The sequence below is a fragment of the Gaoshiqia sediminis genome (assembly GCF_025907915.1).
GTDB lineage: Bacteria > Bacteroidota > Bacteroidia > Bacteroidales > Prolixibacteraceae > Gaoshiqia > Gaoshiqia sediminis.
Map to the genome: position 1 here is coordinate 1 of NZ_JAPAAF010000001.1, position 115,343 is coordinate 115,343.

Here is a 115,343-nt window from a genome sequence, read left to right on the forward strand (position 1 = left end):
CAAGGCATGAAGATATCTTTACGGCTCCACTTTTCAATTTTTCGGCTTTTAAGAAATATTTTGAATATGTTTTGTAAATTGGGGTGCGGAAAATAGAGGATAAAAAAGCTACACAGATCACCCCTGCAGCGGAAATAGAAGATTACTTTGGGGTGCAGATAACAGAGTTATAGCCAATTTTGAAAAAAAAGATATGCCAACAAAAGCAGAAAAAGAAAGAAGGAAAAAGCTTCATCGAGAATTAGCTCAAAAAGAACAAGAAGAGTTCTTTAATAATCTGCCCACAGACAAGGATGTAATTCTTGAGCTATTTGACTTTTTAGACAGTGAACTTGGTGAAAGAGATTGTAATCACGATTACCAATTGACAGAGGAATTTCTAAAATCAAAAAATATAGTAAATGAAAAAATATTCGACTGGTTTAGAGAACAAGGTGGATATTGTGACTGTGAAATTCTGTTCAATATTGAAGAGAGGTTTGAAAAATGAATGTTTTTAATAATGAAATATCATTGACAAAAGGAAAAGTCTCATTCGAAAAATCATTAAATGAGAGGCTTGTAGACTTAAATCAACAATCCATGCATATTTTTCCCTTTGCATTTTTCACAAAGGCATTCTATAGAGATTTTAAGCAGTCAAAAAAAGGAGTTTTTACTGGAAAAATCAATGGAGATAAATTTGAAATATTTCCGTCAAGTAAAATATTTTCGACCAGGACTTGGTTTCCATTGAGAATTGTAGGAATTATTGAGAACCAAAAAATTAGAGTTGGCTATATTATTCCCAACTGGATTTTGGGGGTAATTATCATTTTACCATTGATAGATTTGATTGTATTAAAAAACGAAATGAAACTTAATGGGACTCTTATTGTCTTTGCAGGAGTCATCATTCTCTCTTATGCTTATAAAATCCAAAGAAACAATCGAATAATGAAGAATATTTGTATTTAAAAAAATAAAAAACTGGCTATAATAAAGTACATATTGCAGGGCGGGGCTCGGCGGTACGCCAACTGCGGATTCTCGCATCGCAGTTCCGTGTCCTTCGGACAGGAACTCTCTCCGAAATCCGCCCCGACAACATGTACCAACCGTTAACAAACATATTAAAAGACGACCACAATCGATAATTTGATGACTGACAAGAAAATTGAGTATATTGAAAATTTGCTAATCAAGAGAGATGATGCTTTTCTTGGTGGATCATACAACTTGATAATTCATAGTATATTAAACACTATTGACCTTGCTGAGTTAATTGATTTTTACCTTCTTTTGCCTGATTCTGAGTTAAAAAAATCAATTGAATCAAATATCTACAAACGAGTTGGATTAACGGTTAAAGCTGATGGATTGTATGATAGATTATATAAGCTTTTACAAAATGCAAACTACAATCAACGACAAAGAATTCGAAAGATATTAATGTTATTGCTTCCATTACTTGACAATATTTACAGAAGAGACTTTTTTAATAATTTCTATAATTCAATGTATTCAAATGACATTTCCTCTGCCTTGACAATTTGTAGTGAGATATGGGATACTGATTTGAATACACAGATATTGAATGACTATTTGAAAACTAAGAAAGAAATGTATTTAAAAGCATTTCTTGTGCATGGAGAGATTGAGAATTTATTGCCCCATCTTAAACAGATTTGGAAATTTGAACCAACCAATTATGTGAAAATTGATATTATAAGGAAACTAAGCAAGAAACATATTGACAAACTCGAATTTATTAGAAATGTTGAACCAGAAAAATATTTGTTAGCGATGAGCTTGTCTGATAAAGAGTTTGATAACGAATCCCTTATTGATTGTTTAAATGACATTCCCGAAGATTTAAAACCATTTGGAATTTTAAGCCTTAGCCGTATGAATAAATGGGAATTGATTGAAGAAGAAATAAAGAAATACGTTTGCTAACACTTAGCATCTAATCAAGCGTTGCTTGCATGCCCCCTGCTCTACCGGATATGCCAACGACGGCTGTTGGCTGGATCGATTTGCAATCCTAATAAGCTGAATAATATTTTATCTTCCCCCGCTCGTGCCCCCTCCGGGCTGCGGGTAACCGCTAATGTTTCAACAACAGGGCGTTACCCTGCCTTAGTGCTGTTGCACCCTTGGTGCGGAGAAGCGAAAACGCAGCGGGCCGGTCAGGCCAACGGCCTGCAAGCAACAGCCCGCGGCAACGCCGTTTGGAAGTCTTATTCACCAGGTGACTTGAAGTCACCAGGTGAATTTGCTGCCGGGTCGGCGCCAGCGGAAGTTTATGGAGCGGTGACTTCAAGTCGCCACATCGCTAAACCAAACCGGCCCTTTAGAATAGGTTTATGCAAACAGTTGCAGAAGCGGAAGGATTATTGATGGTAAAAAAAATCCCAACTGTCAGGCAGCCGGGATTTTTTTTATGAGTGATCGGTTGGGTTACGCTTTGTATTCGTCCCAGCTTTTAATGACGATGTCTTCGAGTTTGTATTTACAGATGGCGTAAATAAAGGCGCTGGCCACCCGCGCGTTGGTAATCAGCGGAATGTTGTAATCGATCGCGTTCCGGCGGATTTTATACCCGTTGCTCAACTCGCGTTTGGTGTAGTTTTTCGGGATATTCACCACCAGGTCGATTTTCTTTTCGCGCAGGTAATCAATCGTGTTGGGTTTTTGGTCCTCTTCATCGGGCCAGTGCAACAAGGTCGATTCTACCTTGTTTTCGCGCAAAAAGCGGTGCGTTCCTTCGGTGGCGTAAATGTTGAAACCCCGTTCGGCCAGCATTTGGGCGCTGTTCAGCAATTCGAGTTTCGAGCGTGCCTGTCCCGATGAAATCAGGATGTTTTTCTCCGGGAACTTGTAGCCCACCGAAAGCATCGATTTCAGGATGGCTTCGTAGAAATTTTCGCCAATACAGCCCACTTCGCCGGTCGAAGCCATGTCCACGCCCAATACCGGGTCGGCATTTAGCAAACGGGCAAAGGAGAACTGCGGCGCTTTTACGCCCACGTATTCCAGCTCGAACAACGATTTGTCGGGTTTGGTATAAGGAACGCCCAGCATTACCTGGGTGGCAATTTCAATCAGGTTGATCTTCATGACTTTCGACACGAAGGGGAAACTGCGCGAGGCACGCAGGTTACATTCAATCACCTTGATGTCGTTGTCCTTGGCCAGGAACTGCATGTTGAACGGGCCGGTAATTTCGAGCGCTTTGGCAATCTCGCGCGAAATTTTCTTGATCCGGCGGATGGTTTCGACATATAGTTTCTGCGGCGGGAACACGATGGTGGCATCGCCCGAGTGCACCCCGGCAAATTCCACGTGCTCTGAGATGGCGTAGGCTACAATCTCGCCCTTGTCGGCCACGGCATCAACTTCCACTTCCTTGGCCAGCTCAATAAATTCGGTCACCACTACCGGGTGTTCTTTCGAAACGTCGGCGGCCATTTGCAGGAAATGTTCCAGCTGGTCGTGGTTCGACACCACATTCATGGCCGCGCCCGAAAGTACGTAGGACGGGCGGATGAGTACCGGGAAGCCCACCACGTCCACAAATTTGTAGATGTCGTCGATGCTGGTCAGCTCGCTCCAGCGGGGCTGGTCAACACCAATCTCGTCGAGCAGGGCGCTGAATTTCTTGCGGTCTTCTGCGTTGTCAATCTTCAAGGCCGAGGTTCCCATGATCGGTACCTGCTGGCGGTACAGTTTCATGGCCAGGTTGTTGGGTATTTGTCCCCCCACCGAAACAATCACTCCTTTAGGGCTTTCCATCTCGATGATGTCCATCACCCGTTCAAAGGTCAGCTCGTCGAAATACAGGCGGTCGCAGGTGTCGTAGTCGGTACTTACCGTTTCGGGGTTGTAGTTGATCATCACGGCACGATAACCTTCTTTGCGGATGGTGCTGATGGCGTTTACCGAACACCAGTCGAACTCTACCGAGCTGCCGATGCGGTAGGCGCCCGAACCCAGTACAATCACCGATTTGTTGTCCCTCGGGAACTCAATGTCGTGTTCGCTGCCGTTGTAGGTCAGGTACAGGTAATTGGTCTGTGCCGGGTATTCGCCGGCCAGCGTATCAATCTGCTTGACATACGGAACGATGTTTTTGGCTTGGCGGTGACGACGAACTTCAAGCAGCTTGTCGTTCATTTCTTTGTCGGTAGCATCGAGTACTAAGCGGGCCACCTGGAAGTCGGAGAACCCGGCTTTTTTGGCGTCGAGCAGCAATTCGTCATTTAGTTCCGATAACGTATTTGACTTCAGTAACTCCTCTTTCAGCGCATGAATTTTATAGAGCTTGTGTAAGAACCAGCGGTCGATTTTTGTTTTGGCGTAGATGTCATCAATCGTATAGCCTTTGTCGAAAGCGGCAGCGATGGCAAAGATGCGTCGGTCGGTTGGGTTCACCAGCTCTTCGTCAATCTGGTCGATGGTGATTTCTTGTTTGTTGGCCACAAAGCCGTGCATGCCCAATCCCACCATTCGGATTCCTTTTTGGATGGCTTCTTCGAAACTGCGGCCAATGGCCATAATTTCGCCCACCGATTTCATGGAGCTGCCCAGGTTTTTGGAAACGCCGCTGAACTTGTTGAGGTCCCAGCGTGGTATTTTACAAACCACGTAGTCGAGCGCCGGTTCAAAACAGGCGGTGGTAACTTTGGTTACCGAGTTGTGCAGCTCGTGCAAGCCGTAGCCCAGTCCCAGTTTGGCAGCCACAAAGGCCAGCGGGTATCCGGTTGCCTTGGAGGCGAGCGCCGATGAGCGCGACAGGCGGGCATTCACCTCAATCACGCGGTAGTCTTCCGAGTGCGGGTCGAGGGCGAACTGTACGTTACATTCGCCAACTACGCCAATGTGGCGGATAATTCGGATGGAGATTTCGCGCAGTTTATGATATTCGGAGTTGGAGAGGGTTTGCGAAGGGGCCACTACGATACTTTCGCCGGTATGGATACCCAGCGGGTCGAAGTTTTCCATGTTACAAACCGTGATACAGTTGTCGTACTTGTCGCGCACCACTTCGTATTCCACTTCCTTCCAGCCTTTGATGGATTCCTCGACCAGAATTTGTGGCGAGTAAGAGAATGCGCTGGACGCAAGTTTCTGCAGTTCTTTGTCGTTCGAGCAGAAACCACTGCCAAGTCCTCCTAACGTGTAGGCCGCTCGGATGATGATGGGGTAGCCGATTTTTTCGACCGCAGCATAGGCCTCCTGCATATTCTGGCAGGCATAACTGCGCGGCGTTTTCACGTCAATCTCGCCCAGTTTCCCGGCAAAAATTTCGCGGTCTTCCGTATTGATGATCGATTGTACCGGCGTACCAACTACCTGAATGTTGTATTTTTCGAGGATGCCCTGGCGGAACAAATCCACACCGCAGTTGAGGGCTGTTTGACCACCAAAAGCCAGCAAAATGCCGTCGGGTTTTTCCTTTTTAATGACCTGCTCAACAAAGTAGGCCGTTACGGGCAAAAAGTAGATTTTGTCGGCAATTTCTTCCGAAGTTTGGATGGTGGCAATGTTCGGATTGATGAGGATGGTTTCAACGCCTTCTTCTTTCAGTGCTTTCAGTGCCTGCGAACCGGAATAGTCAAATTCGCCGGCCTCGCCGATTTTCAATGCTCCCGAACCCAGGACAATCGCTTTTTTTATGCTTGTATTTAATCTTACCATGCTTTCTTGAATTATGAATGTTGATTTTTGATTCTTGATTTGCCATTGATAGTTCTTTACGGAATTTCTCAATCGTTAATCATCAGTCATCCATCTATTTCCCTTTTTTATACTTCACAATGTTTTCGATAAACTCGTCGAATAGGTATTCCGTGTCCACGGGTCCGCTGGCGGCTTCGGGGTGGAACTGGGTAGAGAAGAAGGGTTTGGTTTTGTGCCTGATCCCTTCGTTGGTGTTGTCGTTCACATTAATAAACATGGCTTCCCAGTCGGCAGGCAGCGATTCGGGGGCGACGGCATAGCCGTGGTTTTGCGAGGTAATGAAACAGCGATCGGTGCCGGCCAGCAAAACCGGTTGATTGTGGCTACGGTGGCCAAATTTCAGTTTGTACGTTTCGGCGCCTGCTGCTCGTGCCAGCAACTGGTTGCCCAGGCAAATGCCCATGATTGGCTTTTCAATCTTCAGTGCCTTTGAAATATTGGCTACGGTTTGTTCGCACATGGCCGGGTCGCCCGGTCCGTTTGAAAGGAATACGCCGTCAAATTCTTCATTCGTGAAATCGTAGTCCCATGGAACGCGGATTACCGTGGCGTTGCGGTTGATCAGGCAGCGGATGATGTTGTTTTTCACCCCGCAGTCAACCAACACTACTTTGTGTTCTCCGTTTCCGTAAACTTCTTTTTTATCGGTACTGGCAATGGCCACCAGGTTTTCCTTGTTGGGATCGTAGAAATCCACGGGTTCCTCTTCGAACTCAATTTTTCCCAGCATCGAACCTTTCATGCGCAGGATTTTGGTCAGTGCGCGGGTGTCGATACCGTACAGCCCGGGAACTTTCCATTCTTTCAGCCAGTCGCCCAGGCTTTTTATGGCATTCCAGTGGCTGTATTCCGAAGAATAATCCGAAATAATCAACCCGCTGATGTGCACTTTGTGCGACTCGTAGTGCGCATGGATATTGTCCTTCATTTGATCGGTGGGTACCCCGTAATTGCCGATTAGAGGGTAAGTTGACACCAGGATCTGTCCCGTATATGAAGGATCTGTTAAACTTTCGGGATAACCGGTCATCGCGGTGTAAAAAACCACCTCCCCGGCAATCGATTTGTCATACCCGAAAGATTTTCCCTCGAAACGGGTCCCATCTTCTAAAACCAAACTGACTTTTTTTGCCTCTGTCATTTTTCTGATCGCTTATAGATTAAAAAAAATGCGTCTGACTACTGATGTAGGGCAAACGCATTGTGCTTATTTCTTATCATTTGATGTATTCTCGTCTTCACCTTTTCCGATATTAACCGTCGTGATTCTGTTGTTGATCCGTAACCTGTTTTGTTGATTCCGGTACAAAAATAGAAATAATTCTCAATTAATACTTGCAGTTTGTAAAAAATGAATAATTTTGCAAAAGAATTGCATATATATTCAAAAATGAAGAATCGCACGAACAGGCAGTTGGCCATCAAACAAATCATTGCTTCCCAGGGCATTCACAGCCAGGAAGAATTGTTGGCACAACTTCATGCGCAAGGTTTTGACCTCACACAGGCTACTTTGTCGCGCGATTTGAAAATTTTGAAAGTGGCCAAGGTACCGAATGCGACAGGTTACGTATATGTCATTCCGGAAGGGGGCAATGCCAGCCAGGCAAACGATAATAATGAGATCCGATTTTTGGCCGACGGCTTCCGCGACTTGAATTTTTCGGGAAACTTGGCCGTGATGCGCACCAGGCCTGGTTACGCCAGCAGTATCGCATCGGTGCTGGACAACGCCAACCCGTATGAAATTCTGGGCAGCATTGCCGGCGATGATACCATTTTGTTGGTGATGCGCGAAGGGATAACTCCCAATGATTTGAAAAAAAGCCTGATACTAATCATGCCGAAATTGCAGGAAAAGATTGGTTAATAGAAAACATGAAGAAGATAGAAGATATCAAAGTAGTTGTAGCAAATGTTTCTCATTTAAGCTATACAACAGTTATAAACGACACCATCGATAGCGCATCGAAAGAGCGTGGAACCGGGATTGCCCGCCGTTCGGATGAATACATCTCCAAAAAGATTTTGGAAGGCAAGGCCATTATTGCCTTGGATGGGGACACGTTTGCCGGTTTTTGCTACATCGAGTCGTGGGGACACAACCGTTTTGTGGCCAACTCAGGTTTGATTGTCGTGAAAGATTACCGGGGAGTTGGTTTGGCCCGCGAGATTAAAAAGAAGGCTTTTGAGTTGTCGCGCACCAAATTTCCCGATGCCAAAATCTTTGGTTTGACAACCGGCCTGGCCGTGATGAAAATCAACCACGAGCTGGGTTACCGTCCGGTCACTTTCTCGGAACTGACCGATGATGAAGATTTTTGGAAAGGATGCCAGAGCTGCGTGAATTACGATATCCTGCAGCGGACCAACCGGTCGAAGTGCTTGTGCACCGGGATGTTGTTCGATCCGGCTTGGGAAAAACCGAAAGTGGCCGCTTCGGTGGAGGCCAAGCCCAAAAAAATCTCCCTGCTGGAGATGATTGGAAAATTGAAATCCAAAAACGGGTCGGGAGGAAAGGACTCCGGGTTTAGTATGTTTAGAAAAGTAAAACAAGATATTAGTGGTGGCGCTGTGCAGCAAGTAGTTCAGGATTAATTTTCTTCGATGAAAACCTTGGTTTTTGTCGTGGTGTGATTTTTCATAGGAATCCATCAGATTTAGCATTTTAATTCAGGAAAAATAAGGTTAGTAAAGTTGTAAGTTTTCAGTAAAAAGCGCTGTTTCAGTGCCATCACTTTTTTAAAGAAATCAACATGAAAGAAAAGGTAGTATTAGCTTACAGTGGCGGGTTGGATACCTCGTTTTGTGCCAAATACCTCTCCGTGGAAAAAGGGCTGGAGGTTTACACAGCCATTGCCAATACCGGCGGATTCGGTAAAGAAGAATTGGAAACCATCGAAAAAAAGGCCTATGAACTTGGGTCTGCAAAGCATGTTGCGCTGGATGTGACCAACACCTATTACGAAAAGTGTATCCGTTACATGGTTTACGGCAATGTGTTACGTAACAATACCTATCCCATCTCGGTAAGTTCCGAGCGGGTATTCCAGGCAATTGCCATTATTGAATATGCCAAAAAGATCGGCGCCAAATACGTAGCTCACGGAAGTACCGGCGCCGGAAACGACCAGGTTCGTTTCGACCTGACTTTCCAGGTGCTGGCCCCGGACATTGAGATATTGACTCCGACCCGCGACCTGCAACTTACCCGTGACGAAGAAATTGACTATTTGAAACGGCATGGCGTGGAAGCCGACTGGTCCAAGATGGCTTACTCCATCAACAAAGGGCTGTGGGGAACCAGCATCGGCGGAAAGGAAACGCTGACATCAGACAAAACGTTGCCAGAATCGGCTTACCCATCGCAACTGAAAGCCACGGATGAGCGTGAAATTGTGCTCGATTTTGTGGAAGGAGAACTAAAAGGCGTTGACGGGAAAAAATATTTCAACCCGATTGAAGCCATCCAGGCGCTGGAAGCCATTGCTGCCCCGTATGCTGTGGGCCGTGATATGCACATTGGCGACACCATTATTGGTATCAAAGGCCGCGTTGGGTTCGAGGCTGCCGCCCCGATGATCATCATCAAAGCGCACCAGATGCTCGAAAAACACACCCTCACCAAATGGCAGATGTACTGGAAAGAACAGTTGGGCAACTGGTACGGCATGTTCCTGCACGAAGCGCTTTATCTCGACCCGGTAATGCGCGACATCGAAAAATTCCTTGAAAACACGCAGGAAGCTGTTTCCGGGAAGGTGATTGTCCGCCTGAAACCTTATCAGTTTCTTCTGGTGGGAGTGGACTCTCCGTACGACCTGATGAAATCGGACTTTGGCGAGTACGGTGAAATGAACAAGGCCTGGACGGCTGATGATGTGAAAGGTTTCACCACCATTTTGGGAACATCATTAAAAATTTACAATTCAGTTAATAAAAAATATTAATCCGGAATAATGACCAAAATAAGAACAGGTATTATCGGCGGGGCAGGTTACACTGCCGGCGAGTTGATCCGGATATTAATGTACCATCCGCAAGCTGAGCTGGCCTTTGTGCAAAGCAGCAGCAACGCGGGAAACCCGATTTTCGAAGTGCACCGCGACCTGGTGGGAGACACTGACCTGGTATTTGTTGCTGACCCCGACTTTGCCAACTGCGATGTGATCTTCCTCTGCATGGGGCACGGAAAATCGAAGGAATTTGTTCAGTCGAATGACATCCCGGCATCGGTAAAAATCATCGACTTGAGTCACGACTACCGGCTGAAGTCCGAAGGGAATGATTTTGTGTACGGTTTGCCCGAGCTGAACCGCGATCTTATTCGTGGGGCCGCTCACGTTGCCAACCCGGGGTGCTTTGCCACCGGCATTCAGCTGACCGTTTTGCCGCTGGCCGCTGCGGGCTTGCTCACCGGTGAGTTGCATGTTCATGCTATCACCGGGTCAACCGGGGCAGGGCAGGCGCCCTCAAAAACATCGCACTTCAGCTGGCGCAACAGCAACGTTTCTGTTTATAAAGCTTTTGAACACCAACACTTGGGCGAAATAACCCAAAGTGTGAAACAGTTGCAGCCCTCGTTCCACAAGGCCATTAATTTCATTCCGGTGCGCGGCAACCACACCCGTGGCATCTTTGTGTCCACCTATACCGAATACACCGGGACGATTGAAGAGGCCATTCAACTGTACGAAACGTATTATGCCAGTCATCCGTTTGTTTTCGTGACCGGTGAAAATCCGGATGTAAAACAAGTAGTCAACACCAACAAGGCCATTTTACATTTGGAAAAGCACGGAAACAAACTGATGATTTTAAGCGTGACCGACAACCTGCTGAAAGGCGCATCGGGACAAGCAGTTCAGAATATGAATATCCTGTTCGGGCTGGACGAAAAAACCGGCCTGAACCTAAAACCGGTATCTTTTTAAGATGAAGCTATTTGACGTATATCCACTGTTCAACATCACTCCGGTAAAGGCCGAAGGGTGTTATGTTTGGGACGACCAGGGTAACCGTTACCTCGACTTGTACGGTGGCCATGCCGTGATTTCAGTGGGGCACAGCCACCCGCACTATGTGTCGAAAATCACCCGTCAATTGAATGATATCGGTTTCTACAGCAACTCGGTAAAGATTCCGCAGCAGCAGGAATTGGCCGACAAACTGGGACGGCTTTCCGGTTTCGACGACTACCAGCTGTTTTTGTGCAACTCGGGCGCTGAGGCCAACGAAAACGCTATGAAACTGGCGTCGTTTATCACTGGGCGGAAAAAGGTGATCAGCTTCAAAAAAGGTTTTCACGGACGTACCTCGGCTGCGGTTGCCATTACCGACAACCCGAAAATTGTTGCCCCGGTAAACGAAACCGACAATGCCTTGATTTTACCTTTCAACGATCTGGACGCTGTGGAACAGCAACTTGTAACCAACGAAGTTGCAGCTGTGATCGTGGAAGGTATCCAAGGGATTGGCGGCATTCATGTTCCGGCCCCCGGATTCCTGGAAGGACTGGAACGCCTTTGCAAACAATACGGAACTTTGCTGGTATTGGACGAGATCCAGTCGGGTTACGGGCGCAGCGGAAAGTTTTTCGCTTTTCAATACACGTCGGTTAAGCCCGACCTGATTACTTTGGCTAAAGGGATGGGGAACGGCTTTCCGATCGGCGGCCTGCTCATTCACCCCGACCTGAAACCCTGGCATGGCATGTTGGGGACTACCTTCGGAGGTAATTACCTGGCCTGCGCTGCCGGCATTGCCGTGCTCGAAATCATGGAGCAGGAAAAGCTGGTTGAAAATGCAGCTAACGTCGGCAATTATCTGATGGAAAAACTGGCTTCCTTCAAACAAATCAAAGAAGTGCGCGGCCTGGGGCTGATGATCGGGCTGGAATTTGAAGAGCCGATTTCTCCCGTTCGCCGAAAATTGCTGGAAGATGAAAAGATTTTCACTGGCGTGTCCGGAACGCATATTATTCGTTTGTTGCCACCGCTTACGCTGAGTATGGAACAGGCAGATGAATTTATTACTAAGTTTGAAAAGGTTTTGAGTGAGTTGTTTGTCAAAGCCTGATAAATACTGAAAAATGAAAGTAAAAAAGATAGCGATTATTGGGGCCGGCAATATGGGAAGCGCCATTGCCAACGGCATCATCAAATCCGGTTACCTCGAAGCATCGGCCATTCACATTGCCGATCCGCGGAAACATGTGCTGGAAGAAATGAGTGCGAAGGGCATGTGTGCCTTTCAGAATAACGGGGAAGCGGTGGAACAAGCCGACCTGGTTATTTTTGCTGTAAAACCATACCATATCGAGTCTGTGATCAATGATATGAAAACAGCGCTGACCCCGGACAAAATACTGGTTTCTATTGCAGCCGGTGTCAACCTGAAACAATTGGCAACTATGGCGGGCGATGACAAAACCATTTTCCGGGTGATGCCCAATACTGCTATTTCCATTCAGGAATCGATGACCTGTATTGCGGGGAACGGTAACTCGGGCGATTCGCTGGAAACGGTGAAGGAATTGTTCGACCAGCTGGGGGAAACGGTTGTTATCAGCGAAGAACTGATGGCTGCTGCCACGGTGCTGGCTTCGTGCGGGACGGCTTTTGCGCTGCGCTATGTGCGTGCTGCTATGCAGGGAGGTATCGAGATGGGCTTTGGCGCCGAAATGGCCCAGTTCATTACGGCCCAAACCGTGAAAGGCGCCGTCCAGTTGATTATGAACACCGGCCATCACCCCGAACGCGAAATCGACAAGGTGACTACTCCGCGCGGAATCACCATCACCGGGATCAACGAAATGGAACACCAGGGGTTCAGCTCGGCCGTGATCCAGGGACTGATTGCTTCATTCAAAAAAATTGAGCAAGTATAGCCTGAAACGATGAATTTCAACTATAGAAAAATTACCGTTAAAGTAGGTAGTAACGTTCTAACCAAGTCTGATGGGACACTTAATGTTGCCCGCATTGCCCATTTGGTTGATCAAATCGCATATCTGCACAAAAAAGGGGTAGAGGTGATCTTGGTTTCGTCGGGGGCCGTGGCTGCCGGACGCAGCGAACTGAAAATTCAAAGAAAACTGGATACGGTTTCCTCGCGTCAGTTGTGGTCGGCTGTTGGACAGGTGAAACTGATCAACCGCTATGCCGACTTTTTCAGGGAACACGGTATTGTTTGCGCGCAGGTGCTGACCACGAAAGACAATTTTGCCGACCGCGATCATTACCTGAACATGAAAAACTGTTTCACCACCTTGCTCGAAAATAAAGTGGTGCCGATCGTGAACGAAAATGATACCATCTCGGTCACCGAGCTGATGTTTACCGATAACGACGAGCTTTCGGGGTTGATTGCTTCCATGCAAAATTCCGAAGCGCTCATCATCCTGAGCAATATCGAGGGTATTTACGACGGCGACCCTTCGCTGCCCGGATCGAAAATCATTGAAGAAATCGGAACGAAGGAGAAAGACTGGATGAAAAATATATCCATGCAGAAGTCGGGTTTTGGCCGGGGCGGAATGCTTACGAAAAGCTCTATCGCCCGCAAAGTGGCCAAAGAAGGCATTGCCGTTCACATTGCCAGCGGACTACGCGATAATGTGCTGATTGATATCCTCAGGAAAGATGGCCAGCTGAAACATACGGTTTTTAAACCGGAGATTCGTAAGGCGTCCAACGTGAAAAAATGGATCGCCTATTCGCACAGCTTTGCAAAAGGTGAGCTGGTGATCAATCAGGGAGCCAAGGAGGCGCTGTTTTCACCCAAAGCCACCAGCCTGTTGCTGATTGGTGTTACCGAGGTGAAAGGGCTTTTCCAGAGCGGCGACATTGTAAAGATTATGGACGAGCGCGGCAAATTGGTGGGCTGGGGAAAGGCCCAGTTCAGCTCCGAAAAAGCCCTGCAGGAACTGGGAAGCAAAAACCAGAAGCCAATCGTGCATTACGATTATTTGTACTTAATTGAAGATTAGAAATAACGAGCTTAACTCAGAATAACTTTTTTATACCCTTTTCTATTATCCCCTTTTTGTTGACTTCAACAAAATCCAGATATTCTGAGTTTGTCCCCTTCCTCCCCCAGGGAAGGGGACTTTTAATTAAAGACAGGAGGAATTATGGAGGTCAAAAAACAATTGGAATTAACGCTGAAGGCCAGCCGGGCCCTAAACTTATTGGAAACTGACAAAATCAACCTCATCCTGAATGATGTGGCGGATGCTGCCGTGGCGCATACCGGTGACATTCTGGACGAAAACCAAAAGGACCTGGCCCGCATGGACCCGGCCGATCCGAAATACGATCGCTTGAAACTGACCGGTGACCGGATTGCAGGCATTGCTGCCGATATTCGGAATGTGGCATCGCTGCCTTCGCCGCTGGGACGTGTGTTGAGCGAAACCGTGCGTCCCAATGGGCTGAAGATTAAAAAAGTGTCCGTCCCTTTCGGGGTGATCGGCATCATTTACGAAGCCCGCCCCAATGTGACCTTCGATGTGTTCTCGCTTTGCCTGAAATCGGGCAATGCCTGCGTGCTGAAAGGCGGCAGCGATGCCATCGATTCCAATACGGCCATTGTAAAGGTGATCCATTCCGTACTCGAAAAGCATGGCCTGGATAAAAATATTCTGGCCCTGCTTCCGGCCGACCGCGAAGCTACGGCGCAAATCCTGAATGCGCATGGCTATGTCGATTTGATTATCCCGCGCGGTTCGCAGGGGTTGATTGAGTTTGTGCGCAAGAATGCCACCATTCCGGTTATCGAAACCGGAGCCGGTATTTGCCACACCTATTTCGACGAGTTTGGTGATGCCGTCAAGGGGCGGGCCATTGTTGAAAATGCTAAAACACGTCGGCCCAGTGTTTGCAACGCGCTCGACTGTCTGGTCATTCACGAAAGCCGCCTGGCCGATCTGCCGCAGCTTTGCGCCGATCTTCCCGTCAGCAACGTAGTGGTGTTTGCCGACGAAAAGTCATATGCGGCGCTTAACGGAAAGTACCCGGCCAACTTGCTCGAAAAGGCCACCGACGAATCATTCGGGACCGAATTCCTCGACTATAAAATGTCGGTGAAAACGGTGGCCAGTTTTGATGAGGCGCTGGACCACATCGCGCATTACAGCTCCAAGCACAGTGAAGCAATCATCTCCGAAAACGAACAACGGCTCAACTTGTTCCGTAAACTGGTGGACGCTTCGTCGGTTTACTGCAACGTGTCAACAGCATTTACTGATGGCGCACAGTTTGGGCTGGGGGCCGAAATTGGCATTTCCACCCAAAAGCTCCACGCCCGCGGGCCGATGGCCCTGGAGGAACTGACCAGCTACAAGTGGCTGATTGACGGCGAAGGGCAAGTGAGGCCGAAATAGTAGCGATAAATAAAACAAGAAACACAACCAACATCACCCAATATGAAACACTTTACTTCCGTACACGATCTGGACAGTCTGGACGAAGCGCTGAAACTGGCTTTCGAGCTTAAGAAAGACCCCTATAAATATCAAACACTTGGCAAAAACAAAACCCTGTTGCTGGTTTTCTTCAACTCGAGCCTGCGCACGCGGCTGAGTACCCAAAAGGCCGGACTCAACCTGGGCATGAACGTGATTGTGTTCGACATCAACGAAGGCGGCTGGAAGCTGGAGACCGAACTGGGCGTCATCATGGACGGCGACAAGCCGGAGCACATCCGCGAGGCCGTACCCGTGATCGGCAAGTATTGCGACATCATTGGGGTGCGCTCGTTTGCCAAATTCGAAAACAGGGAAGACGATTATCAGGAAAAAATCATCCAGCAATTTATCGACTATGCCGGGGTTCCGGTGGTAAGCATGGAAGCGGCCACGCGCCATCCGTTGCAGTCGTTTGCCGACCACCTCACCATCGAAGAATTTAAAACGAAGGAACGCCCGAAGGTGGTGCTTACCTGGGCGCCGCACCCGCGCGCATTGCCGCAGGCCGTGCCCAACTCGTTTGTGGAGTGGATGCGCCAAACCGATTATGAGTTGGTGGTGACCCATCCCGAAGGGTATGAGCTGGCCCCCGAATTCATGGGCGACCTGAAACCGGAATACGACCAAATGAAAGCCTTTGAAGGCGCCGACTTCATCTATGCCAAAAACTGGGCGGCCTACAACGATTACGGAAAAATTCTCTCTAAAGACATGAATTGGACAGTAACCGACCGCCAGATGGCTGTGACCAACAACGCCAAATTCATGCACTGCCTGCCGGTACGGCGCAACATGATCGTGAGCGACTCGGTGATCGACGGCCCGAACTCGATTGTGGTGCCCGAGGCTGAAAACCGCCTGTTCTCGGCGCAGGCCGTCTTGAAAATGTTGCTGGACCAGATGAAATAAGACGATTAATAGTCATTAAGTTGTCATTGATGGTCATTCAGTAGTCAAAAGTCGTTACAACTAATGACCCAATGACGATTCGTGACTACGAATGACATTCAAAAAAAAAGATATGAGCAAACAGAAGCTTACACTCGTAAAAGTTGGCGGTAAAGTGGTTGAAGAGAAAGACTCTTTGGCTGATTTGCTCGGCCGCTTTTCGAAACTCGAAGGACTGAAAGTGCTGGTGCATGGCGGAGGCCGCCTGGCAACGGCTGTGGCCGAGCGCCTGGGTATTGCCACCCAAATGGTGGAAGGCCGCCGCATTACCGACCAGGGTATGCTCGAAGTGGTGACCATGGTGTATGGCGGGTTGGTGAATAAAAGCATTGTGGCCAACTTGCAGGCCCTGGGGCAGAACGCCATCGGGCTGACGGGCGCCGACCTGAACTACATGCAGGCCGTGAAGCGACCGGTAAAAGATATCGATTATGGCTACGTGGGCGACATTGTTTGCGTGAACGTGGACGAGCTGAAAATGCTGGTTGAAAAGAACGTGGTGCCCGTGCTGGCTCCTCTTTCGCACGACAAAAACGGGCAGATGCTGAACGTGAATGCCGACACGATTGCCGCCGAAGCTGCCATCGCTTTCAGTAAATATTACGAGGTGGAACTGGTTTACTGCTTCGAAAAGCCCGGTGTGCTCGAAAATCCCGACGACGACGACTCGGTAATTGAAAAGCTTACCCATAGCGAATTTAAGGACTTGCAAGCTTATGGCGCCATCCATACCGGCATGATCCCCAAGCTCGACAACAGCTTCAGCGCCATCAGCCGGGGCGTGTCGCGGGTGCGCATCACCAATATCGAAGGCCTTCAGCAGGGAGGAACTACGCTGGCGGAAGTGTAAAATAGTAACGGATTTTACCAAAGGGCCCGGTCGTTTTGCAACGGCCGGGCCTTTTTGCGGGTGCGTTCGCTTCGGAACATCGGTTGGCCTTAGCTGCGTACCGATTTCCCCAACGACTCGAGCAGTTGGGGGTGATCTTCGAGGGCTATTTTGGCCACCGCGTAAAAATCGCTCATCCAAACATCCAGTTTGGTGAAGGCAGCATCTTTTTGCTGGGTCGTATCTTCCGATTCGCCTACCTCGCGCAGGTAGGCTGCACGGGCTGTTTCTACTTCGGTGATTAAGCTTATGGCCTGGCTGATTTCTTCGTCGGTTACTTTAAACCGGGCCAATGAAGTTTTTATCTCGGTGTTGTTCGAAACTTCGGCATAAAACTTTTTCACGGTCTCCATCCATTTCACGTGAGCGCCCGACAGGTTGCCGCTGACGGCCAGTAAATCGAGTGTCACCGGTTCGTTCCGGAATGCCACTTTGGCTTTTTTGCGGTGGGCCTTGTATAAAGCAGCCAGCTCGCTTTTCTTTTGGTTGAATACGGCATAGGCGGCCGATGTTTCGTCGTCTTCGGTCTTGTTCAGGGTGTAAACCTGCAAGGTGTTGGCAAAAAGGCTTTCGCCCACGGCGATTACTTCCGGGGTGTACCCGAATTCATCCAACAGGGATGAGATGGTGGGTTGATTTTTTACGTTTTCGAGCGAAACCCGGTATTGCTCCAATACCGCGGCTTCTGAATTGGTTTTGTTTGTGGCCATTTCAATAACATTTAAGTTTGACAATAACTATTTTGCCGTGTCCTTATTGGTCACGAGCTGTTCCTTAACATGTTTTGCGCGTTCCTTAACGCGCTTGGTCCACTCCTTAACACAATTGGTGCATTCCTTAACGTTGTTCTTCGATTCCTTACAGCAAACGGCGGGTTCCTTATGCTGCTTCTTCTATCCCTTGCAGGTTGGGATTTTGTCCTGATCGTTCAACCGAAATCAACAGTGGTTCAAATATAAAGTATTTTGGTAACTACAAAATGGGGTAAGCTGAATTATTTATGAAAAGTTTGTAGTTTTTTTTCAGGAAAACTTTCCTTCCCGGAAACCACCTTCCTTTCTCCCGGAATCCGTAATTTTAGGGAACTCAAAAAACGAATGCTATGGAAAACCGTGAAAAGTACATCGACAAGTTATCGGCAAAACTGAAAGAATGGGATGCCGACATTCAACAGCTGGAAGAAAAAATGGAACGTGCCAAAACCAAGGTAAGGGCAGATTATCAGGAAGAACTGGATGAATTGCGGGCCAGGAAGGACGAAGCCCGGGAAAAGCTGCGCGAAATTCAGGAAGCCTCGGGCGATGCCTGGGAAGAGCTCAAAGTGGGCATGGAGAAAAGTTGGGACATCTTGAGCGATGCCTTCAAAAATGCTTTTGAAAAATTTAAGTAGCCCGGCTGTTGGATGTTCGGCTGTGATTTTAGGGATACCTAATAACCACTTAAGGGGAAATGAATTAAATATTTCCAATTCTTGTAAAGAATCTTATTACAAAAAAATAGGTTATTGGTTGGTGCGGAGCACCATAATATTTGTAGAAAAAATCGGACGTGGCGTTTCCAGGTGCAGCGCACCGAAATATCAGCCAATATCTTCGGTGCACTGCACCTCGGGATCATACATCATTACAAATTCCTACAAATATCACGCGACGATGTCGCTAACCCATATCAAAAGACTTCAACCTATAAAGAAACTGGAATTATTTATATAGAATCCCCTAATGAATTTAATGACCATCTTCTTACCCTGTAAAACGCAGCGTATGCTATTTTGGAAGAAAAAGAAAAAGATTGGCCTCGCCCTGGGTGGGGGCGCCGTTTTTGGCGCTGCCCATATTGGGGTGCTGAAGGCCGTTGAGGAGCTTAAAATTCCGGTCAGCTTTATTGCCGGGACCAGTATTGGCGCTATGGTGTCGGCTTTTTACGCTTTTGGCGTTGGGCTTCCGGAGCTCGAAAAAATAGCGAAAGATTTGCGGTGGCTCGATATTTCGGGACTCACGCTGTCGGAGTTTGGCCTGCTATCGAATAAAAAGCTGGGAGAGTTGCTTGGCGAGAAGATCGGTGATGTGGAGCTCAGCCAATCAAAAATACCGCTGGCCATGGTAGCTACCGATATTACTACCGGCGAGCGGGTTGTGCTGAAGGATGGGAAACTGGCCCCGGCCGTGATGGCCAGCACCTGTATCCCGGGTATTTTCAAGCCGGTTGAAATTGGCGACCGCCTGCTGGTGGATGGTGGCATTGTTGAAAACGTGCCGCTGTCGCCCCTGCACGAGTTGGGCGCCGATTATGTCATCGCCGTTGATTTGAATGCCAACCATAAGTACAAGAAGCCTGAAAATATTATCGAAGTTTTACTGAATAGCTTTCATTTTGCCCTGCAAACCACAGCCCGCCTGCAAACCGAAGATGCCGATCTGCTTATTCAGCCCGACTTGTCGGAATTCAACCGGATTGATTTGAACCAGGTAGAAGAACTAATCGAAGCCGGTTACGCCGAAGCCATGAGGGTATTGAAAGATATCGACAAGAGATTGAGGGAAAAATGAAAAACAAACATGATTCCCGGAAATCAGGAAGAGAAATTAAAGTGGACTAAAAAAACTTGTCAAGTTGGCTTGATCACTGGAAGAACGAGGCGGCCAGTCCAAAAGCTGACATGCTCTTTCTTTGGCTCCTGACAGTTTTAAAAATGCTGCTTCAAGAAGAAAGCAAAGACAACGTTGGGAGCCATAAATATAACAGATCAGTAATTCGTTTTCAGCTTATCTCCATGTTGATCGGAGCGAGTGCGTTGGCCGTCAAAACGCCCGGCAGAGGGTTCGTTTTGACAAGATTTTTGCTTCCTTTTCATCGAATGGAAAAGGAAGGGCCAGTCCGGCTTGAGGACAGGTCAATTTTATAGTAGCGGTAGGAATCGCTTTCTCGAAATCGCAGGTTGAAGGCTCCCGGGACGCCCGAAATTCAACACAAAAAAAGTGTATTTTCCAGGTAGTGAGCTTGTTTAAGAATCAGCAGGTAAAAAGTGACGAAAACAGGAAATGAGAGCCTTTTAGAGAAAAAAAGGGCCCGCCGATTGGCGGGCCCTCGAGAAAGCTACAGACTTAAAGGCTGAAGAAATTATTAATTGTAGGCACTTTCTCCGTGTTCATATACATCCAAACCTTCTTCTTCAATACGTCTGGATACTCTGAGTACTTTAGCTGCTTTGAGGATGCTAAACAGGATCAACCCTGCACCGAAAGCCCAAACAAAGAAGGTAAGTACGCCAATGGACTGAATTCCCAATGCTTTGGCGCCATGTCCGTAGAACAGGCCTTCAGAAGTTGAGAACAAGCCAACGGCCAGTGTTCCGAATGCGCCGCATACACCGTGAACCGATACAGCGCCAACGGGGTCGTCCACTTTCAGGATTTTATCAAAGAACTCAACCGCGAACGGAAGGATGAAACCAGCCAAGGTACCGATCAGTACGGCGCCAACGGGATCAACCACATCGCAACCGGCAGTGATGGCTACCAAACCAGCCAATGCGCCGTTAAGGGTCAGCGACAAGGCAGGACGTTTGTAGCGTATCCACGCAACCAGCATGGCGGTAACAGCACCGGCAGCAGCGGCCAGGTTAGTGGTTACGGCAATGTGCCCGAGGGCAACGGCGTTTTCAGTTCCGGCGGCAGCCAACTGCGAGCCCGGGTTGAAACCGAACCAGCCAAACCACAGGATAAATACACCCAGGGCGCCAAAAGTGAGGTTGTGACCGGGGATCGCTTTTGCTTTTCCTTTAGCATCGTATTTACCGATACGCGGACCAATCACAGCAGCTCCGGCCAAACCAATCCATCCGCCAACGGAGTGTACAATCGATGAACCGGCAAAGTCGTGGAAGCCCAGTTCGCTCAGCCAGCCACCTCCCCAGGTCCAGTGACCGGAAATTGGGTAGATCAACACCGTAATTACAATGGAGAAAATCAGGTAGGCCGAGAATTCGGTACGTTCGGCCACGGCTCCCGAAACGATAGTGGCAGCCGTTGCGGCAAACACGGTTTGGAAGAACAAGTCGGCGTAATCCGAATAGTTGTCACCAAATCCATCGCTCATAAAAAACAGGTCGGGGGTCCCGATAAATCCGCCGATCGAGTCGCCGTACATCAGGGTAAAACCAATAGCCCAGTAGAGTATCGAACCGATGGAGAAGTCCATCAAGTTTTTCATCAAAATGTTTGCGGTGTTTTTCGAGCGGGTGAAACCAGCTTCCACCATTGCAAACCCAGGTTGCATAAACATTACCAGAAAAGCAGCAATGAGCAACCACATATTGTCGAGGCCTATTTGCAGGCCATGTAAAGTTTCTTCCATGATCGTTTATTTTATTCTTCTTTACCTTTAATGTATAATGACTCGTCGCCAAACTCTCCGGTGCGAATCCGGTAGGATTCATCTATTTTGGAAATGAAAATCTTTCCGTCGCCGATTTCACCGGTCCGTGCTGCTTTCATGATGGCCAGCACCGTTTTTTCCACATTCTTCTCGCGAACAATGATGGACATCATGGTCCGTTCGATCGTACTGGTATCGTAAACCACACCACGGTAGGTGCGTTCTTGTCGTGTTTGTCCTACGCCTCGTACATCCCAAAAGGAGAAGAATTCGATTCCCACTTCGTGAAGTGCATCAACCACTTCGTCGAATTTGGTTTTTCTAATAATTGCTTCAATCTTTTTCATTTCAGTCTGTTTTAATGATTATAATGAGATAGCTACAACAATGTGGAACTGTTCGCTTGAGGGGTTCAGGATTGCAGTTCCGGAAACAGGAAGTGAGAATGAGTCGGTGATTTTAATTTCTTTGGAAGTGCCTATCCCAATGTTACACAGGTCGAAATCACCGTCCATTGTGTAGGCGCCGTCTCCTGCGCCAACAAACAGGTTAACAGCTCCGGCTGTTAATCCGGCTTCGAAATAAACGTCTTCAATGCCGCTGTCATCGCTTCCTTTCATGTATGCGGCAGTCAACGAGAAGTCACCCAATCCGAGGCTGACCATCGGTTCAAAGAAGTGAGAGTCGCCGTCGAAATATTCCGACCCGGGGAAGTAGTAGTCCGTCAGGGTGAGGGTCAGTGAACTAGATTCTCCCAAGTCGAAACCATAGCTGGCGTACAGGTCGGCTTCGGCAGCTTCGTCAATGGTCAATCCGTACGATCCCCAGGCGCCAATGGCAAAACCGCCTGTGCTGAACTCAACTGAAGGCTGCATGGCCGGTCCGGTTCCGAATTTTGTACCGCGCCATACATAGCTGCTGACGAAATCAACTCCTGTGCTCCATGAGCTTTCTTGTGCTTGAACGTTTAAAGCAAAAATAGTTGCCAGTCCAAAAACTAAAAGTTTAAATGCTTTTTTCATGATTAAAAAATTTAAGGGTTAAACTGAACTTTTTGTAATTAATTCTTTTTGTGTTTTGCTTTAACGTGTGTGATCTTTTAAAAATGCTCTTTTTTTAAATGACCCCCCTTTGTTTTTGATCTCCGGTTCAAAAGTAGAGATATTTTGAAAGAATGATCTCGAAAAATAGGGGGCATGTATTCAATTAATGCAAAATTAACATTCAAAACCCCTGAAAATACAGGTGGTTTGATCTGAAAAATATCAAAATATCAGCTAGTGGTAGTTGAAATAGGGGGGTGTCTCTGAGAAAATATGTTTTTTGATGGTTGATTTATGGCCGCAATCTATCAAAGTGTCAAAAAATGCTAAAAATGAAATATAAAAAAGTAAAAAGACAGAATAGAGTTGCAAAAAGAATAAAACGATAGAATAGGGACTTTTCAGGTTTCAAAAAGACATTATTTGATTTGGTGGTATTATATCAGGCTGGCTGTTTGTTGTTTTTGATAAAGTATTTTTTTGGAAGAGGAAGTATGAAATTAGCAGCCTTCTGAAAAATAAGATGAAAATTGGGTGCTTTTGGGGGAAATTCAGTTGGTTCGTACCAGGTACATGGTATCTAATGAGCTCTCACGAAGCTGGGGGATAATAAACTTGATCCCGGTCCGGTTCATGTTTTTATTTTTCAGGGGTATGATGTTTTTGGCAGCGATCCCGGTTTGTCGGATGCTGTCGAGCCCGGCAGGGGTGGTGTAAATCCAGGATCCCGGACGTTGGAGTGTTTCCAGTAGTTGCGATTTGTCTTTTATTTGTGTGGCGTTAGCTTTCCCGTAGAAAAACAATTCATACTGGTCGTATAGATAATTGTATAGTTGTTCATCGGGACCTGCCTGTTCGTTAAAAAGCCTGGCTGTTTCTACCGACGATTGAAAACTGAAGGTGTATGGAAAAACCTGCCGGTTGAGGTAGAGATTGGTCAACGCTATTAATAAAACAGAAGGGAGCAATAGTTTCTCGGTTACGAATCCTTTTTGCAGGTATATAAACAAACATGCAGTGCCCACCGCCAGTAGCAGCACCCAGTAAAACGGGTTTCCGGAAGGAAACAGGTAAATAATCAGGGCTAACAGAAAAAACGCTATCAGTCCGAAAGAGATGCCCTGAAAAAGTTGTATGGTTTTTAGTTCTTTGCTTTCGGGTTTGTTTAAAAAATGAACCGTCCATTTGGCGGTCAATACCGATAGCATCGGTACCAAAATGAAAATATAATTGGGCGCTTTCCCCCGTGCCAGCGAGATAATAATGAAATAGACCCAGATGCCCCCGAGAAGGAAGTGTTCTTGCTGTTTGAGGGGATTGCTAACGATTGCTTTAAATTCGAAGAAGATGCTGGCAAAAAGCAGTAATGACCAGGGAGCGTATAAATAAAGGAGGTTGTGTATATAAAAAAGATGGTCTGTGTTGTTGCCGACATACTCTCCTGAGATGCGTCCCACGTTGTTGGTCCAAAAGAAAAACCGGAGGCCTTCTGGTCCAAACTGATTTTGCAAGCCGATGAAAGCGGGCGAAGCAACGAGCAGGGAAATGGTGATCCCCGCCAGCCATTTGGGGTGAAAAAGTTGCTTGAAGTCGCCTTTCAGCAACAGGTGTGCTCCCAGGGCGAAGGCAGGCACAGCGCCACCAATCGGGCCTTTGCTCATCATGGCCAGGCCAATGCCTGTAAAAGCCAGGATGAAATTCAGGGCCTTTCGTCGCTTCAGATATTCTGAAAGCTGCCAAATGGCCAATGCTACATTCGCTTGCAGCAGCAGATCAGTATGGATGTCCATACAATATAAAAAGTAGAACTGCGAAAAGAACAGCATGCTGGCTGCTAGTTGTCCGGTACGCTTGTTATACAGGCTTTGTCCGAGTTTGTAGGTGAAGAAAATGCCCAGGAAGCCATACAGCACCGGGAATATTTTGAAGCTGGGATTATTAAGTCCGCCAATCTTGAAGCCCAGCGCTGCGAGCCAAAAAAGCAAAGGAGGTTTCTGGTCGTAGGCATCGCCATGTATTTTCAGGTTGATGTAGTCGCCACTTTCTGTGATATGCCGGGCAATGGCGGCATATTTACCGGCATCGCCCGTCAGGTCGATAAACAATCCGAAGTAATAAGCTGCCAGTGCCAGCAGAAGGGCAAATATCGCGATGAAGGAAAGTTTGTTTCGTTCGAACATGAGGAATGGCTTTTTGGCTTAATCTTTTCAATCAGTTTCGGGCAAAATTGGTCAAAATTTGAGGAAGGCTGAAGGCAGGTCTTTTATTGTAACAGAAAATAAACCGATTTGCAATAATTCGGGGCGGACATTGTTTTCGCCGAGTGCTTGTTTCTTTGTAATAAACCTTGTCATCTATTCCATTTGAATCCTTGCATTCCGGGTGGCTTGAGTTAGATTTTTAGGCAGATTCTAAGTATATTTGGCCAAAATTCTTTCAAAATGAAACTTTGGGACAAGGGCTATTCCGTTAATAAACTTATTGAAGACTTTACCGTGGGCAAAGATCGCGAGCTGGATCTTTACCTGGCCAAATATGATGTGCTGGGTTCTATGGCCCACGCTACCATGTTGCAATCGATTGGTTTGCTGGAAAAGGATGAACTTGATAAATTGCTTGCTGAATTGAAGGTGATTTTTCAGTTGGCGGAGCAGGGTAGTTTTGTGATTGAGGACGGCATTGAAGATGTCCACTCCCAAGTCGAAACCATGCTTACCCGTAAGTTGGGCGATGTGGGAAAGAAAATTCACAGCGGCCGTTCGCGGAACGACCAGGTTTTGCTCGACCTGAAATTGTTTGCCCGTAACGAAATCCGCGAGATTGTGGAGTTGGGAAGCAAGCTGTTTGATGTGCTGATTGCTCAGTCCGAAAAATATAAGGATTTTTTAATGCCCGGCTACACGCATTTGCAGGTGGCCATGCCTTCGTCGTTTGGCCTTTGGTTTAGCGCTTATGCTGAAAGTCTTGCCGACGATTACCTGCTGATGCAGGCAGCTTACCGCATTGTTAACCAAAATCCGTTGGGTTCGGCGGCTGGTTACGGCTCGTCTTTTCCCCTTAACCGGCAGATGACAACCGAACTGCTCGGCTTTGAACAAATGAACTACAATGTAATTTATGCGCAGATGGGGCGCGGTAAGATGGAGAAGTCTGTGGCTTTTGCCTTGTCGTCGGTAGCGGCAACTCTCTCGAAACTGGCTTACGACGTATGCTTGTTTATGAGCCAGAATTTTGGCTTTGTGTCCCTGCCCGATGAATTGACGACCGGCTCCAGCATAATGCCGCATAAGAAAAATCCCGATGTTTTTGAGCTGATGCGCTCACACTGCAATAAATTGCAGGCTATGCCAACTCAGATTACGATGATGGTCAATAATCTGCCCAGTGGTTATTTTCGCGACCTGCAAATTGTGAAAGAAGTTTTTCTGCCTGCATTTCAGGATCTGAAGAACTGTCTGGAAATAGCCATTTTTGCTCTTTCGGAAATTACTGTCAAAGCCGGTTTGCTGGACGACGACCGTTATAAATACGTATATAGCGTGGAGGATGTGAATCGTCTGGTGATGCAGGGTGTGCCTTTCCGGGATGCTTACAAGCAGGTGGGCATGAGTATTCAGTCGGGCAATTACCAGCCCGACCGTCGGATTGAGCATACGCATGCCGGAAGTCTTGGAAATTTGTGCTTGCCTGAAATAAGCGCAAAAATGGCTTCGGTGATTGCCTGTTTTGATTTCAGACGAACAGACGAGGCATTGAGTAAATTGCTGAAATAGCGGCTTTTCTGTTAATAAAACGTTATCTTTGAAAGTTTGCTTTTTGGGGTAAAAAGTTCGCAGAAAAGTGTAAGTGCTTTGATTTCATTTGTTTGCAAAAAAGTATCCAAAAGGGAAAGTTTGAAATCATGTTGTCGAGCATCCTTTTTTGATGAAGAAATTGGGTAATATTCGATTTTTGGCTATTTTTGCTTTCACTTCGTAAGATTTTTGCGGGTTTTGCTTATAAATTTTAATCATCAATGATGAATTGGTGATGGATGTGGTGTCCTTGTTGGTCAGAACGGGACTTAGGTGAATAAAATATAAAAATGTATAGATGATGCAATTTAGATTTCCAAAAGCGCAGGGGATGTACGACTCTGCCAATGAGCATGACAATTGTGGGATTGGCTTCGTGGCTCATATCAAGGGGCAAGCGTCTCACGACATTGTCCAACGCGGGCTAAAAGTGCTCGAAAACCTCGATCACCGCGGTGCTACCAGTGCTGATAATGCAACCGGCGACGGAGCCGGAATCCTCATGCAAATTCCGCATGAATATTTTAAAACGGTCGCTAAAATAGACCTGCCCGATGCCGGAAAGTACGGTACAGGGTTGATATTTTTGCCTCGTCATGCTGCTGAAGCTGACATTTGCCTGGATATTCTGACCAAACATATCAAGGAAGAAGGTCTCGAACTGATTGCTTTCCGCGATGTTCCTGTTGACGGTTCTGCCCCCGGCGAAATCGCTAAGCGCACCGAGCCCGTCATTAAGCAGGTTTTTGTTAAGGCCGATCTGGAACCGGAAGCCTTGGAGCGTAAACTGTACATTGTCCGCAAGCTAACGGAACATGCTATTGTAAAATCAGGTTTGGAGCACAAAGAAGCTTTCTATCAACCTAGCTTCTCTTCCCGAACCATTGTATATAAAGGAATGCTTACGCCTGCGCAGCTGGGTGAGTATTTCAAAGATCTGCAACACGAAAAATGTAAGTCAGCGATTGCCTTGGTACACTCGCGTTTCAGTACCAATACTTTCCCAACCTGGGACTTGGCGCAACCTTTCCGCTTTCTGGCTCACAACGGCGAGATCAACACCGTGAAAGGGAACCGCAAATGGATGCAGGCCCGCGAGGCCCTTCTGAAATCAGAAGTTTTTGGCGAAGATCTGAAAAAATTGTTGCCGGTAATTGAAGATGGAAAATCCGACTCGGCTTCGTTTGATAACGTGCTGGAATTCCTGCACCTGACCGGACGTTCGATGCACCATGCCCTGTGTATGATGATCCCCGAATCGTTCAACGAGAAAAACCCGATTCCGGAAAGCCTGAAAGCCTTCTACGAATACCATTCAACGATTATGGAACCGTGGGATGGTCCGGCTTCGATGGTATTTTCGGATGGCCGCTACATTGGCGGTACGCTCGACCGGAACGGCCTGCGCCCTTCCCGCTACGTTATCACCAAAAACGACCTGGTGATCATGGGCTCCGAAGTGGGCGTTCAACAATTTGCTCCCGAAGAAATTAAAGAAAAAGGACGTTTGCGCCCGGGTAAAATCATGCTCATTGATACCAAATTGGGTATCATTATTCCCGACGATGAGGTGAAAGCCGAATTGAGCAAACGCAATCCATACGAAATGTGGTTGAAAGAAAACCGCATGCGCATGAAAGATATTAAAGTGAAAAAGCGGGTACCCTCGGAAGTGGAAGAATTTGAAACACTTTCCAAAGTGTTCAGCTATTCCAAGGAAGATATGTACGAGATCATTCAGGGAATGGCGGCAACGGCAGCCGAACCAACCAGCTCGATGGGGAACGATACCCCGCTGGCTGTGTTCTCGCACCAACCGCAACGCTTTTTTAACTATTTCAAACAAATGTTTGCCCAGGTAACCAATCCGGCCATCGACCCCATTCGTGAAGGATTGGTAATGTCGCTGACCAACTATATCGGTTCCCTGCATTCAAACATCCTGACTGAAAGTCCCGAGCACTGCAAGCTGATTAAGTTTGACAGTCCGCTGATTACCAATACCGACCTGGGGAAAATTAAGGACCTGAAAGATGAAATGTTCAGCCATCAAACCATTCCGATGGTTTTCCCGGTGAAAGAGGGAGAGGCTGGCTTCATCAAAGCGTTTGAGGCCATGCTCGAAATGGCCGAAAAAGCGGTGGATGAACAAAAGAATTTCATCATCCTGTCCGACCGGGGCGTGGATGCCGAAACAGCACCGTTCCCATCCCTGCTGGCGGTGTCGGCTGTTCACCATCATCTGATTGAGAAAAAGAAACGCATGCAGGTGGGAATCATTGTGGAAACGGCCGAAGCCCGCGAGGTGAACCATTTTGCCTTGTTGCTTGGTTACGGCGCCAGCGTGATCAACCCCTATATGGCTTTTGCCGCTGTCGATTACCTGGTGAAAGAAGGTAAAATTGAGCTGGAGTACAAAGAAGCGCGCAAAAACTACATCAAGGCGGTTGACAAAGGCTTGCTGAAAATCATGTCGAAAATGGGTATCTCCACGCTGCGTTCCTACCACGGGGCTCAGATGTTCGAAGCCATGGGCGTTAGCCGCGACTTGATTGCCAAATATTTCACCGGCACCACCTCGCGACTGAGTGGTATTGGTTTGAGTGAGATTGCCGAAGAATACAAGCGCCTGCACGAGGCAGCCTATAAAACAGTAGCTACTCCTGAATTTTTCCGTTTTGAAAACTCGGGTACTTATGCCTGGAGGAAATATGGCGAACATCACGCCTGGAACCCCGAGGCAATCGGTCTGTTGCAGTGGGCTACCCGCACAAACGATTACAATAAATACAAAGAATACAGTAACCTGGTTCAGCAAGATAACCGCAAACCCGGCTTTATCCGGGGTTGTTTCAGGTTCAAAAAGAACCCGATCCCGCTGGATCAGGTAGAACCGGTTGATAATATCATGAAGCGCTTCGTGACCGGCGCCATGTCGTATGGCTCCATCAGTAAAGAAGCACATGAAACGCTGGCGATGGCCATGAATACGATTGGCGGACGCAGCAATACCGGAGAGGGTGGTGAAGACCCCGAACGTTTCGGAACGCTGAAACAAAGCGCGATCAAACAAATTGCCTCAGGTCGTTTTGGGGTAACCAACAACTACCTGACCAATGCCCACGAACTTCAGATTAAGGTTTGTCAGGGTGCAAAACCCGGTGAGGGAGGACAGTTGCCAGGTTTCAAAGTCAATAAAATTATTGCAAAAACCCGTAACTCCACACCAGGTATTACACTGATTTCACCTCCGCCGCACCACGATATTTACTCGATTGAAGACTTGGCGCAGTTGATTTACGACCTGAAAGTAACGAATCCCAAAGCCAAAGTTTCAGTGAAACTGGTTGCTGAAGCAGGTGTAGGTACCGTTGCTGCCGGTGTGGCCAAAGCCTATTCCGACCTGATTATCATTTCGGGCGGTGAAGGCGGAACCGGTGCGAGCCCGGCAAGCTCCATCAAACACGCCGGTTTGCCGGTTGAAATGGGGATTGCTGAAACCCAGCAAACCTTGGTGATGAACAACCTGCGCGGTCGTGTAAAATTACAGGTGGACGGTCAGCTGAAAAATGGTCGCGACGTAGTTACCCTGGCTTGTATGGGTGGCGAAGAGTTTGGTTTCTCTACATCTGCCCTGATCGTGATGGGATGTATCATGATGAGGAAATGTCACCTGAATACCTGCCCGGCCGGTATAGCCACTCAGGATGAAAACCTGAGGAAGCGTTTCATCGGGAAAACCGAATTTGTTATCAACTTCTTCCGTTTTATTGCCGAAGAAGTCCGGGAGTGTATGGCCGAAATGGGTATCAGCAAATTTGACGATTTGGTAGGCCGCACTGACCTGCTCGAAGTTGACCCGGAAGTGGGCAACTGGAAAATGAAAAATATCGACTTCTCGCAAATCCTGTATTTGCCGAAAGAAGCTAAAGAATACGATATCTATAACACGTATCCAAACCTGAAATCGATTGAGGACCATCTGGATCATAAGTTAATCCTGGATGCCGGCAAAGCGATCAAAGGCAAGGAGAAGGTTTGGATTTCTCATCCGATCATTAATACCGACCGTACGATTGGAGCCATGTTGTCGGGCGAGATTTCAAAACGCTACGGCGAAGAAGCCCTGCCGGAGGACACCATCAACTGCACTTTTAAAGGCACTGCGGGACAAAGTTTTGGCGCCTTCATGGTGAAGGGGATTACGTTCCGCCTGGAAGGAGATGCCAATGACTATATCGGGAAAGGTTTATCGGGCGGTAAAATCATCGTGGTCCCGCCAGTCGGTTCAACGTTCAAACCCGAAGAGAACATCATTATTGGAAATACCACTTTCTATGGTGCTACCAATGGCGAAGGATATATCCGCGGGGTAGCCGGCGAGCGTTTCTGTGTGCGTAACTCGGGTGCCAAAACGGTAGTTGAAGGCACCGGCGACCACTGTTGCGAGTACATGACCGGCGGACGCGTTGTGGTGCTCGGAAAAACAGGCCGTAACTTTGCTGCCGGTATGAGTGGCGGTATTGCTTATGTGCTCGATGTTGACGGCAATTTCGACTACTATTGTAACAAAGGGCTGGTTGAGCTTTCTCCGGTTGAGGATAAGGCGGATGTGGACGAGTTGCAGAAAATGATCAGTAAACACTTGCTATATACGCAAAGTTCTTTGGCGGCAACCATTCTGACAAACTGGGAAGAATACCTGCCGAAATTCGTGAAAGTCATTCCGTTCGAATACAAAAAAGTATTGGAGGAAATAAAACTTCGGGAGATTGAGCGTAAACTTCAGTTGACTGAAGACGACCCAAGACGACACGAATAGTACCAAAAAACCAGTTGAAACAATAGAAAAAGATTTAGAAGATTATGGCAGATCCAAGAGGTTTTATGAAAGTAGTCCGCAAGGAAAGCGGCTACCGGCCTTTAAATGAAAGAATATATGATTACGGGGAAGTAGAACAGACCCTGAACGAGGACGACAGAAGATTGCAGGCTTCACGTTGCATGGATTGCGGTGTGCCATTCTGCCACTGGGGGTGCCCGGTGGGGAGCAAAATCCCCGAATGGCAGGATGCGCTTTTCCACAAAGAAGACCGCGAAGCATACGAAATCCTTCACTCAACCAACAGCTTTCCCGAGTTTACCGGGCGTGTGTGTCCCGCACCCTGCGAAAAAGCTTGCGTGCTGAACATCCACAATGAGCCGGTGACCATTCGTGAAAACGAATGTGCCACTGTGGAACGGGCATTCGAGAACGGTTACATCCTGCCCAACCCGCCCAAAGTGCGCACCGGCAAAAAAGTGGCTGTTATCGGTTCCGGTCCTGCCGGACTGTCGGCTGCCGACCTGCTGAACCGTGCAGGACATACCGTTACTGTTTTCGAAAAAAACGATGCCATTGGCGGCTTGTTACGCTACGGTATTCCCGATTTCAAATTGAATAAGGGAGTGATCGACCGTCGTTTGGCCATCTTCGAAGCCGAAGGGATGATCCTGAAAACCAACGTGAATGTTGGAGTGGATGTAACCCGGGAGGAATTGATGGCAGAATACGATGCGATCGTACTGGCGATGGGGGCGGAACAACCCCGCGACCTCGGCGTGGAAGGCCGCGAACTGAAAGGCGTTTACTTTGCCATGGATTTTCTAACCCAGCAAAATAAGGTGGTAGCTGGCCAGAAAATTGCCGACGATGCACGCTTGCTGGCCGAAGGAAAACATGTGTTGGTGATTGGTGGTGGAGATACCGGTTCCGACTGTGTGGGAACATCCATCCGCCAGAAAGCTGCCAGCGTGACGCAAATCGAGATTATGCCCAAGCCGCCGGTTGAGCGCGAAGATAATAATCCGTGGCCGTACTGGCCCAACACGCTGCGTACTTCCAGCTCACACCTGGAAGGTTGCGAACGTCGTTGGGCGCTGACAACCAAACGCCTGATTGGTGAAAACGGAGTGGTAAAACAAGCCGAAATCGCCCAGGTGAAATGGGAAAAAGATGAGAAAGGCCGCTGGATTATGGAAGAAATTCCAGGTACAGAGGAAATTATCAAAGCTGACCTGGTGCTGCTGTCGATGGGTTTCACCCAGCCGGTACATGTTGGATTATTGGATGAGCTGGGTGTGGAATACGATGCCCGTGGCAATGTGAAGGTGAACCAGAAAAAACAATGCTCGGTGGATAAAGTTTTTGCTGCCGGCGATGTGGAACGGGGAGCCAGTCTGGTGGTACATGCCATTGAAGCAGGCAAGGTTGCCGCCGCTCATGTCCACAGTTTCCTGAATGTGAACAAATAGTTTTTTAGCATAACAAATTGATTTCTAAAAGTCCCGCTTCGGTGGGACTTTTTTTCGTCTATTAACGAAATGAAAACTGGTATCAGTCAAACCGGCCTCAGCGTAACATCATGCTGAACTTGTTTCAGCATCTGTGCAGGAAATAGACACTGATCCGGCAGTTGCCGGAAGGGTGGCCGAAGCAATACTAGAGTTCCAGCCCCTCCAGCAAGTTCAGATATATCTGAAATCCCTGTTCTATTTCCGAAAGCAGGATATACTCGTCAGCAGTATGCGAACGGGCGCTGTCGCCTGGCCCTATTTTGATGGAAGGGAAAGGCATCACTGCCTGGTCGGAGGTGGTTGGAGATCCGTAATACGAAAGGCCCAGTTCAAGCCCCCGTTTCACGATGGGATGGCTCACCGGAATCCCCGAGGAGTTGAGTTTAAACGAGCGGGCTTTCACTTCCGAATTCAGTAACTGGCTGATGATTTCAAAAGCCTGTTGATTGGAATAGTGTTCGTTGGTGCGTACATCCACCACAAAGGTGCAGGTGTCGGGCACTACGTTGTGCTGGTAACCGGCATTGATCTGGGTGACCGAAAGTTTTACGGCCCCAAGCACTTCCGATACGTTTTCAAATTGGTAATCACGTATGCGCTGAATGTCGTCAATAGCCTTGTAGAGCGCATTTTCGCCTTCGTTGCGGGCGGCATGGCCTGCCTTGCCATGCGCGGTGCAATCCAGCACCATCAGTCCTTTTTCGGCGATGGCCATTTGCATTTGGGTAGGTTCGCCCACCAGGGCCAGGTCAACCGGGCCAAATTCGCCGATTAAACTTTCCATGCCGTTGGCGCCCGAAATTTCTTCTTCGGCCGATGCGGCATAAATCAGGTTGAAGGGTAAATCAACCTGTTCATTCAGCCGGATAAAAACGGCCATCAGCGTAACCAGCGAAGCCCCGGCATCGTTGCTGCCCAGGCCGGTCAGCTTATCGCCTTCCAATTCGGCCCCAAACGGATCTTTTGTCCAGTTGTTCGCAGGCTTTACCGTGTCGATGTGCGAATTCAGCAATACGACAGGCTTGCCCTCTTGCCAGTATGCATTTTTTGCCCAGGTGTTGTTGTTCTTCACCATAAACGGAATTCCTTTTGCGCTCAGGAGGTTGCGGACCAGTGCGGCAACCGCGTCTTCTTCGCGGCTGATCGAAGGCGTTTGGATCATTTGCCGCAGCAGTTGTATATATTCTTTCATGGTTTCGTATTCGTGTAACAAATGTAGTAATGTTTGCCAAAGAAACAGTTTTCACCGACATCCCGGAAATTTCACCCCATTAAATCCTTGTTACAAAAAATCAGACGGGGTCTTATTCGTTTCGTGGTGGAAAAAAGCAGTCGGGAAACTATTAATTTTCCTCTTTCGTTTGGGATAAAGTCGTAAATTGTTGAAATTTGATTTTGCTAAAATTCAATTCGTTAAAAGAAGGGTGGCATTTGTAAAAAAACTATATTTGGCGTTCCAAAAAAATCAACCCTGTTTTAAATCAGATTATTGTTATTGAAGAATGAGAAAATGGCGCATTGAGGACACTGAAGAGCTCTACAACATTAACGGTTGGGGCATCAACTATTTTTCGATCAGCGACAAGGGAAATGTGGTGGTGACACCGCAAAAAGGAGGTCCCGAGATTGATCTGAAAGAGTTGATTGATGAGTTGCAGCTACGCGACGTGGCGCTGCCCATGCTGGTACGCTTCCCGGACATCTTGAACAGCCGGATCGAGAAGATGACCAACTGCTTTAAAATTGCAGCCAACGAGTATGACTATCAAGGGAAGAACTTCATCATTTACCCGATAAAGGTAAACCAGATGCGCCCGGTGGTCGAAGAGATTGTCAGTCATGGCCAGAAGTTTAACATCGGCCTCGAAGCCGGTTCCAAACCCGAACTTCATGCCGTAATTGCCATCAACACCGATAACGATTCGCTGATTATCTGCAACGGCTATAAAGATGAAGACTATATTGAGCTGGCCTTGCTGGCCCAAAAAATGGGACGCCGCATTTTTGTGGTGGTCGAAAAACTAAACGAACTGAAATTGATTGCCCGGGTAGCCAAGCGGCTGAAAATTAAGCCCAACCTGGGGATCCGCATCAAGCTGGCCAGCAGCGGCAGCGGCAAATGGGAAAACTCAGGGGGCGATGTCAGCAAATTTGGCCTTACCTCCAGTGAGGTGCTTGAAGCGCTGGATTACCTGGACAAGAATAACCTGAGGGACTGCCTGAAATTGGTCCACTTCCATATCGGTAGCCAGGTGAATAAAATACGCCGGATTAAAATTGCCCTGCGCGAAGCCGCCCAGTTTTATGTGCAGCTGTGCAAGCTGGGCTTTAAGCTCGATTTTGTGGACATCGGCGGCGGTTTGGGTGTCGATTACGATGGTACCCGCTCGGCCAACCGCGAGAGCAGCGTGAACTACAGCATTCAGGAATATGTGAACGATGCCGTATCGACCATGGTAGATGCGAGCGATAAAAACGGCATTCCCCACCCAAACATCATTACCGAATCGGGACGGTCGCTGACGGCCCATCACTCGGTGCTGATTTTCGAAGTGCTGGAATCAACATCGCTGCCCAGTTGGGATGACGATGTGGAGGTGAGCGAGAATGACCACGAGCTGGTGCAGGAACTTTATAACCTGTGGGAAATGCTGAATGCTACCCGCATGCTCGAAGCCTGGCACGATGCCCAGCAAATACGCGAGGAAGCGCTGGACCGTTTTAGCTTTGGACTGATCGACCTGAAAACCCGTGCGCAGATCGAACGTCTGTTTTGGTCAATCGCCCGCGAAATCCATCGGATGACCAGCAAAATGCGTCATGTTCCCGAGGAATTGATGTCGATGTCGAAATTGCTGTCGGATAAATATTTCTGCAACTTCTCGCTGTTCCAGTCCCTGCCCGATTCCTGGGCCATCGACCAGATTTTCCCGATCATGCCCATTCACCGGTTGGACGAAAAACCCGATCGTTCGGCCACCTTGCAGGACATTACCTGTGACTCGGACGGAAAGATCGATAACTTCATCTCTACCCGGAATATTTCGTACGACCTGCCCGTGCACTCGTTGAAGGCGCGCGAACCGTATTACATCGGCGTGTTCCTGGTGGGCGCTTACCAGGAAATCCTGGGCGACCTGCACAACCTGTTTGGCGATACCAACGCGGTACACGTATCGGTTAACGGCGACACCTACAGCATCGACCAAGTGATTGACGGGGAAACTGTGGCCGAGGTGCTCGACTACGTGCAGTACAACCCCAAAAAGATGGTGCGCATGGTAGAAACCTGGGTAACCACCTCCGTAAAGGCCGGAAAAATTACCGCCGAAGAAGGCAAGGAATTCCTGTCGAACTACCGCTCGGGCCTGTACGGTTATACCTATCTGGAATAAGAAAATCATACCATACATGTACTGAAAGCCTTCCGTTTGGAGGGCTTTTTTCGTTTTGATATGCTCATCAACATCTTTTCAGTAAACAATAATTTTTGTTATTTTATGCTGCTTTAGACGGTGGAAATGAAAATGCGTTCAGTATTAATCATTTAAAAAGTAACAGGAATGAATCAAGAACAGAACAAGCACATGCGTATGTACCTGGCTACGCAAACGGTGCTTGACAATCACACCCAACGCTGGAACACGATTCCGGTGATGGTGACCGTCAAAAACGAGCTGGATGAACTGATTCAGCGTATTGAAGCGAAAAATGAAGAAACCAATGCGGCCAGCCTTGGCACCACCGCGCAGAAAGAAACCATGCGCCGGGGTTTGGCCGAAAAAGCGGTGAGTATCTCCGGCATTTTGCAGGCTTACGCCGCTTTTAACGACGACGAGGTCCTGGCCAGTCAGGTAAAACTGGTCAAGTCGGACTTGTTAACCTGCCGCGAAACCGACGTGGAAGGGGCCGTGAAGCCGGTTTTAACCATCGCCCGGAACCTGCTGCCCGAGCTGGCCGATTTTATGCTTACCGAAGCGATGGTGGTGGAAACCGAAACCAGCCTCGACAGCTTTAAAACCCTGATTGGGCAGCCGCGAACCATCCGCAACCAGGCCTTTGCAGCCATGAGCATGCTTGAAGAGTTGCTGGCGCAGGTGGACCAGTTGCTAAAGCGAAAGATGGATAAGCTGATGATCCGCTTCGAATATGCCGATCAACCCTTTTTCTGGGAATATACCCGCGCCCGGGTGATTGTTGATTGAACCCGGGAAAAGAAGTTTGCTTGGATTGAGACAAAACCGGCGACCGGGGAAACCTGGTTGCCGGTTGTCTTGAACAGGCTGCCCATAAGCCAGAGGATGGCGCCTGCTAGCCAGACGAACCCGCCAAGTGCCCGGACGATGACGCTTAGTTGCCAGACGAACTCAGCTACCGGCCAGACGAACCCGCTGAGCAGCCAGAAGCACTCGCCGGGTAGCCAGACGAACTCACTGCCTGACACGGAGTCAGTCCGGAGGCGCCAGACGAACTCGCCGACCCTCCAGATCAATGCTTCCACTGATCGGATGACTCTAAGTCATCCGATCAGTACAGCAACAGGCTGCCACTCAGCAGATGATTCTAAGTCATCCGATCAGTACAGCAAGACCTTTAACACTCAAACCTCAAACACCACACCCATGCAATTTGAAACGGGGCATTTATACCACATCTTTAACCGGGGAAACAATTCGCAGAAGATTTTCTTCAACCGGGATAATTATTTGTTTTTTCTGACGAAAGTTAAAACGCACATCGTGCCTCATGCCGATATTTTAGCTTGGTGTCTCATGCCCAATCATTTTCATTTGATGGTGCATGTCAACCAGGTTGAAATAGATCTGGTTGATACTGATCGGATGACTTTAAGTCATCCGATCAGTAAAGATGCAGCAGGCGTTGCCATTGATCCGATGACTGCGAGTCATCGGATCAATAAACGGCGTTCGTTGAACAACTCAATCGCCATTATCTTAAGGTCATACACACGTGCAATCCAAAAGCAAGAGAAAACGCATGGCTCATTGTTTCAGGCAAAGACCAAAGCCCTCTGCCTCACCAAAATCGATGGTATTTCACCTGCCTGGTTTCAATCCAAATATGGAGCAATAATTCATGTTGACCATCCAGAGAAGGCCTACCCTCAGGTGTGTTTTGATTATATCCATGCCAATCCGGTCAAAGATGGACTGGTCAAAGAAATAACGGATTGGGAATTTTCATCGGCATTGGATTATGCGGGAGACAGAAGCGGAAAGTTAATTCGCAAAGAAACTGCTACAGAATTTGGCTTGAATTTTAATGCTGCAGGCTGCCACTGATCGGATGACTCCAAGTCATCCGATCAGTGGCAGCAACAAAAGCATTTGGTTGCAGGCTGCTGCTCAGCGGGTGACTTCAAGTCACCCGCTGAGTAAAGGTGCCAGACGATAGTCCGGGGGCGCCGGATGAACTCCTTCAGTGGCGCAGGACTGTGACCGTGCCTTGCTTTGAAAAAGCAAAAGTTTGCCGGGATGGGTAAGGCACTGGTTAAAAAGCGGCGACAGCTTGGGGGGCGGCGCCGAAGGGTGAGCTAAAGGCTCCCGATTGATCTAATTTGATGCCGGAGGCATCGCATGTTTATAGAAAAGGAATGTTTGAAAGAGAAAGGACCTTGCTCATCGGAATATGCAAAAGCTGGTAGAGGCTGGGAAATCTCTCCTTTTGTGTTTTTCTGCTTTTCATTAAATGAAGAAGCGTTCCTTTTTAAGTTGGTCAGTCTTTTATGAAATGATAACGGCCTCGCTAGGTTTTGCCGACCAGTAAAACAATTTTTTCCTTATCCTGGCGTAATACCCCAGTTAAAAAGGCATTTATGGTACCGAATTCCTCCGGGGGAAAGTTTCCCTTATGGATGGTGATTTGTCGGCTCACCCGGATTTGGGTGTCGCCCAATTTTTGGTAAGTAATTTTGTAGGAACCATAGGGCGAAGAAAATTCGTTGTCGTTTGGCAGGAATTCGATGGAAGTATTCAGGGGGATGGTCAGGTTGAGTGTGTCATTATATGCATAGCCAACCGCTTCATATAAATTTTGTTTCCGGTTTTTCATCTGGTTTCCGGCAAAAGCGTGGCGGAACATCAGGTTGGGTTCAACAAAAATCCGGTTTCCTCCGGTGACGGCATAACTGTTCATTTGTCCGTTTAGCTGCAACGTGGCTTTTGCATCGTCGCCGGACACATCTGTCAGGGAGAAGCCATCAATCTGAAGATCACCGCGCGAAAGGGTTTTCAGCAACTCTTTTTTCTGTTCTTCTTTCGATTGGCCGATCAGGTAGAATACATCTTCGTATAAATAGTTCCGAAAGTCTGCGGTGAACTCTATTCGGGCGCTTCCGTTGCCAAACAGACTGACCTGGATGTTTGAGTTCCGGGTGTTTTTCCTTGTTTCATAGGTCGGTGTTCGGGCAAGTTTTCCACCGTTTGGGGTAACCAGCAGGCTGTACCGGTCCGAATTGTTTGCGCCGATGTAACCGAAAGGCAGGTTCTGGTTTGTACATTCAAGCCAGATGGTATCTTTCCCATTCGGCATACAAAGAATGACGTGGTTTGTTTGGTTGACGCTTGGGAATTCGGGAAATTTAATTTTCCGGTACGCTCCGCTGCCGATTTCGGTATAGTATGCCTCGATCCCGATTCCGTTAAGCAGGGCTTTCATGTAGTTGCTCAGTGCTTTGCAGTCGCCGTATCCTTTTTGGTGAACTTCCGTTGCCGCCATTGGCTGAAATCCGCCGATCCCCAAGGCAATATTGACATACCTGGTTTTTTGCTGCATGTATTTGTAGAGCGCTTCTGCTTTTTCTTTTGCGTCGGCAATGGGGCCGGTAAGTAATTTAATTTCAGCCAGGGTTTCTGCCGGAAGTCCGTCGCGCTTGTCAATCAGGCTATATACCCATTTGCCGTAATCTTCCCAGCTGGTAAAATTTCCCGTAGTCCCTTCATAAGCAATATCGTTTGGCGATAAAAGCACGGAGGGGAAGATGTCCAGGTGGTCGGGCAGGCCGGGTTCGTAGGTAATTGCTTTCAACGCGGTTGCCGTCCATTTGAAATGTTTGGAGGTGCCGCTGGTTGTTTCTTCAAAGCGAAATGGATAATTCAATGGCATGTGATTCAATCCCAATATTTCCGGGGTGTTGATGACCAATTCGGCCTCTTCGGCCGATACCCCGAACCCCATTTGAGGAAACCAGATTGGAAAACCAACGGTGCTTTTATATTCGATGGAGTAGGTATAGGCAACTGTGTAAGGATAACTGGTTGCCGAGGGGCTGTATTGTTTAACCCGGTTGTCGCTGTAGAGTGTAAAGCTGTTATTAAAGGCATAATCGTTAAAATTCTTCTTTTTGATGGATTTTACATATATCCCTTTTTCATCGTAAATGGCCCCTTGCAGGTCGGCAACCTCGGAGTTGTTGTCGTAGTTGATCAGCAGTTCGGCAGCCGATGAGCCCTTCTCGTTCAGTATGGTTGCCACATAGTTGACCGTGAGCGTATATTCCTCAACCGAAAGCCGGTTATAAATCGTTGAGTAGGAACGGACGACTGCATTGGCATCCTTTTTTAGCGAGTCCGGAACCAGGGAATAATCGAAGTTTCTTTGGGCAATGCCAGGAATACTGGCCAGCAGTCCGATTAGTAGCTGAAGAAATTTTCGTTTCATGCAGGGATGTTTGTCTTGATTTTTGGTTTATTTACCGGGGATTGCGGGGCATAAATCAATTCCTCGATTTCAGTACAATCATTTCTTTCTCCTTGTCAACAATTATCTGGACAAAGGTTTTCAATAATTCGTATTCGTCGGGCAAAAACAGGCTTTTGTTAATGTCGATCATTGAGCTGATGCTGATCATGTTGCCAATTTTCTTGGTGTCGTAGCGGAAACTACCCGCACCTTCGGGGAGTTTTATCATCAGGGGTTGGGGCAATTCCGAAATTTCGTAGTTTTCAGGCAGGACAAATGCATACATCCGCTGCACCTGGTAGGGATAATTAAATTCAACAGGGAACTCTCTTTTTTCCAGTTTGAATGGATTTTCATTGAAAAAAGGGTCGAGGGCAGGAGAGAAATACACCATATCGGCGGCATTGTTGAGGCCATCAATCGACGAAATATCATAGGATAGTTCCATCTGGTTGACGATACTGTCGCTGGTGCTGATTTGCAGGTTGTTTATCGTATAGGAAGTACTTTCTTCTTCCAGTTCTTTGATCGATTCTTCCGGTTCGGCCGACTCTTTCAGTTTTGACTTGTAGAAATATGCCGAATAATCAGACAGGTATTTCCTGATCTTGCCGTTTACCGATAAGGTACTGTCAAGCGTAATCATGCATTGCGATTTGGAAACGTATGATTTGTAGTCCATCAGGTTGATCCATTTATCCGGCAGGTCGCCAATTACTCTTCCTTTATCGTTCAGACAGCGGATGGGGACCAGGTTGGCCGATGAGTTCGGATCGGTGGCATCGAGCAGGTAAGTTTTTCCGTTGTGTGCTACCATGGCAATGACGTAATTGAAACGCGTGATCGAAGGATGCGCCGGGTGGATAATCCCGTGGGCCTGGGTGCTCAGGATCAGCGGATGGCTGGTGAAACCCAACGATCGAAGCAGCATGACCAAGTTCAGGTTGACGTCTGCGCTGTTCCCTTCGCCGGTTTTATACGCCCTGCCAAGTGTGGCGGATGTGTATTTATTGTACTGGCCATTCCAACTTATTTTCTTGTGAATGAGTCGCAAGGCTGCGTTCATTAGTGGTTCGTCCCCGAGGTTGCGGTCTTTTAGCAGCTTGGTGTCGTCGTCCAGATGGTTGGCCCTTTTTAATTCGAGCCCGAAATTGGCGCTTTCATTTAGCTTATTGTCAATTTCTTCCCAGCTTGCCGTATAATATTTTTGGATTTGGTTGGGAAATTGAGTGGATTGCAGTTCGAATTCAATCTTCGACAAGTAATTTTCGGCAGTTTTCATGAATTTCTCCTCCGGGAAAGCAGGGATGTTGCTGGCTGAATAATGGAAAATATTTTCAGTAAAATCAACATCGTATGTGTACTTTTCTTCTTTTACAGTCAATCCTTCGGCTTGCTGGCGATGTGTTAAAGTCAATTTCCGGAAATTACAGCCTGTTTCCGACTGAATGGGGTAATAACCAGTTGATGATCTATTGTAATTGAAGTACTCCGGGATTTTTACCGTATAGTCGCTGTACAGGATGGGTATCTTGCGCTGGAAATACCATTCCTGAAGGTTAAACAAATAATCCGATCTGATGTCGTATTCAATTTCCAGGACAGAACCTTCTTTCAGACCCGGCATGGCAAACTTCAGGGTTCTCCAGTTATCGCTGGTTTCCTCGGTTAAAATATCACTTTTTTCGAGTTTGATCTTAGTGATTTTGCCTTCCTCCAAGTTATAGGTGAAGGCTTTCAGGCTGGTTACTTCTTCCTTGTCAAAATTGCTTTGGTAAATTGGGATGCTGAAATTGCCCCAGTCAAAGGCTTGTTTGTCCAGGATTTTTATACGCAAATGCCGGTTGAAAACGAGCTGGAATCCTTTGTCCATGGTTTGGTCATACTCAAAACTGGTATTCCCAACATCGAAAATATAATAGGCATGGGCATTTGAATCGATGGGACATAATTTTGATTCCAGTTCGGTCAGGTCAATTTTCCCAAATTTGGACGGCTGATTTTGTGACATGGAATGGAACTGTAATCCTAAAAGAAGGAAGGCGAAGATTAGTGGTAAGAGTGTTGTTTTCATAAGTAAAGGTTAAAAAATAGAGTCGCTTGTTAGGTAAGTTGTTAATATATTCTGTGTATATTATAATGCGCGTGTACCGGGTAATCGTTGTGTCTATGTTTGTTTTACGTTAAGGACTGTCGCTATCGCAATGAACCTTCAAGTTATAAAAATCGGCTCAGGGAGTATATATTTTTTACCGGAAAATTCATTATTTATTTTATGTCTTAATAAAATAAGTGCCGTGAGCTATTTTGTTGCCGTGTTGTGAACCGCTAATTGCCTGACATATAATTGATCAAGGAGCTATTTGAGCTGTTCGCGACCGTAATTGGTTTTCACCGAAAAAAATAAGTGCTAAAACCAAATCCGGTTTTAGCACTTATTAGAAAAACTCGTGAACGGAAACACCATGGCGGTGTTTATTTGCGAAGTGATCAATTTTCTACCAATGATGGCCGCTGGGAGAACATCTGGGGCCATTGTGATTTCCGTTGTTGTGGTGTTGGTTTTGATTTTGGTTTCGATTCTGGTTTCGATTCTGATTCTGATTTCTCTGGCTGTCACCAATCTGGTATCCATTCCCATTGTTGCCATTGTTCCCGTTTGCTTGGGCACTGTTGTTTAGCAGAATCATCATGGTTGCAGCCGATACGGCAGCGTAACCGGCTTTTTTAATAGCTTCTTTACGCGTCATCTTAGAGTCGTCATGAGCTGCAGTTTGTTTGTTTTCAAGGTTATCCTTTTTCATAGCTGTTGTATTTTGGGTTTGCGATTTGTTGACCGTGTTAAAAACTATATTTCTTTCAATACCGTTTGATTTGGATCAATTGGACTTAAGCTTACATTTCTAAAGCAATTTCGAAAAATCTGCTTCGCGGGGCAATGGGTATTTTCCCCCAAAAGCGCTTTCGCGATGTTTATGTTTGACGCTATATTCGGATGGATATCAAGTGTTTTTACTACCCCGATGATTCTGTAAATAGTTTTTATATTTAACTTGTCATTCACCAATCAGCTCAAGTTTAAAGGGGAATTTTCATGGCGAAGGTCGCTTACGTAAAAAAGAAAATAGGGCAATCGTACCTGGTGTGGTTGCAGAACAGTAACTTGTATTTTCAGTTGGAAGAGCCAGCCTGGTTTGCTTTCAGGAAATTGGCTAAGCGGTACCGGGCAGAAACTATAGCTGTGGAATTTGGGCAGCGCTATGGGGTGAGTGTTGAGGAGAGCCTGGCTTTTGTTGCCGAAATGCGCGATCGGGTGGAGGAGTTCAATCAGGCGCCTGTGAGCGTTGAAAATGATTGTTCGGACATGGATATTTTTCGGAAGTATGTGTTTACCCCGATCTCCGTTCATCAGTATCAGTTTGGAACAAAAGTCGTTCGGTTTTCTTACGAAAAGGAAGGCTTGGTAAAGTACATCCATCCGTTGGTTGAGCATCTGGAAGTTGCTGCCGATCAACGGGAATCCAGTAGTTTCGAATTATTTACCTGCGAGGGCAGGGTCGTATTCCGCTTGAATGGCGAGGTAAAGGGATACTGGGGTAAAGCGGACAGTGAATATACAAAAGGAAAAATTTTCCTGGAGTTGATCAATGTATTGCACGATAAGTCCGACTCCGATTGGTTGATGACGGTCCATGCCTCGGCCATTACCAACGGACAGAAAACGATTCTCTTCTCGGCCGAACCCGGTAGTGGAAAAACCACCATGGCTGCTATGCTCCAGGCTGAAGGATTTCAACTTATTTCTGACGATTTTGTGCCGTTCGATAAATATTCCATGCAGGCATATCCGTTTCCGATAGCCATGTCGGTTAAAGAGGGGGCTATGAAATTGATGGCTTCACTTTATCCGGATTTGGAAAATAGGCCGTTGCATTACGTTGGCCCGGAAAAGCAGGTGCGGTACTTACCGGTTGAGAACCACAAGATGAAAATGATATTTCCGGCCCATGAATTGGTTTTTATTAAATACGATCAGGAAGTTGATTTCCGGATGGTAAAGCTGGAGCCGATCCAGGCAATTAAAATGCTTCTCGACCAGATCTGGGTGCCGCCATCACCCGAAAATGTCGAGCTATTGTTTGATCGCCTGGAACAATTTTCATTTTATCAACTTGTTTATTCAAACAACCGCAAAGCATTGGATGCGATAAAACAACTGTTTGATCATGACTGATAAGGAGCTCTTCTTTTTCGCGGCAAAATGTCTTGCGCTGGATGAAAATACCGGTTTCAAAAATGAAATCATCAGCAATGCGCAATCGGGCCGGGTTGATTGGCAGGATTTTGTTGCCTTATGCAGCAATCATCTGATCTTGCCCGCCATCTTTATCAAGTTCAAAACTCACCGGATACTTGAACATCTGCCAAACGAATTGACGGACTATCTGCAGGAAGTGTATGAGTTGAACGAGGTCCGGAACCGGGGAATTCTGGACCAGTTGCATGAGATTGTCGATGAATTGAATAAGCGTGGGATTGCCCCGATATTTCTGAAGGGGGCAGCTTACTTGTTGGATGGGCTTTTCCCAATAATCGGTGAACGAATGTTGGGTGATATTGATTTTTTGGTGGAAGAAAAAAATTATCTGCTTTCGGCCTCCCTTTTAAAACAGGCTGGTTACCAGGAGGTGAAAGAAACGCCGGAGTATAAAGATATCAACACGTTTAAGCATTATCCGTTATTGTTTCATCCGGCTCATGCCGCAACCGTTGAAATTCACCGGATACCTACCGATGAATCCTTTTTGGGTTGGTTCAACGCCGAAATCCTTGATCGTGAAAAGATTGTCCCGGCATCGCTTACGGGCTGTTTCGTGCTGTCGGACAAGCATAAAATCGTGCATAACTTTATTCACAGTCAGCTTTCCAACGAAGGCTTTTTGTATGGTACCGTGTCGTTGCGCGAAATTTATGATGTGTACCTGCTTTCGAAAAGATTTCCATTAGAAAGGGTACTTCCCGAAATAAAATCGAAGCAAAAAGCCATTGCCTATTTTGCTTTGGCCCGGAACCTCCTGGGATTGGATGATTCCTTTTTTCGGCAAAAAAACCTTGCCTACCGGATTCTTCGGAAAAGATTGGCCCTGCATATTGGCTCCCGACGATTTTATAACTTCTCCCGGGGTCTGATTTTTATCTTTCAACGGATATTTTCCGGTTACTTCGGACAAATTTTGAAAGCAATCTATTCAAAACAAAAACGACAGTATTTGAGCAGGCGCATCCGTAGCAGAAAATGGTATGGCGACCATGTTCGGTTATACACTGGTTTTTTCAGGCACCGAAAAAATAAATGATTTTTCCCGGTGGGGAATTTAGCGCGTTGTCAATATCCTAATTCTTCGGCAATCGCCAATGTTTTGTCAATGATGGTTGAAATCTGGTCCGTAGCCGTGGCTTCCCAGATTTCATCATCAAGCTTTTTCAATTCAATAGTGTGTTTGGAGCCTTTATTGTCGAAAATTAATTTGCACAGCACGGTGCTTAAGGCTCGTTTACCCTCCAATTTTGGCCCGGGCACAAAAAATAAGTCATAGTTTTCCTGCATGGCATAGCCCCAGGGATCGCCTCCTTTGGTGCAAGTAAATGCAGCCCTCGCCAACGATTCGTAGCGCATGGAGGGTTCCGGATGGTTTTTCAGCAAAGGCAGGTGTTTATGTTTGGGAATGACGATCAAGTGGTTGTCATCCTGATTGCTGTTGTGAAACTTTTCTTTCATGGGTAAAGCTGTTTGAAATTAGCATTCGAAAAAACGTTAAAATCCGGAACAAATTGAATTTTCATTCCTTATGGATGAAGGGCACAAAGCGGACTGGCGCCACGTTTAGTATTATCACTTTGCCGTTTTTCTTTTCAACTACTTTCAGCGTTTGGATTTGGTGTTCTCCTCCTACGGGGATGACCATGATGCCGCCTTCTTTGAGCTGTTCGACCAACGGTTTTGGAATGGAGTCGGCTGCAGCTGTCACCACAATGGCATCAAAGGGGGCATGTTCTTTCCAGCCGGAATAGCCGTCGCCGGCTTTCACGTAAATGTTTTTATAGCCAAGGTTCAGCAGTAGTTCTTCGGCCTGGCAGGCCAGTTCTTCCACAATTTCGATGGTGTAAACCCAGGCGGTGATTTCGGCCAGCACAGCGGCCTGGTATCCCGATCCGGTCCCGATTTCCAAAACGTTATAATGGGGGCGGGGCTGGATTAGTTCGGTCATGTAAGCCACAATATAGGGTTGCGAGATGGTTTGTCCGTAACCAATGGGCAGGGGCTGATCGGCGTAGGCCAGTTGCCGGTAGGCCTCGGGAACAAAATGATGACGTTCCACTTTGCGCATGGCGGCCAACACGCCCCGGTGACTGATGCCGCGCGCCTCAATTTGCTGGTTCACCATTTGTTCCCGGGCTACGGCAAACCTGTCCTGTTGAAACGATATGCCCAGCAACAAAACCGGAATCCCACTGCACACTATCTTTAATAGACTGGGAATCATGTTTTTTCTTTTTTTCTGAATGCAGAAGGCCAATGCCCTTCAATCAAGCCTTTTTACGGCAAACCACACGGGCTGGTTTGCCGGGAAGCTGGATTAATAAGGTCGCGGGAAGAAGGGGCAGGTTCAGCGTTTTATTTTCATGGCCGTTTTCAGATCACGTTCGGCTTGTTTGAGGTATTTGCGGGTCAGGCTGAAATGATCCAGGGTTTGCGTTAGCTGGATGTCGATATTTGAGGGTATTTGCTCGTCAAAGATCAGGGATAGGCTGTTGCGGGCCAGGCTCAGTGTCCGGATGGCTTCGTCCAAAGAGCTTTGAATTCGTTCAGCCAGTTGTTTTTCCGTTTCCAGTTTCATATTGCCGGCCAGGAAGGCGGCATCGCTGGTCAGGAAGGAAGCTTTCCGGGCGTTCATGTACAAGCTGTCCATGGCGGTTAGCGCTTCGTAGCTGTGAAATTTAATTTCCTCCAGGTCGGCAGCGCCATTGTAAAGGCTGAACAGGTTGGCGGCGGTTTGCGAGTGGTTCCAGGCCTGTCGGGTTAGCCGCAGTGTTTGCTCAAAACTGGGGTGGGGCGATGTTTGTCCCGAAACCGAACTTACCAAAGTTATTAAAAGAAGGATGCCTGCCAGATATTTCATTTTTTCAGAGACTGTTTAAGTTTTATTATTTGTTCCTAACGGGAATTTTTAAACAGCTAATGTAGTCCTGTCCGTTTTTTTAGCCGTTGTAAACTGTTCTTGGAATTAATGGCGTGTGATCCGGGCGCTGGTGTTTCCAGCGTCGGTGCGACCAAAGCCAGTATTGTGGTGTTTCGCGGATGATGTTTTCCATGGTTTCCACGTATTTCATTAAAATGTTTTCGCCGGATTCTTTTGCAGGCTCCGCAAATAATTCAATGAAGTTAACCTCATATTTCCCGCGACCGGTTTTCCGTGTGTGATGAAAGAATACAGGTTGATTGGTTTTAACAGCAATTTTTTCCGGCCCGGAGAAGAAGGGGGTTTCCTGGTTCAAAAAGGTTGTCCAAAACTGGGTGGTTGGGGCGGGTGTTTGGTCGGCAGCCAGCCACAGGCAGCCGGGACGTCCACCTTTCCCAAATTGAATGGCGGTACGTGCCGAATGATTTACAGGAACGGAAATGCCGCCAAACCGTTCGCGCATATCCAATATAAAGCGCTCCATTTCCTGGTTGTCCCGAACCGGGTTGTAAATCATCAGTAGCTGGTGTTTGGCAATACGTTGTAAGCTGGCGCTCCATTCCCAATTATTGTAATGCATTCCCAGTAAAATAATGCTTTTCCCGTCCAGACAATAGGCATTGGCTTTTTCCAATCCTTTAACGGTGATTCGTTCATCCAATTGGGCATCGGTCATCCGGTAAAGTTTTATGGCTTCCAGTGTCAAATCACAAAAATGACGGTAAAACTGCCGGGCGATATGGTCAATTTCTGCTTCGGTTTTTTCGGGGAACGACTTGCGCAGGTTGGTGTAAACTACCCGCTTTCGATAGCCAACAACGTAGAACAAAACCAGGTACATGAAATCGGAAATCAGGTAAATAACCCCAAACGGAAGTTGAGCAAAAGCTTTTAGCAGGACAACAAGGGAATTGTTCAATATCTTTGTCATGGGTGTTTCTTTGATTCGTGCAAATTTAAGATTTTTTTAAGAAGGGGCTTACCTTACTGTTGGGTAGAAAACGCAACTTTAGGGGTGGTTTGCGTTTATAAGTTCAAAACGAAAATAAAATCAGGATGAAACGTATCATAACCGTTCTCTTATTGGTCGTCAGTTTAAGCAGTATGGCACAAGTTGAATATATTGCCCATCGGGGCGCCTCGTGCCTGGCGCCCGAAAATACGGTGGCTTCGGCAAAACTTGCCTGGGAGCTGGATGCCGATGCCGTGGAAATTGATGTGCACCTTTCGAAAGACGGGCGAGTGATGGTTTGCCACGACAAAAATACCAAACGTACTACCGGAGTTGATCTGAAAATCAGTGCGACGGTTGCTGATGAACTTCGGAAACTGGATGTTGGAAGCCGGAAGGGAAGTCAGTTTGTGGGTGAAATGCTTCCGGTAGTGGAAGAGATACTGGAGACTGTTCCCGCAGGTAAAAAACTAGTCATCGAAATAAAATGCGGCAGCAACATTCTACCGGCGCTGAAAAAGGCGGTTGACGAAAGCGGGAAAACCAACCAAGTTGTTTTCATTAGCTTTGGGTGGAAAGCGATCCGTGATACGAAAAAAGCTTTTCCGCAGAATGACTGTTACTGGCTGAGCGGCAGTCGAGGCGGGCTGGAACGAAAGATGAAACAGGCAGCTGCAATTGGACTCGATGGCGTAAACCTGCATCATCTGCTGATTGATGAAAAAGTAGTGGACGATGCCGCTCGCCTCGGCCTCGGTTTGCTAACCTGGACGGTGGACGACCCGCAGGAAGCCCGGCGCCTGGTTGCTTTGGGAGTGAAAGGCATCACCACCAACCGACCCGCCTGGCTGAAACAGCAAATATCTTCGATTGATGATTGATGACCGGGATGGGAAAACTGGCCATTGGTCGTGGATGGCCTTTCCCCTGAATTTGGACAACTCGAAACTTGGAATTTGGAACTTGAAACCCCCACGCAACTCACCTGGGCCGTGCAACCATAATGCCGGTGTACGACTTCCGGTTCATCAGCAGATCGGCCAACGGTTCTTCCGAAATAACCACTTTTTCGAGCGATGAAGAGGCATGCAACAGATGGATGCGGTTGTTTACGCGCACCAGGATTCCCGTATGACTGATGTCCAGTCCTGTAATTCGGGTGGTAAGGCCAACCAGGTCGCCTTCCTGTAAGTTGTCTTCAAAAAGCCTGATCTGCTCTTTTTTTAGGAAAACCTGTTTACGGGTAGAAATAACCGTTTCCTGTTGGACAATGAGGGGTACCAGTTCCGGGTTTTCTTTCAATACAGGATAGTTGTCCGGATGTGTTGACATGAAATTGACCATCCCGTCGAACGGCGATCCTATGTTGGTTATTGGCTCAGTTATCAGTCCTTTTTCACGGTTGTCGTAAATCCAGTCGCTGAAATAATGCAGCCGCGAAAGATAGCCATCACGTTTTCCGTCGCGATAGCGGATTTTTTCCAGGTTGCGGACGAAGGTGGCAAAATTGCCCTCTCCCGATTTCAGGGAAATAGCCAGCGCCAGACAATTTTCGACAAAGGTGGTGCAATCCATTTCGCGCAGGTTGACAACCAGTTGCTCGTCTTTCCCGTTTTCCAGCGTATAGGCTACATAGCGAGTTCCCAGAAAGGCTTTCCCAATGGAGGCGGTTAGCAAAGGTACCGACATTTTTTCTGCAGAAAACCGTTTTAGCAGTTTTTCCAGGATCACCCGGTCTTCGCTGGTTGTGATGACTTGTTCCGGTTGTAAATCAGTTTTCTGGGCTCCTGTTTGGCAAGAGTGTCCGATAATATACAGCATTAAAAGGAAAGCCAACTTTGGAAGCATGCCTTAATTTTTTCCTGAAAGTACAAATTTATTGGCATGGTTGGGTAGGGTAAGTTTCTTTTAAATCGGAATAAGAGTGAAAATGGAAAGAATTTCCTTAACTTTTTCGGATTTTATTGAAGAGAGAATATGCAGGCCGAATGTAGTACCAAACGTTTTGGAAGTTGACAACGCAGGAATTTAAACAGTTGTTTGACCGCTATTTTGATGCGGTGCGCAGTTACATTTACTACCGCTCGGGCGATCAGGAATTGGCAACCGATATCGCGCAGGATACGTTTATGCGGCTTTGGGAGAAGCAAATTGCCTATCACCCGAAAGAAAATGTAGGATTGATTTACAAGATAGCATCGGATCTGTTTATCAGCAGGTATCGCCGTCAGGTGGTCGAACAAAATTACCGAAAGGAAATAACGCTTCACTATAACGAAGAAAATTCGCCCGAGGAACAGATGCAATACGGCGAGTTGAAAGAAAAATACGAACTGGCCCTGGCTCAATTATCGGAAAAACAGCGGGTGGTTTTTCTGATGAGCCGCACAGAAGGACTGAAGTACTATGAAATTGCCGAACGGCTGGGCTTGAGTGTGAAAGCCGTTGAAAAGCGGATGAACCACGCCTTAAGTGCATTAAAAGAGAAATTGCAATTGTCATGAACAAGGATAACAAACAGATAAAACAAAAGCCGGACGCTTGGAGCGATTTTGACCGGATGACCGGCAAGCTGTCCGTTTCCTGGGACGAGCCCAAAGAGGAAATCTGGCAACGGATGGCCCCGCAACTGGCCCGACCGGCATCCCGGCCAACCCGGATCTTGTGGATGCGCCCGGCATTTCGATTGGCTGTGGCTGCCATGCTGGTGTTGTTGATGGCCACGGGGACATTCATCCGATTCTACAGGGTGAGCGTTGAAACAGGTGTAGGGCAGCAGCAGCTGGTAACGTTGCCCGATGGCTCAATCATTCAGCTTAATGCCGGATCTTCGCTGAATTATTACCCCTATTGGTGGGCGTTTTCGCGCGAGCTGGCTTTTAACGGCGAAGGTTATTTTGAAGTGGAAAAGGGGCGCCGGTTTTCGGTGGTGTCGGCCAAGGGGACAACTACGGTGTTGGGCACCAGCTTTACGGTTTTTGCCCGCGAAACGGCTTACCGGGTAGCTTGCCTAACCGGTAAGGTGAAGGTGGCCGATGCCAGCGGACAACACGAAGTTGTTCTCGAGCCTAACCAGAAGGTGGCCTGGCAGGAAGGCGGATTTTTGAAAACCGAAGCAAAACCCGCCGAAGAAACGGCCTGGACCCGGAACCAGTTTCTTTTCACCGGAACGCCCATTCAGGAGGTGTTCGACGAAATTGAACGTCAATATGGTGTGCAGATCAGCCATAGTTTACTGGCTGATTTTGAGTATGCCGGCAACTTCTCCCGGGAACTTTCGGTGGAGGAAGTGTTGAATTACGTTTGTAAGCCGTTTAATCTTAAATTTGAAAAATTAGGGTCGAAACAGTACCGGGTCATAAAAAATGAATAAACCAACGTGAGAAAATTTTTTCTGCTTGTTTGTTTGCTGGTTTCAGGCTTGTTGTCCCAGGGGCAGGAGGTGGAACTTGTTTTTCAGGATTATCCGCTGAACGAGGTTTTGCTGGAACTTCGCGACCGCTATAATCTTCAGTTTTCGTTTGATGACGCCCGGCTCCGGAAATATCAGGTGACTGTAAGCCGGACATTTTCCAATCCGCAATCCGCGCTGGACCACCTGTTGAAAAACCTTCCCCTGACTTATGAAAAAGCCGGTGAGGTTTTTCTGATTTTTGACAAACTCGTTGTTGCGGAGCTGAAAAATTACCGGCTGGCCGGGCATTTTGCCGACCACGAAACCTCAGAAAGTCTTCCTTTTACACATGTCCTCATCAACGGACACGGGCTGATGACGGATCAAAAAGGCAACTTTTCCTTCGTGTCAAACACCGACAGCCTGTTCCGCTTGCAAGCTTCATATCTAGGGTATTATCAGCTTGATTCGTTGGTGCATGCCGGGACCGCACATCGGTTTTTGCTGGTTCCATCCACTTTCAGCCTGAAAGAGATTAAAGTGGAAGGAGCGCAGGTGGTGCGCACCTTGCAGGTTGGGTACACGCCCGGCGTTATGCGCCTGAACCACCAGATAGCCGGCAGGCTGCCGGGCTACGGCGACAACTCGGTGTTCAACCTGCTCAGGTTGCAACCGGGCATCCTGGCAGCCGGTGAACAGTCGAACGACCTGATCATACGCGGCAGCTACGAAGGGCAAAGCCAGGTGCTGTTTGACGGTTTTACCCTTTTCGGGATGAAAAATTTCAACGACAACATCAGCGCGGTCAACCCGTTTCTGGCCAAGGATATCCAGGTGATGAAAGGGGGTTTTGGCGCCGAACACGGCGAACGGGTTGGAGGGATCGTCAACATTACCGGAGCCGACGGCGATGTGGACGACACGCATCTCAGGCTGAACCTGAACAACATGACCCTGAACGGTTATTTCAGTGTGCCGGTTGGCGGGAAAGCAGCTTTGGTCATGGCGCTTCGGCAAACATATTACGAACTGTACGAGACCGGGCAAATCTCAATTGGCTCGCGCGGGCGTTCGGGCCGGGGCAACCTGGTTGACCGAAACCTTTATCCCGACTATAACTTCAGGGACCTGAACCTGAAACTTTCGGGGAAAAGTGATGGAGGGGATAGTTACAGCATTAGCTTTTTGCAGGGAACCGACCGGTTTACTTACTCGCTCGAATTGTCCGGTCAGCAATCGAACCTGCTGTATGAGGATAAAGAAAATAACCTGCAAACCGGCTTGTCGGTCATTTATAACAAAGGATGGAAACGCGGGAACCGTTCGGAGCTGACGCTGGCCTGGTCTGAACTGGAAAGCGAAGTAATCAACCTGAGGCAAACCGGGAGGCAACTGCCCGTTGACGGCGGTCGGGGGAGCGGCGGTCCCGGGGGCGGTTCCTGGCAAACCAGCGTGAATAACTTCAACCAGAATAAAATTGCCGAGGCGAAGGTGGCCCTGAAAAATCAGCTGGCAGTTTCAGCAACACAAAATGTGGGGCTGGGCGGTGGCCTCTATTACAATCAGGTACATTTTGTGGAAGATTCGTTTCAGGTGAACTTAGTCCATCAGCAAATAGATGGTACCCGTCTGTTTGCTTATCTGGAAGACCAGGTTTCTTTTGGACCGCAATTTTCTTTCACAGCCGGTCTGCGTGCCGATTACCCGCTAAACATCGAAAAGACCTATCTGCAACCCCGGTTTTCGGCCTCGTGGGAAATGAATGATCATGCCAAAATGAACGGTGCCTGGGGCCTTTACCGGCAATACATTGCCCGCAGTTCGGTGATTGACGAATTGGGCAACTACCGTTATTTGTGGGCGGTTTGCGACAATGAGGCCATTCCCGTGCAACAGTCGCAACATAGCTTGCTGGGCTTCACCTGGAACCGGAATGACTTTACATTTAGCGTGGAAGGCTACTACAAGCATACCACCGGACTGACCCGTTATGTGGAAGATGCCAACGTACGTAACTTGTATGAGGGTAAAAGCAAAAGTAAAGGGCTCGATTTTTTAATCCGGAAAGATTACCGCGGACATTCGTTTTGGGCAGCTTATACCCTTAGTCAAACGATGGAGCAGTTTGCTTATTTTACGGCTGACGGCTGGCAGCGCGCCCTGCACGACCAGCGGCACGAGCTGAAAATGGCGGTCCTCTTTCAGCTCAAGCCTTTTTATTTGTCGGCCAACTATGTTTACGGTTCCGGCTTCCCCGATCCGCTAGTGGAAAACAGCGAAAACTTCGAACGCGACTATCACCGGTTAGATGTGGCCGCCGTTTATCACCTGCCGATCAGACGATTTGCCCTGGAGGCCGGGGTTTCTGTGCTGAATGTGTTCAATTACGAAAACATCAAATACGCCAACTTCATCCGGGTGCCCGACGATCAGGATGCAACCGTAAACCTGCATGCCGAGGCTGTTCCGTTTACACCGACCATGTTTTTGAGCCTTTCATTCTGAAATAGGGCCGGGCTTATCGCTTACGTCATGCTGAACTTGTTTCAGCATTTGTTGCATAATGTAGCTTTGTGTTTGTTGAGCAGAAATCCCTAACCGGTTAATTTATTTCCCATTATCACCACCTTTCAGAGTCACTTTCCTCCGAGTCTCCCGAAAAAAATGTAAAAATTTTTCGCATCAGGTAGGGTAAAAACCTTCCGGTGCGGTTAGCAATTGAAAAAAGATAATTATACACCTTAAAACAAAAAATGATGAAAGCATTCATGAAAACATTCGTATCCGCTGCTTTGGTACTTTTCATTTCAGTACCGGTATGGGCACAAACCGAAGAAGAACCCGTATTGGACAAGCAGCAAACCCGTACCCGCTTGCAGGATGGCACCGGTGACGGCACACCCGACCAAACGCGTCAGCAAGATCGCACCCACGCTGACTTTGCCGCAGCACAACAAGGATTGTTTGCCGGACCAGGAGGAAATGGAAGTGAGTTCAGGGACGCACTGAGGGCAACTTTTACCGAAGAACAGCTGGCCATTTTGGAAAACCAGGAAATGACCCGCGAAGAAAAACGCGAGGCGTTGCAGGCCACCTTCACCGAAGAACAGTTGCAAATGATCGAGGCTCATCAGGAACTCCGGGCCGAACAACGAAACCAAATGGGAAAAGCCATGTCGGAAGGGCAGGCACAGCAGGTTCGCCAACGGATGCGTCAGGGAGGCAACAGCGAAAATGTAGAAGCCGTTCAGCAACAAGTACAGGAGCAAGTGCAGAACATGGTTCAGGAGCAGGTACAAAATGCTGCCCAGGAACAAGTGCAAAATGCTATCCAGGAGCAAGTTCGCCAACAAGCCGGTGAAAGCGGCGCCGGAAACCGCGGTGGTAAACGGGGCGGAAATTAACCCAATTCACACAATCCCGCAGGCGAATGAAACAGTCTGCGGGATTTTTATAAATTTTTGCATAACGATATTCTGTCAAGATCAATAAACATGAAGAAGCTTATCCTTATCCTATTTCTTGCCTTTTTAGTAGGACAGCAGTTATGTGCGCAAAAGCCGGAGAATTTGGACGAAGCCCGCATGGCGCGTATTGATTCGTTATTGAATGATTTGTTGTTTGGCGAAGATGTTTCTGCTTACGCCCAAGGGCTCAAACAGAATTTTCAGTTTCTGTATTTACGCGCCAACTACGATACCAAAACGTATTTTGCCGGGCGCGAAATTGGCAACGACCAGTACAATTTGTCAGGCCAGCTGTTTTACATGCACTCAAACGGTATTTTTGCCGGGGTTTCCGGAAGTTGGTACAGCCAGCTCGATCCGGGATACCGAACTACCGTTCTGACTCTTGGCTACGGAAAGGGATTAAAAAAAGCGAAGTTTTTACGATATCGTTTTTCGTATGATTATTACTTGTTTAATAATGACGATCCCGACTTCGACCCGCTCTACACCAGCGGCCTAAATACCGGTATTACCTTGAAAAGCAAATCGCTGGGTACCCGTTTTGATGCGGCTTTCTTGTTGGGAAAAGAAGTGAGCACACAGCTTTCGTGGGACTTTTATGCCTACCTGAACCTGGTGAAACTGGGCAAATACGACAAAATCCGCCTCGAACCGGAAGTGTCGCTGTCCTTTGGTACCGAAGCAGCCGCCTTTTCGTTGAGCGAGGTTTTGGTCGATCCGGTGACAAACGACGTGTACGACACGTATTATGAAGATGTATTCGGCCTGCTGAATGTGCAGCTTATTTTACCGTTGAATATTACGTATCGCAACTTCGATTTTGAAGTGTCATACCAGTACAATTTACCACGTACCCAAGGAGATGCCTTGAGCTACCCGGAGAGTTCATCGTTCCGTTTGTCGCTCGGGTACATGTTTAGTTTGTAGGTCGGAATCACTGCATTAATAATCGGCGTTGCGTCCCGAAATAGTCAGGTATTCCCGTAATAATTCGTTGAATTCATCAGCCTGCTTCAGTTCTTGGATGCTCTGTTTCATGCGGAACCGCCATTTGTGTCGCACGTCGCTCGGGTAATTGATTTGTTCCAGGTGGGTTTGGTCCCAGCGAAGCAAGCCATCCATCGCAATTAAATCCTGAATGGGGAAGATGGTCCACATGGCCGGCGAATACAGGTGTTGGGCAATGATTTCTTTGCATACCCATGGCTCGGCAAAATAGGGCGCTTCTTCGTCGGGATGTCCCAGTTCGAGGTTGAAAAAGAGCTGCGTTTTTTCGCGGTCTTCCTCCCACCATCCCCGGATGGTCGGCATATCGTGGGTGCCCGTGGCGCAAACCGACAGGTATGGCGCTTGGTCCGGATGCGAAAAGCGAACCTTGGGATTCTTTGGCATCCGCTGAATTTCGAGGCTCAGGATGCCCAGCTCCGACATGGCTTTGGGCACGCAGGCCGGGATCATACCCAAATCTTCGCCGCACACCAGCATGTTACCTACCGATACAATCGACGGTAGTTTTTCCAAGCCCTTGCGGTACCAGAAATCTTCGTGACGTCTGAAATAATAATCGTTGTAAAGCTTTTCGAGCCGTTCTTTTTTCCAATCTTCCAACTCGGCAAACGAGGTGGTTTTTACCATCGAAATGCGCGGGTGCCACTGGTCGTAGCCCGTGTTCACAAACAACACATTGGCTGCCAGCTCAAATAGGCCGTCCCTGATTTTTCGATTTTCATCATCCAGTTCTTCTTCTTCAATTCCGTTCAGAAAATGCTGGTTGATCTTTTTTTGCGTATTGAATTCTTTTTTCAGGCGATATTTCCAATTCCCCAAATCATCCAGATACTCATGAATGACGAGGTCGGTTTGTTCACCAAACAAGCGTTGCAGCAAATGATGGCGGATGTATGGCAGGGCAAAGCGTTCGTAGTCAAAAGCCAGGCCGTAGCTTTCAATTTCCTGCGCGGGCATCGGCAGGGCCGGGTTAAAATGTCCCAGCAAAGCTTCAACGGCATCAGACGGAACTTCCCAAATACGGAAAAAACCCAGAATGTGGTCGATCCGGTAGGTGTCGAAATAGTCGGCCATTTTCTGCATGCGTTTGATCCACCAGGCATAGCCGTCTTGGGCCATTTCGTCCCAATTGTAAGTGGGGAACCCCCAGTTTTGCCCCCTAACCGCAAAATCGTCAGGCGGTGCGCCAGCTTGGGCGTTTAGGTTGAACAGGTGCGGTTCGGTCCAGGCTTCCACGCTATTCGGGCTGATGCCAATCGGGATGTCGCCTTTCAGGACAATACCGTTTTCGCGGGCATACGAGGAAACTTCTTTTAATTGTTTATCCAGATGGTACTGAATGAAGTAATGCACGGCAATGTGTTCCCATATGTCTGATTTAGGGGAACATAACTGTTCGATTTTTTCTTTGTTATACGAGCTGAACTCTCCCCACTTTCTGAAATCGGGCGATTTCATTTTGTCGCGCAGATAAACAAAGGCAGCATAGGGAACCAGCCATTCTTTGTTGGCTTCAAAGAATTTCTTGTACGAGTTTGTTTTGAAAAGCTGTTCGCCGTCCTGATCGAAAATGAGCTTATAGTAACGCGATTTCAGCCGGTGAACCTCGGGATAATCCACATGGTTGAGTGAATTTAGCTGTTGCTGATGGGCGGTAAATTCGTTCATCAGGCTTTCGTCGTTCAATTTGCCGAGCTTTTCGAGGTTGAGGTATATCGGGTGCAGCGCCATCACCGAAACGGACTTGTAAGGATACGAATCGAGCCAGTTGTGCGAGGCAACGGTTTCGTTTACCGGAAGTACCTGCACCATTTTTAGTCCCACCTGTTTGGCCCAATCGATAAAACCGGTCAGGTCGTTAAATTCGCCCACGCCAAAGCTTTTCTCGCTGCGCAGGGAGAAAACGGGGACTGCCACACCGGCGCCTTTCCACAGGCCTACCGGAAAACGGAAACTGTTGTCAACACGGGTGATGAGTGTTTTTTGCCCAAGCTTGCCAGGCGAAAAAAAAGCACGGTCGGCCCCTGCTTCCCAGGTTGCTACGGTTTGCTTGTCAAGGTCCCAGATGGCGTATTTGTAATAAACCGGAAAGTGCAGATCGGTAGCATTTACTTGCCCGGTCCACACCGGAAAATCATCGCCACAGTTGAGAATCAGAGGCTGGCGTTCATCCCAATTACCCAGCACATCCTGATTACCCAGCACACAAACTTTATAGTTGGCGCTGATTCGAGGTACCGTAATTTTAAACTGTAACACAAAATCGGACTGAATTTCATGGACGGCTTGCCGGTTGCGTCCGGGTTTCATAATTACCCGGGTGAACGTATTCGTGTATAATGGTTTTTCTTTAGCCGGTGGGGCTTGCCACAGATCGTCCACTACCATCACGTTGTGCTTTTCGGGTTGCAGATCGATGAAATGGTTGCCGCCCCATTCCTCATGCCGGTTTCCCTGTTCATCCATCATCAGGTATTTGTATTCAACCCGTCCGGTTGTTTGCCCCATTTCGGTTGTAACATTCCAAATGCCATTTTCCTGATAGTTCATTTTCAGGGCTTGGCCTAAATTCCAGGCTCCAAACTGTTTCGATGATCCTGAAATAAAAATTTGCTGACCCGGAATGGTGTGGTAATGAAGGCTAAGAGTAACTCTCATGGCTAATTCTTTTAACTGGTTAAAATGAACAGTTTCTGTGGAAGTTGATTGGGCTTACAAAAGATACGATAATTTACATCGAATCGCTTTGGTGAAAAATCAGTTTTTTTTGCTTTCTGATTATAAAACATGTAGCCGAAGATGGCTGGGCAGCCTGCTTGCATGAATTATTGAAAGCTGATATTTCCGTTTTGTTATTAAACGACGAATATGTATTTTGTGTCCGCACACACTTAATCGATATGAAATGAAGAAAATTGGGATAATTTGGCTGATGGGCTTGCTGTTCATGCAGTTTGGTTTCGCTCAAACCGGGTATTTTGATAAGCAAGGCGAAGTAATTTATAGCATGTATGCCAATGGCGGTGTTCGCGCAGGTGCTGGCAATACAGTTATGACGTATGCAAATGGTATTGCCCGTTTGGTAACCGATCAGTCAGGCAAAAACGTGATTCCGGAAGTACCGCAGGAGGAAACTTATCTTCTTTATTCATCAAAAAAAACCTGCCAGCGGGCTACTTTTCAGAATGGTGAACTGATTCATAGCCTGGAAGACTTTAATGTGCTGGATGGTTTTGAGCCCGACGGTACTACCGAGAAAATCCTGGGCTACACGTGCCAAAAGTATGTGGGCAGTTCGTTTTCGAACCGCATTGAACTTTGGGTAACCAAAGATGCCGGCTTGCTGGGCACGCCAATCGCGTTCTTCCCCATGACCGATGGCCTGGTGCTGAAATATGTCCGTAACGGAAACTTCGGGATGGTGGCTACCCAAATCAATATTCAAAAAAAAGAAAAGGAAGTTGATTTATTTCCGACGGAATTGGGTGCTGAAGTTACGCCTGTAAAATACCGGCTACGCTTGGCCAATGCTTTTGTAAAAGATGTATCCATATTCGACAAACAACAAATAAACTGGGGAACAGAAATTAATAATCCGCAGGGCGATTGCGAAGATTACACGTATCGGTATGCCGGTGGAACGGTGGTGCTGAAGAAAGTAAACCTGCCCGAAGTGCCCGATGGAACAGCTGTTTTTGCCGAGCTGAAACAGCAGTCGAACGGCGATGCATACGACCGCACCGGTTCTGTGTTTGTGGTGCCGGTCGATCAGAAGCGCAGCTTCCTGGACGGCCTGAAATATGGCGTGGACTCGCTTCCAAAATACATCAGCAAAGCCGGAAAAGTCTATCAGGGGATGACGGCGACCGGTAATTATTCGCCGATTGTTGAATTGGTACGTTTTTTTACTCCGTTTGGTATTCACCATTTTAATGATAAGCGCGATGTGGGCATTGCTTGGGAAGATACAACAACCTATAAGCAGGAAGTTACTGATTTGTTGCCGCTACTCAGGGGTGAAGCCTGGATTGGTGTTTTTATCGGCAATTATGATGGGGGCGGGCACAAGATGAGCCTGAACCTGAAATACCATCTCAACAACCGGGAAGTGAGCAAGGAGCCTGCTAAAAAATACTGGATAAAACCGGTATTCACCACCACCAATGTGCTCGAAATGGCAGGGCAGGAATACGGGACTCTTTTTGGTACCGATACGCTGAAGGTTGAATTTGACGTGCCTGCCGGGGTGAAAAACCTTCGCTTCCGTTACCTAACGACCGGACATGGCGGTTGGGGCGGAGGCGACGAGTTTGTGCCCAAGACCAACGAGCTGTTTATCGACGGACAGCCTTTCTTTCAATTTACCCCCTGGCGGACCGATTGCGCTACTTACCGTGCCTACAACCCGGCTTCGGGAAATTTCTGGAACGGTCTTTCCTCGTCTGATTACAGTCGGTCGGGCTGGTGCCCGGGCACGGTTTCGAACCCGCTTTATATGCCGGTAGCCGGGTTGGGTGAAGGAAAACACGTCATTCAGGTTTACATTCCGCAAGGCGAACCCGAAGGGAATAGTTTCAGCGCCTGGAATATTTCCGGGGTATTTATTGGTGAAATTGACGAGTAAAAAGTCCAGCAGGAACTGGATGCTACAGTTATAATACTCATTTTATTTCACGGTTATTAAAGTGAATGTTAAATGTGTTGTTTCGTCCGATAAGGTCGTCGGTGATTTATGGTGAGATTCGGGAACGGAATTCCTGGCGCGCTCAGCTATTGTTTTTCCCATTTTAATAGCTATATTCATCGGCGGAATGAACTGATTTTACCTTTCACCCTAACGTGTATTTAATTTATAGAAATATCCGCCAACAATTGCCTGGCAGGTTGACTACTGTCATCTTTGGAAACCCTGATGCTATCGGTTTTGAACAGCGATTGACAATGGCTACCTGTTTGCTGGTATCCGTTGCTTCGTTGTTGACATCGGTGGCCAATTACTACCTGAATCTGACGGGGGTAATGTATGTTACGTTGGCATTGTTTCTTATTTCCGGCATCTTTTACGGAATAGCGCGCTATTGGAAACTTAGCAAGGAGCTGGACCTGGCCATTTTGGCAATTGCCCTTGTTTTTGTCAACCTGGCCTGGTTTTTCAATTTTGGATCGCGTGGCCCTATGCTGCAAGTTTTTGTTTCCATTTTTGCGTTTTTCCTTTTCATTTGTGACCAGAAGAAAATCGGGTTGATCATCTCCCTGTTTTTCCTGAATTTACTGGTTTTTTTCCTGGCTGAATACCAGGATCCTGATATAACTGGACGCTACGCCAGCGAGTTGGTGCGGGTAAGTGATGTTTACGTGGGCAGCTTGGTGGCCATGGGATTTATGCTGATTTTTGGACTTTCTGTAAAAAATAATTACCTCAAACAATACCGGCAAGCCCGGCATTCCGATCAGTTGAAATCGGCTTTTTTGGCCAATCTGTCGCACGAAATCCGAACCCCGTTGAATGCGATTGTCGGTTTTTCATCGCTTATTTCCGAACCGGATTGTTATGCCCGGGAGCGCAAAGAATTTCAGGAGATCATCCATGCAAACAGTGATTATCTGCTTCATCTGATTGAAGATATTGTGGATTTGTCAAAACTTGAATCGGGAACACTTACGTTCCATCCACAATTGGTTGACCTGCAGCCCCTGTTTGAAAAGTTGATACAGAACTTTCAACGGCAGCTGGACGGCATGTCAACCAAGGTTGTTATTGGCTTTGAAAATGACCTTTCCGGCAGGCTGGTATTTGTCGATCCCGATCGGTTGGAGCAAATTTTTCGCAATCTGCTTGAAAACGCGGTGAAGTTTACCTCGGTTGGCGGTATTCATTTTGGCTGTAAACTGGTTGAAGGACATCCGGTGTTTTTTGTCAGCGATACCGGTTGTGGGATCCGGAAGGAAAACCTGGAAGCCATTTTTGATCGTTTTGTGAAAATCGATGATGACCCCGTTAGGTTGGTCCGGGGTACAGGCGTTGGCTTATTCTTATGCCGGCAGCTGGTCGAAAAAATGGGCGGCAACATCCGTGTCGAATCCAAATATCTCGAAGGCACTTCCTTTTATTTTTCAGTAGGAAATTCGTTGCCTGCCGAAATCGTTGCCCGGTTCGGGTTCCAATCGGCATCCAAAATTTGTGATCTGGTCAACCAGGGTCACGATCCTGATAAATATTTTTCAGGTAATTAAACTCTCAGTACACAGCAATAAGTAGCTCACTGAACTTAAAAGCGGGGAATACGTCCAAAGCTGTAATTTTTATCTGTTTTACAGCCGCGATTAGGGTAACTATTTTTATTTTTGTGCCATTAAAATTTAGTCATTCATTTAAATTTATTATACCGTGGGAAGAGCATTTGAATATCGCCGGGCCGCCAAAGAAAAACGCTGGGGCCATATGTCGCGGATTTTTCCGAAGTTATCCAGAGCAATTACAATGGCAGCTAAAGAAGGCGGGCAGGATCCGGACATGAATGCCAAGTTGCGGACAGCCATTCAAAATGCCAAAGCCCAAAACATGCCGAAAGACAATATTGATTCGGCAATCAAACGGGCTGCCGGAAAAGATGCCTCGGAATATACCGAGGTGAACTACGAGGGAAAGGGCCCGCATGGGGTGCTGGTGTTTGTGGAATGTGCCACCGATAATACCACCCGTACCGTGGCCAACGTGAAATCGTATTTCAATAAAGTGGGCGGTGGTTTGGTGCCAACCGGTTCGCTCGAATTCATGTTCTCGCGCAAAGCGGTGTTCGAATTCGAGAAAACCGACAAGGTAGATATTGAGGAACTGGAACTGGAGCTGATTGACGCCGGCCTGGAAGAAATTGAGGAAGAAGAAGGCATGGTATATGCCTCGGGCGATTATACCAGCTTTGGCACCCTATCGAAAGCCTTGGAAGATAAAGGCATTGACGTGAAAAAAGCTACCCTGAAACGCATCCCGACCACCCCGGTTGAATTTACCGAAGAACAACTGGAAGACATCGAAAAACTGCTGGATAAAATTGAAGAAGACGACGACGTGCAGCACGTGTTTACCAACATCGCTTAAATCTCTAACGTTCAGATAATATTCACGCCGTTTCCGGAAGGGGACGGCTTTTTTAATGCGGTTTTTTAACAAATTCATAAAAAGATCCCAGATATAATGATTCCGAAAAAAAAAAGAGGCTATCCAAAAAGTCCTATGAGTTTTTTCAGAACTATCATATTGTAAGTCCAGCCCAAGTTCCTGACCCCTAAATCCCCTAGAGGGGACTTTAAGCCTCACCTTTAGGGGAAGTTTGGAGGGGTAAAATGAGGAATGGCTAACAATTTGTAAGCTCACAAAAACCAGAATCTACTTTTAGGACAGCCCCTTTCGGTATAACTGGTTGTTTGTTTAACTTCCAAAGTCGTCGAACAGGACGTTTTCGTTGGGAACGCCCAAATCGTACAGCATTTTTTGGATGGCCGAGTTCATCATCGGCGGGCCACACAGGTAGTAATCAATTTCTTCCGGTTCCTCGTGCTTGCTCAGGTACATATCGTAAATTACCTGGTGGATAAAGCCTTTCGGGCCATCCCAGTTGTCTTCGGGTTGGGGGTCCGACAGGGCCAGGTTAAACTTGAAGTTCGGAAAGTTCTTCTCAATTTCGCGAAATTGTTCGTAGTAGAAAACTTCCCTCCACGAACGTGCACCGTACCAGAAGGTAACGTTCTTCTTGGTTTCTTTCACCGTGTGGAACAGGTGGAACAGGTGCGAACGCATGGGGGCCATCCCGGCGCCACCACCAATAAACATCATCTCGTTATCGTTGTTTTTCAGGAAAAACTCGCCGTAGGGACCAGAAATGGTCACTTTGTCACCCGGTTTGCGCGAGAAAATATAAGAAGAACACACACCGGGGTTCACTTTCTGGAATCCGCCTTTAACACGGTCGAACGGCGGCGTGGCAATACGGATGTTCAGCATGATAATGTTTCCCTCGGCCGGGTGGTTGGCCATCGAGTAAGCCCGGAAGGTTGCTTCTGGGTTTTTCATCTTCAGGTCGAACATATTATACTGTTCCCACTCCGGACGGAACTTTTCGTCGATGTCCATGTCTTTGAAGTCCACGTCGATTTTCGGAACATCAATCTGAATGTACCCTCCTGATTTGAAATCGAGGGTTTCGCCTTTGGGCAGCCTCACCACAAATTCTTTGATATAGGTGGCTACGTTACGGTTCGAAACCACTTCGCATTCCCATTTTTTCACGCCCAGCACTTCCTGGTGGATGTGCAGTTTCATGTCCTCTTTCACCTTTACCTGGCAGGCCAGACGCCAGTTGTTGGCTTGTTCCTTGCGGGTGAAGAAACCGGTTTCGGTGGGCAGAATGGAGCCACCGCCTTCAACAACCTGGCAACGGCACATGCCACAGGTACCACCACCACCGCAGGCCGAAGGCAATAAAATTTTATTGTTCCCCAGTGTGGTGAGCAGCGTGTTGCCCGGGTCTGTTTCCAGATCGAGGTAACCATCGTTAATGTCGATTTTTACAGTTCCTGCCGGGGTAAGTTTTTTCTTGACATACAACAAGATGGAAACCAGCAGGATGATGATCAACAGGAAGATGATCACACTGGTGAGAACAACCGTTGTTTGTGTAGCTAAAAATATCATGGTGATTGAATGTTTTTAATTTCTACTATAATTTGATGCCCATAAAACCCATGAAAGCCAATCCCATAAGGCCGGTCACGATAAAGGTGATCCCCAGTCCGCGCAGAGGCGCGGGAACATGGGAGTACTGAATTTTCTCGCGAATGGCAGCAATACCAACAATGGCGAGAAACCAGCCAATGCCGGAACCCAGCCCGTAAGAAGTGGCTTCGGCAATATTGTTGAACGCTTTTTGCTGCATAAACAGCGAACCACCCAGGATGGCGCAGTTTACCGCAATCAGGGGCAGGAAGATCCCCAGCTGCGTGTACAACACCGGAGCGAATTTTTCAACAATCATTTCCACCAACTGCACCATGGACGCAATTACGGCGATGAACATGATGAAGCTCAAAAAGCTAAGGTCAACATCCGCAAAACCAGCACCCAGCCAGCTCAAAGCCCCTTCTTTTAATACATAGTTTTCGAGCAGGTAGTTTACCGGCAGCGTGATGGCCAGCACAAAGATGACCGCGATGCCAAGTCCGGTAGCCGTCTTTACCGATTTGGAAACAGCCAGGTATGAGCACATCCCAAGGAAGTAGGCAAATACCATGTTTTCAATGAAGATTGACTTGACAAATATATTAATCAGATTTTCCATATCTCGTAGGATTTGTAAGGTTCAAAATTAATCTTCAATCAGTTTCCGGTTTTTACTGCGCTGTACCCAGATAATTACTCCAACGGTAATGAGCGCCATCGGGGGCAGGATCATCATCCCGTTGTTGGAGTAGAATCCGCCATTGACAATGTACCAGCTTTCGGGGATCAGTTTGAAACCGAAAATGCTGCCCGATCCCAGTAGTTCGCGGAAAAAGCCCACGATCACCAGGATAGCGCCATAACCGGCTCCGTTGCCCAGCCCGTCGAGAAACGATGGCCAGGGTTTGTTGCCCAGTGCAAATGCTTCCAAGCGGCCCATCAGGATACAGTTCGTGATAATCAAGCCTACAAAAACTGACAGCTGCTTGCTTACATCGTAAACAAAGGCTTTCAGTACCTGGTCAACCAGGATTACCAAGGCGGCAATAACAACCAACTGCACGATAATGCGGATACGGTTGGGAATCGTATTTCGTAAAAGCGAAATAATCACGTTAGCGAAGGCCAGTACCGCAATTACCGAGATCGACATTACCACGGCCGGCTTCAACTGGGCTGTTACCGCCAGTGCCGAGCAAATACCCAATACCTGAACGGTAATCGGGTTACTGCTGTTCAGCGGGTTGCTCAACAGTCCCAAATTCTTCTTTGAAAATAAAGGTTCTCTATCGCTCATCTTCTTCTATTTTTTCTGGTTGAAAAAAGCTTTATATGCAGTGAGGTCGTCGAAAATCATCTGTTGCAAGCCTTTCGACGTAATGGTACCTCCCGAAATGGCGTCCACCTTGTGTTCGGCTGGCGCCGTCTCATTTGATTTTGCCACGATCACCGATTGGAAAGAGCCATCTTTCCCGAAAATGGTTTTGCCCTTAAACTGGTCCTGAAATACCGTGGTGGATATTTCGGCGCCAAGCCCCGGGGTTTCGCCCTGGTGGTCGAAGGTGGCTCCGTAAATGGTGTTCATGTCGCTTTCCAGGGATACATATCCCCAGATGGGGCCCCACAATCCGGCTCCGTAAAGAGGAAGGATGTACTTCACACTTCCGTCGATTTGGCACTCAAATACAGGCAGTATGCGTTGATCAACTGGTTTGGAGCGTTCTTTTTTCAGATCGACAGAGAAGGCATCTCCGTCGATTTTTTCACCTGAGGCGTTCACAACATACGAGTTGACAATCCGTTCGCTGTAAATCTGCGTGGCACTTTGTGCGTCGGCAACTATGTTTACAGAAGCCAGAATATTCTGCTTTTTCTCAATTTCAATATTCTTCTGCTGGAATGGTTTTAGGTTGATGGCTGCGATTGAAAGAATGGCTGCCACAAAAATCACCATTGCCGAAGCATATATAAAGGTATAAACATTACCGTTCCTGTCCATTTCTATAGTCTTTGTTGGTTAAGCATTTACTTTTGCCCGTTTCAGGCGGCGTTTAATATTTCCTTCCAGCACATAGTGGTCAATCAGCGGTGCAAAGGTGTTCATCAGCAGAATGGCGAGCATCATACCTTCGGGATAAGCCGGGTTGACCACACGGATCAGGATGGCAAAAATACCGATCAGGAAGCCGTAAATCCATTTTCCTTTTTCCGTTTGAGCAGCTGATACCGGGTCGGTGGCCATGAAAATAGCACCGAAGGCAAAGCCCCCAATAATCAGGTGTTGCCAGAAAGGAAGCGCCATATAAACATTGTCGCCGGCAAAAGCATTCAGTAACAAGCCCATCGCTGCACCACCCAAAACAGTGGAAAGCATGATTTTCCAACTGCCAATACCTGTAATCAGCAGGATGACGGCGCCAATTAAAATAGCAACGGTAGAGGTTTCTCCAATCGAGCCCGGAATCAAACCGATGAAGGCATTCCATACGTTGAAGTCAGTATTCCCGGCAGCAGCCATCGCCATGGGGGTAGCCCCGGTAAAACCGTCAACCATCGTTTCCACGCCGGATGCCGAGATCCACACCGCATCGCCCGACATTTGTCCGGGGTAGGCGAAGAACAGGAAGGCACGGGCCACCAGGGCCGGGTTCCAGATGTTCATCCCGGTACCACCGAAAACTTCTTTCCCGAAAATAACGGAAAAGGCTACAGCAATAGCAATCATCCACAACGGGGTATTTACCGGCATCACCAAAGGTATCAGTATCCCGGAAACCAGGAAGCCTTCGTTCACTTCGTGTCCACGAAACTGGGCAAAAATAAATTCGATGCCCAAACCAACCACGTACGATACAATGACGATGGGCAACACTTTCAGCAAGCCAAACAGGAACATGTCCCAGAACCCGGCTGTGCCAAGCTGTCCAAGGGCCCCGAAATGCTGGTAGCCCACGTTATACATGCCAAACAGTAACGCAGGAACCAAAGCAAGTACTACAATACTCATGGTTCGTTTCAGATCGATAAAATCGTGAATGTGTGTTCCTGATTTTGACGTTTCCTTCGAAACGAATGCAAACGTAAAAAAAGCATCATGTGTTGAGTGCAGCCAGTGATACTTGCCACCCTTCTGAACATGAGGTTTCGTTTTTTCAAAAAAGTTTCTTATCGCTTTCATTGAATATCTTTTTAAAGCACTTGTTCGTTTATCCCAATTCTTTTACCATGACATTGATCCCCTCGCGTAAAATATCCTGCACTTTGATTTTGGAGGTACAGGCGTATTCGCACAGGGCGAGATCTTCTTCCACCAACTCGTAAATGCCGAGTTGTTCCATTTTGTCAATATCGTTGGCCAAAATAGCCTTCAGCAGGAACACGGGAAGAATATCCATGGGCAGGTACTTTTCGTACTGGCCGGAAAGTACAAAGGCCCGTTCGCCTCCGTTCATGTTGGCGTTCAGTGTATATTCTTTTTTGGGTAATAAGCTGGACAAGAATGCTTTGCTGGCCGAAAATTTGTTGATACCGGGGTCAGCCCAGCCAATAAATTCATAGTCATCACCTTCGGGGATGACCGTAATTTGCTGGTCGAAGAAGCCCAGGAAGTCGTCCAGGTCAACTTTTGTGCCGGTGAGCACGTTGCCGCTGATGTAACGCTCGTGGGTTTCATGTTTGGTTTTCCCTTTGAGCAGTCCGCAAACTTCGGCGCCATGGATGGTCTTATAATATTTTGGGGATTTCACTTCAGAACCTGTCAGCGCGATGGTTTTAGATAAGTCGAGCATGCCGGTTTCAAACAAGCGACCGATGTAAACAACAGCCTGCGGGGAAACAGTCCAAACAAGGTCGCCTTTGTTTATCGGGGAAACATGGTGAAGTTGGACACCTACGTTACCGGCAGGGTGTGGCCCGGCAAACGTATTGACGGTCACATTTTTCAAGCCCGAAAAAACGCCGTTGGTCTGTTTGGGCGACAAACCCAGAAAGACCGATCCTTCGGTGAGCTTGCTCAAGGCATTGATGCCGGTCTGCAAAGCCGATTTGTCGTTTTGAAAAATAAAATCGTAATCCGGGGCAAGCGGACTTGAGTCGAATCCCGAGACGAAAATATTTTTCGGCTGGTCTGCCGGCTTGGCGGTCGTTCCGTAAGGACGCTGCCTGATGAAAGGCCAGATTCCGCTTTGTAACAACTGCCCGCAAATTTCTTCACGGCTGAGCTTCAGTGGATCGGCTTTCGTAAATGCCTTGAACTCGGCTTTGCCATCGGCTTCAACAACAACTTCTAAAATTTTACGGCGCTCACCACGGTTGACCAGCTTAACGGTTCCGCTAACCGGTGAGGTAAATAAAATTTCAGGATGATATTTGTCGAAAAACAGGGCGTCGCCGGCTTTCACCGGGGCATCAGCCTTCACACTTAATTTTGGAGTTAAGCCAGGAAAATCGGTTGGCTTAAGGGCTACGGTTTTTGGCGCTTCGGCTTTCTCAAGAACAGCCTCGGCAGCTCCTTTCAACCGGATATCCAATCCGCGCTTTAATTTGAAATGCTTTGACATTGTAATCCCTTGTTGTGTTTATGATATAGGCAGGCAAAAGTAAATATTATTAAAAACTTTTCACAATCTTTGTTGCACAAACCGAACGGATTGAAATATTTAAATACATCAACACGTTACATATTCCGAACCCGCTGATGGCCCGCTTTTTTTTGAGGTCCAAAATCAGTAAAAAGTAATGTTATTAAACCCGGTTTTGCATGAAATGTTTGCTTTTTTCTGGATTTTTTCTGCCCATTCTGTTCGTTATTTTTTCATTAAATTCTTTCGCCCAATACGAAAATGAACAGTATTACGGGAATGTCGTTTTCCGGGAAGAAATCAAGTCGGTGCAATTATTCCGCGTCGGGGCGGTATTGAGCCATCCCATCATCACGTTGGGAACAGAGGAGCAGCTGGTGCTGAAATTTGACGATTTGTCGGGCGAACTCAGGAATTACAGCTACACGCTGATTCATTGCGATGCCGACTGGAACGAGTCGTTTGTCATTCAGCAGGAATACCTGGAGGGTTTCGCGGATAATCCGCTGGATGATTTTGCGCGGAGTTTCAACACCATCGTGTCTTATACCAACTACCAGCTTTTGATCCCCAATGACCGTGTGCAGATAAAATATTCGGGAAATTACGCCTTGGTGGTTTTCGAGGATCATGACCGGGAAAAAGTGGTCCTGACCAGGCGGTTTCAGGTTCTGGACCCACGGGTTGAAATCGCCGGACGGGTAAAGCGGGCCACCTTTGACCCGTTCAAGGGCGATAATCAGGAGGTGGATTTTTCCATCTTGCATGAACGGTTGAAAATTGACAACCCCCGTGACGAAATAAAAGTGGTTGTGATGAAAAACCGGCGGTGGGACAATGCCATAACCGGGCTCAAACCGTTGTTTGTAAGGCCCAATGAGTTGGTGTATGATTATCAGCAGGAAAACGTTTTTGCGGGAGGCAACGAATACCGCTATTTCGATGCACGTACTTACCGGCACAATGGTGAAAATATTCTGTCCGTGGAATTTCATCGCCCCTATTATCACCTTACCCTAAATACGGACGAAATCCGTTCCAATAAAAAGTATGCTGAGTACCGCGAAATGAACGGAAATTATGTGGTCGAAAGCCAGGACCGGATCGATGATGCCGATACGGAATGCGACTATGTTTTTGTGCATTTTACCTTGCCAATGGATGCTCCGCTTGTGGGCGGGTCGGTACATGTTTTTGGCGCGCTAACCGATTGGAATGCCAATGGTGGCAATGAAATGAGTTGGAGTTTTGAGCGTGCTGCCTGCGAGCTGACCTTGCTGCTCAAGCAGGGTTATTACAACTATCAGTATGTCTATTTGCCCGACAGGGCAACTGCTGCTGAGGAAAGTGTGCTGGAAGGGAGTCATGTGGAAACGGAAAACGAATATCAAATCCTGGTGTATTACCGCTCCCGGTCGGGAAGATACGATGAGCTCGTGGGGCATCAAATCCTGAATTCACGCAATTAGCGGATCACTTTCAAGGTGCTTTCCCCATCCTCAAAGGGAATGCTGAAATAAAATTTCGAGCCTTTATCCACTTCTGATTCTACCACGATTTTTCCGCCCAACAAGTTGGTGTAATGTTGTGCGATGGCCAGCCCCAGGCCGGTTCCCTCGTACTTGCGGCTCATTTTGTTGTCGATTTGGTGAAAGCGGTCAAAAATGCGGTCCAAATGATGGGGTTCCATGCCAATGCCCGTGTCGTTCACGAAAAAGCGGAGCTTGGTTTTTCCTTCCATTTGGTAGCCAAATTCAACTTCTCCCAAAGAGGTGAATTTGATGGCATTGTCGATCAGTTTTTTCAGGACTTCGGTTAACAGGAATTTGTCGGTGGCCACCCCGAATTTCGGATTGGCATTTTCGTTGTTCAGTTTCAGGCGGATTGGTTTGCTGCTCACCTCCAAACTGTACTCGCGGTACAGTTCCACCATCAGGTCGTTGATCTTGCAAAATCCTTTTTTAGCGATCACCTGCTTGCTTTCAATTTTCGAAATGCTGATCATGTCGTTGATCATCTCCATCAACAGCTTGCCGTTGCTGATGATGATATCGATGAAGCGGTTTTTCTCTTCCAGGTCGAAGTCGGGCGAGCCAATCATGCGCGAAAAACCGATGATGGCATTCATCGGGGTGCGTATTTCGTGTGAAATATTGGCCAGGAAGGCCGATTTCAGCTGATCGGCTTCTTCGGCTTTCAGCTTGGCTTCTTCCAGCCTGATTTCGGCCACTTTGCGTTTGGTGATGTCGCGGGCAATGGAAATGACCGACTGGTCGTCGAGCTTGGCTATCCGCATCTCAAACATGGCGGTGCCTTTTTCCGTTTCCAGCGCATATTCAATAGTTTCAATCGTATCGAACCGGATCGCATTCTGAATGCACTGGAAGATTTTGCGCGACATTTTTTCCGAGAAGCCTACCTCAAAAATAGAGTTGCCGATAATGTCGTCAGCCTTAATCAGGATCAGGTCCGATTCTTTAATGACAAAATCCACATAAATCCCATCCTTATCAATAATAAAAAACAGGTCGGGGATGGCTTCAAGCAGCACTTTGTAGCGTTTGCGGCTTTCCTTTAAACTGATAATGTTGTGTTGTTTCTGGCTGATGTCGTAAAACAGGCAGGCCAGCTGGTCTTTGGCCGGGTGCAGCACATACATTTCCATCCATTTGTTCAGGTGTTCAATATGTAATTCAACCTTTTGTTTTTTTGAATGCAGGAAAAAGTTGTTCCAGTCGAATGATTGCCGGAATACTTTCGGAAAGATAATGTCGGCCTCTATGTTGCGCAATTCCCGCGAGTTGATCCGGAACAGGGTTTCAAAAGCATGGTTTACGCGGAGAACTTGCAAGCTGACCGGATTGTCCATTTCGTCGCGGTTAATTTGCATCAGCATAACTCCTTGGTGGAAATTCCGAAAGGTTTGGGAAAATTGCATTTCCATTTCTGCCACCTTGTTTCTCAGTTCGTGCAGGCTGCTCTCAAAACTCCAGGCCACCAGAAAACTGGCCGCAAATACTGCCGAAAGGACTAGAAAGGGGTTAAATATCAGTTCGTTTCTTTGCCAGATCAGGTTCAGCGCATCCGGCAATCTTCCTGCTTCTGATAAGTGAAAGGCTACGGTGAGCAAGCTGATGCTGTAGAAAAGTGCCAGTTTAAGTTTGGAAGGATTGAACAGTAACAAAAAGACAAATCCGCCCACCAAAGCCCAAAGGCTGTGTTGGAGGGTGCTATGCACCGGCAAAATGGCATAAGGGCGGGCTATGAAGAAAAAGTAAACCGGAAAGGGAATCAAAAAAACGCTGTTGATGGCACAGCCGGGACGGCCGTTGCGCAGGCAATACAGGGCGACCATGAACGTTGCCATTAAGGTAACATCGCCCGGGATGCAGGGGTAGCTGGTATTTCCACTCATGGCTGAGGTGAAGTCAACCAAGCTCAAAATCAAGCCCGTGATGAGGATGAAATGTAATCCCAACGATTTCCACTTTTCCTTTCCGGAGCCCAACTGAAATGTTTTATGCAGGAGTTGTGATATCGAATTTAGCATGAAATGGCCGCTCAGTTAAAATCGGACTAAATATAGTAATTTTTAATTGTTAAAAATCTTTTTTTGGAGCGCTTGGAAACGCAGGTTTTGAAAGCTGATTTTTAACAGGGATTAGGTTTTGGGGATTCTTTAGTTTTGTAGATCAAGGGTTAAGCTTGAATGTAATGTCCTGTTAACTAAATAAATCCAAAATTATGCCCAAAGGAATTTTTAATGTGCCAATTGCAAAAAATGAACCGGTAAAAACCTATGCCCCGGGGACTCCGGAACGGATTGGCCTACAGGCAAAACTTGCCGAACTGAGATCAATGGAAGTGGAATTGCCCATGATTATTGGAGGCCGGGAAGTAACCACCGATCGACGGGTGCGCTTAGCGCCTCCGCACGAAATTAACCATACGCTGGGGTATTACTACCAGGGCGATGCGTCTCATGTTCAAGTTGCCATTGATGCCGCTTTGGAGGCGAAATCCAACTGGGCCAATATGTCCTGGCAACATCGGGCAGCTATCTTTCTGAAAGCTGCCGACTTACTGGCTGGCCCCTATCGCGATAAAATCAATGCGGCCACCATGTTGGGCCAGTCCAAAAATGCGTTCCAGGCCGAAATTGATGCAGCGTGTGAACTCGCCGATTTTTTCCGTTTTGGGGTGAAATGTATGGTCGAAATTTACCGGATGCAGCCCGAATCGGCTCCAGGCTTGTGGAATTATAATGAATACCGTCCGCTCGAAGGGTTTATCTTTGCACTCACTCCGTTTAACTTCACTTCCATCGCCGGTAACCTGCCCGCCGCGCCAGCCATGATGGGGAACGTGGTGGTGTGGAAACCGTCAAAAACTGCAATTTATTCAGCTGCCGTGATTATGGAAATTTTCCAGGAGGCCGGGCTGCCCGATGGGGTCATCAACCTGGTTTATGTGTCGGGACCGGTGGCCGCCGATGTGGTATTCCAACATCCTGAATTTGCCGGAATCCACTTTACCGGCTCTACTGCTGTCTTCCAGGGGATCTGGAAAACAATCGGCGAAAATATTCACCAATATAAATCCTATCCGCGCATCGTGGGCGAAACCGGGGGGAAGGATTTCATCTTTGCCGATCCTACTGCCGATCCGCAAAGTTTGGCCATCGCCATGCTTCGCGGGGCATTCGAGTACCAGGGACAAAAATGCTCTGCAGCTTCCCGTGTGTATGTTCCCGAAAGCATTTGGGACGATGTTCGCGAGCGGTTGGGGCGTGAGCTGGCAGCTGTGAAAATGGGGCCGCCCGAAGACTTTACCAATTTTGTGAATGCCGTGATTGATGAACCTTCATTCGACAAACTGGCCGGCTATATTGAACGGGCAAAGAACGATGCGGATGCCGAAGTGATTTTTGGCGGCAAGTGCGATAAAACGATTGGCTACTTTATCGAGCCAACCGTCATCCAGGCCAAAACACCCGACTATATAACTATGACGGAAGAATTGTTCGGGCCGGTGCTGACGGTGTATGTGTACGACGACGAAAAGATGGATGAAACACTGACAGTGCTGGATCATACCTCCATGTATGCGCTTACGGGTGCTGTTTTCTCTCAGAACCGCTACAACATCGAGAAGATCACCAGGCGACTGGAAAATTCAGCCGGGAACTTTTACATCAACGACAAGCCAACCGGCGCTGTAGTGGGGCAGCAGCCATTTGGCGGCGCACGCGGTTCCGGTACAAACGATAAAGCAGGCTCTGTGTTTAATATGTTGCGCTGGGTTTCTGTACGCACCGTCAAGGAAACTTTTGTTTCGCCCACCAATTACATGTACCCGAACTTTTTACCCGATCAGCAGTAAACTGAAATATTAAGGAAAAAAGGAGATGATTTGTTTCGTCTCCTTTTTTTTTGAAGTCAGATCGCTTACTTTTGCCAGTAAGAAATGATCCGGAATGAAATCAGCGCTGTTTTCCATTTTAAGACATCCAAAGGCTAAATTCGGCATCTTGCTGTTGGTCTTTGCCTTGTGGATTGGCTTTTTTGCCGAACACAACCTGGTGAGGCATTTCCAGGATAAATACAAGCTGAAAAAGCTGCTGGACCAAAAAGAATACCTCCAGGAAAAAATTCATTCCGACCAACGCAAGATCCAGGAACTGCAAACCAACCAGAAAAACCTGGAGAAATTCGCCCGCGAACAGTTCCTGATGAAAAAGGAAAATGAAGATGTTTTTGTGATCGTGGAAGAATAAAGCTCCGTTTCCGGGTTTGATAAACCAGCTTTTCTCCCCGGTCAGCCATTCAAAGATGCTGTATAAACGAAACCGGATACCGATTTTAGTTGTTTCTATTGTTTGATTAGTAGTTGATTTTTTTTAAATTGAACTGAATTTAAAGAATATGAACTTGGATATCAACATATTTAAAATAGAAACCAACCACGTTTCACCCAGCAAGGGGCGCATCCTGATTGCGGAACCTTTCTTGCCCGGGAGCTACTTTAACCGCTCGGTGATCTTGTTGGTAGCCCACAGCGATAAAGGGGCAGTCGGTTTCATTTTAAATAAGAAAGTTGAATATCCGCTGAACGAGATCATCGGCGATTTTCCCGATTTCGATACCGAAGTGTATATTGGCGGTCCGGTCAGTACCGATTCTATTTATTTCATTCATTCACTGGGCGATACCATTCCCGGAAGTATCCATATTAAAGATGATTTGTATTGGGGAGGCGATTTTGATGAACTGAAGCGCCATATCAACCTGGGTATGGTAAAACCCGATCAGGTTCGGTTTTTTCTTGGCTATTCCGGCTGGGATAGCGGTCAACTGGAAGAGGAGCTGAGTGAAAATACCTGGTTGGTGTCCGAAATCGAACCCAGGAATGTTATGGACTGCTCTCCGAAAAATAACATGTGGATTGAACTTGTCCGCGAATTGGGCGGGAAATATTCCATGTGGGAAAACTTCCCCGAAAACCCGTCACTGAACTAACTCACGGTTCAGCGCATCACTGATTATTTTAACCGTTTTGTTGAAGTAGCGCTTCATCCCAAAAGCTTTTACCCAGCGGATGCCTTGCAGATCGTCGGCCAGGAAAACTTCATCGGCCTGTAACAGATCGTCCGGTGAAAGGGAGCTTTCTTCTTGAAAGTTGAGTCCCGTCTTCTGACAAATTTGCCGGACAGCATGCCTGGCGGGGCTGATGAAAACACCGGTTTCCGGCGCCGGGGTGCTGACCGTGTTGTCGTTAATCAGGAACAGGTTGCTGCCGGGCACTTCCAGCAGGCTGCGTTCGGCATTTTGTAAAATCAGTTCGGTAGAAGGAGTTAGGCTGGCGGCCCGTAGTATCTGCCAGTAGTTTTCTGAGCCAAGGCGCAAAGCTGAGAGTGGTGAGTTGGCTTTGCTGATTTTGCCAAAAACACCCAATGTAATCCCGTCCGTGTTCCATGCGTAGCCAGTTTCCGGAATCTCTTCAGTTTTAATCAGGAAACTGGTGTTGCTGTTTTTTTTGAAAAAGCAAACATCGATACGGGCACTTTTAAAAAGCTTGTTTTTTACCAGTGTGCGTTCCAATTGCCGTTTCAATTCTCTGGCCCCGTTTGTCAAAACCTCAGGCACCGGTTGGTTGAGCAGCTGAAATTGCAGGTCGATCAATGCCAGGTGTTCGTCCCAAAACATAAACTGGCTGCGGATGGCGCGAAGAGTTTCCGAAAAAAGCAGGTATTCGAAATCATGTGCCGTGAAGATTTTTTCTTCCTGCCTGAAAAAACGGCCATCGAGCTGGATAAACGGTGAACTCATCGAAAACGGATTTGGCTGCGTATTTTAGATCAGACGGAACAGTTTATCGAGAAAACGCTCCAGAAACTGAAAATTGAGCAAAATGGGAAACACAAAGCCAAAAAGAGCTCCCAAAAAATGGGCATCGTGGGCAATGTTGTCGTTTTGTTTGCGGCTCATGTAGTAGGAATAAACAAGGTACAAAACCGCGAAAACAATTCCGGGAACGGGAATCACCCCGAAAAAATAGATTTTGTCCCACGGTTCGAAAAAGATGGCGGCGAATAGCACTGCCGAAACGGCGCCCGACGCGCCCACCGCGTTGTAATAGTAATTGTTCCGGTGTTTGAAAAGGGCATACCCGTTTGATGCGATCATGCCGCCAAAATACAGGATCAGGAAATAAGCATTGGCCATGCGCCCGAAACTGTATTCAAAATACATTTCGATGGCCCGTCCGAACGATAGTAATACGATCATGTTGACAATCAGGTGTTCCCAGTTGGCATGAACAAAGCCATGCGTGATCATCCGGTGGTATTCTTTCCGGTGGTAAATTTGGCTGGCATTAAACTGGAGCTTCTCCATCAGGTCGGTCCGGTTAAAGGCAGCGATGGAAACGATACTTGTTATGGCAATGATGATGATGGTCATGTCGGTTAGTGTAAAATTCGGTAAATCATTTCTTTCTGAAGGTCGCCGCTGTCGGAGGAAACATTGCCCCATCCCTTGGATTTCATGTCGTATTCGCGCAGGATGGAAATAATTTCAACCACCTTGCGAATAGGGTATTGTTTGGCTGCGGAAACATACGAGCGGACAAAAAACGGACTCACCTGTAAGGCCGAAGCTACGGCATTTTGCGATTTGTCTTCCAAAAAATGGTAGGTTAATATCTTCATAAAAAAGAAATACAAACTGGCCACGGTGCGCGTGAACGGGTTCGAGTTGGGATTGGCCGCAAAATAGTTGATGATTTGGTTTGACTTCAATATGTTCCTTTCCCCCAGCGCGTTTTGCAGCTCGAAGATGTTGTAATCCTTGCTGATCCCGATATTCTTCTCGATGTGGTCGGGCGTGATGCGCGTTTGCCCCGGCAGGCTGATAATGAGCTTGTTTAGTTCGTTGGCTACCTTGCTCAGGTCGGTGCCCAGGTATTCGGCCAGCATGGCCGAGGCTTGCGGCTCGATACTGTACTGGTGGGCTTTCAGATAGCTGTTGATCCAGGCCGGCAGCTGGTTGTCGTAAATCTTTTTCGACTCGAACAGGACGCCGGTTTTCGCCACTTGCTTGGTGAATGTTTTTCGTTTGTCGAGTGTTTTGTATTTATAGCTGAGAACCAGTATCGTCGATTTCAACGGGTTTTTGACATACGGCTCCAGATCTTCGATCTTTTTGATGTTTTGGGCTTCGCGGACGATAACCACCTGGTGGTTGGCCATCATCGGGAAGCGCCTCGCGTAGGTAATGATGGTGTCCACGTCCGTATCTTTGCCATACAAAACATGCTGGTTGAAACCCTTCTCGGCTTCGGTAAGCACATGCTGGGCAATGTACTCCGAGATCTGGTCGATAAAATAACTTTCTTCACCCATCAAAAAATAAACGGGGTGATATATTTTATTTCGCAGGTTGGCAAGAATATCTTCGTAATTCATATCCGGTTTTTCCGTGTTTAAAATTTCAGGTGTTTCACCGATCTTCCGTCCGTTTTTATTTCTATCAGGGCGTCAATCCCGATTTTCAGGTGCAATTCCACAAAATTGGTGGTGACTTTTTTATCGCTGGCCTCTGTTTTTATACCAGTCGAAATCATCGGCTGGTCCGACACCAGCAGCAAGGCGCCAGTAGGAATTTGATTGGCGAAGCCGACGGTGAAAATGGTGGCCGTTTCCATGTCGATGGCCATGGCCCGGGTTTTATAGAGGTATTTTTTGAAACGTTCGTCGTATTCCCATACCCGCTTGTTGGTCGTGTAAACCGTTCCGGTCCAGTAGTCCATTTTATTTTCGCGAATGGCGGTGGAAACGGCCCGTTGCAGGTTAAACGCCGGAAGGGCAGGGATCTCGGGCGGCAGATAATCGTTGGAAGTTCCATCGCTGCGGATGGCAGCAATGGGGAGGATCAGATCGCCCAGTTTGTTTTTTGGTTTCAATCCGCCGCATTTGCCCAAAAAAAGCACGGCTTTGGGCATGATGGCACTGAGCAGGTCCATGATGGTGGCCGCATTGGGGCTTCCCATGCCAAAGTTGATGATAGTCATTCCTTCTGCCGATGCATTGGGCATATTTTTGTCCTCACCAATCACGGGAACATTAAACCGTTCGGCAAACATTTCGACATACAACTGAAAATTGGTCAGCAAAATATATTCACCGAAATCTTCCAGCTTGCGCCCGGTATAGCGCGGAAGCCAGTTGTCAACAATTTCTTTTTTCGTTTTCACGTCGCTAAATCTTAGTTTTTAAAACAGTAAGCCGATATGCCCAAATGGTTGCAACCTGCCATCCGAAAGCGTCTCCTGGTGAAGGTAGGTTTTTAATTTGTCCCTGGGGCAAAAAGCCAACATTCATTTTCCGTGGAATGAAGCATTTTTTTTTGCATTTTTGGACAGCCAGACCAAAACGAAACAGGGTGGCTTACGCAACGAATTTCACAAAAATACAACTTTGTATTGGCATACTATGTTCACGAAATTAAATTTACCAACATATTCATTTCGCACCACGCAGGAATCGGGCAAGCTGAGGATCTTTGACGAGATCCGGAAGAAGTTCCTGGTGCTGACCCCCGAAGAGTGGGTACGTCAGAATTTTGTCCGTTTCCTGATTGAGGAAAAGGGCTTCCCTGCCCAACTGATGGCCTTGGAAAGCGGACTGAAAGTGAACCAAAACCAGTTCCGGGCCGATCTGCTGGTGTACGACCGTGCCGGCCAGCCCCTGCTGGTGGTCGAGTTTAAAGCGCCAACGGTGAAGGTAACTCAGGAAACGTTTGATCAGGTGGCGCGCTACAACATGAAATTCCAGGTGCCTTACGTGATTGTTTCCAACGGGCTCAGCCATTATTGCTGTCAGATTGATTTTTCCACAAAAACCTATTCATTCCTGAAAGAGATCCCGGCTTTTGGTGAGCTGATTGGATAATTAGCTAATCAATCAATTCATAATTTGTGCTTCGTCCTCCTGATTCTTCTTGTTTTAAGATACCTTTTTCAATTAAATCTTTAATGTCTCTTAAAGCTGTATCTGCTGAGCATTTAGCTATTTTCGCCCATTTCGATGTTTTTAGTTTGCCATCAAACCCATCTAATAGTTTATTCAGCATAAGTCTCTGCCTGCTATTAAAAAGGGTATCCTTATGTTTGTCCCAAAAATCAGCTTTTTGAAGTACTTTCTGCATTGTTTGTTCCGTAGATTTCAATGCACGATACAAACAATCAAAGAACCAATTTAGCCATTCCGTAATATCACCACTGCTATGCTGTACTTTTTGTAAAACTTTATAGTAAACCTTTTTCTCAATAAGTATCTGGTTCGAAAGACTATAAAATCTTTGAGAACTATCTTCCGAACGTGCTAATAACATATCAGAGAGTGTCCTTGCTATTCGGCCATTACCATCGTCGAAGGGATGTATTATTATAAACCAGAAATGAGCAATCGCTGCCTTCAATACAGCATCTAGTTTTGATTCACTATTAAACCAATCCAGGAATAAATCCATTTCTTGTTTAACTCTCTCAGGTGAAGGGGCCAGATAATGGATCTTCTCTTTGCCCATAGGGCCAGAAACCACCTGCATGTCGCTCTTGCGATAGCACCCGGTATCGATCCTGTGCATACCACTCCAACCAGTTGGAAATAATGCAGCGTGCCATCCAAATAGTCGTTCTTCGTTTAGTCGTTCTTTGAAGTTCTGTGTTGCATTCAACATCATCTCAACTACTCCATCAATATCTCTGGTTGTGGGCACCATACCGGCATATTCCATTCCCAATCTTCTCGCAATGGAGGAACATACTTGCTCATAGTTCAATGTTTCACCTTCAATTTCGGATGATTTTAAAACATCGATTGTTAAAGTAGAGAGGAGCGCTTCTTCCCGTATTGAGAATCCCAAAGATGCCATCTGCCCCAAAATCTTTCCTTGCAAATGACGAACTTTTCCTAAAATCCCATTTATTTCTTTATCATCCCAAGAGAAATGGGGCCATTGTTCGTACTGATAGATATATTTTGCCATATTAAGCAAATCTCTTTGCGGCAAATATACGAATTAATCACCGCATATTTAATGAGAATGAAGGGTTTTTTCTCCGCAGGTGGTTTCTCTTTATATTGGCTGTCACGTAATTACAGATTCAATTTCTTGTCAGGTAACATGGCTACAGGTTTTATTCTGAAGTGATTAGCTAAAGTATTTTCTGATAGATCATTTCGTCCATCCATCCATCAGGGGTTTTCAGCCAGTCTGTTTTTGTTCCGCTAAGTTGAAAACCGGCTTTCTCAAACAGCTGGACACTGCCCGGATTGTCGGCAGCTATGTTGGCGTAAAGTTGATGCAGCCCGAGTGTTTCACCGGCATAGCGAATCATGAGTTGCAGTGAATCGGTAGCCAGTCCTTTGCCGCGGTCGGCCGGATCGTAGATCAGGATGCCCAATCCGGCCCGTTGGTGGAACGGCTCAAAATCGAACAGGTCGATGGCGCCAACCGCTTTCCCGGCCCGGTTTTCGATGATCAGCCGAAGTTGCTTGGCCTCAAAAATGTCGCGGTGCGATTCCTGAATATATTGCTTCAGGATGAAGCGTGAAAACGGCGCCAGCGTGTTGCTCACTTTCCAAATGGCCGGGTCGTTTTCCCAAAGGTATAATACTTCCAGGTCTTCGGGCTCCAGCGGACGAAACCGTACTTGTCCGTATGTCAACGATGCTGTATTCATGTTTTCGGGTTTTTCAAGTTATTAAAAATGATCTTCACGTCTTTCAAGATCCGATAATTTCTTGCATAATCCAGATCGAGCGCCAACTTTTTTTCGGACGAAAGAAGAGGGGACAAGTGGCTGGCCGGGTTTATAACACCGGGTTTCAGCGGTGGCAAAGTGCCCGCCAGGTTTTCTGCTGAAGCATATCCTACCCAGGTTTTTTGGTTGAAAAGAACCTGGATGATATTCGAAAGGAAAGCCGATTTTTCCCTGACAATCCAGTAAGTTGCCGGGAACGTGACCAGGAAAAGCGCCGACAGTCCCAGGTCGAGCAGGCGTTTGTGCCGTTTGTTTTTGGGGGTCGAAATGGCATTCAGCTGCACCACATACAGGTCGCCGGCCGTTTCTGCCGAATTGCTGCCAATAATCGACAAGCTTTCGGGCGGGGCAATTTTGTAGGCCACCTGCCTATTGGCCAGCTTCAACATGCAGCCGATGATTTCGCTGGAGGGAAGATCGGAGGCGCTAAAAATCAGTTCGTCCAAATCGTGAACGGTAACAATTTCCTGTAAATGCGATAAGTTTCCCAGGTAATTATCCGGGTGGCTGTCAGCGTTTGGATAGATCGTCCCGGCTAGCTCGATAGGCAGTCGAAGGTCGTTCAGGATGTGGGTGATGCGGGTGCTCTCGGCTTGTCGGGCTACTACGGCCACCTTCTTGTTGCGCCGGGTTGCCAGCCGGAAAGGTTCAACCGGAATGCTGCCGAGTAGTAGCCGGACGGCCCACAGGGCAGCAAAAGCCCACGCCGCCCCCAGCAGGATCAGGGCACGAGAAAACCGCCAGCTTTCGTCTGCCAGCGAATAAAACAGCAGAATGCCCAGGGTGCCCCATGCCAGGCCATGCCAAACCCTGAATGGCTTGACGGGCTTCCGGTAACCACCGGCCAGCCGAATGCCGATCAGCCAGCTTAGGAGATAGACAGGAACTACGTATTGCAAAAACGCAGGCGGGAAGTGGCCCGGCTCAAAGCGGTAATTTTCCCACCAGGGAACAAGCAGCCGGTAACCTGCATAAATGATCGTTGCATCCAGCACCGGGAAAAAGGCGGCGCTCACAACGCGTTGGGTGATCGACAGCAGCGCCCGGAAATAAATGGCCAGCCGGATCAGAAGGGAAAACAAACCAGCCTGTTCTTTGGAGAAATGTTTCCGTGCAAAGATGATCATGGCCTGGTAGAATAGCCGGACATAGTTGAGACTGCCCTTTTTGGTGCTTTCACCTTTGTAGTGGATGATGGTCGTTTCCGGGAAATAATAGTTTTTGTAACCGGCTTGGGTGATGCGGTACGACAGATCGATATCTTCACCGTACATGAAAAAAGCTTCATCGAGCAGGCCAACCGTATCCAGCGTTTTTTTTCGCAGCAACATGAAAGCTCCGGCCAAAACATCCACCTCATGGGTGTGGTCGGGGTGAAGATGCCCCAGGTGATAGCGCGCAAACTGTTTGGATTTCGGGAAAAGTCTTGAAAAGCCAAAGATCTTGTAGAAGGCCACCAAGGGGGTGGGCAGCGCGCGTTTGGATTCGGGCAGCAGCCGGCCCTTGCCGTCGATCATTTTTACTCCGAGCGCACCGGCTTCCGGGTGGTTGTCCATAAAGGCCACACATTTCGCGAAGCAGTCTTCTTCCACTACTGTGTCGGGGTTGAGCAGCAGCACGTATTCCCCTTTTGCCTGTCGGATGGCTTGGTTATTGGCTATTGAAAAGCCTTTGTTGTCGTGATTTTCGATCAGGATAACCTCTGGAAACTTCTCACGAACCAGCTGGCACGAGCCGTCCACCGAGTTGTTGTCCACCACGAACACTTCCGCATCAAGGGCAGTACAGGCTTTTCGGACCGAATGCAGGCACTGCTCCAAAAAATATCGGACGTTGTAGTTGACCAGGATGACCGAAAGCTTCATGGGCGGTTGGTTTATTGGCTTAGGGAGCTTTCAAAGTCGAGCCTGTTTTTTATGGAGCGCCCCAGGGTGAGTTCGTCGGCATATTCCAGCTCATCTCCCACCGAAACTCCCCGTGCGAGGGTGGATATCCTGACGTTAAAATCTTTTAGCTTTTTGTATAAAAAGAAGTTGGTGGTGTCGCCTTCCATGGTGGTGCTCAGGGCCAAAATTACTTCGGCGACATTTCCGCTCCGCACCCGTTCGATCAGCGAGTTAATTTCCAGATCGGCCGGGCCCACCCCGTCCATGGGTGAAATGATGCCCCCCAGTACATGGTACAGACCTGTAAATTGGCGGGTATTCTCAATGGCCATCACATCGCGGATGTTTTCCACCACACAAATGATCTCGGGAAGGCGGTCGGGCTGGCTACAGATGTTGCAGATGTCACCATCGGAGATGTTGTGGCAGATTTTGCAATGCTTGATCTCCGTGCGTGCCTGGATGATACTGTGCCCGAATATTTCCACATCGGCCACATCCTGTTTCAGCAGGTGAAGCACCAGGCGAAGGGCGGTTTTCCTTCCGATGCCGGGGAGCTTTGCAAACTCGTTCACAGCGTTCTCCAGCAAGCGGGAAGGAAATTTCTCGGTCATCATAAATGTCTGTTTTTTAGAAGGCCAAATTTAATAAGCCAAACCCAATTCGGCGCAGGAAGTTGCCTTTTTCTTTCCGGTAACTGCTTCGGAAGAGATGACAGGCAAACATTCATCCCGCTGAATGGCATGTCTCTTTCTTCGATTGGGATGCTTTAGGAAATGTTTTCTGATTTTGAGTACATCCACGGCTGTCGATTTTTTTTAATATGATTAAATTTAATGGAGCAAGCTGTTTGTTGTCGTGTTTTGAGCCCTGCATGTCCTGAAATTAAAGTGATCAGGAATAGCCAAACAGCGCTGCTGCGTTGACCTAAAATCGGATTGTTATGAAGAAACCAGCTTCACCCACCAACATGTCCAGGCGTCATTTTCTGGGCGTTGCCGGAACCGCGGCAAGTGTTTTTACCATCCTGCCCAGTTATGCTGTTTCGGGGTTGGGCCATGTTGCCCCCAGTGATAAACTGAATATTGCCGGAATCGGAGTGGGCGGCAAAGGCTGGGAAAACCTGGCCAATATGCCCGGCCAAAATATGGTGGCCCTGTGCGATGTGGATTGGGAATATGCCCGTCCTGTATTTAAGAAATATCCACGGGCAAAGCAGTATCAGGATTTCCGGGTGATGCTGGAACAGCAAAAAGATATTGATGCCGTGGTGATTGCCACGCCCGACCATACCCATGCGGTGGCCGCCATGTGGGCGATGCAGCTGGGCAAGCACGTGTATGTGCAAAAGCCGCTGACTCATTCGGTTTGGGAAGCCCGCCAGCTGACCGAAGCTGCCCGAAATTATAAAGTGGCCACCCAGATGGGCAATGAAGGGCATTCGCAGGAAGAGGTACGCCAGGTTGCCGAGCTGATTTGGAGCGGCGTTATCGGCGATGTAACGGAGGTGTACGCCACCACTAACCGTCCGATTTGGCCGCAGGGGTTGGAACGTCCCACCGATAAGCAGGCTGTTCCGAAAACGCTCGACTGGGATTTGTTTTTGGGGCCTGCGCCAAAACGTCCGTATCACGAAGCCTATCATCCGTGGAGTTGGCGAGCTTGGTGGGACTTTGGCACGGGCGCCTTGGGCGACATGGGCTGCCATGTGATGGATGTGCCTTTCTTCGCTTTGAAACTGAAATACCCCACGGCCGTGCAAGCCAGCAGTACGGTGGTAAATACCGAGAGCGCCCCGCAGGCCTCGCGTGTGGAATATACGTTTCCGGGGCGCGGCGATATGCCGGCCCTGAAGCTGATCTGGAGCGATGGCGGCATCATGCCCGGCCGGCCGGTAGAACTTCCTGCCGGAGTGAAAATGGGCGACTGGGGCGGCATGAACTTGTTTATCGGCACCAAAGGAAAGATTATCAGTGGCTATTACGGCAACGGGTTTAAGGTATTGCCCTTCGACCTGGATTATAAATTGCCGGAGAAAACAATTCCCCGTATTGTGCCCGATCGGCTGGGGGGCGGACTGCACGAAATGGATTGGGTACGTGCCTGCAAGGAAAGCCCGGAAAACCGGATGGAGGCCTGTTCTAATTTCGAATATGCCGGTCCGCTGACCGAGACAGTGGTCATGGGCAACCTGGCTATCCGCCTGCAAGGCTTGGAGCGCGAACTGGCCTGGGATGGCGGGAATATGGTTTTCACCAACATTTCACCCTCCGAAGAGGTGGAGCTGATTACCAGTCACCAGTATAAAAAAATAAAAATGCTGCCTCAGTTTAAAACCGAAACAACGAAGGTAAACGCGCTGGAGTTTGCCCGCGAAATGGTGAAGCACACTTACCGGAAAGGCTGGGGGTGGTAATGATATCTGCCCCGGACACGCACAACGAACTCAGCCAGGATCAGAGGTAGGTCCCGGATTACGAACCGCTTGGGCATACGAAGGTTCAGCTGGCTGCGAAGCGTTTCCTGAGAGTGAACATGGCTTTGATGAGGAGATTCCTGGCGGAAATCGTCTTCGTGAGTTCGCTTAGTGCTGCTGTATGTCCTGGCGGGAAACTCAGCGACGTACAAATGCCTGTCCAAGCGGGAAAAAGCGGTCGGGCGAATAACTTTTTCGGTCAGGGGCCGCAAAGAAAACAAACAGCCCCTCGCAGGGCAACGCCTCTGACTGAAGTGTCAGGATACCACCAGCCTGGGCACGTTTGATACTGCTGACAAAAGGTCCTTTCAGCTCATTTCCGGAAACGGTCACAAACAGAAGTTCGTCATCCAACCCTTGTTTCGACGGAAAATCGCCGTTGTGCCAGCTTACCTCCACCCGGGCCGGATCTTGTTCCGCCAGCCTGACATTCAGCTTAAACGGAAGGTTCAGCGTGCCATCCGCCACATGCAGCAGCGATAGGTCTTCCAGAATGCCGCCCGGGCCAAAGGCCGGCATGTTGGCTTTCAGAAACCGCTGATAACCGCTGCTGCGCCCTTCCAGGTTATTCCAAATCGGCCGGATTAGCGTTTGCTGATGCTGGCGGCAAAAGGCGCTCACGGCCTTAAATCGCTGCCGGTGCTGCACTTGCCGCTCCGACCACGAATCGGGCTTATACGTGGGGGCCGTCCGGATATAGGTGGTGTCGCCCCGTTTGACCACGACTACCGGACCGAGCTTCCCCGATACCGAGCCCAGGATTCCTTCATTTATCTTAGCCATACCAAGTCCAAGTATTAAAAGTTTTTACTGTGTTTCTTAAACGTATCTTCCGTATATAAAGATACAGAAGAAATACAGAATATACACAGAAGATATACAGAAGATAGGGAGATGGTCTGGTTCAAGTTTCTTGTAAAACATACACAGTGGCTCGTATTTTTTTCCTATTTTGGGGTGTTTAACTTTTTTTTGATGAAGACGGAGGGAACGCCTGATATGCGCAAGAATGAGCCTGACTTACACACCCTGATTGACAACCTGAACGGGGTGGTTTACCGGTGCCGGATCGATACGAACTGGACCATGGATTATATCAGTGATGCCATAGAAGAGATCAGCGGCTATCCGGCATCCGACTTTATGGGAAACCGTACCCGAACCTACGCTTCCATTATTCATCCCGACGACCGGGACCGGGTGTGGAGCGAGATTCGCGAAGCATTGGACAGGAACCGGCCTTTTACGCTCGAATACCGGATGATCACCAGACAGGGGGCGACAAAATGGGTTTGGGAGCGTGGCCGCCGCATGACGGGGGCTGGCGGTGAGGAGTGGCTGGAAGGCTTTCTGGAGGACATCAGTAGTTTGAAAGAAACCGAAAATGCCCTGCGCGAAAGTGAAGAAAACCTGCGCATCACGCTGAATTCGATAGCCGATGCCGTTATTGCCACCGACATGCGGGGGAGGGTAGTTCGCATGAATCCGCAGGCCGAGAAGCTTACCGGCTGGACTTTTGCCGAAGTGAAAGGCAAAGCCCTGACCGACTTTTTTCATATTGTACATGCCCGGACAGGTCAGCCGGTTGGCAACCCGGTTGCTACAGTGCTGGAAACCGGTCGGGTAGTTGGCCTGGCAAATCATACCAGATTGATTTCCAAAGATGGGACGTCTTGCCATATCGCTGATTCCGGGGCGCCCATTCTGGATGAACAGGGACAGGTTACCGGAGCGGTGATTGTCTTCCGCGATGTGACGGAGGCCTATCAGATGCAGGAACAGATTCGGAACAGCGAAACCAAGCATAAGAACTTGTTCAATTCGATTCGTGATTCGATCGTCGTGGCCGACATTGACCGAAAGATTGTTCGGTGCAATCCGGCATTCACCGAATTGTTCGGATACACGGAGAGTGATATTACCGGAAAGGGAACCGGTTATCTGTACAAGGATCAGGAGGAATATGAAGAAATGGGGCGAAAGATCAGGCTAAACAAGGATAATCCCAATTTCATCCTTACCGTTTCCTACAGGAAGAGAAACGGTGAAGTCTTTCCCGGTGAAACCAATGTGTTTTATTTAAGAAACAGGGAAGGTGAAATCGAGGGATTTATTGGTATCATCAGGGATGTTACGCGGCAGAAAAAGATGCAGGATGAATTGATGCACTGGCAAAATCTGATGCAATACATCATCAAACACGACCCGAATGCGATTTCGGTACTCGATAAAGATCTGCGTTATGTTTTTGTAAGCGAACGCTATTTGAACGATTACCGGCTGAAGGATACGGATATCATCGGGAAACACCATTACGCGGTTTTCCCGGATGTTCCGCAAAAATGGAAGGATATTCATGCCCGGGTGTTGCAAGGCGAAATTTTGGAATCGGAGGAGGATTTGTATGAGCGGCATGATGGCAGCCTGGATTATGTCAGGTGGATTTGCCGTCCCTGGTATAAAGGAGAGGATGAAATCGGCGGGATTGTGTTGTACACGGAAGTCATCACCGAACGAAAGAAAATAGAACATGAGCTTCGCCTGAATGAAGAACGTTTCCGGGCTATGGTTGAGAATGCCCCTGATCCCATTTTCATTCAATCCGAAATGAAATTTGCCTACCTGAACCCGGCAGCCTGCCGCCTTTTTGGTATCCCATCGCCCGGCCAGCTGATTGGCCAGCCCGTGATGGAGCGCTTTCATCCCGACTATCATGCCGTTATCCGGGAGCGGATCCGCCAGTTAAACGAAGGGCGCCAGCCAGTACACGAATTGTTGGAGCTTCGATTTTTGCGGATGGATGATTCGGAGGTTTGGGTGGAAACAGCCGGAGAGCCCATTGTTTACGAAGGGAAAAACAGTTCTCTGGTATTTGTGCGCGACGTTTCCTTACGCAAGCAATCCGAAAAAGCGCTCAAAGAAAGTGAGGAACGCTGGCAGTTTGCCCTCGAGGGCTCAGGCGATGGCGTGTGGGACTGGAACCTGCAAACCAATGAGGTTTTCTTCTCGGACCAATGGAAGGAAATGCTGGGCTATCATCAGCCCGAGGAATTGAAAAACGACTTTTCCGAATGGCGGAAACGTGTCCATCCGGATGATTTAGAGCGGGCCCTGATCGACATTCAGAAACATTTGTCGGGGGAAACACCGGTTTACCAGAATGAGCACCGCCTGAAATGTAAAGACGGGAACTATAAGTGGATCCTTGACCGGGGGAAAGTGGTCGCGCATGATTTGACGGGCATCCCGATCCGGATGATTGGGACCCATTCGGATATCCATGAGAAGAAAATGGCCGAAATTCGTTTGAACGAGGCAACCGATTTATTGACACTAGCCTATGATGCCGCTGATCTTGGAGTATGGAGGCATGATATCCTGAGCGACCAGGTCTATTTGGATGAGCGGGCCCGGGTGTTTTACGGATTCGATGCCGGAAATGTAAGCCTGGCAGAGGTGATCGGCCATATTCATCCGGAGGATGTTGCTCGTTTGCAATCCGAAATGGCCCGGGTGATTCAACCCGGGAGCAGCGGGGAAACCAATATTCAATACCGGGTGGTCCATCAGGACGGTTCAGTGCATTGGCTGGATATCTTTACCAAAATCAATTTTGAGGGAGAAGGAGAGGGCCGGAAGCCTGTTTTTGGTTATGGCACGGTACAGGACATCACCCGGCGCAAGGAGGCCGAACTCCGGCTCGAAACCACTCAGTTTGGCATTGATCATGCCCGGATTGGCGTTTTCCAGGTGGAAGAAGATGGCGCAATCGTTTATATAAACCAATATGCGGCTGACAACCTCGGCTATACGGTGGACGAATTGACGGGCAGCTCGTTGTTCGATATTGAACCAACGTTTAACCTTCAGTCGTTTCAGGAGCACCGGGCCAAAATCCGGGAACAGGGAAGCAATACCATCAGCTCTTTGCACCGGCGAAAGGATGGCACGGAATTCCCGGTGGAAGTCACAGTCAATTACTTCCGGTATAACGATAAGCTGATGTCCTTTTCGTTTGTGAAAGACATCACCGAGCGGCATCAAGCCGAGCAGGCGCTCCGCAACAGTGAGTTGCGTTTTCGTTTGCTGGCCGGCTCGGCGCCGGTTGGCATTGTCATTTCCGACCGTGAGCAGCGTACGGTGTTTGCCAATCAGCGTTTTACCGAAATTGTTGGCTATACCCGGGAAGATCTCCCCTCTGCCGATACCTGGTGGTCGTTGGTGTACCCCGATGGGAGCTTGCGAAACGAAATCAGACAGCAGTGGGACCAGGCCATTCAGCAAGCCCGGGACAGCCGGCAGAGGGTTGCCCCCATGGAGTTCCCGGTTACCTGTAAGGATGAGACCGTCCGTCAGGTTGAGTTCCGGCTGGCTTCGACCGGGGAACTGAATTTTGTGATCATGACCGATATTACAAAACGTAAGCAGATGGAAGATGCACTTCGGAAGCTGACAGAGGAGTTGGAACATCAGGTGGCCGAAAAAACCAGCGAATTACAGGAACGGGTGAATGAACTGCAGCGTTTTCACGATGCCACTATTGAACGGGAATTCCGAATCAAGGAGCTGCGCGATGAACTGCTAAAGCTGAAAGGAGGCAGGCATGTGTAGCTGTAGCCGATTTTTGTTACTGGTTTTGCTGGTGCTTTCAACAGCACTCCAGGGTTTTGCCAATCTCAACGGTTCGGCAGATCCGGCAGGTACGAGTACCGACACGATTTTGCTGGCTTCGGAACCCGACTATCCGCCTTACTGTTTGCTGGATGAGAACAATCAGCCCATCGGGTTTGCTGTTGAACTGTTTCGGGCCAGCGCCGAAGCCGTTGGTTTGGACGTAAACATTCAGGTTGGCCCCTGGTTGGCCATCAAAAAATATTTGGCTGAAGGAAAAGTGGATGCGCTGCCGATTGTTGGACGAACACCTGAACGGGAGCCGATCTACGATTTCACCGTTCCGTACCTGACACTGCACGGGGCTATCTTTGTGCGAAAAGATCATCCCGGCATTCATTCCTTGGCCGACTTAAAGAACAAGAAGGTATTTGTGATGGGGGGCGATAACGCCGAGGAATTTGTCAGGCGCGAAAAGGTTAGCGATTTCATCTATACGACCACCACCTTCGATGAGGCATTTCAGAAGCTGGCTATTGGCGAGGCCGACGCGGTTATTACCCAATGGGTGATTGGGCTGAAGCTGATCGATCGCTTGAAGCTTAAAAACGTCGTTCCCCTGGATGTTCAGCTGCCCGGTTTTCGCATCGAATTTTGCTTTGCAGTACAGGAGGGTAATGAGGCCTTGCTGTCCCGCCTGAACGAAGGGCTTTCGATTGTCATGGCTAACGGGACATTTAACGATCTTCATCACAAATGGTTTGGCCCGGTTATCAAAGAAAGGATATCCACTGCCGATAAGGTACGGGTAGCCCTGTGGGTATTTGTGCCGCTGTTGCTGGTGATGTTCCTGCTGTGGATTGTCTTTTTGCGCAAAGAGGTGAAGCGGCGTACCCGTCATTTGGAAGAAGAGGTGGTCAGGCATAAAAATACCTGGGAGGAACTTCAGCAACAACAATCGCTGTTAAAGGAAAAGGAAGCAGAAATTCGTCTGTTGCTCAATTCAACTGCTGAGGGAATTTACGGCGTCGATCATTCGGGGAACTGCACTTTTATGAATCAATCGGCCCTGCAAGCACTGGGGTATGCCGGCGAGCAGGAAGTGATTGGCCGCAACATGCACGACCTGATTCATCATACTCATCCTGATGGGCGGAAATTTCATCGGGATGACTGCCGGGTTTACCAAGCTTTACATGAAGGGGAAGGCACCCATGTGGATGATGAGGTGTTCTGGCGCTCTGACCATACGTCTTTTCAGGTGGAATATTTCTCGTATCCCATCCGGCAGGGAGATGACATCTTGGGAACGGTGGTTACTTTTTGGGATATCACCGAGCGCAAAAGGGCCGAGTCTGAACTGCGGGCATTGAAAGACAGCCTGGAAGAGCAAGTGAATGAGCGCACTGCCCAGTTGGAAGAGCAAATCCGGAAGTTGAATAAAAGTCAGCAAGCTCTGCTGTATATGGTAGAAGATCTGAATGAAGTAACCCTGGAGCTGAAAGAAGAGCGCCGCAAACTGGAGCAGTCGAACCAGGAGCTGGACGCTTTTTCGTATTCCGTATCGCACGACCTGCGCTCTCCCCTGCGCGCCATCAACGGCTACTCCGAATTCTTGCTGGAGGATTATGCCGAGCAACTGGATGAGGAAGGAAAACGTTTTCTGACGGTTATTCGCGAGAACGCCAATAAAATGGACCGGCTCATTACCGACATGCTGAACCTGTCGCGCATCTCGCGCACGGATGTGCGCGTATCGGCCATCAACATGACCAAACTTGCCGGGTCGGTATTTGAGGAAATTGCCACAGAAACCGAAAAGAGAGATTTTGAGCTGGTAGTTGAAGAACTGCCGGAAGTGCAGGGCGACTATAACCTATTGAAGCAGGTGTGGCAAAACCTGATTGCAAACGCGCTGAAATACAGTTCCAAATCGGTAGTCAGGAAAATTGAAATCGGGGCGAACGAATCGGACAGTGAAGTTGTTTATTTTGTGAAAGACCATGGCGCCGGATTTGATCCGCGCTACAAGGACAAGCTGTTTGGCGTGTTTCAACGGCTGCACAGCGATGATGATTTTGCCGGTACGGGCGTGGGGCTGGCCATCATTCAGCGTATTGTTCACCGGCATGGCGGACGTGTTTGGGCCGAAGGTGAAGTTAACCAGGGCGCCACGTTTTGGTTTGCCTTGCCTGGCAAGTAGTGAGTAGCGTGTATCGAGTCGTGAGTATTGAGTAGCCAATAGCCAATGACCATTAACCAATTTCTAACAAACAGCCTATGGAACCGATGAACCAAGTGGAAATCCTGATTGTGGAAGACAATCCGCATGACGCCGAAATGGCTTTGCGAGCGTTAAAGAAGAACAATGTGAGCAACCAGGTGCTGGTGGTGAACGATGGCGAAGAAGCCCTGGATTTCGTTTTTGCGCGGGGTAAGTTTGCGGGTCGTGAAAAGAAATTCCGGCCCAAAATCATTTTGCTCGATTTAAAACTGCCCAAGATCGATGGGCTGCAAGTGCTGAAGGAAATAAAAAGCAACCCCGAGACCAAAATTATCCCGGTTATCATGCTCACTTCCAGTAAGGAAGAAACGGATATGGTGCGGAGCTATCAGCTTGGTGTGAACAGTTACATCGTTAAACCGGTTGATTTTTCCAAGTTTGTTGAAGCGGTAAGGGATTTGGGATTTTATTGGCTCTTGCTTAACCAACAACCCCGTTAACTGATTTTTTCTTTATTTTGTAGGGAAACCGATAAACAGGATGTATGCAAACGAATCAGACCGTTCGGATTTTACTGGCAGAGGATGTGCTAACTGATGCCGAAATTGTTAAGCGGGAAATACGGAAGTTTTTACCACAAGCTGTTTTCGAACGGGTACAAACCCGGGAGGACTTTCATCAGGCGCTGGGGCAAATCAAACCCGATCTCATTCTTTCGGATTACAACATGCCGGCCTTTACCGGGCTGGATGCACTGAAGATCACCTTGGATGTGTGCCCGGAAGTTCCCGTGATTATCGTTACCGGATCGATCAATGAGGAAACAGCCGTTGATTGCCTAAAAGCCGGTGCGGTGGATTACGTGCTGAAGGAATCTTTAAAACGTCTGGGACCTGCCGTTATGCAGGCTTTGGATCAGAAAGAGGTGAAAGTGCAGCGGCGCGTGGCCGAAGAGCGACTGCGGGAAAGCGAGGAGCGCTTCCGGCGGTTGGCCGAGAATGCGCAGGACATGATTTACCGCTTCGAACTGTATCCGCACATCCAATGTACCTACATGAGCCCGGCTTCGCTGTACATTACCGGCTATGCCCCGGAAGAGTACTATGCCGACCCGGATCTCGTGTTCAAGTATGTTCATCCGGACGATCTGCCGGTGCTGAAAAGAATGATTTTCGAAGAAGAAAACATCCGCATACCCATTACGTTGCGGTATTTCCGGAAGGATGGCGGCCTGATCTGGAAAGAACAGCGGAATATTCCGATTTATGATGAAGCTGGAAAGCTGGTGGCCCTGGAAGGCATTGCCCGCGATGTAACACAGCAAAAACAGAACGAGCAAAAACTATTGCAAAGCGACCGGGTGTTCAAGTATGCTATTGATATGTTTTGTGTTGCTGGTTTCGATGGCTATTTAAAGGTGCTGAATCCATCGTGGGAGCGAACACTGGATTGGAGTAATGATGAATTGCTCTCGAAACCTTACCTGGAGTTCATTCATCCGGATGATCGGGAAAAAACGATCAATGGGATCGCGAAAGTTGTTGAAGGCAATGAGGTATATCAGTTTGAGAATCGTTACCTCTGTAGAGATGGCTCCGTGAAATGGCTTTCTTGGAATGCCCATCCGATACCGGGTGAAAAAATGTTTGTGGCCGCTTCGCGTGACATGACCGAATATAAACAAATCATGGAAGAGTTACAGTCGCGGGAAAAGGAATACCACGGACTGATTAATGGCATGAATGAAACGATCTGGATCATTGATCCGGAGGGAAAACTGCTGGATGTGAATACGGCCGCGGTAAAAACGCTGGGCTTTACCCGTGACGAATTGCTTGAAATCGGATTGCCGGGAATCGACAGGAAGATGTCTAAGACAGAATTTTTTAAACGTTCGAAGGCCACCAACGGAGATAAAATCCAGATATTCGAAACCGAGCATACCACCAAAAGTGGGCGGGTGATTCCGGTTGAAATTAGCTCAACTCAAATTTTCTACCATGGGAAACCTGCCATACTCAGTGTTGCACGCGATATTTCTGAGCGGAAAAACTCAGAGAGAAGGGTGAGGGAGTCGGAAGAAAGGTTTAAGCAAATCTCTGAAAACTCTCAGGAGTGGATATGGGAAGTGGATCCGCAGGGGCTGTACACGTATTCGAGCGGTGTTGTTGAAAATATACTGGGTTATACCCCCGAAGAAATTGTCGGGAAAAAGTTTTTCTACGAAATGTTTCATCCCGAGGATCGGGAACACTTCAAGCAGCTGGCCTTTGAATTTTTTAACAAGAAGCAGCCATTGCGCGATTTTGTCAATCGCAATATTAACAAAGCAGGCGAAATTATATGGGTTTCAACCAGTGGGGTGCCAATGTTCGACGATGCCGGAAATCTGATTGGTTACCGGGGTGCTGATGTGAACATCACCGAGCGAATAACGCAGGAAAAAGAGTTGCGTGACAGTGAGGAGAAATTTCGGTCGCTGTTTAATGATCATTCAGCTAATAAGTTACTAATCGATCCGGAACAGGGAATAATCACGGATGCGAACCTGGCTGCAGCCGAATTTTACGGTTTCCCGGTTGAGGCACTTCGAGGAATGAAAATCTCGACCATCAATACAACTTCACCAGAGGAATTAAACGAGAAAATACAGGGTGCTCTTTTAACCAGGAATATGTCTTATGAGTTTAAACACCGGAAAGCAGACGGTTCTGAGTGCGATGTGGAGGTATTCATCAGTAAGGTGATTATCGGGGAAAGGAAATTTTTGCATGCTATCATTCACGATATTACCGAGAAGAAAAGGCATGAGCGCCAATTGCGCCTGTTGAACCGGGCAGTGGAGCAAAGCCCGGTAATCATGTTTATTACCGATAAGGAAGGATGTATCGAATATGTCAATCCCACTTTCACTCAGATAACCGGCTATGAGTTGGAAGATGTAAAGGGGAAGAAATCCAATTTACTGAAGTCCGGTCTTCATGCGGATGATTTTTATAAGGACCTTTGGGATACCATCCTATCAGGAAAGGATTGGAAAGGCGAACTGCAGAATAAACGAAAAGACGGCTCGCTATACTGGGTAAGCGCTGTTATTTCTCCCATCTTTAACAGCGAAGGTGAAATAACCCACTTTGTGACGGTTCGGGAGGATATCACCGAGAAGAAAGATATGATCAAGAATTTGGTCGCTGCGAAAGAAAAAGCTGAAGAAAGCGACCGGTTGAAATCGGCTTTTCTGGCCAATATGAGCCACGAGATCCGCACCCCGATGAACAGCATCATTGGCTTCCTGGATTTGCTGCAGGAGCCAGGATTGGAGGAAGAATTACGCGAAGATTACCTGCAAATTGTGCAGGAAAGCAGTGATCGGCTGCTCAATACCATCAACGATATTATCGAGATATCCAAAATAGAAGCCGGTCACCTGGACGTCAAAGAAGAATTGATTCGGGTAAATGGCTTGTTGAACTATTTTTATGAGTTTTATAAGCCGGAGGCCGAACGGAATGGTTTGCAGCTTCGGGTGGTTAACCGCTTGCCGGAAGATGCGCAAATCAAAATCGATAAAAACAAACTGGAATCGATTCTGGGCAACCTGATCAAAAATGCCGTCAAATTCACGGCGAATGGTTTTGTTGAGCTGGGCTGCCAAATGGACAACGGACAGCTGGTTTTTTATGTGAAAGACAGCGGCATCGGCATTGCTCCCAACCGGCTGGAAGCCATTTTCGATCGCTTCACGCAAGCGGACCTGAACCTGAACCGGACTTATGAAGGATCCGGATTGGGGCTATCCATCTGCAAGTCGTACGCGGAATTATTAAAGGGCCGCATTTGGGTCGAATCCGAAGTCGGACAGGGAAGTACCTTTTATGTTTCCATTCCGCTTGTCGTTCAAGCTGAGACAAATCAGCAAACAACGGAGGCTGTGACTGAACCCGTGGCCGATGAACAACCGGATGCAGTAATTCTGATTGCCGAAGACGACCAGGCCAGCTATTATTACCTGGAGGTGGTGCTGGCCAAGCAAAATTATCAGCTGATCCGCGCCAGGAATGGGGAAGAAGCCGTTCTGCTGGTGCAGCAGCATCCCGAAATCCAGTTGGTGCTGATGGACATCAAAATGCCGGTGATGGACGGCTATGAAGCTACCCGGCAGATCCGACAGTTCAACACCCGCGTGCCGATAATTGCCCAAACCGCCTTCGCCCTGTCAGGCGACCGGGAACGGACCCAGCAGAGCGGTTTCACGGATTACCTGGCCAAGCCCATCAAAGCAGGCGATCTGGTGGCGCTGATTGAAAGATATACCTTATAGGACATGGAGCCCAATCGTGCCCGGATTTCGTGTTAGCAGCCTTATTCACTGGGCTGGGGACAACGGAATAACTTCATTTTTACCGATTTGTTCCGGGGTTTTGCCTAATCTACCCGTGCTTTCAGGCTGACCATTTTTCGGCCGGCCAACTGCCCGATAAAAAAGGAGCCCATCAAAATGGGATAGGTGTGGGCGGCAAAACCAATATCGCTGCAAAGCCGCAACAGAATGACCAGCGGAACCGGCAGGTGAATATACACCCACCACATCCGGGTAAACTTTTTATACCGGCTGCGCAGCGCCCCAAAGGGGATGTTCATTAAAAAAACCAATAAGGCGATCAGGGCAAGTTCCATGGATAACGGGTTTATCGGGGGCAAGTTTAGGGATAATCGAGGGGACGAACAAATTGGGCCGGTTGATTTATGTCAACTTTCGATAACTGGTGCCGGAGCTCAATTCCATAAAACCAACTCTTTTTCTTTTTTGAATTGTTGGCTTTTGCATTTTGGGCAAATGGCGTACTTCAGGCGGAGGATATTTGTGTGTTTCAGGCTGGTTTGACAGTTTGAGCAGCGGAAACGGGTTTTGTGCAATACTTTCCCGTCGCTGATCAACTGCACGAAAAGTTTATCCGAGATTTGCAGACAATGACGGCAGCGGTAAATGCGGTACTCCATTTTTAACTCTAAATCAGGATACTGTTGCGAAAGCTTAACAATTTTTTGATGTGTCCGGTAGTGTAAGCTCACGGGTTGGGAGAGCAGATAGTCTTTTGCCGGTTGGTCATGTACCATAAAGCCCCAGCCTTCATAAAGCTTTTGGCGGTGGTGACAGGATTGACAGGTGAAAGTGTACGAATATCCCATTGTCGGTGAATAAGTAGCTGAAAGTTACGAATTTTGCCTTAATAGTCGTATTTGTTCAGGCCGTTTTGGGCGACTTGTCTATTTCTATGAAAATAAAATTACCTTTGCACCTCGATTTTCGCATGGATGGCAAAGGGGTGTATTGAAAAGTAAATTTTATTGTCATCAGTGCTTATTGGATCAGAAGAACGGTGTTGTTCTTCGCATAATAATTTACGACGATGACATTTGAAGAAACGGGTTTGAAGCCCGAACTGCTCAGCGCCATTTCAGAAATGGGCTTTGAGCAACCTACTCCTATTCAGGAAAAAACCATTCCACATCTTTTAAACAACAACAACGACCTGGTAGCCCTGGCCCAAACGGGGACGGGTAAAACCGCAGCTTTTGGCTTGCCGCTGCTGCACAATATCGACACGAAGTCGAAAGCCGTTCAGGCATTGGTGTTGTGTCCAACGCGCGAGCTCTGTTTGCAGATTACCCGCGACCTGGAAGCCTTTTCGAAAAACATCCGCGGCTTTAAAAACATTGCGGTGTACGGTGGTACCGATATTGGCAAACAAATCCGCGAACTGCGCGATGGTGGCCAGATTGTAGTGGGAACCCCGGGTCGTGTACACGACCTGATCCGCCGGAAAGTCTTGAATGTCGGCCAAATCAAGTGGCTGGTGCTCGATGAGGCGGACGAGATGCTGACCATGGGCTTTAAAGAAGAAATGGACGCCATTTTGGCTGAGACGCCTGCCGTAAAGCAAACCTTGCTGTTTTCGGCCACCATGCCCAAGGAAATTGCAGAAATGACCCGTAAGTATTTGCATAACCCCGAAGAGCTTTCGGTGGGAAAACGCAACTCGGGCGCTGAGAATGTGGAGCATCATTACTATGTGGTGCATGCAAAAGATAAATACGCTACCCTGAAACGTATTGCCGACAACTATCCGAACTGCTACGCGATTGTTTTCTGCCGCACACGGATGGAAACACGCGAAGTGGCCGAGAAATTCATGGCCGACGGTTATAATGCCGATGCGTTGCACGGCGACTTGTCGCAGGCACAGCGCGACCAGGTGATGAGCCGTTTCCGCTCGCGCAACCTGCAAATGCTGGTAGCTACCGATGTGGCCGCCCGCGGGTTGGATGTGAACGATCTGAGCCATGTGATCAACTATAGTTTGCCCGACGATCCGGAGGTATATATTCACCGAAGCGGGCGTACCGGACGCGCCGGGAAGAGCGGTATTTCGGTTTCGATTGTACACATGCGCGAAACCGGCAAACTACGCCAGATTGAAAACGTATCGAACAAGCGCTTTGTGCGCAAAATGGTACCCGGTGGCGAAGAGATTTGTGAAGTACAGCTGATGCATATGATCGACAAAGTGGTGCAGGTGGAAGTGAACGATTCGCGGATTGACCCGTATTTGCCGGCTATCATGGAAAAATTTGCCGGACTGAGCAGCGAAGATATTCTGAAACGTTTTGTGTCGGCCGAGTTTAACCGCTTCCTGTCTTATTACAAAAATGCCCCCGACCTGAATGTGCAGGAGAAGGAGAAAAGAGGCTTCGAGAAACGTGGAAACGACCGTGGCCGGGTTACTTTCTCCCGCTTGTTTGTGAATGCCGGGAAGAAGCAAAACCTGAATGCCTCACGCCTGCTGGGCTTGATTAATGATCAATTGAAAAAGAAAAATATTGAAATTGGTAAAATTGACATTCAGCGTAAATTCTCCTTTTTTGAGATTGACAGCCGGTACGATGATGAGCTGATTAAAGCAGCAAGCCGGGCTTCGTTGGATGGGCATCCGCTGAAAATTGACCGGGTTACCGGTCAGGAATGGCCTGCTCAACCACGCGAAAAAGGAAGAAGTCGTGAAGGCGCTTTCGCTGGTGGAAGAAAGAGATCAGTAAAAAGATAGAAGCAAGGGTGGCACTGTGCACCCGAAACGGGAAACCGTTGATGATTATGGAAAACCGTTGAAAACAAGTGGTGGTCGAACGATCACACCTTGTTTTCAGCGGTTTTTTGTTGGGCTGCTTTTATTCATCAGGTGACTTCAAGTCACCTGATGAATAAAGGCGGCTGCTCAATTTAGTTTGATGGTAACCGGTTGATCTTTTCCAGTTGAATGTTGCGGATGAAAAATTCACCGCCTTCGGATTGCAGTTGGATTTTCCCTTTTGAAAGTGGCACGACCGTACCATTGCCCAATTTGCCGGTGTTGCGGCATTCCATTACTTTCACACCGTTTACGACATGAATGGCTGTGTTGCCCAGGCAGTACAGATCAACGACGTTCCATTCGCCAAGCGGTTTTTCGGCATGCTGTTGTTTGCGGGCCATTTTACCGCCGTTTTGATCATTGCCAAAAGCCAAGGACTTCCCTGCTTTGTCGAATACCTTATTCTGTCCAACTTCGCTTACCGAAATTTCGGCATACGTATCGGCCATCATGTAGGCATCGCCCAGGTTTTCATGCATCAGTTGCAGCTCGATGGAGCTCATCCAGGTGCCAATTCCGGCACCAAACGGCCCGTAGCTATGGTACAGCAGTCCGCTGTTTCGCGAGGTGTAAACGGCTTCACCCCATCTGTATTCAAGCCTGAGGTGATAGTTTTCGTATTCTTTTTTGGTGGCCAGCGAAGCGTTCACATCACCCGAAACGCGGATCAGTTTTTCTCCGTCCTTTTCCACGACGGAAAAGGTACTTTCAGGCGTAGCTTTTAGTTTGAGGTCGTCAAATCCTTTCAGTGCGGTTCCGATAAATATGTCCCAGTTTTTCAGGTTTTTGCCGTTAAAGAGCGATTTCATAGGCTGAGCGCTGGCTGTACTGCCAATAGTCAGGGCCAGCAGAATAAAAAAGCAGACGGATTTTCTCATGTTGATGATCGGTTTAGGTAAAAAAAAACTGTCCCATAAAGATAAGACAGTTTTTTGTGTATAAAACAGTGATTTACGTTAATGAATTTCAGCCAGTAATTGTTCTGCCCTTTCCAAAATTTTTGTGTCATCCAGTAAGACAATCCCGCCATTGGGACCTGGTTCAATGTGTAAACCTACCGATCTTCCGCGATCGTAATTGGCGCCTCCAAAATAATTCCTGACGGTTTCAACTTCTATATTAAACTCCTGCGCCAATTGGCGGATGGTACCGTCAGGTAAGCTGTCTTTGATTTTGCGAAGCTCGTTGAAAGTGATTTTCCTCTCCATGGCAGTAAAATTTTATAGGTTATTAAATAATGATCTCTAAGTCCTTTAAAGTTAAAATTAATAATTTAATAACGTATAAGATACGCAGTGATTGCATGCGGAGTTTGAAAATTAGGGTGGATTTTAACTGCTCGTGTAACCTTTTTTTTGAGCGGAAAGCTTCTTGTGGCGGGCATTTTGTGCTGGTAAGTTGGTGAAAAAGAGGAAGGATGTTAAAAAACATTTTAACATTTTTTAGCGATTTGAATGGCCTTTTTTCAGGCTGTCGTAAATCACCTGGTGCATGGCCGGGCGAATGTTCAGATCGAACAATTTTGAATTGTTGCGGGTCGGATAAATTCGGTTCGAGAAGAAGATGAAAAGTACTCGTTTTTGCGGATCCACCCAGGTGAATGTTCCGGTATAGCCGCTGTGTCCGAAGCTCAGCTCACTGGCGTCCACTGCCGGATAAGCTTCTTTCAGTTTTTTCTTGTGATTGTCGATGTAGGGTTTATCGAAGCCGAGTCCCCGGCGGTTTTCATTCTTCGGGTACTGAATGCGGGTGAATTCGGCTATGCTGGCCGAATCGAGCAATTGCTCTCCTCCGTATCGTCCGTATTGCAGGTACATCTGCATAATTTTGGCCAGGTCGTTGGCCGTGCCGAATAGTCCGGCATTTCCCGAAACTCCCCCAAACATGGCCGCGCTTTCGTCGTGTACAAAGCCTCGCAGTTGTTCCTGCCTGAAATAATCGTCATTCTCGGTGGGCACAAATCGTTCCAGGGGAAAGTAGTTAAACGGGTTGAAGGTAACCGTACTGGCTCCAAGTGGCCGGTAAAATGTCGTTCTCAGGTAGCTCTCATAGTTCTGTCCTGTCAGGTCTTTGGTGATGAACGGAAACAGCAGGAAGCCCAAGTCGGAATAGGTGTATTTGGTGGTGGGCAGTAGCCTGGAATCCCTGATTTCGCCGAGCATATCCTGGATGTGGTCCTGGTTCATGAAAAGTTGAGAAGACACACGGATGTTGAACCCTGGATCAGGTTGAGGGTGAAAAACCGAATGTTGCAATTCCCCACTTTGGGTGAGGGCATTTCTCCAAAACGAAATCCAGGGTTGGAAGCGGGCCTGGTGGGCCAGGATTTCGCGGGTAGTGATTTTCTCTTTGTCGGTATTCCGAAAGGGAGGATAGTAAAACGAAAAGGGCAGGTCGAGGTTGTATTTGTTTTCGCCGTGCAGTTTGATCAGTATCGGCAACGGGCCGGTAATTTTGGTGATGGAGGCCCAGTCGTACAGATGGTCTTTTTCGAGCGGTTGGTTTTGTTCGTAAGTCAGATGCCCGTAACATTTGTGGAGGATAACCTTGCCGTCAACGGCAATCAGCACCTGGCAACCCGGGTAGGCCTTCTCTTTTAGTCCGAGGTTGGCCAGGCTGTCGATCCGCCGCTCCAGATAAGGCGACGAAATTCCTGCCTCTTCCGGGATGGTGTATTTCAACCGGTCATTTTTTTTTACCTCCAGTCCATCATTCAGTTTGAAGGTGGAGTTGACGTTTACCGGTAGTTTTCCGTTGATGTTAATAGCCCCGAAGATGGCTTGTGCAGCCAATTCTTCGGTGATCGCGTTTTCCTGGTAGGCTATCAGCAGCGAGGCCGTGTTTTCTATTCCCGGGATAAAATTGAGGGCGTAGGGATTTCCCAACAGAACGGCCACCTGTTTTTTGTCGGCGGTCCCTTTCATGAACTCCTGCCAAAGGGGATCTGTTCCGTAGTTTCGAGAAGGACTCAGACTCAGGTTATGTAACCCGCAAATTAACAGGTTGTAGTTTTTTAGTCGGGTTACAAGCTGAGAAAGCTCCAGGTGGGTGGCATTCTTTTTCAGGTTGAAGAAGTCAACATCAAGGTAGTTGGCTGTCATGCGCTGAAAGGAAGTTGTATTTTCTTTGCCCAGCGATACAACAGCTATTCGGAGTGTATCGAGCCGTTGCAGAGGCAACAGGCTATCCTCGTTATTGAGCAGCGTGAGCGATTGTTCGTGCAACAGGCGCTTGGTGAGCGTGTAGCGGGGATTGTCCAGGTCGGCGGTCAGGTTTTTGGCCGCTGCCGGTTGATAACGGTCCAGTTCGAGCCATTTTTTCAATGCCAGTACCTTCCGGCATTTCCAATCGATTTCTTCGTTGCTGATAATTTTTTCCTGCAGGGCGGTTTTTACGGCTGTTATTGCTTCGCTCAGGTTGGGGACAATCTCGAGCATGTCATTTCCGGCAGCCAAAGCACGCACTGCGGCTTCGCCCGAATTAAAATACTTGGTTACCCCGCTCATGTTCATCCCATCGGTCACGACCAGTCCATCGAAGCCAAACTCCTCCACCAGTTTCTTTTGGATGATCCGGGGAGAGAGGGACGACGGCAGGTTTGGATTGGGTTCCAGGGCCGGTACCTGTAAGTGGGCCGTCATCATCCCGCCAATGCCGCTGTCAGCCAGTGCGCGGAAGGGATACAGCTCGATGGTATTCAGTCGTGTGCTGTCGTGCTGGATGACCGGCAGCGCCAAATGGGAGTCGGTTTTGGTGTCGCCATGGCCCGGAAAATGTTTGGCAACGGCCAATACTCCGGCATCTTGCATCCCTTTGGCATAAAGCCAGGTTTTTCGTACCACATTATTTGGATTTTCGCCAAAGCTTCGGTAATTGATCACCGGGTTGCCGGGATTGTTGTTCACATCGGCCACGGGTGCAAAATTCACATGTACCCCCAGACGCTTTAATTGTTGACCGATCTCGTGTCCCATCCTGTAAATCAGGCTATCTTGCTGAATTGCGCCCAAGGCCATCTGCACCGGGTATTTTGGGCCGTCTTTCAACCGGAACCCGGGGCCCCACTCGGCATCCATGGTAATCAGCAAGGGTATATTGCTGTGCTTCTGAAGTTGATTGGTGATGGTTGCCTGGTTGGCGGCTGTCCCCTGCATGAATAGGATGCCTCCCACCTGAAAGTTTTGGATTTCGGCGATGAGCTCGTCCGTCTTTTTCTCATTTTCGCTGTACGCCTGGATAATGAACAGCTGCCCGATTTTCTGCTCCGGCGTCATCGTTTGCAGGGTAGAGTCCACCCAGGGATGGTGCATGAATTCCAGAAAACCGGGTTTGTGCTGAGCCTTGGTGCCGGCCTGGGAAAAGGTAATCAGAAGCAGGGTAATCAGGTATGGTATCGGGATGCGCATGTGTTTCTTTTTTGAACGTCTAAAAATAACAAAGTTTAATTGATGCCTGAATAATCAACTCTTTTAAGTTCGATTTCTTACATTCGTACAACAAAAAACATGTCGTCATGCGCATTCTCCTTTTTATTGGTTTATTTTTGTTTGGGTGGAACGTGGCTTATGTTCAGGAACTAAAGACCGGGGCCGATCAGCCGGAGCAGTACCTGCCCCTGCTAACGGGTAAAAAAATTGGTTTGGTGGTCAACCATACGTCCCGGGTTGGTGACCGGCACTTGCTCGATTTTCTTTTGTATGAAAAAATTGACGTGCAGAAGATTTTTTGCCCGGAGCATGGTTTTCGCGGAGATGCCGATGCCGGAGAATTCATTACTGATCAGACAGACGCGGCCACCGGGCTCCCGGTTATTTCGCTGTATGGTGACAATAAAAAACCAACGCCAGCCCAATTTCAGGAGCTGGACCTCATCGTTTTTGACATACAGGATGTGGGCGTCCGGTTTTATACCTACCTCAGTACCCTGCACTATGTAATGGAAGCCTGTGCCGAAAATCGGCTTCCGCTGCTGGTGCTCGACCGTCCCAATCCCAATGGGGATTATGTGGCTGGGCCGGTGCTGAAGCCTGCTTTTAAATCGTTTGTGGGCATGCACCCCATTCCGGTAGTGCATGGCTGTACACTGGGCGAACTGGCCGGGATGATCAATGGTGAAGGGTGGTTAAATGGCGGTGCAACATGTGAGCTGACCGTGATTCCGGTGAAGAATTACACGCATCAGAGTCGTTATTCGTTGCCGGTGAAACCGTCGCCCAACTTGCCAACCGACCTGTCCGTCCGCTTGTATCCGTCCTTGTGTTTTTTCGAAGCGACGCAGGTGAGTATTGGCCGGGGTACCCTGTTCCCGTTTCAGGTGATCGGCTACCCAGATCCCACTTTTGGCGATTTTCAGTTTACGCCCGAAAGTTTGGCGGGCATGGCTAAAATGCCGCTGCACGAAGGCCGGGTTTGTTATGGAGAAGATCTTCGGGAGTCTTGTTTAAACCATCGGTTCAGCCTGAAATATTTTTTGAAATATCGTCAGCTTTTCGCTGTTGAAGGCGATTTCCTGAGTTCGGAGCGATGGTTTAACCTGTTGGCCGGAACCGATCAGCTGTTGGCGGATATTCGTGCCGGGAAAACGCTGGAAGAGATCGAAGCTTCGTGGAAGCCGGAACTGGAAGAGTATCTGTCCATCCGTCGTAACTACTTGTTGTACCTTGATGAACCGTGTCAGAAATGAGTCCAACCCAGGTTTTTGTTGTTATCACCGCCTATTTTTTACTGCTGATTTTCATTTCCTGGCTGACTTCGCGCAAGGCTGATCAATTGAGCTTTTTTAATGCTAACAAGTCATCGCCTTGGTTTTTGGTGGCTTACGGCATGTTGGGGGCTACCCTGTCGGGCGTCACCTTTATTTCGGTGCCGGGCGAAGTGGGCAACTCGTCGTTCTCGTACCTGCAATTTGTGTTGGGCAATCTGGTGGGCTACTGGCTCATTGCCTTGGTGTTGCTGCCTTTTTATTACCGACTCAACCTGATCTCGATTTATTCGTTTTTGGAGGAACGGATGGGCTTTTACAGTCTGAAAACAGCCTCGTTCTTTTTCCTGTTGTCCAAAGTTATTGGTGCCGCATTCCGGCTTTACCTGGTAGCGCTGGTGTTGCAACTTGCCTTTTTCGATGCGTTTGGAATTCCGTTTGCCGTGTCGGTGTGCCTCAGTGTGCTGCTGATTTGGCTCTATACTTATCGCGCTGGTATAAAAACCATTGTTTGGACCGATACCCTGCAAACCACCTTCCTGGTGCTGGCGGTGATTTTCACCATCTACGAAATCAGCTCCAGATTGGGGGTCAGCAGTCGGGAAATCGTTCAGTCCATCCATACAAGCGATTTGTCGCAGGTCTTCTTTTTCGATTGGCGTTCACCCAACTTCTTCCTGAAACAATTTGTGGCCGGGATCTTCATGACCCTGGTAATAAACGGGATGGATCAGGATATCATGCAGAAAAACCTGACTTGTAAGAGCTTGAAGGAAGCCCGGAAGAACATGTTCGTGTTCAGCTCCTTTTTTGTGTTTGTGGTGCTTTTGTTCCTTGGGCTGGGAGCGATGTTGTACCAGTACGCGGCTCAAATCGGGCTGGCTGTTCCGGATGCTACCGACCAGTTGTACCCGTTTTTGGCACTGAATTACCTGGGAAAAGCGGTGGCCGTGGCTTTCTTGCTGGGCATTACCGCTGCTGCTTTTTCCAGCGCCGACTCGGCCTTGACTGCCATGACCACTTCTTTTTGTGTCGATTTTTTAAGTATTGGGGCCGGATCGAAAAGCGCCGGGTTGAGATACCGGAAATGGGTTCATTTGGGTTTTTCGGCCTTGCTTATTGTGGTCATTCTTATTTTTAGGATGATTAATAATGAAAGTGTTGTGGTGGCTGTTTTTAAAGCAGCCGGATATACGTATGGCCCCATCCTGGGGGTGTTTCTGTTTAGCTTTTTCAACAAGCAGAAAATACACGATCGCTGGGTTCCGCTTGTTGCCGTTTTGGCACCGGTACTCTCGTTTGTGATTTCCAGTTTCTCCGAAGAAATTTTTCACGGCTATAAATTTGGTTTTGAGCTGCTGATCTTAAATGGGATGCTCACCGTGGCCGGGCTTTACCTGTTGGTTAACAGAAAGTGAGATCGACTTTTTTTGAGGCCTGCAAAAAAATGTTAAAATTTGTGAAAATCATTTTGTATTTTAGCATACTAATGTACGTGGAACGCTCGTTAAACCAAAAAGCTGCCGGTGAAGAAGATCTTCTACATAAGTGTTGCCCTTCTCATGTTAATTTACATGGTTTCGTGTGAGGATGAGCGTTACCTTTCATCGACCAATGCTAAGCTGGCTTTTTCGGTTGATACAGTGATGTTTGACACCATTTTTGCCAACATCGGTTCCACCACGCAGCACCTGAAAGTTTATAATCCGTACGATCAGAAAATATTAATTTCCACCATTCGGCTGGCGGGTGGCGAAGGTTCCAATTTCCGGCTAAACATCAATGGATTCCCGGCTGATGAGTTGTATGATGTGGAGATTCCTCCTAAGGATAGTATTTACATTTTTGTAGAGGTGACCATCAACCCCGTTGGGCGCGATTTACCGATTGTTGTAAAAGACTCGATTGAGTTTCTGACGAATGCCAATTTGCAGGATGTGGATTTATTGGCTTGGGGACAGGATATTTTTTTGGTGAAGAACCAGATTTCCAAGTCAACTACCTGGACGGCGGAGAAGCCTTACCTTGTTTACAGCAATACGAAAGTTGACAGCGGTGCCGTCCTGACCATAGATCCAGGGGCAAAGATTTATTTTCATCGTGGTACGGGCCTTTATGTGAAAGGAAAAATACTGGTGAATGGCACCCAGCAGCAGCCGGTCATTTTTCAGGGAGACCGGCTCGAAGATGTTTATCGCGACGTTCCGGATCAGTGGAACGGGATTTTGCTGTTCTCGGGTAGCCAGGATAATGTGTTTAACTATGCTGAAATTAAAAATGCCAACATTGGCTTGCAGGTTGGAACGATCGAAAATTCCGGTTTTGCTTCGGTGGTATTGGCTGGTACCAAGATATATAACCATGCGTACGCGGGAATTTTTTCATTAAAATCAAAAATAAGGTGCTACAACAGTGTGATTGCCAATTGCGGATTTTACGCGGCTGCGCTGCTGGTTGGCGGTGAGTACGAATTTTATCATACCACGATTGCCAACTATTGGGGTGGATTTTCCGGACGCTCGCGTTCGACCCCGGCACTGATGATCTCAGACCATGTCATTGCCGGACAAACCACGGGGGCTGGTGAAACTTATCTGGGCGACCTGAAAAAGGCGTTTTTTGCCAATAGCATTATTACCGGTAATATGGTGACAGGCAATGAACTGGAACTGATTAAAACCGGAGAGGCGGAGTTTAACTACCGGTTCGATCATTGCTTGTTGCAAGTGGCAGACACCTTCAAAACTACCAATGCTAACCATTATTCGGCTATCCTGAAAGGCTTGTCTCCCAAATTTTTCGATCCGTACACGAAGTTGAATTTCGAACTGGATACACTCAGCCCGGCTAAAGATGCCGGACTGGAATCCATTGGCGCCTTGTTCCCATCTGATTTTCTTGGACAAAGCCGAACCAGCGATTATGCACCAGACCTGGGAGCTTATGAACGTGTTGAGAAAAAACGTAAATAAATATTGCCTGATCTACTTTGTGTTCGCTTTTCTTCCGTTTGCTTTGTTTTCGCAGGAAGGACCGGCAACAACCAATTTTTATATCCTTTTTTACAATGTTGAAAACCTGTGGGATACAAAGGATGATCCACAGAACGACGATGATGAGTTTTTGCCTCAGGGTGATCGGCATTGGACTTTTCGACGGTTAAACCAGAAATTAAATAACACGGCCAAGGTAATTTTGGCTTCTTGTGGTTTTGATGCGCCTGCCATTGTGGGTTTATGCGAAGTTGAAAATCGAGGTGTCCTGGACGACTTAACGACTCAAACGCCGTTGTCAGGGCTGAAATACCGTATCATCCATAAGGATTCGCCGGATCATCGGGGAATTGATGTGGCCTTGCTTTACCAGCCGGAGCAGGTGGTTCCGATCGAATATGAATACCTTCCGCTGATCGGTGAAAAAGGAAGTGTACTGCTTACCCGGGAGATTTTGCAGGCCTGTTTCTTGTTCCCAACGGGAGACACGTTGCATGTGTTTGTTAATCATTGGCCTTCGCGTTACAGTGGTCAGGCAGAAACGGAGGCGCAACGCTTGCTGGCGGCTCACACCTTACGGAAGGCAGTAGATGAATTGCTGGCGGTTAACTCCCGGGTGAAAGTGGTTATCATGGGCGATTTTAATGATCAGCCGCAAAATAAGAGCATGCGTATCACCCTGGGCACCGTGCCCATTGACACCGAAACAAGAAGGGGTCTGGTAAATTTGTCGGCTGCATGGCCACCTGATGGGACGCTTAAGCACCAGCAAAGCTGGCAGGTGTTTGATCAGTTGGTGGTTACTGATTGTTTATTGTCGCCGGAAGGATTGCATACCACTCCTGCTGATGCGCAAATCGTGAAGCTCCCGTTTTTGTTCGAACCCGACCCAAAATATGGTGGGCGGCGACTTTTTCGCACTTACTTGGGATTCAAATACCAAGGAGGTTTTAGCGATCATTTGCCGGTAAGGCTGAAATTGACTTACACCGATTAATTGTTCACCGGCTTCAAACCCATCTCAGTTGCTTTCTTCAGCATGTATTGGCGGGCTTCCGCATATTCGTTGCGGATTTCTCCTTCCAGGATGGCTTCTTTAATGGCATTTTTTATTTCGCCTACCTGTCGGCAGGGTGAAAGGCCAAATATCTCCATGATTTCTTCCCCCGAAACGGGTGGCTGAAAGTTGCGGATATGGTCGCGTTCTTCCAGGTCTTTTAATTTCTCCCGTACCAGTTGAAAGTTTTTCAGGTAGCGCTTGACCTTTTCGGCATTCTTTGATGTGATATCTGCTTCACAAAGAGTCATCAGATCATCAATGTCGTCGCCGGCCTCAAAAAGCAGGCGGCGTACAGCAGAGTCGGTAACTTCTTCTTCCGAAAGGACAATGGGGCGCATATGCAGCGAAACCATTTTTTGGATGTATTTCATTTTTTCGTTCATCGGCAGTTTCATGCGCCGGAACAGGGAGGGGATCATCTTTTCCCCTACGTAGTTGTGGGCGTGGAATGTCCACCCGATGCCCGGCACAAAACGTTTCGTCCGGGGTTTGGCAATATCGTGCAGCAGGGCCGACCAGCGCAGCCACAGGTTGTTGGTGTGGGGCACAATGCGGTCGAGCACCTCCAGCGTGTGCAAAAAGTTATCCTTATGTCCTTTGCCGTTTACTTCTTCCACACCTTTCAGTTGGTGCAGTTCGGGAAAAATGAGTATCAGCAGGCCGGTTTTGTCGAGCAGGCGGAATCCTTTCGACGGTTTGTCGGACAGGATTATTTTATTGAGTTCTTCAACAATCCGCTCTTTTGAAATGATGCTGATTCGTTCCTTGTTTTCAACGATAGCCTGCAAGGTTTTCTCTTCGATGATGAAGTTGAGTTGTGTGGCAAAACGGATGGCCCGCAACATGCGCAGCGGGTCGTCGGAAAAGGTGATGCCTGGTTCGAGTGGAGTCCGGATAATCCGGTTATTCAGGTCGTCAATTCCGTTGAACGGATCAACCAGTTCTCCGTAATGTTTTTGGTTCAGGCAGATGGCTAAGGCGTTGATGGTGAAATCCCTGCGTTTTTGGTCATCTTCCAGTGTGCCGTCTTCCACAACGGGCTTTCGGGAATCGGGTTGGTACGATTCTTTTCGGGCTCCTACAAATTCAACCTCCAGGTCGTTGGTTTTTATCATGGCCGTCCCAAAGTTTTTGAAAACACTGACGGGAGTTCTAGGGCCCAGTCGTTTGGCCACCTGTTGCGCCAGCTGGATGCCGCTGCCAAGGGTAACCACATCAATATCTTTCGATTCGCGCGTCAGAAATAAATCCCTGACAAAACCGCCGATGACATAACATTCCTGTCCTAGCTTGTCCGCTTCTTCTGAAATAATAGTAAATATTGGGTGTTTTAAATGCCTCTTCATGTATCTATCTTTCAGTTTTAAACGTTATTAAAGCAAAATCCTGTCAATTTGTTTAAAACCGTGACAAAATTACAATTATTTCGGAGGAATGGGGGTGTCTGCCTCCATTAAATTAATTGGCATGGAAGTTGATATCTAGATATCGAAAAAGGTATATATTTGCATTAATTAAAATATCAAAGCTATGTTAGAACATTTGACGAAAGAAACATTCAAAGAGAAAGTTTTCAATTTTGAACAAAATAAAGATTGGAAATACGAAGGCAGCAAACCTTGTTTGATTGATTTTTACGCTGACTGGTGCGGACCATGCAAGATGGTTGCTCCATTGTTGGAAGAACTTCAGAAAGAATACGGTGATAGCCTGCACATTTATAAAGTTGATACGGAAGACCAGCGCGAGCTGGCCGCCATGTTTGGTATCCAAAGTATTCCGTCGCTCTTGTTTGTTCCGGTTGACGGGCAGCCGCAAATGGCCATGGGCGCATTACCCAAAGCTACATTTGAACAGGCGATTTCCGAGGTCTTAAAAGTTGAAAAACCGGTAAACTAAGGTCGCGGATTTATTTAATGCTGCTTATAGCTTTTCGAGGATTTTTTCCAACTGGATGCCTCGGGAGCCCTTGATCAGGATTAAGTTATCTTCGATTGGTTTTTGTTGATATAGGTAGTCAGAAAGGAGTTCGGCATTGTCGAACTTCTTTATTTTAGGGCCTGTTGTTACCGATAAGAAACATTTACCCACCAGGAAAACATTGTCGAAATTGTGCCCATCAATAAAATCGGCAATTTTTTGGTGTTCGTTTGCCGCGTATTCGCCCAGCTCGAGCATGTCGCCCAGGATTATGGTTTTTGCTGAATGGCTAATGGATGCAAAGTTTGTCAAAGCTGCCATCATGCTGGTAGGGTTTGCATTGTAGGCGTCCATAATAATGCGGTTGCTTCCTTTTTGGATGAGTTGCGAACGGTTGTTGCTTGGTTGGTAGCTCTCAATGGCCTGTTGGATTTCAAGCGGATCGACGCCAAAATGGAGTCCAATACGGGCTGCTGCGAGGATGTTTTCGAAATTGTACGATCCGATAAGCTTGGATTTCAGGTACAGCCATCCTTTCGGGAAAAGCACTTTTACCGTCAGGTAATAGGAGGTTTCCTCCGGCTGGCCCTGTAGCTGAGCTTCATCGCTGGTCCCGTAACTTAGATGTTCCAGTCCGGCTGCCTGTTTCACGAGCAATTCGTTGTCGCTGTTGATAAAGCATTTCCCTGAATGGTTGCGTAAGAAGTCGTACAGCTCTGATTTCGTTTTTACTACACCTTCAAACGATCCAAAGCCTTCGAGATGCGCTTTTCCGATATTGGTGATCAGACCAAAATTAGGCTCGGCAATTTGGCATAATTTGGCAATTTCGCCGGGATGATTAGCGCCCATTTCAATCACGGCGATTTCCGTATCTCCGCTTAAGCTTAGCAACGTGAGCGGAACGCCAATGTGATTGTTCAGGTTTCCCTGGGTAAAGGTTACCTGGTATTTTTTCTGCAAAACGGTGCCAATCAGCTCCTTGGTTGTAGTTTTCCCATTGGAGCCGGTTATGGCCAATATCGGTATTTGCAGTTGTTTTCGGTGGTGGTTTGCCAGTTGTTGCAGACTGGTCAGAACATCGTTAACCAGGATGATTCTGTCGTTCTTTGCAAAATCTGCGTTGTCGATTACTGCATAGGCAGCTCCCTTTGTCAGGGCTTCTGCGGCAAATGTATTACCGTCGAAGTGTTGTCCTTTCAGGGCAAAGAAGATGCCTCCTTCCGGAATGTTTCGTGTATCCGTTGATACCGTAGGGTGCTGCAGGAATAGCTGATATAATTGTTCGGTGTTCATGGTGTCTGGGAAAAAGAAAACCCCATTCTTGCAAATGAGGTTTTGTAAATATCTTTCGGTTTGATTAAAATCCCTGAGGACTGCCAACGCGGGTCATGGCACAACGGAAGCCAAGATCGTTGGTCGATTCGGTTTGCTCTTTGTATCTTCTGGTTCCGGGAATCAGCCAGTAAGGGCGGTCTTTCCACGAACCACCTTTGTAAACACGCACGTTGTCGGAGATCAGTGAGGAAAGTTGTCCGTCCTGATCCGACTTTACATACATATCATCTGTTGCGATGTTGTTTTTTTCGGTGTTCCAATCTTGTCCTTCAATGATTTGAGATTGATAATCACCATCGTTGAAATTTCGGTAATCGGCAATGGTATCTACTTGTAGTTCGCCAAATTCATTGCGGATGAGGTTGCCGTCTGCATCTCGCTTGTACCGGGTATAAACGGTACCGCGGAAGGGCTGGAATTCGTTCATGTCTTGCATCGACAGGGGACGGTAAACATCGGCTACCCATTCATTTACGTTTCCAGCCATGCAGTAAAGTCCATAATCATTCGGGTTGTATGAATCAACAGGGGCAGTAATATCGGCATTGTCATTCAACGCTCCGGCCATCCCCATTAAGTCACCCCGGCCGCGGATAAAGTTGGCATTTAATTGCCCGCGGTCTTTGCGGGAGTCATCTCTTAGATAACTACCATTCCAAGGGTATATTTTCCGCTCTGTCAGCAATTCTCCTTCCGTGTTTCCAATGAGGCCATAGGCGGCATATTCCCATTCAGCTTCGGTGGGGAGCCTGTAATTTGGCATCAGGATGCCATCTTCCCATTTTACTCTCCTGGAATTGCCCGCAGCGTCTTCCATGGGTTTGTTTCCGGCAACGCCTTCATATAAGCCAGCCAGGTAACTTTCGGAGGTAAATACGTTTTGTCCGCTTTGCGAAAGGTCATGATCCAAAATGCCTCGGTCAATCAGGATCTGTTCATTTACCCGGTCGGTCCGCCATTTGCAGTAAGCTTCTGCCTGTTCCCAGCTCACGCCCACAACGGGGTATTTGCTGTAGGCGGGGTGCCGGAAATAGTTCATCAGGTAAGGTTCGTTGTATCCCAATTCTTCGCGCCATACAAGTGTATCGGGCAGGGCAGCTTCGTATTTCTGCATGTTTTCCGGATAAACCCGCTGGATCCAGTACAAATATTCCCGGTAATCCAGGTTCGATACTTCGGTTTCATCCATGTAAAACGAAGCAACGGTAACCCTCCGGGGCATGTTGTTCCAGTCATACATGACATCTTGCTCTACTCGACCCATGGTAAAGGTTCCACCCTGGATAAATCGCAAACCGGGCCCTGCAAATTGCTGGTAGTCCAGATCGGTTTGAAACCCGCCATTGTCAGGGTCGTTATAACTCCAACCTGTCGTACTGGAAACATTCTTGTTTTTGCCGAATCCACCACCATCTTTTTTGAACAATCCACAGCTTGCCAGTAGTACAGACAAACCCAGGAATAGTATGGCTTTAAATTTCATTGCTATGTATTTTCTGTTAATTTTTGACGTTCACAAATATAACTAATTTGTTCAATTCTTATTGTTTGGCCAATATAACTTTTTATGATGGATTATTCGTGCAGCTGGTTATTTTTGTTTGCAAATTTTCCGGAATGCGGCAGTACGATGCATATATTGTAACTTGCATGCCGCAATAAAAGCTGATATAAAGTGGTTTTGCTAAATGATTGTTCATGCTGATGAAGAAATTTGTTCCGGTTCTTATTCTCCTGATGTGGTTGATTACCCTTGCCGCACTGGGGCAAAGGCGGGTTCTGGACTGGGCAACGGAAAGCGGCCCGGAGAACCGCCAACACTTGGTTCTTTCTAACGCTTCCTGGTCGAACGATGGCTTTCCGGTTTATGTCGAATCGGTCCCGTTGAGTGGATTCGGGCAACGGGTGAGGCTTGTTAATCTACAGTTTGAACCGACAGAAGTCGGAAACAATTATCAACCGGGTTGCTTTTCTG

Annotated in this window: 91 protein-coding genes (1 of these 91 running past the window's edge); 49 read left to right on the top strand and 42 right to left on the bottom strand. The window is 47.8% G+C overall.

The genetic code is table 11. The annotated features are described in order from the left end of the window. Nucleotides 1-193 precede the first annotated feature (193 nt). From N2K84_RS00005 to N2K84_RS00015, 3 genes are all read left to right on the top strand, one after another. Nucleotides 194-490 (top strand): DUF2695 domain-containing protein, encoded by a 297-nt coding sequence (locus N2K84_RS00005; protein ID WP_282589695.1) that lies wholly within the window; start codon nucleotides 194-196, stop codon nucleotides 488-490. Continuing rightward, entirely contained in the window at nucleotides 487-957 is a 471-nt protein-coding gene (locus N2K84_RS00010; RefSeq protein WP_282589696.1) for a hypothetical protein, read from the top strand. The genes N2K84_RS00005 and N2K84_RS00010 overlap by 4 nt, the downstream gene beginning before the upstream one ends. A 183-nt stretch (nucleotides 958-1,140) precedes the next feature. Next, nucleotides 1,141-1,938: a hypothetical protein gene (locus N2K84_RS00015; RefSeq protein WP_282589697.1), complete on the top strand. Its 798-nt coding sequence runs from the start codon at nucleotides 1,141-1,143 to the stop codon at nucleotides 1,936-1,938. 504 nt (nucleotides 1,939-2,442) lie between these two features. Here N2K84_RS00015 and carB read toward each other — a convergent pair. Together carB and carA are read right to left on the bottom strand one after the other, a co-directional pair. Next, a complete protein-coding gene (gene carB, locus N2K84_RS00020; protein ID WP_282589698.1) occupies nucleotides 2,443-5,682 on the bottom strand; it encodes a carbamoyl-phosphate synthase (glutamine-hydrolyzing) large subunit in 3,240 nt (1,079 codons plus the stop codon). 94 nt (nucleotides 5,683-5,776) lie between these two features. Next, on the bottom strand, nucleotides 5,777-6,865 hold the full coding sequence (carA, locus tag N2K84_RS00025; protein WP_282589699.1) for a glutamine-hydrolyzing carbamoyl-phosphate synthase small subunit: 1,089 nt from the start codon (nucleotides 6,863-6,865) through the stop codon (nucleotides 5,777-5,779). 249 nt (nucleotides 6,866-7,114) lie between these two features. Here carA and N2K84_RS00030 point away from each other — a divergent pair, with 249 nt between their 5' ends. From N2K84_RS00030 to argB, 10 genes are all read left to right on the top strand, one after another. Beyond that, nucleotides 7,115-7,594 (top strand): arginine repressor, encoded by a 480-nt coding sequence (locus tag N2K84_RS00030; protein WP_282589700.1) that lies wholly within the window; start codon nucleotides 7,115-7,117, stop codon nucleotides 7,592-7,594. 8 nt (nucleotides 7,595-7,602) lie between these two features. Continuing rightward, a complete protein-coding gene (locus N2K84_RS00035; protein ID WP_282589701.1) occupies nucleotides 7,603-8,322 on the top strand; it encodes a GNAT family N-acetyltransferase in 720 nt (239 codons plus the stop codon). Between the two features lie 158 nt (nucleotides 8,323-8,480). Next, nucleotides 8,481-9,674, top strand: a complete 1,194-nt coding sequence (locus N2K84_RS00040) for an argininosuccinate synthase (RefSeq protein WP_282589702.1) — start codon at nucleotides 8,481-8,483, stop codon at nucleotides 9,672-9,674. A 9-nt stretch (nucleotides 9,675-9,683) separates the two neighbouring features. Continuing rightward, the gene (argC, locus tag N2K84_RS00045) at nucleotides 9,684-10,658 is read left to right on the top strand and encodes an N-acetyl-gamma-glutamyl-phosphate reductase (protein WP_282589703.1); all 975 of its coding nucleotides are present in this window, start codon (nucleotides 9,684-9,686) and stop codon (nucleotides 10,656-10,658) included. A 1-nt stretch (nucleotide 10,659) separates the two neighbouring features. Beyond that, nucleotides 10,660-11,802, top strand: a complete 1,143-nt coding sequence (locus tag N2K84_RS00050) for an aspartate aminotransferase family protein (protein WP_282589704.1) — start codon at nucleotides 10,660-10,662, stop codon at nucleotides 11,800-11,802. Between the two features lie 13 nt (nucleotides 11,803-11,815). Next, a complete protein-coding gene (gene proC, locus N2K84_RS00055) occupies nucleotides 11,816-12,613 on the top strand; it encodes a pyrroline-5-carboxylate reductase (RefSeq protein ID WP_282589705.1) in 798 nt (265 codons plus the stop codon). Nucleotides 12,614-12,622: 9 nt separating this feature from the next. Next, nucleotides 12,623-13,714, top strand: coding sequence for a glutamate 5-kinase (gene proB / locus N2K84_RS00060; RefSeq protein ID WP_282589706.1), 1,092 nt, complete (start codon nucleotides 12,623-12,625; stop codon nucleotides 13,712-13,714). 144 nt (nucleotides 13,715-13,858) lie between these two features. Beyond that, the gene (locus tag N2K84_RS00065) at nucleotides 13,859-15,109 is read left to right on the top strand and encodes a glutamate-5-semialdehyde dehydrogenase (protein WP_282589707.1); all 1,251 of its coding nucleotides are present in this window, start codon (nucleotides 13,859-13,861) and stop codon (nucleotides 15,107-15,109) included. A gap of 42 nt (nucleotides 15,110-15,151) precedes the next feature. Beyond that, complete coding sequence (locus N2K84_RS00070) at nucleotides 15,152-16,102, top strand: N-acetylornithine carbamoyltransferase (protein ID WP_282589708.1); 951 nt, start codon at nucleotides 15,152-15,154, stop codon at nucleotides 16,100-16,102. Between the two features lie 112 nt (nucleotides 16,103-16,214). Then, entirely contained in the window at nucleotides 16,215-16,991 is a 777-nt protein-coding gene (argB, locus tag N2K84_RS00075; RefSeq protein WP_282589709.1) for an acetylglutamate kinase, read from the top strand. A gap of 89 nt (nucleotides 16,992-17,080) precedes the next feature. On the opposite strand, the gene N2K84_RS00080 is transcribed toward argB, so the two are convergent. Then, on the bottom strand, nucleotides 17,081-17,740 hold the full coding sequence (locus tag N2K84_RS00080) for a PQLLE family protein (RefSeq protein ID WP_282589710.1): 660 nt from the start codon (nucleotides 17,738-17,740) through the stop codon (nucleotides 17,081-17,083). 392 nt (nucleotides 17,741-18,132) lie between these two features. Between N2K84_RS00080 and N2K84_RS00085 the strand changes: the two genes are divergently transcribed. Both N2K84_RS00085 and N2K84_RS00090 read left to right on the top strand, forming a co-directional pair. Next, the gene (locus tag N2K84_RS00085; RefSeq protein WP_282589711.1) at nucleotides 18,133-18,420 is read left to right on the top strand and encodes a sll1863 family stress response protein; all 288 of its coding nucleotides are present in this window, start codon (nucleotides 18,133-18,135) and stop codon (nucleotides 18,418-18,420) included. A gap of 373 nt (nucleotides 18,421-18,793) precedes the next feature. Beyond that, entirely contained in the window at nucleotides 18,794-19,579 is a 786-nt protein-coding gene (locus N2K84_RS00090) for a patatin-like phospholipase family protein (protein WP_282589712.1), read from the top strand. Between the two features lie 574 nt (nucleotides 19,580-20,153). Here the strand turns inward: N2K84_RS00090 and N2K84_RS00095 are convergent. From N2K84_RS00095 to N2K84_RS00110, 4 genes are all read right to left on the bottom strand, one after another. Further along, nucleotides 20,154-21,386 carry an ammonium transporter gene (locus N2K84_RS00095; RefSeq protein ID WP_282589713.1) on the bottom strand — a complete coding sequence of 411 codons (1,233 nt, stop codon included), beginning with the start codon at nucleotides 21,384-21,386 and terminating at the stop codon, nucleotides 20,154-20,156. Between the two features lie 11 nt (nucleotides 21,387-21,397). Continuing rightward, on the bottom strand, nucleotides 21,398-21,754 hold the full coding sequence (locus N2K84_RS00100; protein WP_282589714.1) for a P-II family nitrogen regulator: 357 nt from the start codon (nucleotides 21,752-21,754) through the stop codon (nucleotides 21,398-21,400). A gap of 18 nt (nucleotides 21,755-21,772) precedes the next feature. Further along, nucleotides 21,773-22,429: a TorF family putative porin gene (locus N2K84_RS00105; RefSeq protein WP_282589715.1), complete on the bottom strand. Its 657-nt coding sequence runs from the start codon at nucleotides 22,427-22,429 to the stop codon at nucleotides 21,773-21,775. Nucleotides 22,430-23,001: 572 nt separating this feature from the next. Further along, a complete protein-coding gene (locus tag N2K84_RS00110) occupies nucleotides 23,002-24,630 on the bottom strand; it encodes an ArnT family glycosyltransferase (RefSeq protein WP_282589716.1) in 1,629 nt (542 codons plus the stop codon). A 261-nt stretch (nucleotides 24,631-24,891) separates the two neighbouring features. On the opposite strand from N2K84_RS00110, the gene argH reads away from it, so the two are divergent. The 3 genes from argH to N2K84_RS00125 all read left to right on the top strand — a co-directional run bounded on the left by argH (nucleotide 24,892) and on the right by N2K84_RS00125 (nucleotide 32,538). Then, complete coding sequence (gene argH / locus N2K84_RS00115; protein WP_282589717.1) at nucleotides 24,892-26,223, top strand: argininosuccinate lyase; 1,332 nt, start codon at nucleotides 24,892-24,894, stop codon at nucleotides 26,221-26,223. 319 nt (nucleotides 26,224-26,542) lie between these two features. Continuing rightward, complete coding sequence (gene gltB / locus N2K84_RS00120) at nucleotides 26,543-31,066, top strand: glutamate synthase large subunit (RefSeq protein ID WP_282589718.1); 4,524 nt, start codon at nucleotides 26,543-26,545, stop codon at nucleotides 31,064-31,066. A 44-nt stretch (nucleotides 31,067-31,110) separates the two neighbouring features. Then, entirely contained in the window at nucleotides 31,111-32,538 is a 1,428-nt protein-coding gene (locus tag N2K84_RS00125; protein WP_282589719.1) for a glutamate synthase subunit beta, read from the top strand. 187 nt (nucleotides 32,539-32,725) lie between these two features. On the opposite strand, the gene N2K84_RS00130 is transcribed toward N2K84_RS00125, so the two are convergent. Continuing rightward, nucleotides 32,726-33,772, bottom strand: coding sequence for a M20 family metallo-hydrolase (locus tag N2K84_RS00130; protein ID WP_282589720.1), 1,047 nt, complete (start codon nucleotides 33,770-33,772; stop codon nucleotides 32,726-32,728). Between the two features lie 310 nt (nucleotides 33,773-34,082). Between N2K84_RS00130 and speA the strand changes: the two genes are divergently transcribed. The 3 genes from speA (at nucleotide 34,083) to N2K84_RS00145 (ending at nucleotide 37,883) form a co-directional block, all read left to right on the top strand. Continuing rightward, nucleotides 34,083-35,975 carry a biosynthetic arginine decarboxylase gene (speA, locus tag N2K84_RS00135; RefSeq protein ID WP_282589721.1) on the top strand — a complete coding sequence of 631 codons (1,893 nt, stop codon included), beginning with the start codon at nucleotides 34,083-34,085 and terminating at the stop codon, nucleotides 35,973-35,975. 168 nt (nucleotides 35,976-36,143) lie between these two features. Further along, complete coding sequence (locus tag N2K84_RS00140) at nucleotides 36,144-36,785, top strand: hypothetical protein (RefSeq protein WP_282589722.1); 642 nt, start codon at nucleotides 36,144-36,146, stop codon at nucleotides 36,783-36,785. Between the two features lie 96 nt (nucleotides 36,786-36,881). Then, on the top strand, nucleotides 36,882-37,883 hold the full coding sequence (locus tag N2K84_RS00145; protein WP_282589723.1) for a hypothetical protein: 1,002 nt from the start codon (nucleotides 36,882-36,884) through the stop codon (nucleotides 37,881-37,883). Nucleotides 37,884-38,346: 463 nt separating this feature from the next. Here the strand turns inward: N2K84_RS00145 and N2K84_RS00150 are convergent, their stop codons facing one another. From N2K84_RS00150 to N2K84_RS00160, 3 genes are all read right to left on the bottom strand, one after another. Next, nucleotides 38,347-40,260 carry a DUF3857 domain-containing transglutaminase family protein gene (locus N2K84_RS00150; protein ID WP_282589724.1) on the bottom strand — a complete coding sequence of 638 codons (1,914 nt, stop codon included), beginning with the start codon at nucleotides 40,258-40,260 and terminating at the stop codon, nucleotides 38,347-38,349. A gap of 55 nt (nucleotides 40,261-40,315) precedes the next feature. Further along, nucleotides 40,316-42,355 (bottom strand): DUF3857 domain-containing protein, encoded by a 2,040-nt coding sequence (locus N2K84_RS00155; protein ID WP_282589725.1) that lies wholly within the window; start codon nucleotides 42,353-42,355, stop codon nucleotides 40,316-40,318. Nucleotides 42,356-42,779: 424 nt separating this feature from the next. After that, the gene (locus tag N2K84_RS00160; protein WP_282589726.1) at nucleotides 42,780-43,085 is read right to left on the bottom strand and encodes a hypothetical protein; all 306 of its coding nucleotides are present in this window, start codon (nucleotides 43,083-43,085) and stop codon (nucleotides 42,780-42,782) included. A gap of 290 nt (nucleotides 43,086-43,375) precedes the next feature. Here N2K84_RS00160 and N2K84_RS00165 point away from each other — a divergent pair, with 290 nt between their 5' ends. Next, on the top strand, nucleotides 43,376-44,515 hold the full coding sequence (locus tag N2K84_RS00165) for a nucleoside/nucleotide kinase family protein (RefSeq protein ID WP_282589727.1): 1,140 nt from the start codon (nucleotides 43,376-43,378) through the stop codon (nucleotides 44,513-44,515). Continuing rightward, nucleotides 44,508-45,638 carry a nucleotidyltransferase family protein gene (locus N2K84_RS00170; protein ID WP_282589728.1) on the top strand — a complete coding sequence of 377 codons (1,131 nt, stop codon included), beginning with the start codon at nucleotides 44,508-44,510 and terminating at the stop codon, nucleotides 45,636-45,638. The genes N2K84_RS00165 and N2K84_RS00170 overlap by 8 nt, the downstream gene beginning before the upstream one ends. Before the next feature lie 29 nt (nucleotides 45,639-45,667). On the opposite strand, the gene N2K84_RS00175 is transcribed toward N2K84_RS00170, so the two are convergent. The 4 genes from N2K84_RS00175 to N2K84_RS00190 form a co-directional block, all read right to left on the bottom strand. Then, entirely contained in the window at nucleotides 45,668-46,060 is a 393-nt protein-coding gene (locus N2K84_RS00175; RefSeq protein ID WP_282589729.1) for a hypothetical protein, read from the bottom strand. 61 nt (nucleotides 46,061-46,121) lie between these two features. Further along, nucleotides 46,122-46,826: a protein-L-isoaspartate(D-aspartate) O-methyltransferase gene (locus tag N2K84_RS00180; protein ID WP_282589730.1), complete on the bottom strand. Its 705-nt coding sequence runs from the start codon at nucleotides 46,824-46,826 to the stop codon at nucleotides 46,122-46,124. A gap of 123 nt (nucleotides 46,827-46,949) precedes the next feature. Then, nucleotides 46,950-47,462 (bottom strand): hypothetical protein, encoded by a 513-nt coding sequence (locus N2K84_RS00185; RefSeq protein ID WP_282589731.1) that lies wholly within the window; start codon nucleotides 47,460-47,462, stop codon nucleotides 46,950-46,952. A gap of 79 nt (nucleotides 47,463-47,541) precedes the next feature. After that, entirely contained in the window at nucleotides 47,542-48,453 is a 912-nt protein-coding gene (locus tag N2K84_RS00190) for a lysophospholipid acyltransferase family protein (protein WP_282589732.1), read from the bottom strand. Between the two features lie 125 nt (nucleotides 48,454-48,578). On the opposite strand from N2K84_RS00190, the gene N2K84_RS00195 reads away from it, so the two are divergent. After that, nucleotides 48,579-49,355 (top strand): glycerophosphodiester phosphodiesterase, encoded by a 777-nt coding sequence (locus tag N2K84_RS00195; protein ID WP_282589733.1) that lies wholly within the window; start codon nucleotides 48,579-48,581, stop codon nucleotides 49,353-49,355. 100 nt (nucleotides 49,356-49,455) lie between these two features. Here the strand turns inward: N2K84_RS00195 and N2K84_RS00200 are convergent, their stop codons facing one another. Continuing rightward, nucleotides 49,456-50,322 (bottom strand): N-acetylmuramoyl-L-alanine amidase-like domain-containing protein, encoded by an 867-nt coding sequence (locus tag N2K84_RS00200; RefSeq protein WP_282589734.1) that lies wholly within the window; start codon nucleotides 50,320-50,322, stop codon nucleotides 49,456-49,458. Nucleotides 50,323-50,486: 164 nt separating this feature from the next. Here N2K84_RS00200 and N2K84_RS00205 point away from each other — a divergent pair, with 164 nt between their 5' ends. From N2K84_RS00205 to N2K84_RS00225, 5 genes are all read left to right on the top strand, one after another. Continuing rightward, a complete protein-coding gene (locus N2K84_RS00205) occupies nucleotides 50,487-50,978 on the top strand; it encodes an RNA polymerase sigma factor (protein ID WP_282589735.1) in 492 nt (163 codons plus the stop codon). Further along, entirely contained in the window at nucleotides 50,975-51,847 is an 873-nt protein-coding gene (locus tag N2K84_RS00210; RefSeq protein WP_282589736.1) for a FecR family protein, read from the top strand. The genes N2K84_RS00205 and N2K84_RS00210 overlap by 4 nt, the downstream gene beginning before the upstream one ends. Before the next feature lie 6 nt (nucleotides 51,848-51,853). Continuing rightward, nucleotides 51,854-54,373: a TonB-dependent receptor plug domain-containing protein gene (locus N2K84_RS00215; RefSeq protein ID WP_282589737.1), complete on the top strand. Its 2,520-nt coding sequence runs from the start codon at nucleotides 51,854-51,856 to the stop codon at nucleotides 54,371-54,373. A gap of 248 nt (nucleotides 54,374-54,621) precedes the next feature. Then, a complete protein-coding gene (locus N2K84_RS00220; RefSeq protein WP_282589738.1) occupies nucleotides 54,622-55,272 on the top strand; it encodes a hypothetical protein in 651 nt (216 codons plus the stop codon). Nucleotides 55,273-55,362: 90 nt separating this feature from the next. Continuing rightward, nucleotides 55,363-56,265: a hypothetical protein gene (locus N2K84_RS00225; protein ID WP_282589739.1), complete on the top strand. Its 903-nt coding sequence runs from the start codon at nucleotides 55,363-55,365 to the stop codon at nucleotides 56,263-56,265. A gap of 15 nt (nucleotides 56,266-56,280) precedes the next feature. On the opposite strand, the gene N2K84_RS00230 is transcribed toward N2K84_RS00225, so the two are convergent. Next, nucleotides 56,281-59,004: a 4-alpha-glucanotransferase gene (locus N2K84_RS00230; RefSeq protein ID WP_282589740.1), complete on the bottom strand. Its 2,724-nt coding sequence runs from the start codon at nucleotides 59,002-59,004 to the stop codon at nucleotides 56,281-56,283. A gap of 247 nt (nucleotides 59,005-59,251) precedes the next feature. Between N2K84_RS00230 and N2K84_RS00235 the strand changes: the two genes are divergently transcribed. The 3 genes from N2K84_RS00235 to N2K84_RS00245 all read left to right on the top strand — a co-directional run bounded on the left by N2K84_RS00235 (nucleotide 59,252) and on the right by N2K84_RS00245 (nucleotide 63,445). Continuing rightward, nucleotides 59,252-60,970, top strand: coding sequence for a PNGase F N-terminal domain-containing protein (locus tag N2K84_RS00235; protein WP_282589741.1), 1,719 nt, complete (start codon nucleotides 59,252-59,254; stop codon nucleotides 60,968-60,970). 317 nt (nucleotides 60,971-61,287) lie between these two features. Next, nucleotides 61,288-62,580 (top strand): sensor histidine kinase, encoded by a 1,293-nt coding sequence (locus tag N2K84_RS00240; protein ID WP_282589742.1) that lies wholly within the window; start codon nucleotides 61,288-61,290, stop codon nucleotides 62,578-62,580. A gap of 154 nt (nucleotides 62,581-62,734) precedes the next feature. After that, nucleotides 62,735-63,445 carry a YebC/PmpR family DNA-binding transcriptional regulator gene (locus tag N2K84_RS00245; protein WP_282589743.1) on the top strand — a complete coding sequence of 237 codons (711 nt, stop codon included), beginning with the start codon at nucleotides 62,735-62,737 and terminating at the stop codon, nucleotides 63,443-63,445. A gap of 330 nt (nucleotides 63,446-63,775) precedes the next feature. On the opposite strand, the gene nqrF is transcribed toward N2K84_RS00245, so the two are convergent. From nqrF to N2K84_RS00275, 6 genes are read right to left on the bottom strand one after another with little or no spacing between them, the layout of a single operon-like run. After that, nucleotides 63,776-65,038, bottom strand: a complete 1,263-nt coding sequence (gene nqrF / locus N2K84_RS00250; protein WP_282589744.1) for an NADH:ubiquinone reductase (Na(+)-transporting) subunit F — start codon at nucleotides 65,036-65,038, stop codon at nucleotides 63,776-63,778. A 25-nt stretch (nucleotides 65,039-65,063) separates the two neighbouring features. After that, nucleotides 65,064-65,681 (bottom strand): NADH:ubiquinone reductase (Na(+)-transporting) subunit E, encoded by a 618-nt coding sequence (gene nqrE / locus N2K84_RS00255; RefSeq protein WP_282589745.1) that lies wholly within the window; start codon nucleotides 65,679-65,681, stop codon nucleotides 65,064-65,066. A gap of 27 nt (nucleotides 65,682-65,708) precedes the next feature. Beyond that, entirely contained in the window at nucleotides 65,709-66,359 is a 651-nt protein-coding gene (locus N2K84_RS00260; protein ID WP_282589746.1) for an NADH:ubiquinone reductase (Na(+)-transporting) subunit D, read from the bottom strand. Nucleotides 66,360-66,365: 6 nt separating this feature from the next. After that, nucleotides 66,366-67,061 carry an NADH:ubiquinone reductase (Na(+)-transporting) subunit C gene (nqrC, locus tag N2K84_RS00265; protein ID WP_282589747.1) on the bottom strand — a complete coding sequence of 232 codons (696 nt, stop codon included), beginning with the start codon at nucleotides 67,059-67,061 and terminating at the stop codon, nucleotides 66,366-66,368. Between the two features lie 18 nt (nucleotides 67,062-67,079). Then, nucleotides 67,080-68,240, bottom strand: a complete 1,161-nt coding sequence (locus tag N2K84_RS00270) for an NADH:ubiquinone reductase (Na(+)-transporting) subunit B (protein WP_282589748.1) — start codon at nucleotides 68,238-68,240, stop codon at nucleotides 67,080-67,082. Between the two features lie 28 nt (nucleotides 68,241-68,268). After that, complete coding sequence (locus N2K84_RS00275) at nucleotides 68,269-69,621, bottom strand: Na(+)-translocating NADH-quinone reductase subunit A (RefSeq protein WP_282589749.1); 1,353 nt, start codon at nucleotides 69,619-69,621, stop codon at nucleotides 68,269-68,271. Between the two features lie 200 nt (nucleotides 69,622-69,821). Between N2K84_RS00275 and N2K84_RS00280 the strand changes: the two genes are divergently transcribed. Next, nucleotides 69,822-71,111 carry a type IX secretion system plug protein gene (locus tag N2K84_RS00280; RefSeq protein WP_282589750.1) on the top strand — a complete coding sequence of 430 codons (1,290 nt, stop codon included), beginning with the start codon at nucleotides 69,822-69,824 and terminating at the stop codon, nucleotides 71,109-71,111. Here the strand turns inward: N2K84_RS00280 and N2K84_RS00285 are convergent. Next, nucleotides 71,108-73,192, bottom strand: coding sequence for a PAS domain-containing sensor histidine kinase (locus tag N2K84_RS00285; RefSeq protein ID WP_282589751.1), 2,085 nt, complete (start codon nucleotides 73,190-73,192; stop codon nucleotides 71,108-71,110). The two genes, N2K84_RS00280 and N2K84_RS00285, sit on opposite strands and share 4 nt — an antisense overlap. A gap of 194 nt (nucleotides 73,193-73,386) precedes the next feature. Here N2K84_RS00285 and pruA point away from each other — a divergent pair, with 194 nt between their 5' ends. The 3 genes from pruA (at nucleotide 73,387) to N2K84_RS00300 (ending at nucleotide 76,160) form a co-directional block, all read left to right on the top strand. Further along, a complete protein-coding gene (gene pruA, locus N2K84_RS00290; RefSeq protein WP_282589752.1) occupies nucleotides 73,387-75,024 on the top strand; it encodes an L-glutamate gamma-semialdehyde dehydrogenase in 1,638 nt (545 codons plus the stop codon). A gap of 94 nt (nucleotides 75,025-75,118) precedes the next feature. Continuing rightward, nucleotides 75,119-75,418: an FtsB family cell division protein gene (locus N2K84_RS00295; RefSeq protein WP_282589753.1), complete on the top strand. Its 300-nt coding sequence runs from the start codon at nucleotides 75,119-75,121 to the stop codon at nucleotides 75,416-75,418. Between the two features lie 148 nt (nucleotides 75,419-75,566). Further along, on the top strand, nucleotides 75,567-76,160 hold the full coding sequence (locus tag N2K84_RS00300) for a YqgE/AlgH family protein (RefSeq protein ID WP_282589754.1): 594 nt from the start codon (nucleotides 75,567-75,569) through the stop codon (nucleotides 76,158-76,160). Here the strand turns inward: N2K84_RS00300 and N2K84_RS00305 are convergent. From N2K84_RS00305 to N2K84_RS00320, 4 genes are read right to left on the bottom strand one after another with little or no spacing between them, the layout of a single operon-like run. Continuing rightward, nucleotides 76,149-76,970, bottom strand: a complete 822-nt coding sequence (locus N2K84_RS00305) for an aminotransferase class IV (RefSeq protein WP_282589755.1) — start codon at nucleotides 76,968-76,970, stop codon at nucleotides 76,149-76,151. The two genes, N2K84_RS00300 and N2K84_RS00305, sit on opposite strands and share 12 nt — an antisense overlap. A 24-nt stretch (nucleotides 76,971-76,994) precedes the next feature. Beyond that, nucleotides 76,995-77,603 (bottom strand): rhomboid family intramembrane serine protease, encoded by a 609-nt coding sequence (locus N2K84_RS00310; protein WP_282589756.1) that lies wholly within the window; start codon nucleotides 77,601-77,603, stop codon nucleotides 76,995-76,997. Between the two features lie 5 nt (nucleotides 77,604-77,608). Further along, entirely contained in the window at nucleotides 77,609-78,607 is a 999-nt protein-coding gene (holA, locus tag N2K84_RS00315; RefSeq protein WP_282589757.1) for a DNA polymerase III subunit delta, read from the bottom strand. Between the two features lie 17 nt (nucleotides 78,608-78,624). Then, complete coding sequence (locus N2K84_RS00320) at nucleotides 78,625-79,395, bottom strand: AMP nucleosidase (protein ID WP_282589758.1); 771 nt, start codon at nucleotides 79,393-79,395, stop codon at nucleotides 78,625-78,627. A 238-nt stretch (nucleotides 79,396-79,633) separates the two neighbouring features. On the opposite strand from N2K84_RS00320, the gene N2K84_RS00325 reads away from it, so the two are divergent. Next, entirely contained in the window at nucleotides 79,634-80,092 is a 459-nt protein-coding gene (locus N2K84_RS00325; RefSeq protein ID WP_282589759.1) for a type I restriction enzyme HsdR N-terminal domain-containing protein, read from the top strand. A 4-nt stretch (nucleotides 80,093-80,096) separates the two neighbouring features. On the opposite strand, the gene N2K84_RS00330 is transcribed toward N2K84_RS00325, so the two are convergent. From N2K84_RS00330 to N2K84_RS00350, 5 genes are all read right to left on the bottom strand, one after another. Beyond that, nucleotides 80,097-81,191 carry a Fic family protein gene (locus N2K84_RS00330; protein WP_282589760.1) on the bottom strand — a complete coding sequence of 365 codons (1,095 nt, stop codon included), beginning with the start codon at nucleotides 81,189-81,191 and terminating at the stop codon, nucleotides 80,097-80,099. Nucleotides 81,192-81,360: 169 nt separating this feature from the next. Continuing rightward, a complete protein-coding gene (locus N2K84_RS00335; protein WP_282589761.1) occupies nucleotides 81,361-81,888 on the bottom strand; it encodes a GNAT family N-acetyltransferase in 528 nt (175 codons plus the stop codon). Continuing rightward, nucleotides 81,885-83,834, bottom strand: coding sequence for a glycosyltransferase family 2 protein (locus N2K84_RS00340; RefSeq protein WP_282589762.1), 1,950 nt, complete (start codon nucleotides 83,832-83,834; stop codon nucleotides 81,885-81,887). Before N2K84_RS00340 ends, N2K84_RS00335 begins: the two co-directional genes overlap by 4 nt. An 11-nt stretch (nucleotides 83,835-83,845) precedes the next feature. Beyond that, nucleotides 83,846-84,472 carry a recombination mediator RecR gene (gene recR, locus N2K84_RS00345; RefSeq protein ID WP_282589763.1) on the bottom strand — a complete coding sequence of 209 codons (627 nt, stop codon included), beginning with the start codon at nucleotides 84,470-84,472 and terminating at the stop codon, nucleotides 83,846-83,848. Nucleotides 84,473-84,499: 27 nt separating this feature from the next. Then, complete coding sequence (locus N2K84_RS00350; protein ID WP_282589764.1) at nucleotides 84,500-84,658, bottom strand: hypothetical protein; 159 nt, start codon at nucleotides 84,656-84,658, stop codon at nucleotides 84,500-84,502. 140 nt (nucleotides 84,659-84,798) lie between these two features. On the opposite strand from N2K84_RS00350, the gene N2K84_RS00355 reads away from it, so the two are divergent. Continuing rightward, entirely contained in the window at nucleotides 84,799-86,271 is a 1,473-nt protein-coding gene (locus N2K84_RS00355; RefSeq protein WP_282589765.1) for a Gfo/Idh/MocA family protein, read from the top strand. Nucleotides 86,272-86,469: 198 nt separating this feature from the next. On the opposite strand, the gene N2K84_RS00360 is transcribed toward N2K84_RS00355, so the two are convergent. Next, nucleotides 86,470-87,114, bottom strand: a complete 645-nt coding sequence (locus N2K84_RS00360; protein WP_282589766.1) for a hypothetical protein — start codon at nucleotides 87,112-87,114, stop codon at nucleotides 86,470-86,472. Between the two features lie 192 nt (nucleotides 87,115-87,306). Here N2K84_RS00360 and N2K84_RS00365 point away from each other — a divergent pair, with 192 nt between their 5' ends. The 4 genes from N2K84_RS00365 (at nucleotide 87,307) to N2K84_RS00380 (ending at nucleotide 97,487) form a co-directional block, all read left to right on the top strand. Next, entirely contained in the window at nucleotides 87,307-90,942 is a 3,636-nt protein-coding gene (locus tag N2K84_RS00365; RefSeq protein ID WP_282589767.1) for a PAS domain S-box protein, read from the top strand. Then, nucleotides 90,935-93,145 (top strand): transporter substrate-binding domain-containing protein, encoded by a 2,211-nt coding sequence (locus N2K84_RS00370; protein WP_282589768.1) that lies wholly within the window; start codon nucleotides 90,935-90,937, stop codon nucleotides 93,143-93,145. Before N2K84_RS00365 ends, N2K84_RS00370 begins: the two co-directional genes overlap by 8 nt. Nucleotides 93,146-93,222: 77 nt before the next feature. Further along, nucleotides 93,223-93,666: a response regulator gene (locus N2K84_RS00375; RefSeq protein ID WP_282589769.1), complete on the top strand. Its 444-nt coding sequence runs from the start codon at nucleotides 93,223-93,225 to the stop codon at nucleotides 93,664-93,666. Nucleotides 93,667-93,710: 44 nt separating this feature from the next. Then, nucleotides 93,711-97,487 carry a PAS domain S-box protein gene (locus tag N2K84_RS00380; RefSeq protein ID WP_282589770.1) on the top strand — a complete coding sequence of 1,259 codons (3,777 nt, stop codon included), beginning with the start codon at nucleotides 93,711-93,713 and terminating at the stop codon, nucleotides 97,485-97,487. Between the two features lie 104 nt (nucleotides 97,488-97,591). On the opposite strand, the gene N2K84_RS00385 is transcribed toward N2K84_RS00380, so the two are convergent. Next, on the bottom strand, nucleotides 97,592-97,843 hold the full coding sequence (locus N2K84_RS00385) for a hypothetical protein (protein ID WP_282589771.1): 252 nt from the start codon (nucleotides 97,841-97,843) through the stop codon (nucleotides 97,592-97,594). A 99-nt stretch (nucleotides 97,844-97,942) separates the two neighbouring features. Next, nucleotides 97,943-98,356 carry a hypothetical protein gene (locus tag N2K84_RS00390; RefSeq protein WP_282589772.1) on the bottom strand — a complete coding sequence of 138 codons (414 nt, stop codon included), beginning with the start codon at nucleotides 98,354-98,356 and terminating at the stop codon, nucleotides 97,943-97,945. Nucleotides 98,357-98,577: 221 nt separating this feature from the next. Between N2K84_RS00390 and N2K84_RS00395 the strand changes: the two genes are divergently transcribed. Next, entirely contained in the window at nucleotides 98,578-100,272 is a 1,695-nt protein-coding gene (locus N2K84_RS00395; RefSeq protein WP_282589773.1) for a DEAD/DEAH box helicase, read from the top strand. Nucleotides 100,273-100,445: 173 nt separating this feature from the next. Here the strand turns inward: N2K84_RS00395 and N2K84_RS00400 are convergent, their stop codons facing one another. The 3 genes from N2K84_RS00400 to N2K84_RS00410 all read right to left on the bottom strand — a co-directional run bounded on the left by N2K84_RS00400 (nucleotide 100,446) and on the right by N2K84_RS00410 (nucleotide 104,762). Then, nucleotides 100,446-101,234: a 3-keto-disaccharide hydrolase gene (locus tag N2K84_RS00400; RefSeq protein WP_282589774.1), complete on the bottom strand. Its 789-nt coding sequence runs from the start codon at nucleotides 101,232-101,234 to the stop codon at nucleotides 100,446-100,448. A gap of 78 nt (nucleotides 101,235-101,312) precedes the next feature. Continuing rightward, nucleotides 101,313-101,564, bottom strand: a complete 252-nt coding sequence (locus N2K84_RS00405; RefSeq protein ID WP_282589775.1) for a DNA-binding protein — start codon at nucleotides 101,562-101,564, stop codon at nucleotides 101,313-101,315. A 234-nt stretch (nucleotides 101,565-101,798) separates the two neighbouring features. Further along, nucleotides 101,799-104,762 (bottom strand): serine hydrolase domain-containing protein, encoded by a 2,964-nt coding sequence (locus tag N2K84_RS00410; protein WP_282589776.1) that lies wholly within the window; start codon nucleotides 104,760-104,762, stop codon nucleotides 101,799-101,801. A 107-nt stretch (nucleotides 104,763-104,869) separates the two neighbouring features. Between N2K84_RS00410 and N2K84_RS00415 the strand changes: the two genes are divergently transcribed. The 4 genes from N2K84_RS00415 to N2K84_RS00430 all read left to right on the top strand — a co-directional run bounded on the left by N2K84_RS00415 (nucleotide 104,870) and on the right by N2K84_RS00430 (nucleotide 110,047). Beyond that, nucleotides 104,870-106,039 (top strand): exo-beta-N-acetylmuramidase NamZ family protein, encoded by a 1,170-nt coding sequence (locus tag N2K84_RS00415; protein WP_282589777.1) that lies wholly within the window; start codon nucleotides 104,870-104,872, stop codon nucleotides 106,037-106,039. Then, nucleotides 106,036-107,475, top strand: coding sequence for a sodium:solute symporter (locus N2K84_RS00420; protein ID WP_282589778.1), 1,440 nt, complete (start codon nucleotides 106,036-106,038; stop codon nucleotides 107,473-107,475). Before N2K84_RS00415 ends, N2K84_RS00420 begins: the two co-directional genes overlap by 4 nt. 108 nt (nucleotides 107,476-107,583) lie before the next feature. Continuing rightward, nucleotides 107,584-109,029, top strand: coding sequence for a hypothetical protein (locus N2K84_RS00425; RefSeq protein ID WP_282589779.1), 1,446 nt, complete (start codon nucleotides 107,584-107,586; stop codon nucleotides 109,027-109,029). Continuing rightward, nucleotides 108,980-110,047, top strand: coding sequence for an endonuclease/exonuclease/phosphatase family protein (locus N2K84_RS00430; protein WP_282589780.1), 1,068 nt, complete (start codon nucleotides 108,980-108,982; stop codon nucleotides 110,045-110,047). Before N2K84_RS00425 ends, N2K84_RS00430 begins: the two co-directional genes overlap by 50 nt. Here N2K84_RS00430 and N2K84_RS00435 read toward each other — a convergent pair. Then, on the bottom strand, nucleotides 110,044-111,456 hold the full coding sequence (locus tag N2K84_RS00435) for a CCA tRNA nucleotidyltransferase (RefSeq protein ID WP_282589781.1): 1,413 nt from the start codon (nucleotides 111,454-111,456) through the stop codon (nucleotides 110,044-110,046). The genes N2K84_RS00430 and N2K84_RS00435 overlap by 4 nt on opposite strands. A gap of 184 nt (nucleotides 111,457-111,640) precedes the next feature. Between N2K84_RS00435 and trxA the strand changes: the two genes are divergently transcribed. Then, nucleotides 111,641-112,009, top strand: a complete 369-nt coding sequence (gene trxA / locus N2K84_RS00440) for a thioredoxin (protein ID WP_282589782.1) — start codon at nucleotides 111,641-111,643, stop codon at nucleotides 112,007-112,009. Nucleotides 112,010-112,033: 24 nt separating this feature from the next. Here the strand turns inward: trxA and N2K84_RS00445 are convergent, their stop codons facing one another. After that, nucleotides 112,034-113,326, bottom strand: a complete 1,293-nt coding sequence (locus N2K84_RS00445) for a UDP-N-acetylmuramoyl-tripeptide--D-alanyl-D-alanine ligase (protein ID WP_282589783.1) — start codon at nucleotides 113,324-113,326, stop codon at nucleotides 112,034-112,036. A 64-nt stretch (nucleotides 113,327-113,390) separates the two neighbouring features. Beyond that, the gene (locus N2K84_RS00450; protein ID WP_282589784.1) at nucleotides 113,391-114,851 is read right to left on the bottom strand and encodes an SUMF1/EgtB/PvdO family nonheme iron enzyme; all 1,461 of its coding nucleotides are present in this window, start codon (nucleotides 114,849-114,851) and stop codon (nucleotides 113,391-113,393) included. Nucleotides 114,852-115,072: 221 nt separating this feature from the next. Here N2K84_RS00450 and porU point away from each other — a divergent pair, with 221 nt between their 5' ends. Next, nucleotides 115,073-115,343, top strand: partial view of a type IX secretion system sortase PorU gene (gene porU, locus N2K84_RS00455; protein WP_282589785.1) — the beginning only. 3,449 nt of this gene lie beyond the right edge of the window; 271 of the gene's 3,720 nt are visible here — the first part of the coding sequence; the start codon lies at nucleotides 115,073-115,075; its stop codon lies beyond the right edge, outside the window.

What these genes read in the sequence shown, in the direction of transcription:
- N2K84_RS00005 (WP_282589695.1), top strand. Translation starts at nt 194, where the DNA reads ATGCCAACAAAAGCAGAAAAAGAAAGAAGGAAAAAGCTTCATCGAGAA.
- N2K84_RS00010 (WP_282589696.1), top strand. Translation starts at nt 487, where the DNA reads ATGAATGTTTTTAATAATGAAATATCATTGACAAAAGGAAAAGTCTCA.
- N2K84_RS00015 (WP_282589697.1), top strand. Translation starts at nt 1,141, where the DNA reads ATGACTGACAAGAAAATTGAGTATATTGAAAATTTGCTAATCAAGAGA.
- carB (WP_282589698.1), bottom strand. Translation starts at nt 5,682, where the DNA reads ATGGTAAGATTAAATACAAGCATAAAAAAAGCGATTGTCCTGGGTTCG.
- carA (WP_282589699.1), bottom strand. Translation starts at nt 6,865, where the DNA reads ATGACAGAGGCAAAAAAAGTCAGTTTGGTTTTAGAAGATGGGACCCGT.
- N2K84_RS00030 (WP_282589700.1), top strand. Translation starts at nt 7,115, where the DNA reads ATGAAGAATCGCACGAACAGGCAGTTGGCCATCAAACAAATCATTGCT.
- N2K84_RS00035 (WP_282589701.1), top strand. Translation starts at nt 7,603, where the DNA reads ATGAAGAAGATAGAAGATATCAAAGTAGTTGTAGCAAATGTTTCTCAT.
- N2K84_RS00040 (WP_282589702.1), top strand. Translation starts at nt 8,481, where the DNA reads ATGAAAGAAAAGGTAGTATTAGCTTACAGTGGCGGGTTGGATACCTCG.
- argC (WP_282589703.1), top strand. Translation starts at nt 9,684, where the DNA reads ATGACCAAAATAAGAACAGGTATTATCGGCGGGGCAGGTTACACTGCC.
- N2K84_RS00050 (WP_282589704.1), top strand. Translation starts at nt 10,660, where the DNA reads ATGAAGCTATTTGACGTATATCCACTGTTCAACATCACTCCGGTAAAG.
- proC (WP_282589705.1), top strand. Translation starts at nt 11,816, where the DNA reads ATGAAAGTAAAAAAGATAGCGATTATTGGGGCCGGCAATATGGGAAGC.
- proB (WP_282589706.1), top strand. Translation starts at nt 12,623, where the DNA reads ATGAATTTCAACTATAGAAAAATTACCGTTAAAGTAGGTAGTAACGTT.
- N2K84_RS00065 (WP_282589707.1), top strand. Translation starts at nt 13,859, where the DNA reads ATGGAGGTCAAAAAACAATTGGAATTAACGCTGAAGGCCAGCCGGGCC.
- N2K84_RS00070 (WP_282589708.1), top strand. Translation starts at nt 15,152, where the DNA reads ATGAAACACTTTACTTCCGTACACGATCTGGACAGTCTGGACGAAGCG.
- argB (WP_282589709.1), top strand. Translation starts at nt 16,215, where the DNA reads ATGAGCAAACAGAAGCTTACACTCGTAAAAGTTGGCGGTAAAGTGGTT.
- N2K84_RS00080 (WP_282589710.1), bottom strand. Translation starts at nt 17,740, where the DNA reads ATGGCCACAAACAAAACCAATTCAGAAGCCGCGGTATTGGAGCAATAC.
- N2K84_RS00085 (WP_282589711.1), top strand. Translation starts at nt 18,133, where the DNA reads ATGGAAAACCGTGAAAAGTACATCGACAAGTTATCGGCAAAACTGAAA.
- N2K84_RS00090 (WP_282589712.1), top strand. Translation starts at nt 18,794, where the DNA reads ATGCTATTTTGGAAGAAAAAGAAAAAGATTGGCCTCGCCCTGGGTGGG.
- N2K84_RS00095 (WP_282589713.1), bottom strand. Translation starts at nt 21,386, where the DNA reads ATGGAAGAAACTTTACATGGCCTGCAAATAGGCCTCGACAATATGTGG.
- N2K84_RS00100 (WP_282589714.1), bottom strand. Translation starts at nt 21,754, where the DNA reads ATGAAAAAGATTGAAGCAATTATTAGAAAAACCAAATTCGACGAAGTG.
- N2K84_RS00105 (WP_282589715.1), bottom strand. Translation starts at nt 22,429, where the DNA reads ATGAAAAAAGCATTTAAACTTTTAGTTTTTGGACTGGCAACTATTTTT.
- N2K84_RS00110 (WP_282589716.1), bottom strand. Translation starts at nt 24,630, where the DNA reads ATGTTCGAACGAAACAAACTTTCCTTCATCGCGATATTTGCCCTTCTG.
- argH (WP_282589717.1), top strand. Translation starts at nt 24,892, where the DNA reads ATGAAACTTTGGGACAAGGGCTATTCCGTTAATAAACTTATTGAAGAC.
- gltB (WP_282589718.1), top strand. Translation starts at nt 26,543, where the DNA reads ATGATGCAATTTAGATTTCCAAAAGCGCAGGGGATGTACGACTCTGCC.
- N2K84_RS00125 (WP_282589719.1), top strand. Translation starts at nt 31,111, where the DNA reads ATGGCAGATCCAAGAGGTTTTATGAAAGTAGTCCGCAAGGAAAGCGGC.
- N2K84_RS00130 (WP_282589720.1), bottom strand. Translation starts at nt 33,772, where the DNA reads ATGAAAGAATATATACAACTGCTGCGGCAAATGATCCAAACGCCTTCG.
- speA (WP_282589721.1), top strand. Translation starts at nt 34,083, where the DNA reads ATGAGAAAATGGCGCATTGAGGACACTGAAGAGCTCTACAACATTAAC.
- N2K84_RS00140 (WP_282589722.1), top strand. Translation starts at nt 36,144, where the DNA reads ATGAATCAAGAACAGAACAAGCACATGCGTATGTACCTGGCTACGCAA.
- N2K84_RS00145 (WP_282589723.1), top strand. Translation starts at nt 36,882, where the DNA reads ATGGCGCCTGCTAGCCAGACGAACCCGCCAAGTGCCCGGACGATGACG.
- N2K84_RS00150 (WP_282589724.1), bottom strand. Translation starts at nt 40,260, where the DNA reads ATGAAACGAAAATTTCTTCAGCTACTAATCGGACTGCTGGCCAGTATT.
- N2K84_RS00155 (WP_282589725.1), bottom strand. Translation starts at nt 42,355, where the DNA reads ATGAAAACAACACTCTTACCACTAATCTTCGCCTTCCTTCTTTTAGGA.
- N2K84_RS00160 (WP_282589726.1), bottom strand. Translation starts at nt 43,085, where the DNA reads ATGAAAAAGGATAACCTTGAAAACAAACAAACTGCAGCTCATGACGAC.
- N2K84_RS00165 (WP_282589727.1), top strand. Translation starts at nt 43,376, where the DNA reads ATGGCGAAGGTCGCTTACGTAAAAAAGAAAATAGGGCAATCGTACCTG.
- N2K84_RS00170 (WP_282589728.1), top strand. Translation starts at nt 44,508, where the DNA reads ATGACTGATAAGGAGCTCTTCTTTTTCGCGGCAAAATGTCTTGCGCTG.
- N2K84_RS00175 (WP_282589729.1), bottom strand. Translation starts at nt 46,060, where the DNA reads ATGAAAGAAAAGTTTCACAACAGCAATCAGGATGACAACCACTTGATC.
- N2K84_RS00180 (WP_282589730.1), bottom strand. Translation starts at nt 46,826, where the DNA reads ATGATTCCCAGTCTATTAAAGATAGTGTGCAGTGGGATTCCGGTTTTG.
- N2K84_RS00185 (WP_282589731.1), bottom strand. Translation starts at nt 47,462, where the DNA reads ATGAAATATCTGGCAGGCATCCTTCTTTTAATAACTTTGGTAAGTTCG.
- N2K84_RS00190 (WP_282589732.1), bottom strand. Translation starts at nt 48,453, where the DNA reads ATGACAAAGATATTGAACAATTCCCTTGTTGTCCTGCTAAAAGCTTTT.
- N2K84_RS00195 (WP_282589733.1), top strand. Translation starts at nt 48,579, where the DNA reads ATGAAACGTATCATAACCGTTCTCTTATTGGTCGTCAGTTTAAGCAGT.
- N2K84_RS00200 (WP_282589734.1), bottom strand. Translation starts at nt 50,322, where the DNA reads ATGCTTCCAAAGTTGGCTTTCCTTTTAATGCTGTATATTATCGGACAC.
- N2K84_RS00210 (WP_282589736.1), top strand. Translation starts at nt 50,975, where the DNA reads ATGAACAAGGATAACAAACAGATAAAACAAAAGCCGGACGCTTGGAGC.
- N2K84_RS00220 (WP_282589738.1), top strand. Translation starts at nt 54,622, where the DNA reads ATGATGAAAGCATTCATGAAAACATTCGTATCCGCTGCTTTGGTACTT.
- N2K84_RS00225 (WP_282589739.1), top strand. Translation starts at nt 55,363, where the DNA reads ATGAAGAAGCTTATCCTTATCCTATTTCTTGCCTTTTTAGTAGGACAG.
- N2K84_RS00230 (WP_282589740.1), bottom strand. Translation starts at nt 59,004, where the DNA reads ATGAGAGTTACTCTTAGCCTTCATTACCACACCATTCCGGGTCAGCAA.
- N2K84_RS00235 (WP_282589741.1), top strand. Translation starts at nt 59,252, where the DNA reads ATGAAGAAAATTGGGATAATTTGGCTGATGGGCTTGCTGTTCATGCAG.
- N2K84_RS00240 (WP_282589742.1), top strand. Translation starts at nt 61,288, where the DNA reads ATGGCTACCTGTTTGCTGGTATCCGTTGCTTCGTTGTTGACATCGGTG.
- nqrF (WP_282589744.1), bottom strand. Translation starts at nt 65,038, where the DNA reads ATGATATTTTTAGCTACACAAACAACGGTTGTTCTCACCAGTGTGATC.
- nqrE (WP_282589745.1), bottom strand. Translation starts at nt 65,681, where the DNA reads ATGGAAAATCTGATTAATATATTTGTCAAGTCAATCTTCATTGAAAAC.
- N2K84_RS00260 (WP_282589746.1), bottom strand. Translation starts at nt 66,359, where the DNA reads ATGAGCGATAGAGAACCTTTATTTTCAAAGAAGAATTTGGGACTGTTG.
- nqrC (WP_282589747.1), bottom strand. Translation starts at nt 67,061, where the DNA reads ATGGACAGGAACGGTAATGTTTATACCTTTATATATGCTTCGGCAATG.
- N2K84_RS00270 (WP_282589748.1), bottom strand. Translation starts at nt 68,240, where the DNA reads ATGAAAGCGATAAGAAACTTTTTTGAAAAAACGAAACCTCATGTTCAG.
- N2K84_RS00275 (WP_282589749.1), bottom strand. Translation starts at nt 69,621, where the DNA reads ATGTCAAAGCATTTCAAATTAAAGCGCGGATTGGATATCCGGTTGAAA.
- N2K84_RS00280 (WP_282589750.1), top strand. Translation starts at nt 69,822, where the DNA reads ATGAAATGTTTGCTTTTTTCTGGATTTTTTCTGCCCATTCTGTTCGTT.
- N2K84_RS00285 (WP_282589751.1), bottom strand. Translation starts at nt 73,192, where the DNA reads ATGCTAAATTCGATATCACAACTCCTGCATAAAACATTTCAGTTGGGC.
- pruA (WP_282589752.1), top strand. Translation starts at nt 73,387, where the DNA reads ATGCCCAAAGGAATTTTTAATGTGCCAATTGCAAAAAATGAACCGGTA.
- N2K84_RS00295 (WP_282589753.1), top strand. Translation starts at nt 75,119, where the DNA reads ATGAAATCAGCGCTGTTTTCCATTTTAAGACATCCAAAGGCTAAATTC.
- N2K84_RS00300 (WP_282589754.1), top strand. Translation starts at nt 75,567, where the DNA reads ATGAACTTGGATATCAACATATTTAAAATAGAAACCAACCACGTTTCA.
- N2K84_RS00305 (WP_282589755.1), bottom strand. Translation starts at nt 76,970, where the DNA reads ATGAGTTCACCGTTTATCCAGCTCGATGGCCGTTTTTTCAGGCAGGAA.
- N2K84_RS00310 (WP_282589756.1), bottom strand. Translation starts at nt 77,603, where the DNA reads ATGACCATCATCATCATTGCCATAACAAGTATCGTTTCCATCGCTGCC.
- holA (WP_282589757.1), bottom strand. Translation starts at nt 78,607, where the DNA reads ATGAATTACGAAGATATTCTTGCCAACCTGCGAAATAAAATATATCAC.
- N2K84_RS00325 (WP_282589759.1), top strand. Translation starts at nt 79,634, where the DNA reads ATGTTCACGAAATTAAATTTACCAACATATTCATTTCGCACCACGCAG.
- N2K84_RS00330 (WP_282589760.1), bottom strand. Translation starts at nt 81,191, where the DNA reads ATGGCAAAATATATCTATCAGTACGAACAATGGCCCCATTTCTCTTGG.
- N2K84_RS00335 (WP_282589761.1), bottom strand. Translation starts at nt 81,888, where the DNA reads ATGAATACAGCATCGTTGACATACGGACAAGTACGGTTTCGTCCGCTG.
- N2K84_RS00340 (WP_282589762.1), bottom strand. Translation starts at nt 83,834, where the DNA reads ATGAAGCTTTCGGTCATCCTGGTCAACTACAACGTCCGATATTTTTTG.
- recR (WP_282589763.1), bottom strand. Translation starts at nt 84,472, where the DNA reads ATGATGACCGAGAAATTTCCTTCCCGCTTGCTGGAGAACGCTGTGAAC.
- N2K84_RS00355 (WP_282589765.1), top strand. Translation starts at nt 84,799, where the DNA reads ATGAAGAAACCAGCTTCACCCACCAACATGTCCAGGCGTCATTTTCTG.
- N2K84_RS00360 (WP_282589766.1), bottom strand. Translation starts at nt 87,114, where the DNA reads ATGGCTAAGATAAATGAAGGAATCCTGGGCTCGGTATCGGGGAAGCTC.
- N2K84_RS00365 (WP_282589767.1), top strand. Translation starts at nt 87,307, where the DNA reads ATGAAGACGGAGGGAACGCCTGATATGCGCAAGAATGAGCCTGACTTA.
- N2K84_RS00370 (WP_282589768.1), top strand. Translation starts at nt 90,935, where the DNA reads ATGTGTAGCTGTAGCCGATTTTTGTTACTGGTTTTGCTGGTGCTTTCA.
- N2K84_RS00375 (WP_282589769.1), top strand. Translation starts at nt 93,223, where the DNA reads ATGGAACCGATGAACCAAGTGGAAATCCTGATTGTGGAAGACAATCCG.
- N2K84_RS00380 (WP_282589770.1), top strand. Translation starts at nt 93,711, where the DNA reads ATGCAAACGAATCAGACCGTTCGGATTTTACTGGCAGAGGATGTGCTA.
- N2K84_RS00385 (WP_282589771.1), bottom strand. Translation starts at nt 97,843, where the DNA reads ATGGAACTTGCCCTGATCGCCTTATTGGTTTTTTTAATGAACATCCCC.
- N2K84_RS00390 (WP_282589772.1), bottom strand. Translation starts at nt 98,356, where the DNA reads ATGGGATATTCGTACACTTTCACCTGTCAATCCTGTCACCACCGCCAA.
- N2K84_RS00395 (WP_282589773.1), top strand. Translation starts at nt 98,578, where the DNA reads ATGACATTTGAAGAAACGGGTTTGAAGCCCGAACTGCTCAGCGCCATT.
- N2K84_RS00400 (WP_282589774.1), bottom strand. Translation starts at nt 101,234, where the DNA reads ATGAGAAAATCCGTCTGCTTTTTTATTCTGCTGGCCCTGACTATTGGC.
- N2K84_RS00405 (WP_282589775.1), bottom strand. Translation starts at nt 101,564, where the DNA reads ATGGAGAGGAAAATCACTTTCAACGAGCTTCGCAAAATCAAAGACAGC.
- N2K84_RS00410 (WP_282589776.1), bottom strand. Translation starts at nt 104,762, where the DNA reads ATGCGCATCCCGATACCATACCTGATTACCCTGCTTCTGATTACCTTT.
- N2K84_RS00415 (WP_282589777.1), top strand. Translation starts at nt 104,870, where the DNA reads ATGCGCATTCTCCTTTTTATTGGTTTATTTTTGTTTGGGTGGAACGTG.
- N2K84_RS00420 (WP_282589778.1), top strand. Translation starts at nt 106,036, where the DNA reads ATGAGTCCAACCCAGGTTTTTGTTGTTATCACCGCCTATTTTTTACTG.
- N2K84_RS00430 (WP_282589780.1), top strand. Translation starts at nt 108,980, where the DNA reads ATGCACCAGACCTGGGAGCTTATGAACGTGTTGAGAAAAAACGTAAAT.
- N2K84_RS00435 (WP_282589781.1), bottom strand. Translation starts at nt 111,456, where the DNA reads ATGAAGAGGCATTTAAAACACCCAATATTTACTATTATTTCAGAAGAA.
- trxA (WP_282589782.1), top strand. Translation starts at nt 111,641, where the DNA reads ATGTTAGAACATTTGACGAAAGAAACATTCAAAGAGAAAGTTTTCAAT.
- N2K84_RS00445 (WP_282589783.1), bottom strand. Translation starts at nt 113,326, where the DNA reads ATGAACACCGAACAATTATATCAGCTATTCCTGCAGCACCCTACGGTA.
- N2K84_RS00450 (WP_282589784.1), bottom strand. Translation starts at nt 114,851, where the DNA reads ATGAAATTTAAAGCCATACTATTCCTGGGTTTGTCTGTACTACTGGCA.